Raw genomic sequence first — 115343 nt, forward strand, 5'->3', positions numbered from 1 at the left:
AGCTGTTCGGGGTGAGATAACAGCAAAGGACGCAATGCGCTGCAAAAAGAATTAAAATTCTGCTCCGCCGCCGCAGGCTGATTAAACAACGAAAAGTGCCGCCCACCACCGGTCCAGGGTTGAAAATAAGGGTCAAAGCGTTCGCAAAACCCGAAAGGCCCATAGTCCAGCGTGTAACCGCCCCCGGCGCAGTTGTCACTGTTAAAGTTTCCCTGGCAATAACCTACTCGCAACCAGTTGGCAATCAGCGAGGTCAAGCGTTCGCGAAAAGCCGAGGTAAGCGCCACCAACTTGTCGGCCAGCGGCAACTCGGAATTAATATCGCTCCCGTACTCACGGTCAATCAAATGCTGAACAATTTTCTCCAATTCTTCTAATGAATCGGCATGGGCCTGGGCGCGAACCCGGCGGGCAAACAGCTCCAACTGCCCCACTCGCAAAAAAGACGGAGCTACCCGTGTGGAAATCGCCACAGGTTCTGATACCAGCGTATCCGGGTCAGCATTGGAAGAGCCCGGCGAATACCAGGGCCGCTGGACTGTCTCGGTTTTAGAAACATACAAACACAGCGAGCGGGATGTAGGCACACCCAGCCCGTGCATGTGCTCCTGCGCTAAAAACTCGCGCACGCTGGAGCGCAACACCGCACGCCCATCAGCGCCACGGCAGTATGGCGTAGGGCCGCCGCCTTTTAATTGCATCTCCCAACGCTGGCCGTTGATGACCGCTTCAAGCACCGACACGGCGCGCCCATCGCCATAACCGTTACCGGTTTGGAACGGACACTGCTGAGTGTACTCGGTGCCATAAATCGACAGTGCGTAACCCGTGGCCCAACCGACTTTGCGCAGTGGCGCGGGAAGGTCAGACATATCCCCGGAGAAGAGGCGGCGAAATCCCTCTGTCTGCGCGAGATTGTCGTCGAAATTAAGCTCGCGGAAAAAATCACTGCTGTGAGCGACATACTCGGGCGCGGTAATAGGCGTGGGCTTAACGGGGACATAGTGACCTGAAAAAACCTGCCGAGGGCGATAATCCTCGCCGTCGTCCGTCGCATCTGGATCGCGCTTCAGCTGATCCAGCAACGAGTAATCGGCAAGCTCGGCGAGCTCCTCAAGGGTGCTCACTGGTGGCGCTGACTCTTTAGCCTTTGGTTCATTCATACAAAGTGTCAATACCGTCTTGTTGCCGCTGAATGGGTGTTACTGTTTAACAAGGTGTTATTCAAGCTCACTGTACCACAGAGGCGGCACCGTCATTAACGTTCCACGTAATAGCAAGAGTGATCGCGCCACTTATTTCACCGTATACCCACTGTGAAAGTCCGGGTCGAGGCTTACCCCCCTTCGCTCCGATGTCACTGTCACACTGATTCACGGTAGATGCTATGAAACCCTGGCAACTATGGCTGCTCACTCTACTCCCTCTCGCGGCAACAGGTTACGCGACGCCGCTCAACGACCTGGCGCCCCTGCAATGGGAGAATCGAATTATCCTGGCCTGGACAGACAAACCGCAAGCCACGGTAAAGGCGTTAAGACGTGAGAGTGTGGCCGTGCAAGAGCGGGACATAGCCTGGTTTGTTTTCTCAGGTGAGGCCACGCAATCGAACTATTCACGTAAGCTCGGCGACGACTTTGCCGCAGTAGTGACGGAAAAATACCACCACTCTACACCCCAGGTATTGCTGATTGGCAAAGACGGCGGAGTTAAAGATTCCGACAGTGCACTTTTACTGGAGTCGCTGTTTCGTCAGGTTGACGCCATGCCCATGCGTCGGCGCGAAATGCAACGCAGTCATTAACACCAGGGGCACCTTAAAACCTGAATTGATTTCGACATCGCTTTTGATCCAAAACCGTCAAAGACGCGCACTTTTCGGGGTTGGTTGTAATCAGCCCCCGAAACACGCGTTAAACCCAGTCTTCAGCTTGGTTATCATCTCCCACGCATGCTGCTCAAAAAACCGGCAGACAAAAAAGAAGCTTCCTGCGCACCTACGCTGGATCACGGGGTCTTTTGGCTGACATTGCAGCAAATCTAGGGTACCGCCTACGCCTGGGAGGCGATGCCCTCACGACAAACACGGAGTATCTGCTCGGCCAGCGCAGAGTCGTTTACCGCTCGAGCTAAGGCCACACCGCCGACCATCAACACGGCATTGCGCAACGCCTCATCCGCGCCGTCCTCAAAGCCACCGGCACGGGTGATGGTGGTAACCAGCCCCTGAAACACCCGCGTGTAGGCCTTGCGCACCGGCTCTTCACGCTGCTGAATGTCCGTGGCTAAAAATGCCAGCGGACAAGGGTTTTTATCCCCGGTTATACGCCCGACACCCAGATAGCGAGCCGCCAACTCCTGAGTATTAAGGTCATGAGATGACCGCAGCAAATACTCACGCGCACTGCTGGCCGCCGCAACAATTGCTTCGGCATAAAGTTGGGACTTGCTGCGAAAGTGGGCGTAGAACGCCCCACGGGTTAATCCCGCCGCGTCCATCACATCGTCAATACTGACCCGCTCATACCCCAAACGTGTGAATAGCTGGCCCGCCGCGCTCAGAATGCGGGCTTTGGTATGCTGTTTGTGTTCACTTTTCCATCCCATTGGTCATCCTCTTTAGGTCTATAAACACAACCTCAAAATATGTTCTTTAACATATTTTGAGGTTGGTTACAGTAGCGCAGTCGAGCGTTGAACAACAGGAGTAAACCATGACGGATTCAGTACACATTTTCGGCCCCGGCTTCAGCACCTTTGTACGGGTGGCGCTACTGGTATGCGAGGAAAAACGCATTCCCTATACCCTGGGCAAGACCCTTTACGGAAAACCGCAAGAAACCCACAGCCCGGCACACTTCAAGGTGCACCCGTTTGGCAAGCTACCGGTACTGTTTCACGGTAATTTCGTGCTCACCGAAACCGCAAGTATTATCCGTTATCTGGATGCAACCTTTGGTGGAGAAACACTGCAAGGCAATTCAGCACGAGAGAAAGCCGAGATAGATCAGTGGTGCTCACTGATAACCCATTATGTGGATTACCATGTGGTGCGACAATTTATGCTGGAGGTATTACTTCCCAAAGGAGAGAACGGCGAACCGAGGTTCGATGTGATTGCAAAAAAGCGCCCCTTGGCGGAAAACGCACTGAAGATCGTAGAAGAGCAACTAGGTGATAAGCCATATCTTGTGGGCAATGAGTTTAGCCTCGCCGATGCCATGCTGGCACCGATGTTGTCGTACAACCTGGAGTCGCCCGAGTTTCTCAATGTCGTGGCGCATTCAGAAAAACTGACCGCCTACACCAAACGACTCGAAGCTCGAGAGAGCGGACAGAAAATTCTCAAACCACTATCACAGTCCCGATAGAAAAAGCGCCAGATCGAAATACCGCTCTGGCGCAAAACGAACAGAGCTGTTTTCACACTTGTGCAAGCGCCCAGCGCTTGAAGTTCATGCCTGGGAAGCATCGCGGTTACAATAGACTCGTTTATACCGATTAATTCTTTTTTCTCATCCACTGTCTAATTGTTCTTCTGTCAATCGACTATACTGCAACGGCCGCTGAAGCAAGCCGTAAGTTCGCGGTGCTAGTGGGCCGTGCGCAAAAATAGGTAACCGTTCGCTGGGCCAAAACGCCCAGCTCTGCGCTGCCAACAAAGATGTCGGTAAGGAGCGAGAGCAGGATGCGATGAGCTTTGGAAAAACTTGAAATAGCCCCTCTATTCCTGCGTTTTTCCGTCTTGATCTGGTCATTTTGGCTGTGCTCCTTTGTCGCCTAACTTTACGCATGGCCCACTCAGCATCTTCGTACCGCATTGTTATGTAGGAATTTAAAAGGAGACTGACATGAGCTATATCGATGGATTTATAGCCGCTGTACCCACGGCCCGCAAAGAAGAGTATTTGCAACACGCAAAAATAGCCGCCAAATGCTTTAAGGAACACGGCGCGATCAAAGTAACCGAGTGCTGGGGTGACGATGTACCCGAGGGCGAAACGACTTCATTCCCCATGGCGGTAAAATGCAAGCCTGACGAAACCGTTGTGTTTGGATTGGTGGAGTGGCCCACCAAAAAAGTGCGAGATTCCGGCATGCAAAAGGTGATGGAAGACGAGCGCATGAGCAGCGACAGCAACCCCATGCCTTTTGATGGCAAGCGGCTGATTTACGGTGGCTTTGAGGTTATTTTTGACGATTGAACTATCAAAAACCACTTGGGGCCAACCTACATCAATGGAGCAGCGTATGAAAAGTATCGCTCAAAACCGAGTATGCCTTTGGTTTGACGGGGAGGCCCAAGCCGCCGCTGAATTCTACGCTCGTACCTTTCCTGACTCTGAGGTAAGTGCCATACACCGCGCCCCCGCCGATTATCCGGCAGGCAAAGCCGGTGATGTACTGACGGTGGATTTTGTGGTCTTAGGCATTCCATGTCTTGGGTTAAACGGCGGGCCCGCCTTTCGGCACAACGAGTCTTTTTCGTTTCAAGTAGCGACCCAAACTCAGGAGGAAACCGACCGCTACTGGAACGCCATTATTGATAACGGTAGAGAAGAGAGTGCCTGTGGCTGGTGTAAAGACAAATGGGGCGTGTCCTGGCAAATTACCCCGACAATACTCACAGACGCGATTACAAGCCCGGACCGTAAACTGGCAAAACGGGCTTTCGAGGCGATGTTAGGAATGAAAAAAATTGACATTGCTGTCATAGAAACTGCGATTAATCCGGTCAATTAAATTGGCCGGATTAATCGGTATACAACTCCATTTCATCCACCTGCATCCGATACGCCGCCTGGGACAAATCTGTTTCTACCAAGTCAATGGTCAGCGTGCCGGACACCCAAAAAGGGTCGTAGAGCGCATCGAGAATAATACCTTTTTCATACTTTGCGTAAACCACTTGATTCGGCGGCGGTGGAGGCAAGTGAATGCAAGCCCCGAAAAAGGGAACCAGTAAAAATTCGGTAATGCGCTGGTCATCATCAAACCGCAGCGGCACAACAAAGCCCGGCATGCGAATCGATTTGTTGTCATATTCGGCGACGGTTTTAGCCGACTTGAGCGCCAGATTGTAGGGGTCATTTTCATCCAGTCCGGCAAAACCTGTACCTTCACCAATGGACGGCATCACATCGGCCTCGCCGCCCTCGGGTACATCGTTTATCCATTCCGGGGGATTCATCAGTGCCTGCAAATCCTCTTCGGGCATTAAATCGGGCCACTCGATGGTCTGATAATCCTGCGCCCACGAGGCCACTCCAACTAACCAGGTAAACAGCAGCGCACAACTTACAAGCCTTTTCATACCATTCTCTTGCTTCACGGGAAAATCGCGTTATAACATAACACATCATTCGTCCGCAGCTGTAAATCATGTCCACCACGCCGCCATTCGCTATTGATATTTCCGACATCCAGTACGGTCACCGCAAAGGCCCATCCTGGCTTATACCACGCTGGCAGGTTGCCGTCGGTGCCACCGTGTTTATGCAAGCACCGTCGGGTGCAGGCAAGTCTACCCTGCTAAATGTTCTGGCAGGGCTGTTACCCGTGCGCAGCGGAACATTAACCGTGCTAAACGAACCACTGCACGCACGCCGCCCCGCGCAAACAGCCCCCTGGCGGGCGCGTAACCTTGGGGTTATTTTTCAAAGCCTTAACCTGCTGGATTACTTAAGCTGTCTGGACAACATTTTATTGGCGGCGCACTTTGCCAAAAATCGACAAACAGGGCTGAGCGAGAGCGCCCGCGAGCTGATGCAAAAACTTAATTTGCCCGACAAATTACTGCACAAAAAAGCCGGTGAACTGAGCGTAGGCCAGCGCCAGCGAGTCGCCATCGCCCGCGCGCTGATCAATAATCCCGCTCTGATTTTGGCCGACGAGCCCACCTCGGCACTGGATGATGAAAACGGTGCAGACTTTATCGCCCTGCTGTTTGATCTGGTACGCGAGCGCAACTGTACCCTGGTGTTTGCCAGCCACAACAAAAGCCTGGGCGATTATTTTGGCCAACACATTTTTCTGCAGGATTTGAGCCGCCCACTATGATGTTTCGCCTTGCCATAAAAAGCCTGCTCAGCCGGCGTTTCAGCGCTGCGGTATGCGTGGCCATGATTGCTTTAAGCACCCTTGCGTTGCTGACCGTAGACACCGTGTACCGGGGTACGCAATCGGCTTTTAGCCGTGGCGTACAAGGGATCGACTTAATGGTGGGTGCCCCCACGGGGGACATTAATTTACTGTTGTTTTCGGCCTTCCATGTGGGCGCACCCAGCCGCGAGCTGAGCTTTTCTACATTCAAACACTGGCAAAACAACCCGGCCGTTAAACGCGCCGTGCCGCTAATGTTGGGAGACAGCCATAAAGGCTTTCGCGTTATTGGTACCAACCAGCAGCTGTTTGATCACTTGCGAGCGACCAATGGCAACAACATATTTGCCCAAGGCGCGCCCTTCACTCATGTCTTTGAAGTCACACTCGGCCGCGAAGTGGCGCGCAAGTTAGGCTACCGGCTGGGAGACCAATTAATACTTAGCCACGGCATGGGCAGCCATAGCTTTCAGCAACACGATGCGCGCACCTTTACGGTTACCGGTATTCTCGCCGCCACCGGCACACCGATTGATAAAACCCTGCAAGTCAGCCTGGATGGCATTGAAGCCATACACTGGCCAGAACAGAAAATCGCCAACCTGCCGACCCAACTCCCGATTGGTGAAAACCCACAATTAACGCCAAAGAGCCTGGCCGCTTTTTATCTTACCTTAGAAAATAAGGTGCGCACGTTTCAGTTACAACGGGCCATTAACCAGTACCCCAAAGAGCCCACTCAAGCTGTATTGCCAGGTGTTGCCGTCACTCAACTCTGGGGTATGCTCGACTGGATAGAAATCGCACTTCTCACTTTGGGCGGTCTGGCCTCCTTAATTGCCACCATAGGAGTCAGCGGTACGCTACTAACGCACCTTGAGCAACGCATGAAAGAGTTCCAATTGTTGCGAACCCTCGGGGCACGCCAGCGATTTATCTTCACACTCTTGGGTATAGAAACCACAAGCCTCGTCGCCTTGGGCGCACTAATCGGCTGTGTAGGCACCATTGTTCTTGAACGCGTTTTACTGACCGTGGCACAAAACCGCTGGGGACTATACTGGGCTTTAGACATTGACTGGCTATTCATTAGCACTGGCATTGCCACCCTAGCGGTGATCGCAGGTATTATTTTTTCTGGCCTATCGGCCTTGCGTTTGCGTAAATTATCGCTGTAGGAGACGCCCCCCACAGCGGTTCTAATACAGCAGTGAATACCGACAAGCACGTTTTATTTTATCAACGCCTGCAAGTGCTCTGAGATTTCCTCACGGGAGCTAGACTCAATAAAACCAATAGAAAAGGTAGAAGGCGCTGTAAGAAATTTATTTTTACCCTGTCGGCCAAACCCTAACACCGTCATATAGGGTCGACTCACGTAGTCATCCGGGTGCGCGTCATCGTTATGATTCAGTAAATAAAGAACGCGGGGGCTATCTTTATCACCAAACGCATACCATTCCGGTCCGGGTAAGTCTCCGGCATACGAGTCATAGATGGAGTGCCTTTGCAAACTCGCAGAGTTGTACCAGAAATCACCCTCATCCATTGCACCCCCTGGCACACCTTCATACTGCACCCAGTAGTGATAGCCAGGGCTCACTTTGCTCATGGTAAAATCACAACGATCCGGGTAGAAATCCCAACGCCCTTCCCATTTGCCATTATCTGACGTAAACAGTATTTGCACGTGATTAGGGGTATTAACGGTTATCTCAGAGGTCGCAGGGTCAGTACCCGCATTCATAGCATGAAAGTAATTGCCATCCTGCTTATGCACCGCATTCGGAAAACCTCGGTATTCGCCTTTCCACCCCGAGCCTGCTTTATTGTGAAAGCCCAGCCAGTCTATTCCTTCATTATCCACCATGCTGGATAAACCACCGCCGCTTTTTTCCAGGAAAAAAACAGCATTGTTGGTGTGAATAACATAAGCGTGCAACCCTCCTGCAGATTCATCCACCCCATGCGTTAACCGAACCCCTGGCTCCGTGACGCGATTAACGCAGGATGCCAGCAATACCATTGTGGTAACCAATACCAGTGTCTTTATTGTATGTTCCATAAATAATCTCCTAACGCAGTTGTTAACCATTTATTCAGCTAAGGCTGATTGGCCAAGGTTTTCCTGCAGCGCATTGAATAACGATAAAAGGGAATCGTTTTTAAGAACTCTTCTATAGGCAGCACGGCAAAGGCCCAGAAAATGGATGCCTGAAGATAAAGAATCAGTAGCGCGCACAAGGGTACTGAGATAACCCACTGAGTATAAAAATGAATTTTTAAAACTCGGGCACTCTCTCCTAAGGCTCGCAACATATTGCCAGCGAGGGTGTTATAGGCGCGGACAATGGGTAAAACAATATACAATGGGGCAATTGCCCAAAGGGCCGCTTTAGTTTCAGGCTCTATATCAGGATAGATAGCCCCAACACAAAAGCTTAAAAGTACAAACAATAACGCAGTGACAAATGCTACCCCCATCCCCAAACGTACACACGCGGGTATAAACTGCAACACGGCTAACTTGTTGTTATTACCTAAAGCCTGGCTAATGGTAATCGCCGAAGCTTGTGCCCAGGCATTAGGAAACTGTGTGCCAGCTCGAACCCAGGGAAAAATGAGCGTTATCGCGGCAAAAGCATACACCGAGAGTTGAGCAAACAGTAATTGGTACACCGTTGCCCCTATCGATAACAGAATAAAATTGGCCGCGATTGGATGTATTACTGAAAACTGTGGTTTTAATTCTCGAAAGAAAGTCTGGCCAGTGGGATATTTAATATTCACTGCCTGACGCCTCAAGCAGAAAAATAAAAACCCCGCGCGTACACTTACCGCCAAAAGACTACCCCACGCTGCCCCGTCCAGCCCCATCCCTGGAACCCCGGCGACCCCCTGTATTAAGCAGTAACTAATCGCAATATTGATGGGCAGCTCCAGCACAAAACCTTTGAGCGGCAATTTTGCATTACCTAATCCATTAAAAAGCGCGGTACTGGTCTGACTGTAAGCGTTGACCAAAACAATATATTTAGCCACAGCCAAATAACTGAGCGTGATTTCTGCCAATCTCTGGTCACTGGTAATTATGCCAACAAGGCTGTGACCGAACCTATCAAGCGCCATAAAAAATACAAGGCCGGTCACTCCATTAACAAACAGTCCAATCCAGTATGCGACGTTAATATCTTGTTGATTACCCGCACCAAACGCTCTACCGATGAGAAGCTGAACACCATTGCCAATGGCAATTTCTACCCCTAATACAAAAGTGATTAACGTGGCAGCAATTCCCATGGCCGCCACTGATGTTTCCCCCAGAGGGGCAACCAAAAGGGTATCTATCATTAGCATGGATTGAATCAACAGCGCGTTAAACGCCAATGGCCATGCCAATGAAAAGTTTTTACGTAAATAGTGATCGAACTTCGTCAAAAGCTGGCCTATACGCGTGCGCCCAGATCATCTTGCATACTATAGAGCCAAGCCATTATTCACCCGCTTATGATTTATAACCAATATCGCCCAGGTCGTTTCCCGCAGGCCCGCTACCCGGCCAAGTAATCATGAGACCCTGACACCTGCACGAGTGCTTTTCTGTCTGGCGCTGTTTTGCAACAAGGCCCCAATGGTAAAAATAACCAACGCACAGGCCACGTACATTAACCGTCCCCAAAGAGGGTTGGGTATAAGCATCATCAGCAACACCCCAGCACCCATTATTTGAATCATAATGCCCAATTTATAGCGTTGCTGGCGATCGTAGTCGTCTTGTTCGTTATCGGAAACAACAGGTGTGCGCAAGTCTTGAAAAAAACGCTCGGTTTCGACTTTGTTCGCGTCTTTGCCATCTCGATAAAAAAGTGTTGTTGCACAAAAGAAACCTGCGGTGATCACAATATGCGCGGCCAAGGTAATCATAAGATTCATATCCACGGCTTCGCGGTCTGTCAAATCAGGCATACCCACCATCGCCGCAAACTCATGAGCAGTAAACACGTTCGCCGTAAACCAGGACACGAACAACCCTAATGCCACAGTTGCCCAGGGTGCCCACTGGGGAGTCTTGCGAATAACCAGACCCAAAATAAGAGGCACCATTAACGGCACTTGAATCATGGTGGATACAGACATCATAAGCTCAAATAAACTAAGCTCGGCCAGTGACTTAAAGTACAGCGCCATCGCTATAACCAAAATACCATTCACGCAACTGGCGACACGACTCACCCGAAGCAGTTTTTTGTCGTCACTGGTACGTCCCCGTCGGGCGATAAAGGGTTGATAAATACTGCGCACAAAAATCCCTGCGTTTTTATTCAGCGCAGAATCCATCGATGACATTGAGGCGGCAAATAACCCGGCCATCAACAACCCTACCGTACCAATGGGCATCGCATTTCGGGTAAAAACAAGGTAAACAGCATCTTGCGCTTTATCTCCCAAGGCGGCGTAATCAGAGGCTGCATCGGGGTAAAGCGTGGCAGCCGCCCAAGGGGGAATAAACCAGATAATGCTGCCCACCCCCATCAACACCATTGCCAACAGAGCCGCTTTACGTGCATTGGCAGAATCCTTCGCGTTTAGAAAGCGAAAAGAATCGTGCAAGTTCATGATGGTGATTAACTGCTTTGCCAAAAAGAAAATAAAGGTGCCCACCAGAATCAAGCCGTAATTCATGTCGGGGCCCATCACAAAGCCCCCGGGAAAGTTGGCAACCATTTCTACCGGCCCACCCACTTTAACCAGTGCAACTATTGCGCAAGCCACAGAGACCACGGCCACAATCAGCGTTTGCACAAAGTCGGATGAAACCACGCCCCAGGAGCCCGACAGAACAGAAATAAACAGTACCGTTAAACCAGTAGCGATAATGGTAACGACAATATCGGCATCAAAAACTGCGCTGGCAAAAACACCTAAAGCATTGAGCCAAACCCCCGCGTTGATAAAGCTGAAAACAATCAACGCCCAAGAGAAAAACGTTTCATTCTGGGTTCCAAAACGTCTTTTAATGGCTTGTGAAGGCGTATCCACTCGCATCTGACGAAACCGATGACTGAAAAACGCCCACCCACAGAAGTACGCAAAGGTGTTGGCAAAAAACACCAGACAGATGGCAAAACCATCAGAGAAGGCTTTGCCTGCGCCGCCGGTGAAAGTCCACGCAGAAAACTGAGCCATAAACGCCGTTGAACCAACCATCCACCACAGCATCCGGCCACCACCGCGAAAATAATCGCTGGTAGAATGCTTGGCCAACTTAGTAAAAGAAAAACCAGCGGCCAGCACCAACACGAAATAGCCGGCAATGACGATATAGTCGTAAACCATAAAACTAACCTTTATTGCAGATGAGTCACATCTGTCCAATTATTATTGTTGCGAATCACGTCGATTAACTGTTGATACTGACTTCCTTCCTTGAAGGTCTGGTAGGGCGGTACAGCCTCACCCTGGATGTCTCTTACCAGCTCTCTGATCAAGTAACGCCAGTTGCGCTCTGTATCGTTTTCTACCTTAGGCATATCGTCAATAATATCCTGAGGCAGAGGGCACTCTTTCCATACTTTATCATTGCTCCAAAGGTACAGCGGCCCACTACCATAGTGGCCTTTAATATAAATAGCGCCTTCAGTACCATAAAAAACTATATGGTCTTCGTGAAAACGTGGGTTAAGGCCACCGTGTTTAAACAAGACGGAAACAGGTTTTTTTGCCAGCGGACTTTCCAGTTGTGCCAACACCGTGTAAGTCCATTCCACATTACTCTCGCCCCACTTCAAGTTGGGATCGTTAATATCTTTCGGGATAAAATCGCGGCGGGTTTTAAAGTTACGTACGCCCTCAACAATAGGCGCCTTACCCAAATCGTCTCGTACCTCGCCCATAATGGACACTATTTTATCGCCAATAACAGAAGTGACGATCGATAACTTATGAGTGAAATTGTTATTTAAACGACCACCGCCATCCTCTTTTCTGTGTGACCAACCAAAAGGAATTTCTTTCTCTAAGTTAAAGTGAGAAATGCACTCGACTTCAACTGGCTCACCGATGGCGCCCTCAGCAACGAGTCGCTTCGCATGCATGATGTCTGGCATATATCGAAAACTGGCCGCAAAGGCTGTTTTCACCTTTTTTTGTTGCGCAAGCTCGTACAGCTCAACTGCCGTTTCACCGCTGTGCGTCATCGGCTTATCGCAAAAAACATGGCACCCAAACTCGATGGCCTGTTTTATCGGCTCATAGTGTGCGCCGCCTGGGGTCGCAATAGAGACCACATCGGGGTTGCACTCTTGCAGGGCCTGTTGCCAATCCGTGCCGTAATAGGGTATCGACATTTTCTCTGCGACGTCTTTCACCACCGCCGGCGTACGGCCAACAATGCCGACAACGTCCGCCCCTACCGCGCGAAAGGCCTCCGCGTGTCCTTGCCCCGCAAAGCCAGTTCCCACTACCAATACTTTCACTGTTTTCTTCATATACACACTCACATTTAAAATTGTTTGTATTTTCCAGGCTCAGCCACCATTAACGTCATTACCAATGCCACATACTGCCGTCTTCTAACCGGCTAACGGGCAGATACGAACGTTTGTACGGGTACTTCAACGCTGCCTGCTCATCAAACTCTACGCCAAGGCCTGGCGCTTCACTGACATAAGCCATCCCGTTTTGCACGGTAAATTCATGCTGAAAAATCTCGCGCAACGACTCATTGCCAAAACCTACAAACTCCTGAATACCAAAGTTTGGCACCCAAGTATTCAAATGCATGTGAGCGGCAAAACAGACGGGAGACAAATCAGGTGCCCCGTGGGGCGCTAACTGAACGTTAAACACACTCGCGAAATCGGCGATTCGCTTTAATGCCGTAATACCGCCTGCGTGAGTTGCCGCCACACGAATGTAATCAATCCATTGGTTTTGAATAAGGTCTTTACAGTCCCATAGGGTGTTATAGGTTTCACCAATTGCGAGGGGGGTGGTGGTGTGCTGACGAATGGTTTTATACGCTGTTTGGTTTTCAGCGATGCTCGCATCTTCTAAAAACAACAGGTTGTAAGGCTCGAGCAGCTTGCCCAGCCTTGCGGACTCTATCGGCGTTAAACGACTGTGCACGTCGTGTAATAGCTGTACCTGATTTCCCAACCGTGAACGGGCTTGCTCGAACAGCTCGACCACCAGATCAAAGTATTTAGGCGTAGACCATGTCTCTTCTGGGGGCAAAGGTCGGCTACCCTGCAACTCAAAGTAGTCTTTTTTATCCCCGAGCACACCATAGGTCACCTCAAGGCCCGGCACCGCCGATTGCAGGCGAACGGCTTTAAAGCCGTTACTCACATGCTGTTCAGCATTAGCCAGCGTTTGCTCAATACTTTCACCGTTGGCATGAGCGTACAGGGTTACGCCCTGACGACTCTTGCCGCCCAAAAGCTGATAAACCGGTAATCCCGCTACCTTTCCTTTTATGTCCCACAGCGCCATATCGATAGCCGCAATAGCCGCCATGTTAATGGGCCCACGACGCCAATAAACGCCCCGGTACAGGTACTGCCAAATATCCTCAATATTATGGGCATCGCGCCCAATCAAACAGGGAATAACATGCTCTTGCAGCATGGCCACCACCGCTTGCTCACGGCCGTTGACGGTAGCGTCGCCCAGCCCATAGACCCCATCTGAGGTGGTGACCTTAACGGTTACGAAGTTTCTGCCGGGGCAGGAAACGAATACATCAATCTTTTCTATTTTCATAGTTCAAGCCTCAAACAAGCTCGTAAACGCAACATAAAACGTTTTACTAAATCGGTTTATCTGCAATTTAGCAGAATTTTTATTCAAGTCAAGGGTTAGAGGCCAAACGTTTATGGGTGCTGCAGCGGCGGGCTTTTCCTACCCAGCCGCTAGCGTGAGGACCAAAAAGGCTGAAAGCCTAAAAAGAAATAAAGAGGGAGGCAGTGGTTACTTGAGGGGCCTGCAAGATTGACGCGGCACCAGCGTACACGGGGTCACAATACGCGCAGCCGGAGCCTCGTGCCCGCCAATCAACGACAGCAACAGCTCGGCGGCCCGCTGCCCAATATCGTATGGTTCTTGTTTAATCACACTTATCGGAGTGTGAAAAAACTCCACCATTGGCAGGTCATCAAACCCCAGCAGAGAGACATCCTCCGCCAAGGCAACGCCCTGACTCTTAAATACTTGCATCAGTTCAATGGTAATGGCCAGATGCTGAGAAAAGAATGCCGTAGGCCCGTCCTTTGAGCGCATCAGCTCAGTGGGCGATTGGCTAAAGCCAGTTTCACGCTGCCAGTGCAGCACTAGGTCTTCGCGAAATTTAACCCCCTGCGCCGACAATGCATCGCAATATCCGGTCAAACGGTCCCGGCGGGACTTCACCGAGGTAAACTCCTGGGTAACAAAACAGATATTTTTATGGCCCAACTGCAACAAATAATCGGTCGCCTCGTAAGCGGCCTTACGATAATCGGAAACAATAATGTATTTTTCATCGCCCGAGTGCTCCAGCTGAAACTGCACTACCGGCAACCCCTGCCCCATCAGCTTATCAATTAACTCGACATTCGCGCCCGACGAGGCAATAACAATTCCGTCCACATTCGTTTGACTGAGGTTAAGCAGGGCTTGCGCTTCTTTCTGCGGATCAAAATCGGTACTGTAAATCAGCACGTTGTACTGGCTGTTTTTACAGAAATCATCAATCCCTCTCAGGGTCTGACTGGTGTAAAACCCCGTTACATCCCGCACCACCACACCAATGGTTTTCGTGGTATTGGTTTTTAAACTGCGGGCAATAGCATTGGGCACATAGTTAAGAGCCGCTATCGAGGCCTCTATACGGCTGCGCGTTTCTTTTGACATATAATCAAAACGCCCACTCAAAAACTGAGACACCGTGCTTTTCGACACCCCCGCATGCGCGGCCACATCAACCAGCCTAACCTTTGCCATAATCTATATCTTCTGCTGTTCACGTCACGGAAACCAATGCCTATAATACCGGAAGCATGCGATTGAGGGCACCCGAAGCCCTTACCAGTTAATAGCAATTAAACCGGCTTTCTGACACACTATGCCGCACCACCATTGCGCGTCTGCACGCTTCGCAACCCTCTATTTTTACGAGTCAGCCGCACGGTGCCATAACAAAAACAAGGTGCAACCGCACCGCCCAAACAAAAGAGCTGCCAGTGCACAAACCTAAGGTTTATCTCAAACAGCTATAGGGCAATATTATGAAACTACGCATCCCCCACTCGCTCATTCTTCTGCCATTTATGTTCTCCGGGGCCGTAAATGCGGCTCAATCCACGGTGGGCTCTGACCTTTACCAGAAAGAAAACATCAATGCTCAGCAAGTGCCAGCACAAGCTCTGGAGGCGGTACAAAAGCTTGCTCCAGGCTTCCAATTCCAAGAAGCGGAGCAGGAGACCAAACATGGCAATCAGTATCTCGATTTAGAGGGCGTGACAAGCACCGGGGAAGAAATTGAATTCGATATGCTGCTAAACGCTGATAGCGTCTGGGAAGTGGTAGAGATTCAAAAGGACTTGCAACTCGAGAACACCCCACCGTCGTACAAGACTTGTTCAACAAAACCTTATCCAACAAACAGCCCGCACGCATCATTGAAAGCCAACAAATGGACGGCTTAGTGATCTACGAGTTTTATTTTGTGGAAGAAGGGAAAACCACGAAGCAGGAAATTAAACTGGACGGCGATAAAGCCTCGCTACTTGAGCAGGAGTGGGTGCATTAAGCGCTCGCACAAAAAAGGCCGGGGTTACCGGCCTTTTAGCACTTCAATCTATCTAATTACCGTGTTCCTATCAGATATCCGTACACCAATTCATCACCCGGTGCATGGTACACGATGGTTACCGCCGATTCGGTTGCTGTTCCCATCACAAAACCTGCGGCACCTCCGGTACCTAGGATTTCACTGCCTTTCAGCTCACAGCTAATATCGCCTTCATTGTGGCTGATTGAGCAGCTACCATCGGCATTGATGGTAAAGCTTCCCGCCAAAGCCGTTATGCTGGGACCATTCTTGTTGCCGTCGTTCTGCGCAATTAGCTCTTGGCCAGAAATAGTGTATGTACCGGCGCTTACATTATCCGAAGCTGCTTCAACACCATGAAATAATGCAGAGACAGACTCACCATCCGACGTGTTAGGTTTGGCAATAATAGTGACACTGTTTTCACCTACGGTGCCTACGACGGTCGGGAAGCCAGTCTCCAGGGTGCCATCATCAGCGTAAGTACAATCAGAGCGGTAACCTTCGCCGGCCGATAAGTAGCAACTGCCATCCGGCTCCAGGGTGAGCACACCCGAAACACTATAATAGTCGGGCCCTGTCGCTTGCTCGAAAACAATAATTGTTTCCTTGCCTTGCAGTAAATAACTTTCAGAACCCTGCTCTTCCAACGTTTGCGCGAAATGAGCTTCGGCCTCCTCGCTGGTTACCAGAGCCTCTACCGCAGGGTCTTGTCCGGCGTTGGTAATCAAGTTCACCACGGCGGCCGAAGCAGCAAAGTCCTCAGCCGACAAACTGAAATCTACTGGAGTGGCAACGGCTTTCGCCGCATCGGCAAGCTCGATACCATTGTCTGGATTGCCGTCTTTGTCCAACGTTAATAACAAACGCACAATATTCAAGACTTGACCGTCGCGCGGATCTGAAGTGCCAACCAGATCCAGCGGCGTAATCACCGAACCACCAGGCACCGCAAGTAATTGCAAGTCCCCGATAGCAAAGCTGACTAATTCCCCATCAGCATATTCAAACTCACCACTGTCAGTGGTTTGTCCCGAAACAGAGGCGGTCTGATAATCTAAATTAGCCACCGCGCTATCGACAAATATACCGGTCAATAGGCTTACTTCGGAGCTAGAGCTAGCTTCAGAGCTTTGTTCTGACGAAGAGCTGGAAGAGGAGACAATAGAGCTCGAAGAACTCTCACTGGAGGAGATCTCGCTAGACGATGATGATGCAAGGCTACTGGACGAGCTGCTGAGGGATGAACTGCTGCTAGGGGTAGAACTGGTTATCGAAGAGTTCGAACTGCTGATCTGATTATCATCATCGGAGGACCCACCACAAGCCCCCAACACACCAGACAAAATAGTGACCAATCCGATATTAAATGGCTTCATTGCTCTCTTTCCCTGTATAGATAATGAAAAAAAATAGTACCGTGATGGCCAATTCAACTCAAGGTGTTAGCGTCTTCGGTAAATCCATCACCAAGCTTTTATCAATGGTGGAGTGACAACTCAACCACCTAGACTCAAGTAGCTGTCGACAGGGTGCGGGAAAGTGCCAACCAGAACCAGACCAAGCCACCATTCCCGCTCCCTGTAAATCGTCCTACAATTTACCCTCGCTGCACATTCAACTCCGCTTCAATCTCTTCCATCCGCTTAGTATTAAGCGGGTAGAAAATCAGCAAAAATACCGCAGCGAAGGCAAATATCGCGGGGATCCAGCTCATTAGCATCACCATACCGTCGGTGGCCTGGGCAATGGTACTTGGGTCGGTACCCACGTAGCCGTAACCACCTAGCACCAGCAACACCAAAGCGCCGGCAAAACCACCGCCGGTTTTTTGGATAAAGCTACCGGCGGAGTAAAACAGGCCGGTAGCACGGCGGCCGTGTTTCCACTCGGAGTAATCGGCGGCATCGCCCAACATACTGAAGGTCAGTACCGGCATAAAGGCAGCGAAAAATTCGGCGGCGCAGCCCAGTACAAACAGGCCGGTGACATTATCGCTGCTCAGGAAAGAGATGCAGCCTGTCAGCACGCCGCTGATTATCAGCGAGGCAATAAACAACGTCTTTTTACCCACCAGGCGCGTGAAATAACCGCATACAAAGGCCGCGAAAATCGAGGTGATCAGCAGTGCCAAAAAGTACATGCCAGTCATGGTGGGTTCGTGCAAATAATGCTTAAAGTAGTAAGCGATGACTACATACTTAATGCCGTTAAACAGCATGGTCAAAAAGCCCAGGCCCAGAATCATCAGCCAGGGTTTGTTGGTTAACAGGTTAACCAAATCGCGCTGTGAAGGCGTGGTTTCACCCTCGGGGCGACGAATAAGCTTACGAATTAAATAACCCGTACCCACCAGCACCAGAGCACAAAACACCCCCATATACCAAGGGTTGAGTTTGTAGGTGGCATCGCTGCCCTGCGTCAGGCTGAAAAAGAACAGCGAAATAGACAGCAAAGGCACGATAATAAACGGCAGGTTAACGAGCAGATCTTTAAATTCTTTTTTGAACGAGCCAGTGTTCTCGGTTGGGACGATACGCTCTTTGGTGGTAGCAAAAGTGATCACGCACAACGCCACCAATAAAACCGCGAACACGTACATGGTTTGCTGGTAGCCTTTGGCTTCGTCACCCTGGCCAAAGTACTCCACCAGGTAAGGTGTACCGGCCATCACCAAAGCGCCACCTAAAAACGCCCCGGCAAAACGGTAACCGGACAGCACGCTGCGCTCTTCGTGGCTTGAGGTCATCACCCCCATCAGCGCCGAATAAGGCACGTTATTCACCGTATAGGCGAGGGTTAAACCGATATAAGTAAAGTAGGCCCACACCAATTTCATTTCGGGGCTGATATCAGGCGCGGTAAAAGCCATTACCATAAACAGGCCCAGCACCGGGGCAGACCATAAAATCCACGGGCGGAACTTACCGTATTTGGTCTGGGTGCGGTCGGCAATCATGCCCATAATAATGTCGGTGATGCCGTCGGATACCCGTACCAACAGCAGCAAAGCGGCGGCAGCGGCAGCGGTAATACCGAGCGTATCGGTATAAAAAACGGCCAGATAAGCCAAGGCACCGCGCCACACTAAATTGGCGGCGGCATCGCCCATGGCGTAACCGGATTTTTCTAAAACAGAGAGTTTACTGGCAGAAGATGTGGCCACGTGTCACCTCGAGGTCTTGTCGTTATATGGGCATTTTGGGCTGCAGGGGCAGAGAGAGCGGCCCCCAAAGCGGGTCAAGCATAAGAGTCGGCACCGCAAAAGTACAGCGTTACCAATAGGTTATCGATATCGTGAAGGGCAACAATTCACCCCTGGTGTAACCGATGCGCAATCGCCGCCTTCCACTCGCCTATCGCCGTATGGTCAGATTCGTACAAAGCGATACCCGTGTGATAGCGTGAGCCGGCCGCGCGGCACCACTTTACCTCCCCCGACAGCACAAAGCGCTGGTCCGGCTTGCGCAGCTGCACGCACAAGGCATAGATATGGCCAACGGGTAGGGCGCGGTCCAGCTCCACCTGCAAGCCATTTGCCGATAAATCCGTAGACCGGCTCAGTACTATCGTACCGGCCCCTGCGGCGGGCTCGCTTTCCAGCTCGATGTACACGGCTTCGCTGGCATCCAGGCGATACTCCTGACGCTGCTCACTGGGTTGAGTTTTCATGATGGGTCCGTTCCTTTTTTGTTATTCCGTGCGCCGCAGACCGCGCACGATGGTTTCTAATCGGTTTTCAAAGCGCTGTTCCGGCGGGTAGAACACCGCCCTGCCCGCCAATGCCATGGCCAGTAACTCGTCATATTGCAGCTCGGCCACTTTACTGCCCACCCGATCCACAAAAATATACTTACCGGTAGAGCGCATACTTACGGCTAACTTACAGCGAATGCTGCGGCCATCTTTGGTGGGTAAGTCGGCCCAGGTGCCCAACGTCAGGCCGTCAATTTCATCGCGTACTTTTTGCTCATGGGCGGCTTTACGCTCGGCCTCCTGTTGTTGCTGCTGACGCACTCGCGCCGCTTCGGCCTCGGACGCCAAGCGCTCAGCCTCAGCGCGCGCCTTGGCCTCGGCCTGTTGGCGCGCCGCCGCTTCGCGGGCGCGGGCTTCGGCCAATTGCTGCCGGCGCTTTAACTCGGCTTCACGCGCTTCGGCCGCCGCCACTTCGCGCGCCTCATATAAAGCCTCTAATTGTGCTAAACGCCCATTCGCCGCCGTCAGCGCGGCAGACATCACAGGGATTTGAGCAATCTCACGGGCAATGTCAGCGTCCAGACAGGCGCGCATTTGCGCCGCGGATTTCTGCAACGCCTTCTGACCGTTTCGGTTTACAAAAAGCAGTTGATCCGTGCCCGGTGCCTGCAGTAGAAACTGACACCGCAGCTGAGTTTCACCATGAAACTCCAGCCAATCCCCAGCGCTAAAATGGTGGCTCTCCCCACCAGCTTGTAAATGTTTAAGCGCTTCAGCTTCGCCATTTACCTCCCGCACCGGGGCCGAGATGGTTTCAATGCTCAGGCCTTTTAATAACTGAATAACGCAAGCCGAAATGTCACCAACAAAGCCCTGATAGGATTCGGCGCTGCAAGACGGTGGTGGTTCAGCACGCTCGAGCTGCGATATCAGCGCCGGGCCTTTATTGAAAAAAGCCTGACGATCACTATCGGATTTGTCCGGGTTAAGCGACCACACCATCAGTCGCAGCATGCGTGACCAAAAGCTCCAAGTCGTCGACTGATCAGAACCGTTAATTAACTCAAACTGCAACGCCGGTGTCAGCTGCTGCTGAATAAACGCGAGTATGGGTTCTGGCAGCAGGCGGCCAGCCACCACCTGGTTGTACAACTCAGCCACTTTATGCTCGGCATGCACGGCTCGAATGCGGCCCAGCTCAGAAGCTTGCATACGCTCGGCCAGCAGCGCCGCACGGTCTAACTCTTTCGCACACGCCTGGTTAAACGCCGTTAACGCCTGGGTTTGGTTGTCGCCCGCCTCAAGCGCGGCCACCAGTGCATCCAAGCGCTGGTAAAACTTAGCCCCCTGAGGGCCTAACGAATCGCACCAGGTTTGTACGTGGTAAAACACCTCATCCCAGGCGCGCCTGCACTCGCGCAAAGGGCCTAACGCAAGGCTCTCGTCCGCCACCACTTGCGCCACTAAAAAGGCCCCTAAGCGCTGCACTTGGGGTGCAATAGCTCGGTCACAATCCGTGTTGTTGTGCAACGAATGCCATAGCCAGGCCGCGTACAAACCGGGCAAGCCCGCCGCTGCCGAGACAGCCTGCGCCGAATAGGCCTGCCAGCTATCCTCAGCTTGCAACACCTCGGTCGGTAACGACATTAACTCAGCTGTTTCCACAGGTCCGGTTGGCACGCCGCCTTTTAGTAACGGGTAAAGCCGTAAGGCGCGCTCACTAACGTCTGGTTTAGTGCTCATAATTTACCCACGAATGACCCATGAGCGTGCAAGCCTCTCTTTTTTCGCACCGATGCGGAACCTCCCGACACAACCAGCCCGCACCAAAACTGAAACAGCACGTGGTGCATACGCACCAGACAAAACCAACAATTCATTAAAACACCTTATTTACCGCAGAAGCCTCGCGAGCCACGGGCTTCAACCTGCACCAAGTCGCACCATTGTCATTGTGGCATACCGGTTGCTGAAGGGGGGTTGTTTCGTACAGAAAAATCAACGCACTGATTAGTCACAGTCAACACATGGTTTGCGTATTCGCAAAGACCAGTTTAGACGGAATAGCTGTTATGAGTTCAGAAAAACTTAATTTACTCGATGTTACCCGCGCCAACATTCGCTTGCTGCATTTAACCTGGTTTGCGTTCTTTTTAACCTTTGTGGTGTGGTTTTCACACGCGCCACTCAAGCCACTGATTATGGAAGCCTTTAATATGAGCAACGCCCAGTGGAAGGCGCTGCTGATTCTTAACGTGGCTTTGACCATTCCCTCGCGCATTGTGGTGGGCATTCTGGTGGACAAGTTTGGCCCGCGCATTGTGTATTCACTGCTGTTAGCCGCAGGTGGCTTAATGTGTTTAGCCTTTGCCTGCGCCCAAACCTATGAGCAGCTGGCACTGTTTCGGTTTTTACTGGGCTTTGTTGGTGCCGGGTTTGTTATTGGTATTCGTCTGGTGGGCGAATGGTTTCCCGCACGCCATGTAGGCCTGGCCGAAGGTGTATACGGCGGCTGGGGTAACTTTGGCTCGGCCGCTGCCGCGTTTACCTTGCCCACCCTGGCGCTGCTGTTTGGTGGCGACGACGGCTGGCGCTATGCCATTGGCGTCACCGGGTTAATGGCGCTGGCCTACTCTGGTTTTTTCTACGCCCGCGCGCGCAACACACCCAAAGGCTCTACTTACTTTAAGCCGAAAAAATCCGGCGGCCTGGAAGTCACCAGCAAAAAAGATTTCTATTTCTACCTCGCCATGAACTTGCCCATGTACATTATTTTGGCGGTACTGGCCTGGAAACTTTCGCCTGCCGGGGTGGGCCTGCTAAGCCAGGGCACCACTTATTTAATGTACGGCATTTTGCTGGTGCTGTGTGCGTATCAGTTCAGCCAGATTTATAAAGTAAACAAAGACATGCTGCACGGCGCCCCGGTGCCCGAGCACGATAAATACAAATTCAAGCAAGTGGCCATTTTAGACTGGGCTTACTTTGTTACTTTCGGCTCGGAGCTGGCGGTGGTGTCTATGCTGCCCGCGTTCTTTTTAGAAACCTTTGAGGGCATGACCCTGGCCGCCGCCGGTGCATTGGGCGCGGCCTTTGCGTTTATGAATTTGGTGGCGCGCCCCGGCGGTGGTTACATCAGCGATAAATTCGGTCGCCGTCTTTCCATGTCGATTTTTATTATCGGCTTAACCATCGGTTACTTCACCCTGTCGCAAGTCAATGGTGCCTGGCCGGTATGGATGGCCGTTATCGCGGTAATGTTCTGCTCGTTCTTCGTGCAGGCTGGTGAAGGCGCGGTATTTGCCATGGTGCCACTGGTTAAGCGCCGTTTAACCGGGCAGGTGGCAGGCATGGCCGGTGCTTACGGCAACGTGGGCGCGGTTACCTTCCTGACCATTTACAGCTTTGTGGATGCCAGCACCTTCTTTATGGTGATTGGCGGCTGCGCGCTGGTTATTTTTGGTATTGTGCAGTTTTTAGAAGAACCTCAGGGCCACATGCACGAGGTTAACGAAGACGGCAGCATTACCCAAATAGAACTGACCTAAGCTCTGTTCGCACACCGTTTTTACGCGATACAAAAGGCGCTAAGATGTCCGCAACAATAACAACACCGAAAGCGCCTATGGAACACTTACAACCCTCGCTCAAGGTGGCCTTTGCGCAACTGAGCGAGGCCGGCCGCAAAGCCGAAAACCAGGACACCGTCGGCGCCCGTTTTCCCGAGGGCGCCGCCATGGCCACCAAAGGCGTTGCCATGGCCATTGCCGATGGCGTCAGTTCATCCAGCGCCGCGCGCCAGGCAAGCCAAACTGCCGTTACCGGTATTCTCACCGACTATTACGCCACCCCGGATACCTGGCGCACCGGACAATCCGCCAGCCGCGTGATTCATTCGCTTAATCGTTATTTGTGGAGCCAGAGCCAAAACAACGTCCGCCAGGAAGGCTACCTGACCACACTGTCGCTACTGGTATTAAAAGGCGATAAGCTATTTATCTTTCACGTGGGCGACAGCCGCATTTACCGCTTTCGCGCCGGACAACTTGAATTGCTCACCCGCGATCACAGCCAGCGCATTGACAAAAACACCACCTATTTAAGCCGCGCACTGGGGGCCGATTTATCACTGGAAATTGATATGGAGTCGCAGGAAATTGAGCGCGGCGACATTTACCTGTTAAGCACCGACGGCCTGCACGATTTTATCGACGAAAAAACCTTAACCCAGATGCTGCAAAGTAGCGATGATTTAGACGCGCAGTGCAAAGCTCTGTACCAAACCGCGCTGAATAACGGCAGTGAAGACAACATCAGTGTGCAACTGGCACGCGTAGATGACATAGGCACGCCAAGCGAAAGCGACGCCATTACGGTGCTGTCGCGCCTGCCTTTTCCACCGCTGCTAAAACCCGGCCACATTCTCGATGGGTTAACCGTCGAAAAAATTCTGCACGAATCAGAGCGCAGCCAGGTGTACCTGGTAAAAAACGCCGAGGGCACACCGCTGGTCATGAAAACCCCCTCGGTCAATTACGAAGACGACGCTGCCTACATAGAACGCTTTGTGCGTGAATCTTGGATTGGCTCGCGCCTGGCTAACCGCCACGTCGTGCGCGTGGTGGAACCGCCGCGCACCCGCACCTGTCTGTACTATTTAACCGAATATATTCCAGGCCCCACGCTCACCCAGGTCATCAAAGAGCGCGCGCCACTGCCGGTGTCCGATGCGGTAGAACTGATCGAACAACTGGTCATGGGCATTCGTGCTCTGCACCGCAAAGACACCTTGCACCAAGACTTAAAGCCGGACAACGTAGTGGTCGGCGCCCAGGGCGTGCGCATTGTCGATTTCGGCTCCTGCTGGGTGGCCGGCATTGAAGAGATGGCGTCCCCCATCGCCGCCGACAAAATCCTCGGCACACTGGACTACTCCGCGCCCGAATACCGCTACGGCGGCCCCACCGGCCCGCGCTCCGACCAATTTTCGCTGGCGGTATTAATGTACGAAATGCTTACCGGCAAGCATCCGTTTGGTGAAGGCTACGGCAAAGCCATGGCGTTGCCACAGTTTCAAAAGCTGTCCTATCGCTCGGCGTTGCAATTTAATCCGCTCGTGCCCGTATGGATGGACCGCGCCCTGGAAAAAGCCCTGCACACGCAACCAGCGCAACGCTACGAAGCGCTATCCGAATGGCTGCAAGATTTAAAACGCCCCAACCCAAACTGGCTGACCGCCAAACAAAAACCGCTCATGGAAAGACACCCGGAACGGGTATGGAAAGGGTTAGCGATTGCAGGGTGGGCAGTAGCGGTTGGACTGTTGGTGTTTGTTGTTACAAGGTAAGTTTTGGGGCGGACGGCTGAGGTTGAGGCCGATGTCTAATACTAAAAGACGGTTATTTTGGACAACCAAAGCGGGCTTTTTATTTGCCGTGTCGCCAGTCGTGGTCAGTTACTTATTTTTGCGCGGCGGCTTGCAAACAAAAGCCTGTGTAGCGTTTCGATCAAAACCAGATCGCTCATAAAATCTAAATATCTCCTCATTTAAACGACCAGTTTGTAACATGATCTTGTAACAGTTTTTATCCCAAGCAATGCTCAAATCATGCTGAAGGATAGCTTTCCCGTAACCTTTTCGACGAAAATTTCGATGAATGACGACATTTTCAATAATCGCATAAGGCCTGCAACCTCGAGTTAGATTCGCAACAATAATTAAGCAACAGCTTCCAATAAGCTGTTCATGATGAAATGCGCCTATGCAAAAATAATCTGGATTCGACTGAATTTTCTCCCAAGTCAGCTCTAGCGTTCCATTACAGGGAATTGCTTCGTCTTCTTCATGGAGATGTTTATATAGATCCAGTAGGTTATTTAGTTCAGTGGTTGTCAGCTCTCGAATTTCCATTGTCATAGCACCTAACACTGTGATTTTCAGCCGTAGCATAGCCTTCGTGAAAATATAAGGGGCAGCCCCTCTCGGGTCCGGATAGTTTAGAGCACAGAGGTAAATTAGCCCTGAAAAATTCGCTTTCAATATGGATGCCACAAAAAAAACGTATGTTTTACGTGGCACGTTTCTTTATGAAGTTGAAAACGTTTACCAGGATAAACCCCCAAGCATAGCTATGTAAAAGTAGGAGAAAAACATTAAAGATAACCACCTCCCCCATCATTGTCGACATTATCCTCAAAGGCCAGTCGATCGCCCTGCTTATTGTATCCGCTGGACAATACCGATCGTAATAGTTTGTCAAACAATAGCCAGCTATTAGAAAAATGATGCTCAAATGGATTCCTGCAACTACGAATATCCACTTTGATCGGAATAGAATCATTGAACTCGTTCCATTGGTGTTCCCTATAAACGCAAAAACTGGTGCCAAACAAAAAGACACCGTACTTATGCAGCAATAGCTTCCTTCTTTTCACAGAAAACTGCGCTCAGGCCTTACACTTTGGTGCGAAGTGTAAAACCTGAACATCATCTACTTTTTAATACTTTAGCGTTAGCGAATACGACTTATTAATTTTTCAGACTACTGATAAACGCCTCTGACTCGGCAATGGATTTTTCCATCTCCCTAATAAGCCCGGCAACTTCGGTATTGACATTTCCAAGCTCACCCTGGAGCGAGTCAATCGCGCGCGCGTTCAAGTTATGTTTCAGGAACAACACCTGATCTTGAAACACTTGTAACACCGGGTCCATACGTGCCTCGGCACTGCGCATAGCGTTAATCAGCTTATCGTATTGCTTTTTGGTCTGACGCAGCTTGGCTTCACTTTGCCGCTTTAAATTGGCATTGCTATACAAATCAATTTCATCTTCCCACTCATCAAACAGGGCTTCGGAAACATCTTCCACCGAGTTAATTCGCTCGGACACCTTTTCTGCCGCCGCTTTACTGTCCTCGTATTCGTCGTTGAGTTTCTCGTAGCGCTCTACCAAATCCTGGTCTTCAATCGTCACTATCGATTGATACTGCTCCAGCGCGGACTCAAATTGCTCCTTGGCATCGGTTTGCGACTCCTGCGCCGACTCCACGCGGTCAATCATAATATCGCGCTTATGAACCCCTGCTTTCTCCATCGCCCCGTAATACACCGACTGACAACCCGACAGAGCCACGACCAAAACGGAGCTGACAAACCAACGACTTATTAACATGCTTATTCACCTTTCGTTTGATTGGTTGAAGGCCTAAAAACCTCCTGAGTTGTCAAAAGCGCGCTGAGATTGTGATTTTTTCTCTCTTAACGCTGCTCAAGCGGGTTTTAGAGCCACTTATAATTAAGAACATCAGTAAAGCAGGTTTTGTACCAGCCACGGAGGATGCTGGCCCGGTGCCGGCGTGATAAATGGTTTTCAATGAAGCAAAGGCAAGTGAAATCTGTAATAACCGATGGAATCGATAACTCGCTTCTGGCAAAGTATGGTTAGCATGGCGCTATGGCCTGCAAAGAGCACAGACTGAACTCACCCATAACGAATTCCCACCATTATTCTATGCAAAGATCAGCCAAGCTGCAGACATTTTTTGACGCGCTATACCAAAGCTTTGCCCGTGCAAAACCAAGCGCAGAAGTGACCGCTCTTGCCGAGAAGCTGTTTACCAGACTGGAAGTACCCGGCGACCAACACGCACCGCAACCGCAAAACTTACCGGTCTGCCGCTTTCTGCAACCCGCTATAGACTCAGCTGTAGACAGCGGCGGGGCCACAGCCAAACTCGCCACAGCGCTTGGTGATATCACGCCCCAGCTTGCTTGGACGCCCATACCCTCTTACACCGAACGGGAAGATACGCTAACCGACCGGCGCGCCAACGCCGAGGTAGTTGGCAGCAGAGGTTTAGAGCTAAGGCAGGATATACGCATTGGGGTCAGTCTGTTAGCGCCGCATTCGCTCTACCCCGACCACCAACACCCGCCAGAGGAAATCTATGCCGTATTATCCCCCGGGCAATGGCGGCAGGAAAATGGCCCCTGGCACTCCCCTGGCATTGGTGGGACTGTGCATAACACTCCGCACATTGTGCACAGCATGCGCTCGGCAAGCGCACCCTTACTAGCCGTATGGTGTCTGTGGAAAGGTGAATAAGAGGGTGCAAACGTTAGCGCACTCCGACAACAGATTAACTAACGCACCCAGCAACCAAAAACGCCCACTGGCAAAACCATTGGTTTTCTGTAAGCGCTCTGCGAATCACGCAGCGGCGCAATAACAACTGAGAACGTTGAGTGACATTAACCTTCCGTGAAGCACGATAGTACAGGCCTGCGAGAATTCACAACGCCAGACCTGATTCCAATACTCCTTCACCTCCAACCGCTACTCTTCAGATACTTTCCGTTACCCCATATTAGCGGCCGGCCGACTTGTCTTTGCTCTTGATTGGGGAAAATCCACTCTGGACCCCCGCGACGCCAGAAACTCGGGCCGGGGTATGGTTCCCGCATAGGGCGCTTCTAAACTATTCTCTACACTATTGAAAACAAAAAACGCGTTAGCTCTGGACCACGGAGAAAGATTCTTCTGCGACGCGTGAAGGGTGTTGCAATCAAATATTAACAACGACCCTGCTCCCCCGGTGGGTGCAGAAATTCCGCCGCTATTAATCAACGTCTCTAACGAATCTTCGTCCGGCACGCCAATTTTCTGATTTTTTAACGACTGCTTCCAATTCCCAGAAGGTGTAAGACCTTGGCAGGGAACGTGATATTCATGGGACCCGGGAACCAGCATTAAAGGCCCATTAAAGGCGGTGTTGTCGGTCAACATCAAGGAAACGCTGAGCGCGCGCATAGAGGGCATTCCATCTTCTGAGTGCCAGGTTTCAAAATCCGAGTGCCAATTAAAACCGTTGCCGACAAATCCGGGCTTAGCATTTATGCGCGATTGGTGAATGTAGACATCGCTTCCGAGTATCTGACGCACCATACCCAGAATCAGTTTCTCTTTGGTAAGCGCCTCAAACTCTTTAGAAATCTCGTGAACACCGAAAACCGAGCGAAGACTACCGGTATCCCCATCGCGAATCATTTGCTCCGAGTCCACACCACCGGGAAACTTTTCCAGTGAGGCCAAATTATTCAACAACCCTTGCATAATCGGCGTGCTTGAAAACAGGTTTTCAAACCACAAAAAGCCGTCCCTTTCAAAGCATTGAAGATGGTGCTCGCTAAGTGGGCCCTGATCCCTTTTATTCTTAGCGCTGTGGACAATAGGATCGCGCCGCGGAATCATACTTAATCGGCGCTCAGTCCTCGTTGGATAACGATCAGTTAACATAACAAATCCTTCTTGGCTTAGAAATATGGCGCACTCTACGCGCTTTCCAACGATTTTCCATAACCTAAGTTAACCGCCCAACTGGATCACCCTTTCTACGACAAATCCGTCAGTTTTTATAAATATTTAACATTCAATAACATAGGTTTTTGCAATAACTCTTCCGGCAGATCGGAACCTCAGGCGGTTTTAGTGGGTATGTTTGTTAGCATTTTTGCTGATTAATCTTTAATATTTAGGGTTTATCCCTCTCCAGAAAGGCATTAATAGAGTGAGCAAAAGCTGTATTCTTAAACATTTTGGAAGTTATGCAGAGCTAGAACCTTGCCACGAGGACTTGCTTTGCTCTTTAGAAAAAAGCCCCCGAAAAATTAACGCTGAAACCGTCCTGTGCCATGAAGGGGATATCGCCGAAGCATTTTATACCGTGCTAAGCGGTTGGTTATTTTCTTACCGAAACATGGAAGATGGCACCCGTCAGGTTTTAGACATTTTCGTTCCGGGGGATGTTATTGGCTTACGAGAGTTCGCCTTCACTCACCGTCTTACCAGCGTCGCGGCGCTTACAGAAGCAGAGGTGTGCGAATTTCCTAAGTCACGGATGGCAGAGATTTTTAGCAACTCCGTACTGTTATCCAGCCTTTTCTTCGCTATCGGAGCGCGCGAACAAGCGGTATTACTGGAGCGATTGGTCAATTTAGGAAGGCGCTCTGCAACACAGAAGCTCGCACACCTAACCTTAGAGCTGCTCTCGCGACTGGAGCGCACCAACACGTTTTCGCAAAACGAATTCAGAATGCCCCTGCCCCAGCATGTATTAGCGGACGCTCTGGGCCTAAGCACCGTGCACGTCAGCCGAACCTTTACCGAGCTGAAAGAGGAAGGCCTGATGTTCAGGGATAACAACCATATACAAATTCCCAATATAAAACGGCTTAAAGACTTTGCCGGTTTCAGCCCTTATTACTTAAACGAATCTGTACCTCTGGATTCGCGCAACTAAATTCAAAGAATATACAAATAGCGTCTAGTCTGATCTCTTTTCTTTCCATCAAACATCAGCGACTCTGACGCTATTAATCTCCAGCAATCCGATCATGGAAATCATCTTAGCGGCCAACAGAAAAACTCACAGCCAAGGCCTGAAGCCGGTCTTTTCCCTAACCTGTTGCTTATCACACAGCATAAGCCAGATGAATTAATCACAGGCATTTGAATCTACATCTGCATTCGGCAAATGAGCTTGCAGATTAATTACCTGCTGGCAAGATACTGGATTGTCGAATAATCCAACATCTTCCAACGACGTTAACTCGTAAAGCGCACTCACATCATTAATTTGATTATTACTGATCTGTAACCCAGTCAAATTCGAAAGAGATTCTAAAGGGCCGATTTCTATAATTTCATTGGTATTCAGACGTAAGTCTATTAAATTGGTTAAACCTGAAAGTGCGGATATATCACTGACTGCATTGCCATCAAGCCATAACTCAGTCAGCTTCTCCAGAGTAGACAAGGGGCTGATATCGGTTATTTGATTATTATCAATCCGCAAATAATCCAAGTGAGTAAGCGCAGATAGCACGCCAATATCACTGACTCGGTTGCTACCGAGCAGAAGCCTCTTCAAGCCTGTTAAACCAGCTAAAGCGTCCACACTTGTAATCTGATTGTTGTGAACGTATAAATCAGAGATTTTCGTTAAAAAGGCTATAGCACTGAGATCATTAATCTGGTTATTGTTTAGAGACAGGATGGTAAGATCAGTTAAGTTCGATAGCGCACCGATATCGCTGACTTGGTTATCGTTAAGGTGCAGTGTTATTAAGTTTTTTAGGTTGGATAATGCACCGACATCATTAATGCTGTTACTGCCAACATGCAATTCAGTCAGATTAACCAAATTACCGACAGCACTGATGTCACTGATGTCGTTTCCGGCAATTCTTAATGTTAGCAACTGTGTCAGGTCAGATAGCGCACCGACATCCTTCACATCATTGTACAATAACTTTAATGCGGTTAAATTTTTCAAACCTGAAAGCGCGCCAATGTTATCCACTTTATTGTAATTTAAATCTAAATCGGACAGCTTTGTTAACGCAGATAATACGCTGATATCACTGATATTATTTGAGCTGATATTTAAATTCGTTAAATTTGTTAGTGCAGATAGAGCCTCAATATTAGAGAAATTTGTTCCTTCAACATTCAGAGAGATTATTTTTTCTAGTGTTTCTATATTATCCCCCTTGATAGAACCACTGTACCTTAGGTTTAAGTGCGAGAGGTTCGTTAAATTTGATAGCGCCTCCACATCGCCAAGCGCATTGTTACCTAGCCCTAAGCTCTTCAACCCTGTCAAATCAGCTAAAGCATCTATGGTAGTAATATCATTGTAGTTAAGGGATAACACCACCAAATTGGTTAAACTCTCTAAAGCGCCAACATTATCGATACTGTTATTAGAAAGCATCAACTCAGTAAGACTGGTAAGATTCGATAACTCGCTGATATCTTCGATCCAATTACCACTCAGATCCAGACTTTTTAGATGAGACAGCGCTTCAACACCATCAAGCTTTACGATTTTATTATTATCCCCTACCGTCTCGAGGTTATTACAATTCAGGCTTACCATTTCACTGACATAAACCCACCCATACAAGCTGGCAGTATCAGCAACACAGGCAGATAAAGTTTCATCCACGAAGCTCAGGTCTGAGATTACAGCTGTAAATGAAGATGAAAGATTTTCCTCCACACCACCCTCACCGCCACCACAACTAACCAGCAGTGAAACTCCTACTGCCGCGCACAGCTTTTGGGGCTTGACTAAAAAGAGGGAAAACTTACCTACCATAAGGCTAAATTTATTGTAAATATCCATATCCCACCTTCCTAAAATTAATAATAGCCCACGCGGGCCAAACCTACATTTAGCGCCAATTTATTAGGCATATAGGATAAAATCTTGACTTAATAATAGGTTCAACTTTCACACTCTTCTTGTTCGGTAAGATTCACAGCCAAAAACCTGCGGCCGGCTTTGTTCGCACCAAGGTGATTTGCAGGGCTTAACCCCGAACCTACTTTAAAACGGTTGTTAGGTTAATTCATTAACAACGAGCCAATGTAGAAGATGAACACAGGAAAAAGACAAAATAAAAATGGCGAAAACCCAAAATTGCTCCCCCCAGTTAATCTTAGAAACCCACGAGGCGTCGCGTGGAAAAAAAGATAATCGGGGATGCCTTAAAGCGAAAAATCCCGAAACCAGAATCACAGCTAAAACTAGCCACTGCAACCCAATATGCTTGGTAGACTCTAGCATCAAGGATGCGCCCCCGGCCAGAAATCCGAGAAGTGTAGATTTTAGCTCTCGCACTAAATCACCTAATAGCCTATTAAGAAGAGAAGTGGTCAGATACCGACAGACGACCATACTTAAGCGTGTTATTTTTACACACTTTGTTATGCACTTACCAAAGTCTAATTTTTAAATTGAACCGCTCACTTAATAAGAACTGCTTTAGCTCCAAAAAATCGTTGGTTTCCCTCTGCCCATTATTCATTAATATAATTGAACTGGAGGACCTTTCTTTAAAGTGTATTTCAAATATTTTTGGAAGTTTCCTATAAATTATAAAATCAAGCTCACTGTAACTATGGCTAGATGAGCCTCCATCTTTAGATAAAATTGAAATTCCACCATCATTAAATTGAAATGTTTTTATAAAGAGGCATCTATATTTGAACAAATAGTACGACCCCTTAGCACACAAAAAACTCATTGCTAAAGAGATCAGCAGCCACAATGGTGTTTGTACTGGCATTTTCTGCAACATATTATCAATATCAAATATTGAGAGAGCAAACAAGCCAGAAAATAAAAGTGTAAGAATTGCCATGGATATCCCACCAAAATATTTCATAAAATACCCAAGCCAACCATATGAGTAGGAAATCCTCATATATCTCCCCACCGTGCATAGCAGTTCATTAAAATACGAATTGAATATTTCGTCTGACAACCTAGCTTTTATAAAATTTATTAAACACTTGAATCGGGTTTCTGCTCGTTCACAACTGAGCCCAACGGGCGCTTACTACGAAGTCGACTCCCCCCTACTACTGCGCCGAGTGGAGGCTGATTTCAGTGGGTAAGCAAACAAGGAGCTATAGGGTCAAATCTTGACTTATCTTATTCAAACCACAGGCCACTTCATAGGCGCAGCCGAGCCACTTAATATTTCTTAAGTCAAGATTTGACCCCATTAGCTCTCTTATGACCTAGATGAGCAACCAACTACAACTAGCAGAACTAATACTATAAATATTTTTAGCATGCAGCGACCAAAAGGTTTAATACTCATAGAAACGCCTGCCATGCAATTAGTCACTATATGGCTTTGCCATTAAAGGCTTAGCTGGATTTTTGTATATATACCACCCCGCCACAATCAATAACGGAACGTAAAAATAGATCTGAGAGACTCCTGTAAATTCTTCTAGCTTCCAAATCACCCCAAAGACTAAAAATACGAAAATCAATGCAACCGCTTGATTTATTGCCATCCCGCCTAATGCTGAACCCACACCTTGTTTTCTAGGGTCTCTTAGAAAAATTTTACAAGACGGACAGCCAAATGATTTTTCTTTAATCCGCCAATCTTCACAGATAGCCGTTCTTTCTGTGAAGATATGGCTGCACTTAGCACATTGAAACTTCATGTTGACCTCACCTTTCGCTCCATATATCCGCGCGACGACTGGCAGCCTGCCTTTTCAAGGCCGACGCCAATAACGCCGCCATTATTACCGGCGAATTGTAGTTGATTGTATTTTTATACTACACGACATAAAAGCCAAGCGACGGAAATGGAATCCATAGATAGCTTTGTTAAATTCTGCGTTTTGGCCAAACTATTTCTTTTCCATCTTTCGTATATTCTGGATACATTGTAACTGCCGTAACAGCACCATCTTGCACCCAGAAAGACATCTCCTTTTCTGGGCAACGATATTCATCAATTGATAAATCAAACTCCTCGTCTAGTTTTGCTGATGGAAAACGCAGTTTCAGCTCTGACACGCTCAAACCAACTATTGCAAGTTTATTATATAGACACTGGGCCGATTCACAGGTAATACTAGTGAGACGAAAATCATCTTCAGAATGGAAACTTAGTTCTACCCCTGGCGAGAAATACCAATCGACATCGCGATCTTCGGGATTTTCTTCGAGTGGAATAAATGTATCAATCGATTCGGGATCTCCCCAGACAGCTCTTACATCTGCCATTGTTTGCCCAAAATAGACCTCCGCAACACCGATCTTAGGTTTTATATCCATAGGTATTTAACGCCCCGCTAAACGACGAGCGTTAGCGAGTCCGGTGAAGATCAAGTTTTTTACGGCCGTAACGAATTTAAGCGACTTGTTATAATTACGTTCTTCTACCATACGATACTGCCTACAATTGAGCCAATAAAACCCAAAAAGCATATTCGGCTAAACCAAAGAAGCGGACCCAAACCACACCCCGCAGGCAAAGAGTTAGGATTTAGAATAAAAAGCCAATATTTAACTATGACCAACGGGTTCATTGACAAAGAGAAGAGCCCTGGACTTCCCAGCTTTTCATATAAATCGGGCTCCTGCTCCTTCATAGCTGAAAAAAGAACTCCATCTGCAATGATACTCGACACAAAAAATAGAAAAACAAGGAGCATAGTTTTAGTGCTTATAGCGCCGCCAACACAGGCCGAGCGATAGCAAGGTCCAGCCCAATGCGGTTTTTTGCATTGGGCGATTGTGCTTGGCTTTGTTATGCCCTTTCATGAATTTCGAGTGCATGGCGAAACATCTTGTGAATAACAATTTGATTTGCTCTTTTAACTTCGCTTTTACTAATTCTAGGTTGATCTATATGAGACCAAATATACGTATCTAACGTACTTATTTTGATACCAATAACCCCAACATGGTAAAGACATATTAATATTTGAGAAACCATATCAGCCTCACTAAGCTTCGATTCTGCAGAATACATTTGCCTCGCTATTTTGGCGCACTGGTCTTTTATATCAGCCTCATGAAGATCCATTGTTATTTCTGAAAGCCTGTCTCCAGACAGGGAAGATCTCGTAAACGGAACTTTCAACCCCCTCAAAATTTCTACGGTATGCTCTAATGCGGGATAGTACTCAGACCATTCTTCGGTTAAGGACTTCAATCTCTTGCTGGAATAATTCGCCTCAGCAGCATAAATTGCCCGCCATGATATACGCGGCCTATCAAATGCCACTCTAAAGCATTCATTAGCGAACTGAATAGCATCTCTCGGACGAAATAGAGTACGCTCAATGATGTAATGTACTGATTCTCCGCTGCCACCTTTTTGAGACTTTGGAAAAACATCATTAAACATTACTCTTTGCTTTGTATACTGTCGCTTATAAACCTCAGCCACTCGAGACGAAAGTAAATTCTTCAGATCCTCTTTTGACCATGATAGTGGGACCAAGTACGCCTCATACTTCTCCTCTTGAAAACCTGAATCGCGAGTATTATCGAAAACCAGGTCTAAAAGGTCTCTTCTTAGAGCGCTTACAATTTTTACTTGAGGTATACGACGTAAACTCTTGGTCTCTTCGATCAAAGCTCGAATAAACCTACATCGAGTCTCAGTTTCCGCCCAATCTTCGTCTAATTTATCTATCAGTATGTAGTAGCGCTTCTGCTTGTCCTCAAACGAATTTTCAGCTAGAAGATCCAGAACTTCGTTCAGTCTTTGTATTTGTATTCCGCTAACCACCTGAGTCGCTAACGACTTGATCTCTGTTCTTACTTCTTCACCTAATGATTTCGCCCCTTCTAGAGATATTTCTATATTTTTATATTTCCCCCCAAGTTTAGCCTTAACGTCATCAGTAAATTTAGTAGTGAGCTGTTTAAGCTGTTCGTCAGTCTCTAACCAGAATTTATCTCCCCATTCTTTAAAATAACTCAGCGCGCGCTCCCTAACTCGATCTTTTGATACCAAACTGTTAAGCCATCGAGAGAAGCTATCATTATCTGTCTCACTTCGCAGACCATATCGAAGCTTTAAGAGTTCAACTGTAAGAATGTGTCTCCACAGAATTCGATAGAATAAATCCAGTTTCACCCCAAGCTCATTAAAGAACTGAACAATATTTGAATGCTCAAGAAACCTTATAGAAATATCATTTGGATCTAAAAAACTGGAATATTCAACTTCAGTGGAAATTTTGTATAGCAGCGCACTTTTACCAGCACCTGTTCTCCCCAGTATTACTGAAGAAGGAGACTCTATATCAAGAAGTTCGTCCAACTGGCCATTATCTACAAAACAGGAATCCAACAAATCAGAGTCCGCCTCTGCGTCCAGCTCCCCTAACTTTAGGCCCTTTTTTATAATTATCTCTGAATCCATGAATAACTCTCATTTTTCGCATAACGCCGCGCTCTGCGGAAATTTAGGAGCGTCAGCGAGTAAATTTTCCGTAGCAGCGCCTTGTTAGGTCTTCTCGTCACTCTCATTGTCCGTATCTTCTGATTCACGTAGAGCGTATTGATGCAACCATACAAATTGCTCCAAGAATAGAAGACCTTTTTCTGCATCATCGTACAATCTGGGGAAGTCATCAGAGACTTTCATTGCTTGGGGGAAGTACGTTTCGATTGCGCTTAAAACTGTTGAGGCGTCTAGCTCACCAGTTAAGCTGTTATATTGATCCCTTTCAAAATCCGACTTGTGAGAAACACCGGACTCCATTCCCCACGCTGTTGGTACATACGAGTCGATTATTCTAATTAGAGACTCTGGGTCCTTTAAGATCAATCCATCCACGTAATCATTAACGTAGCCTTTCTCAACAAACTTATTCAATGTATAAAATATTGTTGGTATCGATGTAGGCGCTAATAGTGTTATATCTTTTTGGTCTTTAAGCTCATCAGCTATTACTTTTCCCAAGTGCTTCCCAATTTCATCTATCCTTGCTTCAGAAAACGCATCTTTTTCAGGTTTGTTCTCATCCTCTCGCTTTAACCATCTAAATATTTCAAGCTTGAACTCAAGTATAGGTGCAATATCGATGCATTTTTTTGCCAAGTCAGTTCGATCTGGTTTCGGCACATTTTGGATCAGATCGCTAACCAGCATGGCTGCTTGGGAAAAGGGAGTCGTCCAACTATACAAAACCTCTGGATTTGAAATCTCATCACTCTTTTGTGTTATCGCTACAGCAAGTGCAATTGAGGCAGCAGCGCTAATTTCGCCTGATTTTTGCCTCAATTTTTTAATTAATGTTTCCGATGAAGCGGGGGTTAGAATTTCATTCAAGGGGTTGCTTTCTCTATCAAGTTCCACTCCCCACTTCTCACTTTCGTCAGACAAAGCTTGGATTGCTTGATCAGATATATCACCTCTCGGAATGGCATAAGTAAAATATCTTGAGTAATAATTTTCAGAGCAAATTCTTTGGCCATTATTCCATTTCTCATGCCAATCGGATCCATAGCTCATGTTCCCGTAGACGGATTGAAGTTTAGGAAACATGTTTTTTAGCAGCTCAATAAAACCTGCTTTATTGATGTTCTTGCCAGCATCAAGGGCATCATTTACAAGGTTTTTTATACGATCTTTTTCATTATCATTATTCGAGTAATAGCTATCCCGAAAAGTACCTGTAAATAGCGACTTATTTACCCTTAGCACCTCATACAACGAAGGGCAAAAGACCCTTATGCCCTCTACAAGCATTAAATCTACAGGGTTTACTTCTCCTTGCAAGATAGGCAAAGAGAACATTAATGTATTCCCATATAGCTTGGCTTTTCTTGGAGTGGTTAAGCAATCATCGAATGCAGAGCTAAAGTCACGAACAAACTCTTGAACTTGCTGCTGTGAGAGTGTGATCCCCGCAATATTTATTGCTTCATCCACTCCTTGAAAACAAAATTCTCGAAGGACCTTCTTTTCAACGGCCGGCAAATGTAAGGGAACTTGAATAATTTTTTCTAGAAATGCCTCTCCTGCATTCTCAGCAGTACTAGAGTAGCGGTCTTGCAAGGATGCAGCGACAACATCTTTATCAAATGCCAAGATATATGATGTATATTTAAAATCAGCAGTTAGCTTAACTAGTCTAAACAGTGCATGAATTTCTGTTTTTTCTAGCCTATCAACATCGTCGATTAGTATAAGGACTCGCCTCTGAGCTGTTTCCAGCTCATTTTCTATTCTTTTCTTAAGCTCATTTATATCTGGCCCTGAGATGAAAGCACCAAAAGCATCTCCTGCCCCCTTTGCACCCATAAGTGCTCCAGCACCAGGAGCCGCCTTTTTAACGATATCCTTAAGCTTATCTCCAGTTTTTATTAGTTCTGCATCTAGAGCTTCAGCTATATCAAAAAAGAAACCTGTTAGCAGTTCTTCCTCTGCACCAAAGCGCCAAGGGTTGAACTTAATACATATTACGTTGTCATCAGAATCCAGTGATTTTTCAATAAAGTTGAGCACGGATGTTTTACCATCGCCCCATATACCATAGAGTCCAATAACTATACTGCTTGGGTCACTTCGCTTTGATATTACTTGAGCTACCCTCTCGGAAAAGCTCCAGCGAGAAAATCTATCCTGTTCTTGCTCGCGTATAGGTGAATCTGAGGAGTAGTTTTTATCTTCCATATCTTTCCTGAGGCCTAACAGCTTATTAATGTGCGAGTTGAAAAATACGCCTGGCAATGTATCTTCCCTAGAAAATTTTTAAAAAGTGCTTTCAAGCCTTTCATAACTCTCATATTAGTGGCCACTTGGCGCGTTTATTGTAGTTTGTAAAGAAGCCGTCTTACTTTCACACTGGCAATGTATCACTCTTACTTGAGAGCCTTAGCTTTACGCTCTAAACAGCTGAACAGTATCGCTTTTGTTCCAGCAATATCAGCCAAACTGGAAAAACAAAGTGAGCCGGCTCACTTTCTACGGCAACACTGGCTTTGATAACCAAAAACCAATCGCTTAGAACACGTCATAGCGTGCCTAGAAAATGTATGGGATTTCAAAAAAGAAGGGAGAAGTGCTCGCACATCACTCCCGATGCACTGTTTACCCTACCTTTCCGCTGGCCCAGATGTGGACTTAATGCGACTTAAACAAGCCGATCAACACCACAAAACACTTGAGGAAAAGAGTGCCATAGGTCGACCCATTTGGCAACGGGTTAACGTGTGACGGATCAACGTAAAAGAATAGCGAAATGCTGAACAAGCGACGAACTCGAATGGGTTGCGCCCGATTACATCTGAGCCGAACGGAGGCCTATTTTAGTGGTTGAGTGCTCTGGATGAGCGCGAAAGGTTTAAGCGCACATGGAGAAGGTGAATGTTGCAAGGCAACAGAGAGGCCAGCCTGGGCTGTGTGCGGTTTAAACCGACCGCTAAAATAGGCTGGAGAGAGGGAACCCCGCAGGGGCCAGATGTTGGGCAGGGTTTTGGGTTACTTTTTACCCCTAAAAAGTAACTCGCAACGCCCGGCGACACGGGCAAACCAACACCCGCGCGCAGCGCGCATCAACCTTACAAAATCTGATCCCGCTCGCGAAAGCCCATCAAATACAAAATCGCATCTAGCCCCAACGTTGAAATCGCCTGCTCTGCGCTGGCTTTTACCAAAGGTTTGGCGCGAAACGCGATGCCTAAACCGGCGGCGGCGAGCATGGGCAGGTCGTTGGCGCCGTCGCCTACGGCGATGGTTTGTTCAGCGGTAATGCCTTCGCGCTCGGCAAGCATTTTTAACAGCGCGGCTTTGCGCTCGCCGTTAACCACTTCGCCTTTTACTTCGCCGGTGACTTTGCCATCGACAATATCGAGGGTGTTGGCGTAGACGTAATCGATGCCCAGTTTCTTTTGCAGGTATTCACCAAAGTATTGAAAGCCGCCGGAGAGAATGGCGGTTTTGTAGCCGAGTTTTTTCAGGCTGCTGATCAGCTTTGCCGCGCCTTCGGTAACGGGCAAATTTTCGGCAATATTGGCCAGTACACTTTCGTCCAGCCCTTTTAACAGCGCCATACGGCGGGCGAAGCTTTCGTTAAAGTCCAGCTCGCCAGCCATGGCCAGTTCGGTGATTTCGGCCACCTGTTCACCCACGCCAGCGGCTTTGGCCAGCTCGTCAATGACTTCGGCTTCAATCAGGGTGGAGTCCATATCGAAGCACACCAAACGGCGGTTGCGGCGATAAACGGTGTCGCGCTGAAAGGCAACGTCCGCTTCGTGACGGGTGGACAGCTCCATAAAGTCGCGACGCAAGGCTTCGCGGTCGGCCGGCTCGCCGCGCACGGAAAACTCGACGCAGGCGTTGCTTTTTTCGCCCTCGCCCGCCAGCGAAATACGGCCCGACAAGCGGCTGATGTTGTCGATGTTTAAACCGTGCTTGACCGTTACCTGAGTTAAGTCGGCAATTTGCCCGGCAGTCACTTCGCGGGCCAGCAAGGTGACGATGTAGCGCGCCTTGCCCTGTTGTTCAACCCAGTGCTGGTAGCTGTCGTGGCCGATGGGGGTAAAGCGGATGTCGATACCCAATTCGACGGTAGCGCTTTGCAGCTCGGCGAGCAGGTGCTCTTCTTTCACTTGCTCGGTATCCACACCCACCATAATGCCCAGAGTCAGGCTGTCGTGGATAACGGCCTGGCCGATATCGAGCACGGCGGCCTGATAGCGACTGAGCACTTGAGCGATGGCAGAGGTGACGCCGGGCTGGTCGGCGCCGACGGCGTTGATCAGGAGTATTTGCTTCACAATAACTGACTGCTGTCCGAAAAGGGGGCATTATAACGCGCAGCGTCTATCATTTGCGTTAGAATGCGCAAAAATCTGATCTGCCCGGACACGGAATGAGCCTTTACCATTATTGCATCCGCCGCCCCTTACTTTTTTTCTGCTCCCTTATCTTGCTCACCCTGGGTTTACTGGGGGCCGGCTTAACGCTGCACTATGCCGAACAGCAGCAAAACACCCAGGCCAGCCGGTACGGACAGGCCATGGCCGAGCGCGCCGCGTTTCAAGCCATTGAGCCCGCGCTGGCGCAGGACATGATTAGCCTGCAAGTGATTTTACAGTCTCTTGCCGAGCAACCTTCGGTACACGGCGCTAGCATCCACGATGTAGAAAACCGTCTGCAGGTACAGGCGGGCAATGGCAATGTGGCGGCTGACCATTCAACCGCATCCTTTACCGCCCCCATAACACTCGACACTCATATTGCGGGCCACCTTACGGTAACCTTGGCGCTGGCACCCGTACACCATTTATACGGCAGCTTTTTATGGATTTGGAGCCTGGCGGTACTGGGCTGCATTGGCGCACTCTGGCTCGGTGAACACTACATTGCCGTGTACAAAGCCCGCCCACCCCGAGTAAAGCAAAAGCCTGCACCCAACCCAACAGAGCAGAATAACCTGGTGGCGGAGCAAACCTTCGCCATGGACGATGAAGACGAGCTGCTGGCCAGCGAGGAGAACGCCGAGGAAGAGGCACCCACCCATTACGCGGTACAGGTTGAGCTGCACTTTTTAAACCTGCCCGCGCTGCAACAACAGCTGACCAAGCAGGGCTACGAGTTGCGCTTAAGCCGCTTTAAGCAACAGCTGCAGGGCATACTGGCACTGTACACCGGGCACCAGGAATCGTTTGACGATACGTGCCTGCGCCTGTGTGCCACGGCCGATACCCGCGAAAACGCCATTTTTTACGGTATTTGCATCAGCCAGTTGGCCGTGGGCTTAAGTGAGGCCGGCGACAGCCCGCGCCTGAAACTGGCCGCCAGTATCAGCGAGTCTGGCGGCGAGGTGCCCCCAGCGCTTGAGCCCTATCAAATCTGGTTATCGGATGCGATTTCCGACAGCGCACTGTCGGGCTACATTCGCTTAAGCGACGCGCAATTGGTGGAAGAAATCAAACCGCCTTACAAGGCATTATTAGAGCGCCAGCAAACGCAATTAATGGCCTTGCCTGTCACGCGGCGGTCATAAAAGCATCACAGTTCTGTCACTGTTTGGCACTAGCGTTACCTGCAACATACCCCACCGGCTGGGGCTTACACGTCAGGTAAAACGCTATGCTGAACATCGAACAATCGGTTACCGATAAATTCCCGGGCTTTGCCACCACCAAACCCATTATCCGCCGCCCCACCCTGAGCCTGCTGCGCAAGCTCACCCACGAGCAAAAAATCAATCAATTTTTACGCAGTAACGAAGGCCTGCGGGGCATTGATTTTATCGATCAAATTTTCGAGTACTTTAATTTTACCTACAGCGCAGGCGCCCGCGATCGTCACAACATTCCCGCCAGCGGCCGCGTGGTCATTATTGCCAACCACCCCATTGGCTCATTGGACGGGCTGGCCCTGTTACGCATGGTAAGCGAAGTGCGCCCGGATGTACGCATTGTTGCCAACGATATGCTGATGACGTTTGAGCCCCTGCACAATGTATTTTTACCGCTGGATAACATGACCCAGGGCGCTTACCGCAAAAGCTACCGCGCCATTGTCGATGCGCTAAACAGCGAGCAGGCGGTGATTGTGTTTCCCGCCGGAGAAGTGTCGCGCGCCAGCCCCAAAGGCATTCGCGATGGCGCCTGGCACGCCGGCTTTTTGCACTTTGCGCGCAAAACCAACTCGCCCATTCTGCCCATGTTTATCGAGGCGAAAAACTCGCTGCTGTTTTACTCCGCCTCTATGCTTTACAAGCCGTTCGGCACCGCTTTGCTGGCGAGGGAGATGTTTAAAAAACAATCCGCCGAAATTCGTATTCGCGTAGGCGAGATGATTCCCTGCGCGGAGCTGCAAACCGATAAGCTGGCCGACAAAGCGCTGATCAAGCGGTTGAAAAAGCACGTTTACAAACTGCGCAAAAAACGCAGCACCCAGTTTGTTACCGAGCGCACCATCGCTCACCCGGAAGAGCGCGGTGCCATTCGCGCCGAGTTAGCCAAGGCGCAGTTATTGGGCACAACATCAGACAACAACAAAATCTACCTGTGCGATTACGAAGCGCACCCAACCGTGCTGCGAGAAATTGGCCGCCTGCGCGAGCACACCTTTCGCCTGGTAGGCGAAGGCACAGGCGCGCGTCGCGATTTGGATAAATACGACCACCACTACCGCCACTTGGTTTTGTGGGACGATGTAAACTTGGCCCTGGCGGGCGCTTACCGCATTGCCGATTGTGGCCGCCTGATGCAAGAGCATGGCCTTGAAGGTTTGTACACCGCCGAGCTGTTTCACTACACGCCGGACATGTTTCCGTATCTTGAGCAGGGCGTAGAACTCGGCCGCAGTTTTGTAAACCCTAAATACTGGGGCAAAGCCAGCCTGGATTATTTATGGCAGGGCTTGGGCGCTTATTTGCAGCACAACCCGCAAGTGCGTTACGTCATGGGCCCGGTAAGCATGAGCGATGAATACCCCAAAGCGCTGCGCGACCTCACCGTTTATTTTTACGAGCGCTACTACCGCACCCAAAAACCCCTTGCCCAGGCAACGCACCCGCACTTACTCGAGCCCGAAGCCTTCGCCACCATCAATGAGGAATTTGCCGCACTGGATCAAGACGATGCTTTCCGCCTGCTGCAAAAAAAGTTTACCGAAGCCGGACACAAGCTGCCGACACTATACAAACAATACGCCGCCCTTTACGAAGCGGGCGGCTACAGCTTACTGGCCTTCAGTGTAGACTCCGACTTCGGCAACTGCCTGGACGGCTTATTTATGGGCGACTTAACGCTAATGAAAGCCAACAAAAAGAAGCGGTACTTGGGCATTGAGAATTAATGCGCAAAATAGTATTACGGCACAGAGAGAAAAAAACCGGCTAAATGTCAGCGTAACCTGACGCGAGAGCGGCGGGTTACGCTGACATTTTAAAACTGCGCACCTTAAACGCCAAAATCACCAGCAGCACACCCACGACAAACGCAAAGGCCGCCAGCAACCACAGCAACGCCAAAATGCCAGCGCCGGGCCAGGCAAATAACACCACGCCGAAGGCCACCCCCAACAACCCGCTTAATACCAAGCGCCACTCGCCTTGAATTTCTTTGCGCAAACGAATCGCCGCCGCTATTTGCAACACGCCAATGGCAATAGACCAGGCGGCGATTAACCACAATAACACCACCGCCGTAACCCCCGGCGCGAACAGTGCAAATAAACCCACCGCCAAGCTGCTGATGGCCCACAACAGCAAGACCCACCAGTGATCATTTTGGTGACGCCCGGAAAACGCCATCCAAACACCCACCACACCATCGGCCAGCGAGAAAGCACCAAACATAATAATCAACACCGCTAAGGACACACCCGGTATCACCCAGGCGCAAACACCGAAAGCAATGGCAAACAAACCGCGCAGTAACAACACCCACCAATTGGCGGCGATGGCGCGTGTGAGGGGTAGGTTTTCAATGGTCATGGCTGTGCTCCTGGTTGGTATCCCTTTCATCAAGGTTAGTTTTCTACTTGTTTACCTGCATGATCTTTCTACAACACTGGCCAACGCCCAATACCTCAGCGGGTAAAACCAAGGGCCAGCAAAGCTAACGGCATTGGCAGGGCGTTAGCTTTATTTGAATCGTTTTACTTTATAGCCTTCGGCGCGCAGCATGTCGATAACACTGTCTGGCCCCGCCAGGTGCAGGGCGCCTACCATAACCAACTCGGTTTCAGGCGTTGTCAGGTACTGATCAATATGGGTGGTCCAGGCGCGGTTGCGGTCTCGAACGATGGTGTTGTAAAGCTTGTCGGAATACTCCTGCATGGGCGCGCCCCCTAGTTCAAACAGGGCTTTATCGTTGCCCGTTTTAAACGCCTTGACCATGTCGTCCATAATCAACGGCAGCTGCTGTAAATCTTCCAGGCTGTAACGCATAAACTCGTTGGCATCCAGCTCGGTCATGGCGACAATAAATTGCAACTGCTCTTGTGGTGTTTCAAGCCAGCCCAGGGCCTTGCCTTGCTCTTTGGCCAGGCGCGAATAGCGCACATCCACGCCTTCGGTAAACCCGAGTTTCTGCATTTCTAAAATAGAATAGGTTAACGCCACAAACGCAGGTTTAAAGGGTTGCAGGGGCGCCAGCGGTAAGTTGCGTGCGCTGGCAAAGTCGCTCAGCTCGGCGTAGACCTCGGGGCTGAGTACGCTTTGCAAACTGCTACCTGAGGGCAGCATCATCAGCTGCGACATTTGCATGGCAAAGTCGGGGGATTGCACCGCGTCCATATCGGTTTCAAAAATCACGGTTTGCGCATCGGCCAAGGCGCGTTGATATTGTACTGGCAGCGGGTAGTCGGACGCTTTGAGCATGTGAATGGTGCCGGCTAACAATACGCGATGGTCGTCGCGGGTGACTTCCCACACCATCGCCTCGGCACTGACTCGACAACTGATGGCAAACGCACACAACAAGCCAAACTGAATAATCCTTTGCATAAGGGTTCCTTGAATAAAAGCCATTGTGAATCTGGCGATGGTAACGTTAGGACGAGAGTAAAAAAGTGACCGGCCCATCGTTCACCAAAGCCACCTGCATATCGGCTGCAAACTGGCCCGTAGCCACCTTGGGGTGAGCGCTGCGCAACTGCTCGACAAAGTAATCGTAAAGCTCGTGGGCAAGGTCAGGGCTGGCCGCCGTGGAAAATCCGGGTCGTAACCCTTTGCTGGTATCAGCCGCCAGAGTGAATTGCGACACCGCGAGTACGCCGCCTTCTATTTGGGCTACGTTTAAATTCATTTTGCCTTCGGCATCGGAAAACACTCGGTATGCGAGTAGCTTTTTTAACAGCTTATCGGCGCTGGCCCGGGTGTCTTCGCGCTCAACACCTAACAGCAACAGCAACCCCTGATCGATTTCGCCAATGCACTCACCCGCCACGCTCACCGAGGCGCTGCTGACACGCTGAATTAAACCGCGCATATCAGGCCAGGTTATCGGTGTCGTTACCCAGCTTACGGGCCAGGTCGTCGGTGGCGCGAATGAGTGCATCCACAATACCGGCCTCGCGGGAAGCGTGACCGGCATCGCGAATAATATTCAGCTCGGCTTCGGGCCAGGCTTTTTGCAGCGCAAAGGCGTTATCCAGCGGGCACACCATGTCGTAACGACCGTGCACAATCACCCCCGGAATACCGGCTAAGCGATGGGCGTTATCAATAATTTGGTTGTCATCCAAAAAAGCACCGTGCACAAAGTAGTGTGCTTCAATGCGCGCCAGTGCCTGCGCCTTGAAGGGGTTGGAAAACGCATCCACTACGTCCTGATTGGGGCGCAAGGTAGCGCAGCGCCCCTCCCACAATGACCAGGCCTTAGCGGCCGACATTTTTTGCAGCTCGTTATCGCCGGTCAGTTTCTTGTAATAGGCGCGCATTAAATCGTGGCGTTCATCGGCGGGAATGGGCGCTAAAAAATCCTGCCAGTAATCGGGGAAAATAGAGCTGGCGCCTTCCTGGTAAAACCAGCGCAGGTCTTTTTCACGACAGAGAAAAATGCCGCGCAAAATCAACCCCATAACCCGCTCTGGGTAGGTCTCGGCGTAAACAAGGCTGAGGGTTGAGCCCCAAGAGCCGCCAAACAGCACCCACTGATCAATGCCTAAGCTTGTGCGGATGGTTTCAATATCTTTGACCAGCGCCTGGGTGTTATTGCCCTCGAGTTCGGCATGGGGGGTAGAGCGGCCACAGCCGCGCTGATCGAACAGGATAATGCGGTAGCGCTCGGGGTCAAAAAAGCGCCGGTCGTATTTGCCGCAGCCCGCGCCGGGGCCACCGTGCACAAACAGCACCGGAATGCCGTCCGGGTTGCCGGATTCATCCACATATAACTCGTGAGGAGCATCCACCGGAATTTGGTGGCGGGCAAAGGGTTTAATTTCGGGGTAGAACATCAACATGTGCGCTAAACCTGACCTTATCCTTAGAAGCCGTCAAGTTAGCACACATACTCTGGTGAAGGGAGACCTTACGCCGCCTAATCGACAATTTGCCGCACAGCGCTGCTTACGAGCAGGGCTGCCCGCTCAGCGCATCGGCCACACCATCTAACGCGGGTTTAGCGTGGTAGTCGGCGTCGAACAGCAGCGGCCAATCGTTGTGCTGATTCTCAAACAGCAGGCTGATTAACCACGAGCTTGGGTCTTCAATACCCCACACGCTGACCCCACCGCGCTGCGCTTCGGGCACCGCCTTCATATAAGCGGTAACCACCTCGCAGTAGCGGCGTTTTTGTTTGGCGGCCAGCTCGGCGGTAAACTCCGCTTCGTAGTTACCGGGGTAATCGTAGCCCCTGCTGTAGGGGTTATTAAGTGGAATATCCAACTCGGTTAAACGCACTTTTAAGCCTGTGGCAGCGGCGGCCGCAAAACTTTGCTCCATGGCGCTGGTACTTGGCCAATCGATTTGAATGTGCCCCTGAAAACCAATACCGTCGATGGGAACGTCACGCGCAATAAAATCTTCGGCCATCGCCAGCACGGCGTTTAACTTGGCACCGCCCTGGGCGAGACTATAGTCGTTGTAGTACAACTCGGCATTGGGGTCTGCCTTGCGCGCCTCGTCAAAGGCAATTTCTATATAGCCCTCTCCCATGTTTTGGTAAAACACACTGTCGCCATCGCGGTAGCTGCCGTCGTCATTAAACGCCTCGTTTACGACATCCCAGCTGGGCACGGTGCCATCGGCGGCAAAATGGGTGACCACACCGTTAATGTGTGCACGCAGCATGGTTTCCCAATCGCCGGTGTAGTTTTTCATCCACCCCGGCACTTGATAATCGGAGTGCCACACCAAAACGTGACCGTGAATGGTTTGGCCATTCGTTGCGGCAAAGTTCACCAGCTCGTCGGCATTGGCAAAAGTGAACTGCCCCTCGTTAGGCTGCAGGTAACTCATTTTCATGATGTTGCCCGCTGTCATGTTGGAAAAGTGTGTCGTCACGATATCGCGGCGCTTTTCACCGGCTGCGCTGTCGGCAAACAGGCTGTAGCTTTCGTTGCCGGCACTGACGGCCACACCCACCGGAAAACTGGCATGCTGGTACAGATGCTCGGTAGAGACTTGCCAGGGGTTAGTGTTGGCCGCATCGCTAGAGCTGGATTCACTGGCGCTGGATTCCGAGCTTGATTCCGAGCTGCTGGACTCTGAATTACTGGACTCTGAATTACTGGACTCTGAATTACTGGATACGGAGCTGACCGAGCTGGAAGACTCGCTGGCAACGCTGCTTGAGGACACAGCGCCCCCGCCAGAGCCACCCGAGCCGCCGCAGGCAGTGAGTGCAGAAACTAAGGCAATGAGCGTGGCGTATTGAAGGTTCGTTTTCATGGTTCACCTTGCGTTATTATGGTTATTGATTATTTTTGTTTTGGCTATTTACCCCTTTACCAGCAGCCAAATAGTCACAAAGACCATAATAGCGCGTATCTGCGTTTCACTCAATCGCCAACACTTAACCGACAGGATGCCTTATGAAATTACGACCGTTGATCAGTGCCTGCACCTTATTGGCTATCAGTGTCTGTACGCCCCTCGCGGCTAAAACCATCGACACCGAGCGCGCCAAAATCGAGCTTGAAACCGTCGCCGAAGGGCTCAAAAACCCCTGGGGCCTGGCCTTTTTGCCCGACGGCGCCATGTTGGTAACAGAACGTGTGGGCGACATGCGCAAAGTCTCGGCAGATGGAAAGGTGGGTGAGCCTATCACCGGTCTGCCCGAGATTTTCAGCCGCGGCCAGGGCGGCCTGCTGGACATCGCCCTGGACCCGGACTATGAAAACAACGGCTGGATTTACTTCAGCTATTCCGAGCCCGGCGATGGCGGCAACAGCACCGCTCTGGCTCGCGCCAAGCTAGACGGCAATGCTCTGGTCGATTTGCAACGCATTTTTAGCCAGCAGCCCAAAGTAAACAGTAACAACCACTTTGGCTCGCGCATTGTGTTTAAAGACGACGGCACATTGTTTTTAACGCTGGGAGATCGCTACAGCCATAAAGATGACGCCCAAACACTGGACAATCATTTGGGGAAAGTCATCCGTATTAATACCGACGGCAGTATTCCCGCCGACAACCCGTTTGTGAATACTGAGGGTGCTCTGCCCGAAATCTGGTCTTACGGTCATCGCAATATGCAGGGCGCTGCAGTTCACCCAGAGACTGGCGAGCTGTGGAGTGGCGAACACGGTGCCCAGGGCGGCGACGAACTCAATATCGATCGCGCTGGCCTGAACTATGGCTGGCCCGTTATTACCTACGGTGAAAACTACGGCGGAGGAAAAATCGGTGAAGGCTTCAAAAAAGACGGCATGGAAACGCCGGTTTACTACTGGTTACCCTCGCTGGCGACGGCGGGCTTGACGTTCTATACCGGCGATGTATTCCCGGACTGGCAAGGTGATGTATTTGTCGCCAGTCTGCGGGCCGAAACCCTTGCGCGCCTGGACGTTGAAGGCGAAAGGGTTCTGCACGAAGAGCGCCTGTTAGCCGACGAGCTGGGCGAGCGTTTGCGGCATGTGGTGCAAGGGCCGGATGGTTATTTATACCTGTTAACCGATGCCTCGGACGGAAAAATTATCCGCATTACACCGGCAGATTAGTTAAGGGCTGATAGCACTAACGCCACCTCGACAAGCACAGTGAGTGTCGCGGTGGCGTTAATAAAAGACGTGGGGTAAAAGAGTAACGGCTCAACCCCTGAAAAAAACCATCAGCTCAGCCAGCCGCATTGATCGGCATCAATGACCAGTTTCATCTCATCCAGCACAGGGCCTTGATTGCCGATCATTTCATCGTAAGGGCTTTGCATCACCAACCAGGCTTCTTTTTTGCCCTGCCCCGCCCACCAGCATTTAGCCGCCAGGAGGCTCGGAAAACGCTTGGGCTTACCGGCTTGACCTTGCACGACTCGCCAATCGGGCATTTCGCCCTGCGTCTCATGACCCCAGGCGGCCAAATAGTGGGAGCAATCGGTCAGCGACAGAATTAATGCTCGCGATTTAGTGCTCATCGGAAACCCTCGCCTCTATCCAGTCACAACGGTGAACGCGCCGTTTCGCCCAATATCGGTAGGCGCTGTCGGCAATTGTCTGAATACCCGGCCACAACAGCGGCCGCCACAGAAAACCAATGGGTGTGTAACTCCAGGCAGCAACATTGGCCTCAAGCCCTATGGCCCAACTGTCATCCGCAAACTGCAAGTGGAGGTTGCGTAACATCTGCTGCCGCTGATACGCAGACAACTTCGCTTCATGAATATCCACCAGCTGCAGCTCGGCGGATTTAATGCGCATTAACCAGCGCATCTCGCGAGTGCACAAACTGCAGTAGCCGTCATAATAAAGTGTGGCCTTCATTGCATCGCCATTTTTTCAAAAGAGTGATTTATATTTTTTATACTGCGTATTAAAACTTACCGATCATTTAAACGTGAACATACTGGTAGAATTAACGCTTACTTGCATTAACATTTAGCAGAAAAATTATCGGACGCAACCTATGCCAGCGAAATTTAAAGCGCTTACTGACAATGCCCACGACACCGTTAAAGAACAACCACACGTGGGCGTACTGCTGACCAACCTCGGCACACCGGATGCGCCCGACGCCCCTGCACTGCGCCGCTACCTGGGCGAATTTTTATCCGACCCGCGCATTGTCGAAATACCGCGTATTCTCTGGAAAATTATTCTGCACGGCATTGTCTTGCGCACCCGCCCCAAAAAATCAGCCAAACTTTATCAAAGCGTTTGGACTGATGAAGGCTCGCCACTGTTGGTCATCAGCCAAAAACAGCGCGATAAAATTGCCGCCCGCATTGGCACTAAAGCGCATGTCGTACTGGGCATGCGTTACGGCAACCCATCCATTGCCAGCGCCCTGCAACAACTGCAGGCCGCAGGAGTGAAAAAAATAATTGTCTTACCCTTGTACCCCCAGTATGCGGCTTCTACCGTAGGCTCTACTTTCGATGCACTGAGTCGTGAGTTGCAGCAGTGGCGCTGGGTGCCAGAACTGCACTTTATCAGCGGTTACTGTGAATCCGAGAGCTACACCGATGCCTTAGCCAACAGTTTAAAAGAGCACGCCAACACACACGGCGCGCCGCAAAAATGGGTGTTCTCTTACCATGGCACCCCCAAATTCTGCCTGGAAAAAGGCGACCCCTACTACTGCTACTGCATGAAAACCACCCGCATAGCCGCGGCAAAAGCGGGGCTCAATCCAGACGACTGTATAACCACGTTCCAATCGCGCTTTGGCAAGGCCGAATGGCTGAAACCCTATACGGATAAAACCCTGGAGTCATTACCAGCGAAAGGGGTAAAACACATCGCCATAGTAAGCCCAGCTTTTAGCGCTGACTGTTTAGAAACACTGGAAGAGTTAGAAGAGGAAAACCGCGAAGTGTTTACCGACGCGGGGGGCGAGATTTATCACTATATTCCCGCGCTGAACGACCGTGAGGATCATATTGACGCGCTGGTGGACACATTGGAAAACGCGGGGCTGTAAACCTTAACCGCCCCACACATCAAACAACACTTTGATGGCCAGCGACACCATCATAATCGCAAACACCTGTTTCAGGCGCGCCACCGAAATGCGGTGCGCCACTTTCACCCCCAGCGGGGCTGAGAGCAAACTCATGCACGCCATAGCCACCACCGCCGGCCAAATCACATAACCTAACGCCAGCGGGCTATCACTGGCGCCCCAGCCATTAATGATATAGCCGATGCTGCCCGCCAAAGCGATGGGCAAGCCCACCGCCGCCGATGTACCTATCGCCTTGGCCGGATGCTGATTACACCAAATTAAAAACGGCACGGTAATCGAACCACCGCCAATGGCCACCAGTGCCGAAACACCGCCAATTCCGCTGCCCACGCCAAACATGGCCGGCGCCGAGGGCAGCTGCCGGTCAGCGGCAGGGGCGCGACCAAACACCATATACCAGGAAATAAACACCATAAATGCAGCAAAAAAAGTCGCTAAGAATACGGTGGGCAAATGCGAGGCAATAAAGGTGGTGGCGAAGGTGCCAAGCAAGACACCTGGGGTTAACTGCTTAACCGCCGTCCAGTTCACCGAGCCACGCCGGTGATGAGCGCGCGCCGAAATAACCGCCGTGGGCACAATAGCCGCCATAGAGGTGCCCAGCGCAAAATGCACAATGTGCTCGGGGGCAACGCCCTGGTGTGCGAACAACATGGCGAGAATCGGCACCATAATACCGCCGCCGCCAATACCCAAAAGCCCGGCAAAAAAACCCGTTACCCCGCCCAGGGCGAGGTAGGCCAACAGCCACCACCATTCCATGGTTAACCCTTATGTTGATCGTCTTTCGATTTACCCGGCCCTTCGCGCTCCATGCGCGCCAGCTCGGCTTTGTATTTTTCCAGGTCTTCCCAATCGTAGGGAGAGCCAACGTTTAAACCGGCTTCCAAGTGCGCCGCCCGCTCACGGGCATTGTGCTCTAGGGAGTGGTCTTCAGACTCTTTATCCTGCTGTTCTTTTTCGTACTTTTTCAAAAACTCGGACGCTTTCATACTACCTCCTGCGATTTGCTCAGCGGCCCCGCTATAATGACGCCTTTTTTGCCCGGATAACACCATGAGCCGCGAGCGTTTCGAAACCTTTAAAAAAGCTTTGCGCCAACGTCAGCCGGATATGACCGTACTGACCGACAAAGTCCACAAAGCGCAGAACATCTCTGCCATTTTACGCACCGCCGAAGCCGCCGGCATTGGCCACATTCACATGGTGCGTCCCGAGCGCGGCCACCTGGTGTACCACAACACCGCCGGCGGCATTGGCCGGTTTACCAGCCAAACGGTACACGACACCATTGAAGACGGTTGCAGCGCGCTGCGCCAACAGGGGTTTACACTCTATGCGGCGCACTGGTCTGATCGCGCCATCGACTACCGCGAGGCAGACTTTACCCGCCCTTTTGCGCTGATTATGGGCGCTGAAAAACGCGGCCTGTCGGACTACGCCGCCCGCGAAGCTGACGCCCACCTCACCATCCCCAACATGGGCCTGGTAGAGAGCTACAACGTCAGCGTCGCCGCCGCCATTATCCTGCAAACGGCTATGCAACAAAGAACCGCAGCGGGATTATACGAACGCCCCGTAGAAGAAGATGATAACTACTGGACCACCCTGTTCGAATGGATGCACCCGAAAATGGTCAAGTATTGCCGCAAACACAACCTCCCCTACCCCGACATGGACGAAGACGGCGATATCATCCCACCGCAGGATGAAAGATACCGAAGGCCGTTTGATTGATATTTTTATTAGCTGTTGTAAACAGGCCGGTTCGTCTTCAGCCCACGAGTATTCGAAACAATGTGAAAAACCGGATTTCTTTTTATAAGCCCGTGTCGCCGGGCGTTGCGAGTTACTTTTTGCGGCAAAAAGTAACCAAAAACCTCGCCCAACAACTGGCCCCTTCGTGGTGCCCTCCCTCCAGCCAATTTTAGCGGTCGGTCTAAATCGCACGTCCATGTGCGCTTAGACCTTTCGCGCTCATCCAGAGCGCTCACCCCCTAAAATCGGCCTCCACTCGGCTCAGTCGTAATCGGGCAAACCCCCTATAAATTCCACGCCTGTAGTTCAATTAAATAGAGATCACCCCTCAAAACGAGGCTCACCTCGACCAAAAGTGACACAGACACACCAAACCACCGCCAAGGTGGTATTCCCCCCATACGTGTAATAGTATCGACCTCGGATTTTTACTGAATAAATAACGGAGTAACTCATGACATCTGTGGCAAAGATTTTTGCAGGCGCCTGTCTGCTGATCGCCGGACTTTTTACTGTGCAGGCTCAAGCCGACACCTTGGACAAGGTGCTGGAAAAAAACACCCTGCGCGTGGGTGTGGCACTGTTCACACCCTGGGCCATTCAAAACGAAAAAGGCGACACCAGCGGTTTTGATGTGGACATTGCCAAAAAGCTTGCCACCGACATGGGGGTTAACCCAGACATTAAAGTCTACGAGTGGGAAGACATTATGCCCGCGCTGGACAAAGGCGAAATTGACGTAATTGCCGCCGGCCTTGCCGTTACCCCAAAGCGCGCCCTGCGCCTGGAGTTTTCTAACCCCTACTCAGAGTCCGGCGTTGGTCTTGCCACCAACATCGAAAAAACCAAACACATCAACTCGCTGGCTGAGCTTAACAGCGACAAAATAACCATTGCCGTGGTAAACGACAGCATTGGCGCCAGCCTGGCACCGTCGGTGTTCAAAAAAGCCAAAATCCAAACCTTTGACACCGCTAAAGAAGCCGAGGCGGCGGTATTAAAAGGTAAAGCGCACGGTTATGTGGCCAGCCAGGCCGTGGTGCGTTTTTTCGCTCTGGATAACAGCGACACTATCGACGTGCCTTTACCCGAGCCACTGCTTAGCTACAAAGTGTCTTTCGGCGTGCGCAAAGGCGATCAGGCACTGCTAAACTTCTTAAATGCATGGGTGACGGCACGCACCGCTGACCGCTGGCTGCCAGCCACCCAAGACTACTGGTTCGATAGCCTGGAGTGGCGGGAGGCGCAATAACATGGCGCTTAAAGACAGTGTTTTGATTAGCGTGGCCAGCATAACCTTTGCCTTGGCCGCTACAGCGCAGGACTCTGGAACCACCTCTGCCTACGACGACCGTGTGGTAGAAGAGGTGGTTGTGCAAGCGCGGGGCTGGCGACAAAAAGCGCCCGAGCTGGAAATTCCAGATACCACACCGCGCTGGCAAATCAGCGACGACACCCGCGAAAAAATGCAAAGCCGTATGCAGTTTGGTTACGACCCGGTGTTGGAGGAAATTCGCAACACCGACGACCGCATCCAGGTGCGCGGCAATATGGCCGAACCTGAACCCGCAACGGTGTTTAGGCTCAGCTTTTAAACGATTAAGGCGCCACACGGCGCCTTTTTTATGACTGTTTTACGACGCTCAGCAGTACGACAACTCTCGGTAATATAGAACCTCTTAGCGTGGCAAACGCGATTACCCGACAATGGCCATATCGAGTTAATCGTACGCGGATATTGGCCAGAGTTTCATGAGCGACGAGGCAGTAAATCAGCGCAATCTACCGCACACCGGGTTGACGATAGCACTCATCGCCGTCGCAACGATTTACGCTCTCTACCCACGGCACCCCCAACGACCCCACCGCCAACGTAGCGCGATAGCGAGGTTTGGCCATAGGTTTATTGTACTGAACCGCACTAGGGCTAATAGCCAGTCGGCGTGCCTTGGCGCGAGATAAATGGTAACTGGTAGCGCCGGTAAGACGAACCCTCACCCGTTTAGTAATGCACGAATCCGACGGGGAGAGGTTAGCAGGCAGTATCAGGCTGCGTCCAACAAATTGCTGGGCTTTCTCAGCCAATTCACGTTCGGTGCGCGCGGCATCTACAGCGATCAAACGCGAGGCCCCTTGCTCTTGGCTAATAAGTTCACGCCGAGCTCGCTCCAAAGCGTTTACATCCTCTTCGCGACCGCTGAGCGCAAGTGTCTCGGCCTCTGCCAGTTTTTGTCGGTACGCCGCCAACAGCGTCAAATAAGGCTCGCCGTCCAAAACCAATAATACATAACCGGTACGAGTATCCCGATGGGATTGGCAAACCTCAGCAGAAAACCCCAGGGCATTAAATGACGCGTCGCTCAGCGCCACCGCACGGTTCCCGAAATAGCCACCGCCCGCTGCATTACCCTGCCAGCGCAAATACAAAGAGCGACTGGCGTCGTGTGCGTATTTGGCGGACATGGCAAGTTCGCGTTCGGTCAATTCAAAGTACTCGGCTTCGCCCACAAATCGATTAATAACTACCTGCGCCAACACCCAGGCATTCACGCCCAACACCAGCAGTACAGCGTAACGCAAAAGCTTCATAGCTCACCCCCGGCCGCCAGTTTGCGCAACCGTGTAAACACCACAAGTGCCAGTATCGCGGTAAGCCCTAACAGCAAAAAGAACAGCGACTTAGGCAGCCAACCCCACCACCAGTCAAAAAACTTGGTGTACAAAAACAAAAAGAAAAACACATTGCCGGTGGCCACAACCGCTGCCCAACCCTGCTTTATACCAAGCAAAATAGCCCCGGCACTGACCGCAAAGCCCAGCAATTGGTATGTGCCCTCAATAACGTCGTCCCCCCAAGGTAAATAGCTGGCCCGCCCCCAGTTGGACAACACCAAAATCACCGTGCACAAGGCAACAAGAGACAGCACACGATAGATGCTGGCAAAGCCGTCGTAGCGAGCCTGTGAAATAACCGATGGCAAGAAAAACAGCGCAAGAGTTGGCAAAATAAAATGCTCCGGCCGCTCTCCAACCGACAGCCAGTAAGTGCCACTGTAGGTCGCGCTTTGCGCACCGATGAACCCAAACAAAGCCAGCATTGCCACCGCCAGCAACAGTTTTATACCGAGCGCGTAGGCCAGCAGCCCGGCGTATAAGCTGTACATCACCAGCGCCGCCGGTGAGGGCGTTACGTTGAACATAACCCCCAGCAGAGCAAGGTTAATAACAAAGCAGGCAAAGCTGATCATGGCGGCAATTTTGGCAAAGTAGCGCGCCTGTCCATCGCGCTTTGCAATAGCGATCACCATCGCCAAACTGACCAGTGGCGCTGCCACTAACACCAATACTTGCCACGCGGTGCCCAATAAACCCCAATACTGCTGGAAAAAGAAAAATACGCTGGCCGCCAGCGCCCAGGCGCCCAAAAAACTCACCACCTGCATGCCCAGGCTCAAACGCTTAGCACCTTCAGCCAGGTCGACATCGTGACTTTGCTGCAACTGCTGTAATTGCTCGCGGTGATACTGCTCAATGGCGACGTGCTGCGCCTGGCTGAGCTCGACCATCGGCGAAAGTCGGCTCAGCTCACGGCGAAAGGCGTGAATATCGTCGGCGCGGGCCTGCGCCTCGGCGCGGTTAATCTTTTCCATAGTCTGACTCCTTTTGAGCGCCAATATGCCTGCAGCGCGTAGGCGTGACAAGCCTTAAGGTTCTTTACTTGTCTGCATCAGGCAGGCAAGGCAAACTGTGCGTCCGCAATCGGTTACAAAATAAAAAGGCACGTTATGAAACTAACCTGGCAAACCGCCACCGGCGCATTGTTTATTAGCACCCTGCTCGCACCTGTGGCACAGGCCGACACTTATGAGCTGACCTCCCCCAACGGCGAGTTAACCCTCAGCATTAACACCGATCAAACCCTGCAGTGGTCTGCCAGTTTGAACGGCAAGCCTGCAATCACAGCAAGCCAAATTGGTTTAGTACTTCAGGGCGAGGGCGATATTGCCAGCGGTGCTAAAGTAAACTCGGCCGATACCAGCGAAACTCAAAACACTTTAACCCCCGCTGTCGCCCATAAAAACTCGCAGGTAAAAGAACATTACCGCGAGCTGCGCCTGCGCTTTGCGAATGGCTACGGCGTAGACTTTCGTGCTTACAACGACGGCGCTGCCTACCGCTTTGTGGGCGAAACAGACAGCAAGATTGTGATCGAAAAAGAAATTGCATCGCTGAACTTTCCCGAGCTGACCGAAACTCTGTTCCCGGAAGAAGAAACGCTGATTTCCCACTACGAACGCTCGTACGTACCGGAAATGCTCGCTGACATTCAAGCGCCGCGCTTCGCATCACTGCCGGTTTACTTTGATGCCGATGGAATCAACATTCTGTTCACGGAAAGTGATTTGCGCGATTACCCAGGCCTGTTCGTAGAGGGCACAGGCGGCAACGGCGTCACAGCCAAGCACCCGGGCGTGGTAACCAAAGCCACCCCCATGGCCGGTTCAGAAGATCGCAACCAGGACATCACCATGGCAAGCCACATTGCCGAAACTAACGGCAAGCGTAACTTTCCCTGGCGCCTGGCGGTGATTACCGATAACGACGCCGAACTGGTACAGAGCGAACTGGTTTGGCTACTGGCCGAAGAAAACCAGCTGGACGATAGCAGCTGGATTAAACCCGGACGCATCGCCTGGGATTGGTACAACGCCAACAATTTATTCGATGTGGATTTCAAAGCGGGCATCAACACGCAAACCTACAAATACTACATCGACTTTGCTGCCCAGCACGGCCTTGAGTATGTGATTCTGGACGAAGGCTGGACCAAAACCACCACCAACATCGTCGAATCCAACCCGAACATGGACATCCCCGAGCTGATTCGCTACGGCAAAGAAAAAGGCGTGGGCATTATTCTCTGGGCACTGTGGGGGCCGCTGGATAAAGACTACGAAAACATTCTGAAAACTTACGGCGAGTGGGGCGCAGCGGGTATTAAAATTGACTTTATGCAGCGCTCAGATCAGTACATGGTCAACTACTATGAAAAGATCGCCAAAGAGGCCGCCAAACATCAGTTACTGGTGGACTACCACGGCGGCTTTAAACCCGCAGGCCTGCGCCGCACCTACCCTAATGTGCTCACCTATGAAGGGGTAAAAGGCAACGAAAACAACAAGTGGAGCCAGGACATCACCCCCGAGCACAATGTGACCCTGCCTTTTACTCGTATGGTAGCTGGCCCCATGGACTACACCCCGGGCGCACTGCGTAATGCGCATTTGCCGCAGCATCATGTGAGCCATTTCCGCCCGGTGAGCATCGGCACCCGCGCGCACCAGGTAGCCATGTACGCGGTATACGAAAGCGCTTTGCAAATGCTGTGTGAGTCGCCATCCACCTATTTGCGCGAGCCGGAAGTGACCGAGTTTATCGCCGCCTTTCCTTCGGTGTGGGATGAAACCCGCGTGCTGGACGCCTCGGTGGGCGACTATATTCTGGTGGCCCGCCGCAACGGCGACACCTGGTATCTGGGCGCCATGACCGACAACACCGCTCGCACGTTAAGCGTCGACTTCAGCTTTCTTGGCGAGGGCAACTATCAGCTAGACCTGCTGCGCGACGGTCTGAACACCGAGCATTACGCCGAGGATTATAAGCGTGAGCAACGTGACATCAGTGCCGCGCAGACACTGGAGATTAACCTTGCCAGTGGCGGTGGCTGGGCCGGGATAGTCCGTAAACGTTAAACGACGCAACCTATGCAAACGCCGCCGCGGTGCTAAACCACCTCGGCGGCGGACAGCTCACTCGCCCCGTATCAATCCCCCAGATACCACTCATCCCGATAAGTTTTCACCATATCCGGCCAAAGCACGGTAAACACCGTGGCCAAAGCGCCGTTGCAAAACCCTTCGGGGAACATCATCAACACAAACAATAAGCCGTGCTCATGCACAACCGCCAGTGGCGCTGCGCTGCCCGTCAGGTAAAACAGAGCAAAAGCGGCGGCCCCCATCCACAGGCAGCTGAGCATTGCGCCGAAAAATCCCGCGCCTAAAAAGAAGGTAAACGGATTTTTAAAGCTCCAGCGATCCACCAGATACAGCACCAGCAAAGTCCAGCTGGCGGGCACCAAAACGCTCAACACAAAATCCACCGGCAAGGCTGCGGGGTTAAGGCCCTGCCATGCCTCAAGCCATCCATCCAAACTGCCCCACAGCGCCAGCCGGTACACCTGCAAAGCGACCAGGGCTAAAGCGCCAATAATAAGTGCCAGATGCCAGCCAAAAATCATGGTGACCACCGCCATCAGCATGGGGTGAAAACCCAAGCTGTCTCGCACTTCCACCTGCAGCAACCAGAATAAGCCCAGCACCAAAATCGCCGCGAAAAAGGCGTGCTGACGTTGCTGCGTCGCCACAAGCTGACGCCAGGGCGCACCTTGCAAAGCCAAGCCCAAGGCGGGCAAAGCCAGCGCCAGGCTGACGACCAGCAATAAAAGCGGTGGGGGCAGAAGTAGGTTCATGGAAGTATTGTAACCTTTGCGCTAACGCTTGTTGCGACGTGCGAAGCTGGCTATTCTGCCAACCATTCATTCGCCCCTTGCACCGGGCACCAGTTATAGTAATATTGACCAAAAGAGGTAAGCCATGGCTTCGCTGCAAGATCAGTTGAAAAACGCCGGCCTGATAGACGCCAAAAAAGCCAAACAAATTCAAAAAGAAAAAAGTAAGCAACACAAACAGGCGGTTAAATCCGGCCAAGCGACCGAGAACGAAAGCAAGGCCGAGGCGCAGGCCGCCCGCCAAGCCAAAGCCGAGCGGGACCGCGAACTTAACCGTCAACGCCAGGCCGAAGCCGAGAAAAAAGCCATTGCCGCACAAATTAAGCAGCTGATTGAAACCAACCGTCAGCCCAAACACGAAGGGCGCGAAAACGAGCTGGAATACAATTTTACCGATGGCAAAAAAATTAAAAAAATCTTGCTGGGCGAGCAGGCTCACGGCCGAGTCACTCGCGGCCAGCTGAGCATCGTAAAACTCGGTGACGGCTATGAGCTGGTGCCGAAAAAAATTGCCGACAAAATTGCCGAACGCGACCAGGCCTATGTACTGGTGGCGAATACACTTAAAAACGACGACCAAGATGACGATGATCCGTACAAAGATTACGTTATCCCCGACGACCTAATGTGGTAAACACAGGCCGCTGCACTGTTAGTACGGCCTGTTGTTGACACAGCACTTGCGAAAATTAAACGGCTTTTCGCAGGAACGATAAACAATAATTCAACAGGCCCAGACTATGACCATCAACCGCCGCACCCTACTCACACGCACCGCCCTTGGTGCCGCCGCCCTGGCGCTTACCAAACAAAACGCCATCGCCAAGGCGCTTGCCGAAACCGGCTTAAAAGACTTGTATAAAGACGATTTTTACATCGGCACCGCCATTGGTAACGCCCGCCTGACCAATCCACCCGCCGGTTTTAATGCCTTGTTGGCTCGTGAATTCAACACCATGACCATGGAAAACGACATGAAGTGGGAGCGCATTCACCCAGAGCCCGAAAAGTGGGTGTGGGACCACGCCGACCAGTTTATGCAGTTTGGCGAGCAGCACGGCATGTTTATGGTGGGCCATGTGCTGGTTTGGCACTCGCAAACCCCGAGCTGGGTATTCAACGACGACAACGGCAAACCACTGTCACGCGAGGCTTTGCTGGCACGCATGAAAAGCCACATCGATACCCTGGCGGGCCGCTACCGTGGCCGCATTCACGCTTGGGATGTGGTGAACGAAGCCATCGACGAAGACAAAGGCTGGCGCAAAAGCCCCTGGTTTAACCAGATTGGGCCGGACTTTCTCGATCACGCCTTCCGTTTCGCACGCGAAGCGGCCCCCGAAGCGCACCTGATGTACAACGACTACAACATGCACAACCCGGGCAAGCGCCAGTTTGTCGTGGATATGCTTAAGCGCTTTAAGCAAGAAGGCGTGCCCATTGATGGCGTGGGCATGCAAGGCCACGTCGGGCTGGAGTACCCGAATATAGCCGAGTTTGAGAAAAGCATTGAAGCCTATGCCGCCCAAGGCGTTGCCGTGCATATCACCGAGCTGGACTTAGACGTGCTGCCCGTTGCCTGGGATCATATCGGCGCAGAGATTTCCGACAACTTTGCCTATTCAGACGAACTTAACCCCTACCCCAACGGCCTGCCCGCCGACATAGAAGACAAACTCACCGAGCGCTACGTGCAGTGGTTTAAGCTGTTTTTAAAGCACCGCGAGAACATCGCCCGCGTCACCTTCTGGGGCACCGGCGACAGCGAATCGTGGAAAAACGACTTCCCGGTAAAGGGTCGCACCAACTATCCACTGCTGTTTGATCGCCAGTATCAGCGCAAACCAGCCTATCAAGCCGTCGCTGATCTGAAAAAATAAACCCCGTAAGCCTCCCCCCCTTATCGTCGGGCCGCAATATTTGCTATATTGCGGCCCACTTGGCAAAACCGCGTGCGAGGCCTTTTGCGGCCCACACAGTAACGCTAACCTGCCCACATTGATCAAACGGCCCTAACAGCCGTGTTAAAAACATCAGGATACCTCGATGGCAGACCCCTGCTTTCAAATTAAAGGCACCAGCGTCACCAGCATGGTGCTGGATTTATACCATTATCAAAGTGAAGAATTTGCCCGCACGCTGCACGATAAAGTGCAATCGGCGCCTTTATTTTTTACCGGCTCGCCGCTGTTTATAAACCTCGCTTCGTTTAACGGCGAGCTTGCTAAGGCCGAACTACAGGAGATTATCAAACATTGTCAGTCGCTCGGCTTTCAATTGTTCGGCTGCAAAGGCGGTAGCGAGCCCCAGGCCAAAATGGCCAAAGACTTAGGTTTGGTTCATATTCCCTCCAGCCGCCCGCGGCCGGAAAAAACCGAACAGGCCCCCGAGCCAGAGCCGGTAGCACCGGCAAGCCCCGCGCCCGAAAGCGTCAGCCGCCCCACCCGCATCATTGAACGGCCGGTGCGTTCAGGCCAACAAATTTACGCCGAGGGCTCGGATTTAATTCTGCTGGCGCAAGTGAGCGAAGGCGCCGAGGTGATTGCCGACGGCAACATTCACGCCTACGGCCCGCTGCGTGGGCGCGCCCTGGCCGGGGTGCGCGACAACCCCAGTGCGCGTATTTTTTGCCAGCACCTGGAAGCCGAGCTGGTGTCGATTAACGGACACTTCGTGCTGAACGACACCCTGCGAGAAAAATGCTGGAAGCAACCGGCACAGGTTTTTTTACAAGACGATTCCATTGAAATTGCCGCACTGTAAGAAGTGCCAAACACATTGAGGAAACACCGTGGCTAAAATTATTGTTGTGACTTCGGGTAAAGGCGGCGTGGGCAAAACCACCTCCAGTGCAGCTATTTCTACAGGCTTAGCATTGCGCGGCCACAAAACCGTGGTAATCGATTTTGACGTGGGCCTGCGTAACCTGGATTTGATTATGGGTTGCGAGCGCCGCGTGGTTTATGACTTTGTAAATGTCATTAATAAAGAAGCCTCGCTCAAGCAAGCGCTGATCAAAGACAAGCGCACCGAAGGTTTATTTATTCTGCCCGCCTCGCAAACCCGCGATAAAGACGCCCTGACCCACGAAGGCGTTGAAGCCGTGTTAGACGAGCTGGCAAAAGATTTTGATTATATTATCTGCGACTCTCCCGCCGGGATTGAGCAGGGCGCGCAAATGGCGCTGTACTTTGCCGAAGAAGCGATTGTCGTCACCAACCCCGAGGTTTCCTCGGTGCGCGACTCCGATCGCATTCTGGGTATTTTGCAAAGCAAATCCCGTCTGGCTGAACAGGGCAAATCGGTAAAAGAGCATTTGCTGTTAACCCGCTACAACCCGGCACGCGTTGCCAGTGCCGAAATGTTAAGCGTTGCCGACGTTGAAGAAATTCTGGCCATTCCACTGCTGGGTGTGATTCCCGAGTCGGAAGCGGTACTCAAAGCCTCTAACCAGGGCGCGCCAGTGATTCTGGATGAAGACTCCGAAGCCGGGCAAGCCTACTCAGACGCGGTCTCGCGCCTGTTGGGTGAAGACGTAGAACACCGCTTTTTGGAACAACAGAAAAAAGGATTCTTACAGCGTCTGCTGGGAGGCAAGTAATGGGCATTCTTGATTATTTGTTAAAAAAGAACAAACCCTCGTCGTCGGCCTCGGTTGCCAAAGAGCGATTGCAAATTATCGTCGCTCACGAACGCAGCACCCGCGGCCAACCCGATTACCTGCCGTTGATGCAGCAGGAAATTCTGGAGGTGATTCGCAAGTACGTGGACATCGATCAGGATCAGGTATCCGTGCAACTGGATAACGAAGACGACTGCTCGGTGCTGGAGCTCAACATCACCCTGCCCGACGCGAAATAAACCGTTGCGGCCGGCATTTATCTGTCGGCCGCATACGTATCCACCGGCACTTAACACAGCCTTAACACTCAATGGTGCGTGCTTAGCGTACAATAACGCCTTTCCATAATCCCAAACTCAACCACCATTCACCGGTCACGCTAGCGTGCACTGGGTATAGCTCGTTAATTCGCGAAGGATTTATGCACACAGAACAACCCAAACTCAGTAAAGGCACCATGTGGCTTATCGAAATCGCGCTCGCCCTGGGCGGTTTCGGTATCGGCACCGGCGAGTTCGCGGCCATGGGGCTTATGCCTGCCATTGCCGCCGACATGGGCGTGAGTGAACCTCAGGTGGGGCATATCATCAGTGCCTACGCGTTTGGTGTAGTGGTGGGCGCGCCGGTGCTCGCCGTGTTTGGGGCCAAGCTGTATCACCGACACCTGTTGGTGGTGCTGATGGGCTTTTACGCCCTCGCCAATATTGCCAGCGCCTTTGCCCCTAATTACGAATCGCTACTGGCACTGCGGTTTATCGCAGGCCTGCCCCACGGCACTTACTTTGGTGTTGCCGCCTTGGTGGTGGCGAGCCTGGTGCCGCCCAACCAACGCGGCAAAGCCGTCAGCCGCGTGATGGTGGGGCTAACGCTGGCGATTTTAATTGGCAACCCGCTGGCAACGTGGCTGGGGCAGTCCATTAGCTGGCGCTACGCCTTTGCCCTGGTAGGGGTTATCTCGGTGATCACCGTCGCGTTGATTATTGCGTTCGTCCCGCTCAACCGTCAGCAACTGCGCAACAATCCACTGGCCGAGCTTAAAGCGTTTAACAATCCACGGGTGTGGCTGGCGCTTATGATTGGCGCCACCGGTTTCGCCGGCGTGTTTTGTGTCTTCAGCTACCTGGCCCCTACCATTTTGCAGGTAACCGGCGTCGGTGAAAACTGGATTCCCATCGCCATGGGCGTATTTGGCTTTGGCGGCTTCTGCGCCAACTTTTTGGGCGGCTGGCTGTTCGACAAATACCAATTCAAAGCCGTGGGCTGGTTGTTGGTGTGGAGTATTATCGTGCTCCTTATATACCCGTTTACCACCGGCCACCTGTGGAGCTTATTAATCGCCGTTTTTACCGTGGGCACAGTCGCGGCCATTTCGCCACCACTGCAAACCCACTTAATGGATGTCGCTACCGGTGCCCGTACCCTGGCTGCCGCTTCGCATCACGCCGCCTTTAATACCGCAAACGCCATAGGCCCACTGCTGGGCGGCTTTGCTATCTCCGCCGGTTTTGGCTGGAGCTCGACCGGTTTTGTAGGCGCGGTTACGGCGGTGATTGGGTTGGTGTTTTTTGGTTTGGCGTGGAGGCTGGAAAAGAAAACTTAACTCCGGCCACCCAACGCTGATACCGCTTTGTGTGCGCCAATGAACCACACAAAGCGTTTAAACTAATTACAAAAACTACCCATGGCTTTCATTATTTAATCTCCGCTCTCGCTCAACGGCAGGAAAAATTTTACCTGATTAGCCGCTTATATTTCGCAACGTAGAAACTGAGAGCGAAACGATGTCTTACCAAGTTCGCGCGCCTGAGCTATCCTTGTTGGTCGTAAGCTAGCAACTAACCACACCGGCTGTACTGCGTATCAAGACCGAGATGTCACCCTTATGAACGAACTTTTATACGTTGTTTTTCTATCGCTACTCGCTGGCGCGGCTATGCCGATGGGAGCGTTGGTGGCACGGTTGGATTTACTGCACCCCAAGCTTCTAACCAAAGAAATACGGCAGTTTATTGTCGCCTTTGGTGGCGGTGCTCTTATTTCTGCCGTCGCACTGGTTTTGGTGCCAGAGGGTGCAGATAAACTATCGCCACTGACTGCAAGCCTGTGTTTTGCCACTGGCGGTGCGTTTTTTTATTGGCTCGACCGCTATTTAAGTCAGCTAAAAAGCTCCGCGGGACAAGTTGTGGCTATGTTGTCTGACTTTGTTCCCGAAGCCATCGCTCTGGGGGCAGCCTTTGCCGTTGGCGAAAGCACCGGACTGATTTTAGTGCTATTGATGATTCTGCAGAATTTTCCCGAGGGCTTTAACGCCTACGAAGAGCTGGCCAAATCCTCTTCACTATCTTCATCAAAATTACTCGCCGCCTTCTTCTGCTTAGCCGTTGTAGGCCCGATATGCGCGTTGACAGGGTATCTATTGCTAGCCAATGTCGGCACATTCGTAGCAGGGCTAATGCTATTTGCCAGCGCAGGAATTTTGTACCTTGTGTTTCAAGATGTGGCGCCCGAATCAAAAGCAAAAAACGGCGGGCTACCCGCCTTGGGCGCTGTCGCAGGGTTCATGCTGGGCTTAGTCGGCAACATGCTGATTTCAACGTAACGGCTTTTGGAACGCAGCATTTGCTGGCAACCACAAAAATAACCCAACACTGCGCGATTCAAACACTGCGCAATACATCTTTCCCTGAGCATCAGATTGCGAGATCTTATTTTCAACAGCTACCGCACCTCAGAGCATTAAAGCACTGTGACAGCCAACTCAGTGGCCACATGGGGCTGGAGACCGAGCGATGCGGGTGTGAACCAGCGCATCGGCGAAAACCCTACCTGGCTGCGCATTGACGAACCTAACAACCACGGCGTAGCAACACAGTGAATAGATATGAGTGTTTTGTAAAACCTATACAGGCCGATTGCTGGCTCGAGGAAAACATAGACTGGCTGGGGTACATGTATTGAATTGCTAATGGGTGCCGTGCTTTCAGTAGGCGTCTTTATGCGACCAAGTTAACCCTGAAAACCCGAACCACTTTTTAACCAGAAAACCGATACTAAAATCCAACTTGCCGCCCCTCTCTACCCACGGTAGCATACCTCGCCGATGTTAGATCGCCTTTAAAACCCTGTTCCAACTATGCCACCGTTAAGGATATCTATGGCCATGCAAGATTCACCCGCCGGAGCTTCACTTTTATATATCGCCCTTCCTTTCGTCAGCTGGTCGCTTCATGAAGGAGAGCGCCTGGTACTGCCTCAAGACGGCCTTAAAGCCCAACCCTTGCATGAAACTCTGTGCCAAACACTGATGCTTTGTGACCAATGGCGCAGTCTGGATCGGCACGTAGAAGTCGCATTAAAAAGAATGCCTGACTTAAAAAACCACGCGCAGCAGCTGAAGCAGGGGCTGATCCACATGGTGCAGCAAGGACTGCTTGTGGACTCTACGAAACTTTCTCAAAAATACCTTGAGGGGCATCGCCCGGAGCCTGAGTCAAAAGGCATAGAAACACTGTACGTACGGACCTACCGCTGCCCTCAAGCGCTAGAGCGTCTGTTATCGAGTTTAAAAAACGGTCGTGCCGGAGCCTCCGTAAAAACCGTCGTAATAGTCGATGACGCACGGGATACAGCGGATATTGAACGCAGCCAGACGCTGCTAGCAGCCTATCAGAACACATTATCCGCTCGTTTAATTCACATCACACGCAAAGACCGGGAACGTATGGCTGACGCCTTAGCGCTGGCCTGCGGGATAGACGCGCAACATCTTCGCTGGTGGCTTAATGGCGATCCGGATGACCCGGAAATGAGCGCTGGTGCCACGTTTAATACCGCATTACTGCTGAGCGCAGGCACTGCCACAGCTATTCTGGATGACGATGCCCAGCTCACCCCTTATGGCAACCCGAACGAAATCTCCGAAATAGCCCTTGCGCATGAAGACGATACCGAATGGACTCTGTACTCCAGCGCCGAAGAAATGGAGAACGCCTGGTCGCCCTTAGATATCGACCCGTTGGCAGCACACAGCCATTGGCTTGGAAGATCTCTGCCGTCTTTACTTGACCAAACCTCAAACAAGCAGCGCTTTTGGCACCCCGTTTCAAGCTCTGAGCTGCACAATCTGCAACCGAGCGGAAAAGTAAAGGTGAGTGTCAACGGCCTGCTGGGTGACCCAGGCACGGGCAGTGCCAGCTGGCTTTATACCCAACCCCCAGAGCGCCTTGCGCCCTGGATTCAAAACGAGGCCACTTATCAGCAAACCGTGTCTCAGCGGGCAATGGCGCGCAAACCTCTGGGTAAACAGATTTTATCGCATCACTCACTTCTATCACCGTTAGTGGCAATCGATAACAGCGACATTTTGCCCCCCACTTTCCCCAATGGCCGCGGTGAAGATTTGCTGTTCACAGAACTGGTTTGCGCTATATACCCCGACAGCCTGTTTACCCAACTCCCTTGGATGCTTAAGCATATTCCAGAAAACGCACGTGAATTTACGCGCGAGTCCTTGCTACAGCCCATAAGCATGTCGACAAACCGTTTACTTGCAAACTTTTTGCAAAAATCCCGCTACTCCGCTCCAAATGCCTCGCCAGCCACAAGGTTCAACCTGCTGGCGGACTCTTTAAAGGCATTGGCTGAATCTCCGGGCTCCACACTAGCAAGTGAGTATCGTAACCGGCTTAATGATGATCGCGCTTATATGGCTCAAAAACTCATTCATAATATTCGAGCCCTGCAACCGCCAAAATATGTGGCAGATGATATGCAAAAATTACTGCAACAGTGCTATCAAGGCGTGGCGTCAGACGAGCAAGACGAAAAAACCAGCCTGCAGCAAGCTCGAGAACGGGCCACTCATTACAGCAGCGCATTGGCAAGCTGGCAAATCGCATGGGAATACTGCAAGAGTCTTGGCGAAGCAAAAACGCTGCTTTTGGCAACGCCCCAGTAACGTGGGCAGAACGTAAACCAACCCATAATGATTAGCGATGCTAAACATTATGGGTCTAGGATATTAAAACTTGAAAGCAGCCAATTCTCGCAAAATTAAAGCTCTCCACATCGGGAAGTTCTACCCCCCTCATCGGGGCGGAATGGAAACCTATTTGCGCGACCTGACCACCGCCCTTGAGCATAAGGGGGTTCAATGTGTGGCATTAGTGCACGCGTCACCACAGGGAAATGAAAGCGAACCTGTTACCCCCTCAGCCGTCAGCCCCAAGGTAGTGCGAGCTCCGGTCTGGGCAAACATTTTGTTCACCCCCATCAGCCCCAGCTTCCCCTGGAAATTAAACCGCCTGCTAAAAGAGGAATCTCCCGATATCCTGCACCTACACATGCCCAATGTCTCGGCCTTTTGGGCATTGTTTTTACCAAGGGCACGCCGAATTCCTTGGGTTGTTCACTGGCATGCCGATGTTCCTGTGGCAGCACTTAACCGGGGGGTCCGTTGGTTTTATCGCCTTTACCGCCCATTTGAGCGCCGAGTAATAGACCGAGCTGCAACAGTCATTTCCACCTCGCCCCCTTACATGAAAAGCAGCCCAGCATTAGGCTCTGCACTCAATCGCTGCAGGGTAGTTCCACTGGGCATTCCTGAGCCAAAAACTACGGAGAGTATTTCCTCTGAAACCTTTGAAACCTTACCGCCCCCGTCACCTCTACGAGTCATCGCTATTGGGCGCCTAACGTATTACAAAGGGTTTGAAGTACTGCTTCAAGCTCTGACAAAGTGCCCTGGAGTGGCACTGGAGATTATTGGCGACGGCGAACAAAAACGTGACCTCACGACGCTGATCGAACAACTCCACTTACAACAAAAGGTCAAACTGCTGGGTAACTTAACGAACGCCGAGCTGGACCAAAAACTTCGCGCCTGTGATTGCCTATGCCTACCATCCATTGAGCGCTCTGAGGCTTTTGGCGTGGTTCTGTTAGAGGCGATGGCCAGAAGCAAAGCCTGCGTCGTCACAGAAGTGCCAGGGACAGGAATGTCCTGGGTGGTACAGCATAACCAAACAGGACTGGTTGTAGCGCCACACGACTCCGATGCACTAGCCGGTGCTTTAACTCAACTGGCGGCTAATCGAGATTTATGCAAAACCATGGGAAGGGCTGGTCAAATCCGTTTTCGAGAGAACTTCACCATTGATGTCTCGGCCGCAGAGATTAAGAAGGTGTATGACGAGCTGACGTAAAAAGTCTCAAGTTAAGAACCTGGTCATCTAATTGCCATGGAATATCTTAACCGCTTCACCTATACTCCCCGGCTTTCACTCAGCGCGCTCAAGATAGGATGTTAGGTGACCGCACTAGCCAGCTTGCCGCCCAAAGTCGGCGTTGTTATCCCCGCACTTAATGAAGCAGATGCCATCGGCCAAGTAGTGTCATCCCTTCGCTCTAAGTACGATTACCCTATTGTGGTCGTAGACGACTGTAGCGAGGATGAGACATCTCAGATAGCGTTACAGGCAGGCGCTCAGGTTCTCCCCTTAGCCGCACGACTTGGGGCTTGGGGCGCTACGCAAACCGGAATCCGTTATTTTTTGCAGCAAAATTTTGACGTTGTAGTCACCTTAGATGCCGACGGCCAGCACGAGCCAGAATCACTGCCCGCTCTACTAGAGCCCATTCTTAATGGCAATGCAGATGTCACCATAGGCACCTGCCCCGGTCGTGTCTCCCGCCTACGGCTACTCGCCTGGATGATGATGAAAACCACTTCCGGTTTAAGAATGGAAGACATCACTTCCGGCTTTAGAGTATACAACCGCCAAGCACTCGATGAGTTAGCCGACCCACGCGCTACCCTGTTTGACTACCAGGACGTCGGTGTATTGTTATGCCTTCAAGCGGCAGACTTGAAGCTGCTTGACGTACCAGTACAGATGCAGGAACGTTGTGGAGGAGGCTCGAGAATTTTCCACTCCTGGCTAGTGGTCGGCCGCTACATGCTGCAAACACTTATATTAGGACTAGCAAAACGCCGCCTGGGAACGCGAATGGAGGGTAAGGTATGATTTTATGGATAAACGCCGCTATTGGCTTGCTGGTAGCCACTACTATTTTATTGCTAATTCGCCGCGACAAACTCCACATACGACACGGTGTATTCTGGTTGTTTGTTGCCGTAGCATTTGCAGGCTTGGGCTTCGCGCCACCAGTGGTTGATTGGCTGGCAAAAATTCTCGGGGTGGGCTACCCCCCTATACTCGCCATGTTGGCCACTATTACTGTTTTGGTTATCAAAATCCTGTTAATGGATATTGACCAGGCCCGCCAGGAAGTTCAACTGCAACGACTCATCCAACGGGTAGCTATACTCGAGGGTTCGCTTCAACAACGTATAAAAAGCGACGACGAAGCTTCTAAGTCATGAGCAACTTACTCTTCGCGCTATTATCGCTGCTACCCTGGGTTGCTGGCGCCCTGGTGCTATGTCCGTTACGAAAAAAACTCAGCCTAAATGCCATAAGCGAACTAGGCTATGGCTACTTCGCGGGCGCGACGCTATTAACCGTTAGCGCCTTTATTGTCTCGTATATACCATGGCTAACAACATCGTTGGGATTATTGATAATCTTAGCCATATTGACCCTTTTCACTCGCGTTGCCACCACCCGAATAGCGCATTCATTACCCACTTATCCAGCCCAGCACCTAGCGCCTGCCAATCGATTTGAGCACGGGGCAACCGCACTCATATTGGTTCTGATCACTTTGCATCTAGGGTTTGCCGCCCTCGAGATCTACTGGCGCCCGGTATACCCCTGGGACGCCTGGCAAACCTGGATGTATACAGCAAAAGCGTGGTACTTCAACGGTGCTCCGGTAGACATTTACTCACCGCTACACTGGTTTAACCACCCTGATGAAGCAGGCTATACCGCTCAAGGGCATCGGTATCCGTGGCTACTACCGGCCCAGGCATGGTGGCTAGCAAGTCTCGCCGGCTTCTGGCCAGAAAATGGGGTTAATTGGCCTACGTTATGGGCTGCCATAGCGCTGGGCTTGGCGCTGTGGGGGCAGGCGATAAGCGCCACTAAAGTTCGGCTCGCGGGCCCCTTATCAGCACTGCTATTACTAACCATGCCTCTGCTGGGGTCGCACATCAGTCTTGCGGGCTATGCCGACCTGTGGCTGGCGGGCTTTAGCGGTTTGGGCTTAATCGCTCTCAGCCGGGGGCTACTGGAAAACCACAGGGGTCAGCTTTTCTTTGGGCTGTCAGCCTTAATTTTGGGGTTAATGGTGAAGCACGACGCCATAATCTGGATCGTTTGCGCCCTTACTCTTACTTGCTTACTAAAGCTGAGGTTTCGCACCTCCATCACACTGCTGGTGGTGGCGGCAGCGCTGCTGTTTTGTATTCTTAAGTTCGGCCTCTCTAGCTTCGAGCTGCAATACCATGCCGACTTTGGCCGCTACAGCGAATTACTATGGCTGGCCGACAGCTGGCACATTCTCTGGTATATACTCCCCGCTACTGTGCTCCTCGCCTTACTGACACGATCTAACGCGCGTCAAGCCGCCAAAGTCTTTGGGTTATTACTCGTTATTTTGTTCGCCAGTCAATTGGTACTGTTCGGTGCTACTAATGCCGGCAGCTGGGTTGGCACCGCATCCAGCCGACTGCTCCTCCAGATCTCGCCTTTATGCATTTTTGCTTTGGTGTACCTCGCAGCCACCCACGCCACTATAAAGGCAGAGCACACCAGATACCGCGGCCTGGTGGCGATTTTCGCAGGCACCTTTTGCCTGCTGCTTTTAACAACTTACTGGCTGCTCTGCGTCGCACACAAAAGCCCCGAAACACCTGAGACCACAGCCTTCACAGCGCAACAGCTGCACCCCGTTTACGGCCCAATGCGCAGCCAAGACTCTCAGCTGGAGCTTCCACCGGCTCCCAGTGGGCGCGCTATAGTCAGTACCGGACACATTCGGCTCGACGCCTCGAGCTTTAGCATTCTTGATGTGGAAATCGACGGCACACAACAGACCCAACAAACATTTTTCTGGCGTACCAGCGTCCGACCTCAACCCTTCACTCGCGAACTTACTGTTGGTTCTGGCCCAACCCTTTTGAGTGATGACAGCAACTGGAAGGGAGAGATCATTGAAGCCGGACTGATACTTTACGCCTCCCCTGAAAACACATTAAAGCTCCAAGAGCTGCGCTTTTTGCAAGCCACCCCGCAAGCACTGACGGACGTGATGTTAAACGACTTGGCTCGCCCCACTTTTTGGGATCAAACTTCCATCAACCGCACCGAGCTGCAAACAGCCGATAACCTACCCTCAGCACCTTTGCTCGCGGGGCTATGGGTGCTATTTTGCTGGGTGGCATTGCGGCTGTACGGCCCAACGCTACCTTTACACCCGATGCTTTGGGTGGCTATTGTTGCCTGGCTGGCTGTGGATGCCCGCTGGCTTTATAACAGCTACCAGCAAGCACGATTAACATATACACACTACTCAAACACGGCCAACCCCGAAGCACTGGACCTTGCCCATGACAGCGTCATTTTGGCGTTTGCCCAACAGGTAAGCGACACCCTTGGGCAAGAGCCTCGCCGAGTAATTATTGTTGAAGGCGGGGAACACCATAAATTCGACTCCCGGCGCCTCAAATATGCTCTACTACCCCATGCGGCTTATGTTTACTCTGGCCAGCCATCCCCTAAGCGGGCCAAATCGGTAGACGCAATTATCTGGCTAACAACCGTAAAGCCCACCGTGCAGACCAGTTGCCCCAAGCCGTTGCAAAAGGTAAAGCCCATTCTGGTTACCGACCTAGGCATCTTGTGTAAATCAGCCTCAGAACAACATGGCAAGCCACATCAATAGCAAGATACGCATAGCCGTTGACTGCAGCTTACTTGCTGGTAGCAATGGCGGCCTAGGTCGATACCTGCGCGCCCTCTTACCACGAATGATGGCCCAGGCTGGTCACAACGCCGAATGGTACCTTTACGCTCGTTCGGCTGCGGATTGCGCCGCACTGCCACGCCCTGCACGCCTACGCCAGGATAACCTGCCCGCACACCCAGGGCGTATTCTCGCACCTGCCACTTCATCGCCTTATTGGGCTTGGCGCGATAAACCCGATGTCTTCTGGGCTCCAGCTCACCGCTTACCTCTCTGGCTACCCAGAGAAACTGCGGGCGTAGTGACAATTCACGACCTCGCCTGGCTGCAAGTACCCGAGACCTTGCGCCGCAGCACCCGACTGTTGGACCGCTCACTGATGGCGCGTTCTGTCGCTAAAGCTGCGCGAATAATTGCGGTATCTCACTCCACCGCAGACGACATGGCCACCCTTTGGCCCAATACTAAAACCCGCACACAAGTCATTTATGGGGCCGCTGAAACCCTACCACCACCAACCCCTTTAACTGCTTTCGCGCCGCAGTTAAAAAAACAGCACTATTTTTTATTCGTAGGAACGCCAGAGCCCCGTAAAAATCTACCACGCCTATTGAAAAGCTATGCCGAGGCCAGCAGAGCTCAAACAAACTTTCCGTCATTGGTAATTGTGGGGGGCCACGGATGGGGAGGTGAAAATCTATGCGCGCTAATCAGCCAGCTGAATATTAATAGCCAGGTACATAGACTTGGCCCTGTCACTGAAGCCCAGCTTGCTAGCTTATACACAAACGCTCTAAGCCTGGTTATGCCCTCACTGTATGAAGGCTTTGGCCTACCTATCGTCGAAGCACTGCAATACGGCTTACCCGTATTAACGTCCAACTCATCCAGTATGCCCGAAATAGCTGGCCCTGCCGGGCTACTGGTTAACCCTTTAGCTTCAGGTTCTATCGCCCAAGGCCTAGAACAAATAACGAATAATCAAAAGCTGCGATCCAAGCTGAAAAATGCCGCCAGGGCTCAGGCATCTTGCTTCTGTTGGGATCGAGCCGCGGTAGAAACCGTAACGGTACTGCGAGAAGCCGCCGAAGCTAACCGCAAAATTTCATCACGAAACTGAGCAGCGCTTTCTTCCCAACCTATGGCAAGATCGCAAGCCGTCTGCCGCACGGGTGCCCCCGTTTGCCAGCGCTGGATCAGTCGCTCCAACTCAGCCGCCAATTCAGCTGGCAGGCCGGGCACAAAATAACGGCAAGCATCGCCACCAACCTCTCGAAAGGCGTCAATATCAGAGGCGACCACAGGCGCTCCGTGACGTAATCCCTCGACAATTGGCAATCCGAAACCTTCAGCCCAAGAGGCACAAACCAGCGCATCCGCACGTTCGTAGCAGGCATTCAGCGTGGCATCGTCCGCGTCGTCCAAATGTACTAATCGCCCACCTTTTTGGGGGTGTTCACGCAAACGCGTCATAACATCTTCACTGGCCCAACCCGGCCGCCCAACGATAACCAAGCTTATATCATACTCATCCCACAGTAAGTCCAACGCATTCAGGATGACCGGGTAGTTTTTACGCGGCTCAATAGTACCCACTGCCAACACGACAAACCCCTGCAGAGATTGTATAGAGCTTGAATCAGGCCGCAGCGCGGGAGACGGGAACATCTCTGCCCCGAGCCGAAAATTACCTACGGGCAGGGTGCGGGCTCTCTCCGGTCCCGATTTTTGCAACTGTGCCTCTAGCGCCCGGCTAGTAGCGACTGAATTAGTAATAAAAAAATCCACTCCCTTCGACACCTGCTGAAACCAACCGGTATAACCAGCGACGGTGCTGGCTTGGCACATATGCGGGATGGTGAGTGGAAATAAATCGTGCAGCATAGCGCCGACTTGAATACCGTCGCGTCCTTGCGCCTCAAACAAGGCTTCCAGCATCGCCGGCGAATCCCACGTAGAATCCACTAGCACCACAATATCCCCACGGCGAAAACGTACCGGTTTTACAAACAAGAAGCCCAAAGGCCACACCACCAAACCTAAAACACGGTAAAACCTATCGGAGTTACTTCGTACAGACTCCACTTCCGGTTTCGATTGATCGTCAGCTATATTCTCCCGCTCAATGCCCCCGCGCGATTTATCTAGCGCGTCCTCAAAAAGCTTGCCCAGCCACCTCAATAGAGGCAAGCGCAGCACCGCTCTAACCACACGACTGGCGGCCCCAATACAACCAAGCGCCAAGCGCCCAAACATCGTAATTGGATGCGCCTTCTCGGTAAGCGGCCGTTTAGGACTTAAAAAACCACGCCCCGCCCACACCAACGGCACCAACTGCACAGCGTCGCTCGACGCGCTCTGATGTTCATTCGCCAAATTGCGCGCCACCCGGCGAATACCGCTGCTGCCGCCCACCAAATAAGTGTGGCTACACTCGATAAAAATTCGACGCCGTGCTGACCCGGTATTACTCACAGAGGATACCCATGGCGTTCCAGCTCAAGGTCGAAGGTATTGAGTAACCAGTGGTTTAAACTGCGACTGCGATTGCTTATTAACAACCGTTCAGCATCACTCAAAGCAACGGTACACTTAACACCATTACCTTTCTCAGCGACATCTGCCAACCGCAAACGGCGCTCGTGGTTATTTAGCGTAAACCACTGCTTACGTTCTTCTGGCGAGCCGTCAATAGCTTTAAGAAAATCCAACTCAGCGGCCGTTAGCGCCGGGTTCAAATGCTTATCTTCAACCAGCTCAGCGTCAACCTGCTCTGCCCCCATAAAATCCAAAACACGGCCAAAGAAAGCCTCACGGTTCTCAATCATATCTTCCATCAAAAACACGCCGACCTTATCTGCGCCCAAAAACTTCACTGCAAAACGAAGGTTTTTTTCGAAATCAAACCGAGTGTCGTTTATCAGGCGCAATCGCCCTCCCCACTCCAGCCATTCGGCAAAAGTAATAAAAGCCCTGCCTTTGGGTATCGTATGATGCTTACCGTTTAGCGCGCAGGTTTTCAGAGCATGTAAATAAGCTGACGGCAACCGCTTGAGAGGATTGCGCATAGTAACGACTAGGCGTACATCCCCCAATGCATCTTTTGCCCCCCGTAAAATCGCTTGAAACTCCACCGAGGGCTTAATCAGAAGCCCTTCCCAAGAGCCAAGTATTGGCTTTTCCGGCCCCCGCATCTGGGAATAACTTCGCAGCACTGATCTCACCTGGGCGACATCCGTTGGCTTCCAGCATTGCCAAAGAATGGCCTGCAGTGCACGATAGACTTCTTCCGATGCGCAGTGCTTCTCTACCTTCCAATTGTTGCTCTTACCTAGGTAACAAATACCTGGGTGCTGACTAAAGAGAGTCTCCTGTAGCGTTGTCGTCGCAGTTTTGGGCACGCCCATATGTAAAAAAACCGGCGGCAAATCAACCGAAGACCTTGTGCGCCGACGACCGACACGAGCCACACCGGATATTAAGCTGACCGCCGCTCTGCCCAACAAACGCCTTGCGGGCAGCAACCAGCGGCCCAGACCTACCGTTTGCTCGGCAGCAGCAGCGGCTCGCCAAGCTTTTATACGATCACTCACTTCATCGCTAAAGTCCGCGCACGGCGGAATCAACACCTCTGGGTAATCGTTAAAGTTTTCGTCAAACAAGGGCCCCTCATGAGACGGAAACGCTTGCTTGGCAAGCTCGGCATTACCGGTGGCAAAGTGTCTATAAAAAGCTTCCGCCTGAACTCGGGTGGCGGGAAAGCTACGCCCTTTATGTTTTCGGGAAATGCTGAGCACGAGAAGCTCTCGTGACAGATTAAGCCCCTGGCCTGGCCCCTTGGGCCACTGCCGGTTCAGCTCCGACAGCAGCTGTACCCCCGTTTCACTGAGCGACTCGTTAACCTTTGCAGGCCGCTTTTTCCCACTCATCGAGATATCCGCCAAATGACAAAAATCTGTCAGCAGGTCACCGTCATCCAGGCGTTGCGGCTCGAATATGCCCGCCTTCACCGCATCTTCACCAAACGTCTGGCTCCAATTAGCGTAAATGCGTGCATAGTCGAAATAGTAAGGTAACGAGCCCGCCTTAAAGGGAGGGAAAACAGGTGGGTTCAACTGGCCGGTTTTGAGCTTGGTAGAATACAGGCTAACGGCAACACGATCCTGCCGGCGGAAGTACACCACCACCTTTACATTATCACTCCAGCGACTCAGCAGCTGTTTTAGCTCAGTCAACAAAGCAGGTGTTGATAATCGACTATGAAAGTGCTCAGAGGACAACACAAGGGTGTGACGGTTGCGACAAGCCAATAGCTCCTCGTCTATAGATGTCACCAACTGCTGCCGATAGGCCAGGGCTCCGGCCTTGTCGCGAATATCCAGGCGGGCGCCTATTTCCGACTCCCACGGGCGCGGCTGCACGGCGGCAACCACCCCCCACTGGGTACCGCCATGAAATCCGGTAAAACGCGGGTAAACCACGCCCTCCGAGGCAAAGGCCGCCCGGTTTTTTGCCATAAACCGCTGGATTGAGCTGGTTCCGGTCTTCTCGGTCCCTATATGTAGAACAATCCTGTCAACACGTACCGGTGCTGCATCACTCCCCATGCATATGCCTCAATCTGCCACTCAAAGGCCCGCGATTATACGGCACTCACCGTCAATCATCATCTGTAGAGTCAGGGCTATTATCTACAATCAAGCCAGCCCGCATTAGCGCCCTCCCCCCGCACACGCACCCGTTTAATGCTGCGGGTATTCTTTATTAGCCACACAAAAGCGAGCCTCCTAACCTCCGGATTCAAACAATCTCGGAACAAACAAAGTACAATGAACGCCATAGCCTACAGCGACCACCTATTTGCGGAATAAATTCATGCGGCCCCTTGTCTCCATCGTCATGCCTTCTTTTAACCAAGCGGAATTTATCGAGGCATCTATAGGCAGCGTGCTGGAGCAGGACTACCCCCGCCTGGAGCTGATAGTAGCCGATGGCGGCTCGACCGACACCACTGTTGACGTACTCAAACGCATCCAAGCACAAGACGGCCGCCTGCGCTGGTTCTCCGAGCCGGATAAAGGTCCTGCCAATGCCATCAACAAAGCCCTGGCCCGGGTTCGCGGCACACTGATTGGCTGGCTCAATTCCGACGACCTTTACACACCCGGCGCAGTAGGGCGAGCGGTGACCGCCTTAACCGGCCCCGAAAACTACGTTATGGCCTATGGCCAGGGTATTCATGTCGATGAAAATGGCAAAGAGCTTAGCCGTTACCCCACCCTGCCACCTAGCGCCCCCTATAACCGCTTTGCCCAAGGCTGCTATATTTGCCAACCCACCATGTTTTTTACTCGTACAGCGCACCAACTGCTAGGCCCGCTGGACGAAAGCATCAAAACCGCGTTTGACTTTGAGTACTGGTTAAGGGCTTTTAAGGCCTTTTCTGGGCGTATCGGCTTTGTAGACGAAGTCCAGGCCTGCTCAAGGCTTCACGATGGCTGCATCACCCTAAACATGCGTTACTGGGTCGCTCTCGAAGGTTTACAGGTGCTTCACCGGCACCTGGGTAACGCCCCAGGGCATTGGTTGTTAACCTATTTTTTAGAATTATTAGAGAGCGGGGGAAAACCACCGGCAGGCGAAACGCTCCACGAGCACGCCCATAACACCTTGCAAGCAGCTCTGCCCTATTTGGGGGCAGCCGAATCCAGCAATCTCCGGCAAACATTAAAAAGCTCGCCCCTCTACGCCCCCCTGCAAATAGCCTGACGGCAAATTTTTACACTCAGACACGGCTAGATTAATTGCGGCGCCAAACCAGCAACCTGCCGCACTACGGCACTACATATTTAATCGCCCATGCTGCTACAATACTGCGCTGAAATTAAAAGCACGGTATTGTCCTTAACGTAAGGAAAGCCCCCCGAAAGTTCACAAGGATCAGCAAGAATGCAACCTCTGTCAGTCATCATCGGACATCCCGAAGGGGATCATTCCAGCGTGCAGCGCCTATTTGCTCAGGCGCAAGTAAAAGAGCTAGATAACGAGCAATCACTGCCATCGGCAATAGCCAACAATGGCCATACGTTAATTCTATACACTCCCCCGGGCCTAGCCCTCGCCCGAGCGCTGGAGCAGGATAGCGAAATCGCTTGCGACCAAGCGCTACAGCGCTGGAGCGACAGTACAAAAGCCATACTGCGCCATTTTATGCTCAACCGGGAGCATTGCATCTTGGTGAACGAGCTGGCCCTTACTTATACCCCCCAAAAAGTATTAACAACGCTAGCCGGTAAGACCGACTACCCAATCAATACGGCCCGCGAGCCAGAGTTCGAGTTAAACGCGAAGCCGTTAACAGAGGCACTGGGTAGCTGCCTGGCATACACAGACACGAACAGCAGCAGCTTATACCGCGACCTGGAAACCGTGGCAGACGTAAACGGAGAGCAAACCCTACAGCAACATCAAGCCAGCTTGCGTAAAGCGTTGCAGCGAATAGCCGCCGATTACGCTCAACTATCAGTCACAGCCGAGAAATACCACGAAAGCAGCCAAAAACTACAGCTCCTTCAGGATGAGAACCATACCCTGCAACAGCAGCTTCAGCATACTCAAGAAGCACTTGAGCAAAGCTCGAACGACTGCCAAAAACTGTCTGAAGAAGCAGCTAACACAAAAATTAAAACCGCCGAGCCCAATGTAGAAAAACTGCAGGAACTGAAAGAAGAGAACGAGCTGCTTTTATTACAACTGCATCAGGTACAAGAAGAGCTGAAACATTACTTCTGCGAATACCAAAAACTGACTGACCCGTCCAGCCGCCAAGCCGGCGCCGCCGCGCAATTTACCGCCCCGAGTGCCGGGCTAGCACTAGAAACACTTTTTGACCTGCGCGAAGAGCAAATTATAGGCAACAACTGGTACGACGCCGAGAGTGACGGCCGCTGGGCGGGCCCCGGCACAACCAGCACGCTCAACTTACCTGCGGTGGGCCAAGGCCCCTTTGAACTTGTATTCGACATTGTGCACGCCCTGGACACCAGCATCGTAAAACAGATGCAAATATTGCTTAATGGCGAACCATTAAACCTTAAGCACAAATTCGGCAAGCTACCCATCAAACGATTCCCTTGCCAAGTTAGCGCGCAAATAGATTCTGCCCAAAGCTCGCAACAAGCCACATGGCACTTAGAGTTTCGTTTTCCCAAAACCCAGTCTCCTGCCGAGAAGGGCAGCGATGACCACCGCCAACTGGCGATACGGTTAAAGACAATTCTTGTTCGGGCACTTGTTGCGCCGCAGAAAGGCTGAAGTAACCATTTATGCAAAACTCAACAAGCATTGCCGAGTGGCAACTATTACTGCAAGCGCTCACCCCAGTACAGGGTTGGCTATACGTTGGCGCAGGCCGCGGCGACATGCTAGGCGAAGAACGATTTAAAAAAGTACCCAAGCTACTGGCCATAGAGGCAAATGAACACGCCACCCAACTGCTTGACCACGCCACCTCTGCCCACAGAAACTGGCAAGCAGCACAAGCTTTAATCAGCGAATCAAATGGGCAGGCTACTTGGCACCACCTAACCCGCGAAGAAGACAACGGGCTGCTGTCCGCGCAAGCTCTGAGCCAGCTGTGGCCCAACATACAAACGTTAGAGCAAACCCAACACCCCACCATTACCCTTAGCCAATTGCTGGAAGTTAAAGGGGAAAGCCCGGAAAGCTACAACTGGCTGACCATTGACTGCCTACCCGCAACTCGCTTGCTACAAGGGTTGAAAGGCACCCTGGAATCGGTAGACATGATTGAAGTGCGCGTTGCTTTAAATGAAGCAATAGCAATCGAATCTGGCGCCTGCCTAAAAGAAAGTGACGCTTTCATACAACCGTTAGGGTTTACGCGTTTAGCAGTTGAAGAATCCAGCAACCCGCTTATCGGTCGAGCACTGTACGGGCGCAACTTCAAAGCCCTTGCCTGCGAACAACAAAGAAAGTGCACCTCTCTAGAAAACCAAAATAGTAGCTTGGCGCTGCAATGCAAAGAACTTAAGATTCACAACGAGACCATCGCAAAAGAGCTGCAGGCTGCTCCGAGTGAGCAGGAAAAGCTGAAAAACCAAAAGCTCAAACTAAAAGAAGAACTTCAAAAGGCTCGACAGGACATAAGCGAACTAGAAAACCAAAACTATGTCCTGGCATCACAATGCACTGAGCTGAAAGCGAAAAAAGAAGCCTTGCTACAGCAAGAAAAAGATACTAAAAGCAAGCTAGAAAAACAGCGCGTTCAAGAATCAAACCTAAGAAAACAGCTAGAACAAGCGCAAGCGGAACTTAAGGAACAGTTACGCTCTGCACAGCTTAGCACCAAGCTACTGGCCAAAGTAGAAGCAGACACATCCGATTTACGTGAACGCTACGCCGAAAAAGTAAAAAGCGAGCAAGAACTTAAAGACCTGATTAAAGAGCTACACGGCAAACTGCTGACAGCATCCCACTTTTACCACAAAATTGAGCAAGAGCACCCCGAGCTGCTCGAGAAATTGTAGTAAGGGCCGCAAAAACAATGTCCACATCTACTGATCTAAAAACACTCCAACAAGAGCTACAGCAAGCACTTAGCTTAATAAACAGCTACAGTGCAGCAAACGGCGACACCCCCCCCCCACTGGACTCTAGTAGCTTTGGCAACACGCAAAGCTTGCTGGAGCGCTGTGCTGCAGTGGTTGACGCCGAGAAAGATAACTCGAAGCCGACGCTGCGCATCATTCACCATTTTGCTTGCAGTGGCGGCACATTAATTTCCAAATGTTTAGCGGCACAACCCAATACATTCCTACTGAGTGAACTACACCCGACCACCCACTTAGGAATGAATATAAACAAAGCCTCTTACACACCTAGGGATATCACCACGCAAGCCATATATGGCCAAGTCCCCCAAGTAAGAAAACTGGCCGAAACATTATTTGTAAGTGGCATCAAAGAAACCGACCAACACATTCGAGAACTCGGCGGCCAGCTCATTATACGAGCGCACAGCCACGCCGATTACTGCACCACAGAACCAACTCCAGATGTGGATACAATAACAAGATTATTGGAACCTCACTTTAACCTCAAACACTTGGTAACAGTACGACATCCAGTCGAATCTTTTATATCACTAAGAGAAAATAAATGGGTTCACTTTGAGCCTGACAACTTTGATGAATACTGCAGGCGACTATTAAAATTTTTGAAAGCTTTTAACAAGAGCAGCATCATTAGGTATGAAGACTTTGTAGCTCACCCCAAAAAAATGATTAAAGAGGTGGCGAAGAAGTTAGACTTAAATCAAGTGTCAGATGATTTCGAACATATAGATATATTTAAAATTAGTGGCGATAGCGGTCGATCTGGACGTGAAATATCTAAACGCCCCCCCAAAGTACCTAGCAACGAACTGGCTGGGGAAATTAAAAATTCGAAATATTTTCAACAGTTAATACAGCTTGGCTTTTTTGAACCTCCTGACTGAGATAGACCTTTTCATCACAGAAATAGATAAAAAAACATACACACCAACTTGAATATACAACTAGATAAGGGCATAACAATGAAAGTACTAGTTTTGGGCGGCGACGGTTTCTGCGGCTGGCCAACCGCACTACATCTATCCAATAAAGGGCATGATGTTGCCATTGTAGACAATCTCTCGAGGAGAAAGATTGACATTGAGCTGGAAGTCGAAAGCTTGACCCCAATACGCCCAATTGGGGAACGCCTTGCCGTATGGAAAGAGCTTACCGGAAAGGAAATTCCATTCTATGACTTCACCATCGGTGAAAACTATCATCGTCTTCTCACACTTTTGAAAGAGTTTAAACCAGACGCAGTTATTCATTTTGCGGAACAACGTGCCGCACCTTACTCAATGAAATCAAGCTCTCACAAACGTTACACCGTGACGAACAACCTAAACGCCACTAATGATGTACTTGCCGCTATTGTCGAATCTGAGCTAGACATTCACCTGATTCACTTGGGAACCATGGGTGTTTATGGCTATGGTACTGCGGGGATGAAAATACCTGAAGGGTATTTAAAAGTTAAAGTTGAAACACCCGCCGGCGAAGATGAGCAAGAAATATTGTACCCAACAAACCCTGGCTCAATCTATCATATGACAAAGAGTCAGGATCAAATATTTTTTCATTTTTACAACAAAAATGACGAGGTAAGGATCACCGATCTTCACCAAGGGATTGTTTGGGGAACTCAGACAGAAGAGACCCGCAAAGACGAGCGACTGATTAACCGTTTTGATTATGATGGAGATTACGGCACCGTTCTCAACCGATTTGTAATGCAGGCGGCTATTAACTACCCATTAACAGTGCACGGCACCGGCGGACAAACACGAGCGTTTATTCATATCCAGGACACCTGTCACTGCATCGAGCTAGCACTAACCAACCCACCGAAAAAGGGTGAAAGAGTTAGCATTCTCAATCAAATGACAGAGACCCACCGGTTACGCGATCTTGCCCAAAAGCTTAAAGACTTAATGGGTGCCGAAATTGCTTATGTCAAAAACCCACGCAATGAAGCAGAAGAAAATGATTTGCATGTTGCTAATGATCGCTTCCTAGGGTTAGGTTTAACCCCCATTACCCTTTCAGATGGATTGATAGAAGAAGTGCAAGAAATTGCCCAAAAATATGCAGATCGGTGCGACAAAACCAAAATTCCAGCGGCATCCCTATGGAACAAGTAGTAAGCTATTCCAAATCGTTTTAACGCATCAGTGTGAAATAATTTTGATGAATAATTAGCGTACGAATCATTATTGAGGGATAGATTTTGACAAAGATTTTATTAACAGGCGGATGCGGTTTTATTGGTTCCAACTTGGGTCCGCTGCTGATCGATCAGGGATTTGAAGTCACAATTCTTGATAATTTTTCTAAGGGTGATATTTCGTATCTACCCAAGCATGATCAATTCGAAATAATTGAAGCGGACATAGGTGACGAGGAAGCAGTCTATAATGCAGCCAAAGGAAAAGATGCAGTCATTCACCTTGCCGCACTGGGCTCGGTTGTCGAGTCAGTTGTGAATCCTAACGATAACTTTATCAGCAACGCAGAAGGGACATTTAAAGTATTAAATGCCGCTCGTCGAGCGGGAATAAAAAGATGCGTCTTTGCTTCCACAGGGGGAGCTATTATGGGAAACACCCCGCCCCCTGTTAATGAAACCTCTCTACCAAAACCCATCTCCCCCTACGGAGCAAGCAAGCTGGCAGGTGAAGGGTACTGCTCTGCTTTTTCTCACGCCTACGACATGAACATTACGGCCCTACGTTTTGCCAATGTCATCGGCCCTATTAGTGCACACAAAAAAGGCGCAATAACTGTCTTTATTCGCGCCCTAATGAATAACAAACCCATCACTATTTTTGGAGACGGGAAGGCCACAAGAGATTTTTTATTTGTAAAAGATTTGTGCAAAGGCATTGTATCGGCACTAATTAAAAACAAACCTGGCTTTAATGTTTATCACCTTGCATCAGGTGAAGAGGTATCAGTTAAGCAATTAGCCAAAACGCTCTGCGAAGTTGCAGAAAAACCAGACCACGAGATTAGATTCGAGAGCAAGCGAAAGGGTGAGGTCGAACGAAATTTTGCCGACTACAAAAAAGCCAAAGAGGAATTAGGTTTTTTACCGTCCTTCACATTAGACGAAGCCCTAAAGATAACTTGGAACTGGTTTCTCGAACATGAAGGCCCAGAGTCATAATCATGCTAATAAACGCTATAACTATACCTGTCATTCGTCAGGAAATGAAATCACTACAGGAGTGGATAAAAGATTGCCCAACCCCGGGCATGAATGTGCCCATCTATTTATCAATAGATAAGCAATGGCAAGAGCAAGAGAAAAGAGAGCTGTTAAAGGTTCATAACGCCAGCCATGCTAGAGACTGCCCGCTACGGTTTATAGATTGTGGAATCGAGCCATCACAGTCTTTTTATGAGAAAGACAAATCCATAGAAGGATTTGACTCCAATAGCTACCCCTACGGAAAAAAGTCGGGACCCAATATTCAGTTTTTTAGAACTTTACGAAAAATTTCCTCTATACAACCCAACATATCGGGCCTTCTATTATTGGAAACAGATGCTCACCCTATTTTACAAAACTGGGCCCATGAATTAAATCAACGAATTCAGTGGCTTGGCAACAATGTATATATAGCCGGGTCTCGACCAGTGATGGCAGAGACAATAGGACCTATAAAAAGCCATATCAATGGTAACGCTTTATACAATTTAGGAAATACTAACTTTTCCAATTTTTTAGATTTTTGGGAAGAAACACTAATCGAATCAGTCAAGCTGAACCCAGACATCGCCTACGACGTAGCCCTAGAATGGTCCTATCATACATTTAAATCCTCAAATTCAAACGAATTTTTGAAAAAGATATGGGATAAAGAGTCTGCACATAGATACAAGAGAGGCTGCATTGACATATCAAGCTACATTCTAAACGTCAGCGGCTGCAGTGATACAGAACAGGCAAAAATACAAATTGAAAATCACTTGACCCAGAATCGTCGCACGGTAATTTTACACGGAAAGTACCAAAACCACGATGGCGAAGATATTATTTTACAACTTAAACGAACTATATTAGAAGACCAGCTATCTCCTTGAGATTAAAGGAAGCAAGCAACTCCAGAGGACGAGACATTGAGCAAAATTGAAACACCGACTTCTACTGACGAGCTTTCTATCATTAGCGGTGAGATTTGTGGCACCAACCTAACTCTGGATAGAAAATCTAAATATTTTGCCGACGGAGGATTACGAACTGAAGGTTTGTTTAAGCAAAGTAATAAACAAAATCCTTTGGTATCAATTATAACCGTATGCATGAATTCAGCTTCCACCATAGAAAAGTGCATAAGCTCAGTACTAGCGCAGTCATACCAAAACATTGAGTACATTATCGTTGACGGATGGTCTAAAGATGAAACGTTGAAAATCATAAAAAAATTCAAACAAAATATTGATTACTTCGTATCAGAGCCAGACTCAGGCCTTTACTGTGCGATGAACAAAGGGCTCTCGCTAGCACGTGGGGAATATATTCTACTACTCAACTCCGATGATTGGTACACTGAGAATTGCGTACAGACCCTGATTGATACGCAAAAAGAGAAACAAGTCGATGTTGTATCAGCTCTTGCCGATTATGTCGATGGTAACGAGAATCATCAGTTCACAACTCAACCGACGCCCCTCGACATAACAACTCATATTCGTAACCCTCTAAGACATGAGACCATGCTGGTACCCGCCTGGGTATATAATAAATTTGGCCCTTATGATGAAAGCTATCGAGTGATCGCTGACTTTCATTTTATTATTAAATTGTATGAGGCAGGCATAAAGCATTATACATTGAACAAGCCGGTAATGAGCTTTAGAAATACCGGCATTTCCAGCACAGACATGTCAGCCTTATTTAAGGAAAGAGCAAGAATCCTAAGAGAACAATTTCCCTACATCAATAACACCGACGTAAGAATCTTATGCGACCTATCGGAGCTTAAACAGTCCGATGTTGAAGGAGTGCTTCGAAGAAACAGAATGTACCACAAGTTTCATGCTTCCCTCCTCGCGTTTGCTAAAGGAAGGTGGAAATTTCAGGATAAATTTCTTGAAGATAATGACACAGAAATTTTCGAAAAGGACTATTTGAGAATAGAAACATTTACCACCAATGCCGGTGGCGGTGCTGGAATAGGGTCTCAAAGAAGAATTGAAGCCTTGTCATCAATTGGAGTTGATGTAGGCCTGAACGCACTTTTCGCAAGCAACTCGCCCGTGGAATTTAATCAGTTAACTCGAAGCAAAGAAGATAACCGCGAGATAAAGCCTATAGAGCTAGTATCGGAAAACTGTTTTGTCATTAGACAAAATACACCTGGCTTTAAAGCCGAAGAAATGTTCTCCAGCCACCGAAGTGTAATACGGTTATCTGATATGAGCTTAGAAATCAACCGGGCAGATGTACTTCACTTCCACTGGATGAGCGGCATTCTCGACTACGATAATTTCGATTTAATAGCCAACAAACCGATAGTATGGACCCTCGCAGACATGACTGCCTTTACTGGAGGGTGCCACTACTCAGAAGGCTGCGAAGGTTATAAGAAAGACTGTAGCAACTGTGACCTTGTAGGCCCTAACAAGGAGATCGTAAATGAAACATGGAAAACGAAAAAGCGAGCTTACGAAAAGCTAAACAACCTTACAATTATATGTCCTTCACAATGGCTAGCCGACAGAGCGTCAGAGAGCACGCTATTAAAACGGTTCCCGATTAAAATGATTCCCAACCCGGTGCCTCTATCACGCTATTTCCCGACCAATAAAACAGTGGCGAGGATTAAGCTAGGACTAGACCTTAGTAAGCGATATATATTATTCGGGGCAGACAACCTAACGAGCAAGCGAAAAGGCGGGGCTCAACTTGCGGAGGCGCTCAAGATATTAAGGAATAAGAAAGAAAAAAATATAGAAGTTCTTACTTTTGGTGAATCCAATATCGACCTTCCATTTCCCCAAGTAAAAATGGGGTACTGCTCAGATGACGATCAAATGAGACTAATCTATTCTGCAGCAGACGTATTTGCTTTTCCCTCAAAGGAAGACAACTCTCCTCTTACCGTAAGCGAAGCTATGGCTTGCGGTACAGTCGTAATCGCCTTCCCCGTGGGTAACATTCCTGAATTAATTCGGCACAAAATTAACGGCTATATTGCGAAAACGGGTGATATCGATGATTTTTCAAGAGGATTACAATGGTGCTTTGATGAGACAAGGATCAACAGAATAAAGCGTTCGCTATCTGCAGTTACCTCACTAAGGAATAACAATAACCCTCTCACCTCTGCACAGAGACACGCCGAGCTTTACTATCAAGTCTTCACCAAAGAACCTAGCAAACCATGATAACTATCACTTACAATAAAGCTCGGGATTGGCATATATGGCCTCGTCTGAAAATATACCAGTTAGTCTACGTCATTTGAATATTTCTAAAAGTAAGGGTGTTTACTCACCTTTCGCATCACATTGGACCACCCAGCTACAAAGCTAGAGGTAGGGATTTTGGCCTATAGTGACCCAGAAAAACCGATTATTTTTATGCATATATCCAAGACTGCGGGTAGCACCCTATACCAAATATTTCAAAGAAACTATAAAAGAAATCAAATGTATAAACTTGGCATAACCAAGGCCCCACAGGATGTAGACTTCAGAAAGCGCCTTAAGGGATCTAAAGAGAGCCGTTTTAGCCCTATCGGAAGTGAAAGCTGTAATTGGACACAACCTTTATGGATTGCACAAAGCATTTCCATCCGACGCTCAGTACATAACTGTTATACGACACCCATTGAGCGGAATCATTTCACGCTACAATTACGTGAAAAGCAACCGACATCACTACTTACACGACAAGAAAAATCAACAAGCCCCAACACTAGAGAGATATGTCGAAGCGCTACGCGCAAAAGAGCTGAACAACGGAATACTTCGAGCATTTCTTGGCGAAGATTACGCAAAAAAACCATTTTACCAACGCCATAGATCGATGATTGACACTGCACTTAAGCATGTAGAAAAACGGTTCGTTTCGATAGTCATACAAGAACACTTTGACGAAAGCGTTGAGCGGTTTTGTGCAATGAACGAATGGCAACACCTGAAATTATACCGGAGAACCAAGCAAGATAGATTTCTGTACAACACTCGATAAATTCGAAATTGAGACAACACTAAGATACAACTCTCTTGATCTTCTACTCCACGAAGAACTCAGAAGAGAACTCATATCAAATCAAGAAAATTAGATTCTAGAAAATATTAACTTCCTTAAGAGATCGTCATGAAGAAAGCACTTATCACCGGAATAACCGGCCAAGACGGCTCCTACTTAGCCGAGTTTTTGTTAGAAAAAGGATATGAAGTACACGGAATAAAACGACGTGCATCATTATTTAATACTCAGCGGGTGGACCATATTTATCAAGACCCGCACGTAGAGAATCAAAACTTTGTTTTGCACTACGGCGACTTGACCGACTCATCTAACTTGACACGCATCTTGCAGGAAGTTCAACCGGATGAAGTCTACAACCTGGGCGCGCAATCACACGTAGCAGTATCGTTTGAATCGCCAGAATACACAGCCGATGTAGACGCTATGGGTACCCTTCGGATTTTGGAGGCTATTCGCCTGCTGGGCCTGGAGAAAAAAACCAGGTTCTACCAGGCCTCCACTTCTGAGCTTTACGGTTTAGTGCAGGAAACGCCGCAAAAAGAAACAACCCCCATGTACCCCCGCTCGCCCTATGCGGTTGCCAAGCTTTACGCATACTGGATTACCATCAACTACCGCGAATCTTACGGCATGTATGCCTGCAACGGCATTTTGTTTAACCACGAATCTCCCCGTCGGGGTGAAACCTTTGTTACCCGTAAAATCACTCGCGGCTTAGCCAATATCTCACAAGGCTTGGAAGACTGCTTGTATATGGGCAATATGGACGCTTTGCGTGACTGGGGCCATGCTAAAGACTACGTACGCATGCAATGGATGATGCTACAGCAAGACCAACCTGAAGACTTTGTAATTGCCACCGGCGTTCAATACTCGGTTCGCGAATTTATCAGCTGGTCTGCTAAGGAGCTTGGCATTACTCTACGCTTTGAAGGCAAAGGGGTAAAGGAACAAGGTATTGTGGATGCAGTAGAAGGAAATAGCGCACCCAACATTAAAGTTGGCGACGTAATCGTTAAGGTAGACCCTCGCTACTTCCGCCCTGCAGAAGTGGAAACGCTACTAGGCGATCCCAGTAAAGCCAAAGAAAAGCTTGGCTGGACACCAGAAATAACAACTCAACAAATGTGTGCCGAAATGGTGGCTGAAGACCTTCAGGCTGCCAAACGCCATGCCCTGCTCAAAGAGCACGGTTATGAAATTCCGGTATCAGTTGAATAAGGTAGCACCATGACGAATGAAGACCTCTTATCACGCTTAAGAAAGGTGTATTCACATTTTTCGATTGAAAACCTCAAAAACATTTGCCCCGCCGATTTTCAAAACAACTTAGAACAGCGCATTGGAACGATAGATGCTGAATCGGAAGGTTACAGTCAAGACGAGCTGGAGCAACAACGAGATTTATCAATTAAATTTCACTGGGGCCACGATCATGACTTTGGTTCGTTCTCCCTCAAAGGCAGAATGGGCAACCGACACCTCCGGCTTATGGAAAGGTTTTGCTCACTCTTCTCTATTCCGCTAGAGAGCTTTCAATCTCAACGTATTCTTGACGTTGGGTGCTGGACTGGCGGCACAACGCTATTACTCTGCGCACTCGGTGCGCAACGAGTAGTCGCTAATGAAGAAGTCGTAAAGTATGCTAATACTGTCAAGTACTTAACGGAAGCCTTTGGCCTAGAAAATACGGTTTCAATTGAAACCTCTTCTCTTTACCAATTGCAAGACTCTACTCACCATCAGCAGTATGATCGAGTATATTTTCCAGGAGTTGTCTATCATTTATCTGACCCAGTCCTTGCTTTACGAATAATGTTTAATTCCTTGCGCCTCGGAGGCGATATACTGATCGAGTCCGCCGGCATCAACAGCGAAGAGCCGTTCTGCCGGTTTGATGGTAACTTTATCTATCACAATGATGGCTCAACCCGTGAGGAACTAAATCGAGGCGGCTGGAATTACTTTCTCCCCTCCCCTTTAGCACTTAAACGCATGATGCAAGAGGTAGGGTTTGTTGAGGTATCATCCGTATGGGATAGCAATACTAATAGAGTATTTGCTTATGGCAAGAAATCTCAACAGATTGGCATTTGCAAGGCAGGATTGTCTCGCCCCTCAATTCTTTAACTTAACTTTTATCTCGAGCCTTTATTTATGCTTAAAGTCTTTGTAGCAGGCCATCACGGTATGGTTGGGTCCGCCGTTGTTCGACAACTACAAAAGCAGGGAAATGTAGAGATTATTTTCCGCTCACGTGATGAGCTGAATTTACTCGATCAGGCAGCGGTACGAGCCTTTTTCAATTCCGAATCGATCGATCAAGTGTACTTGGCTGCCGCTAAGGTCGGCGGCATTATCGCCAACAATACCTACCCCGCTGAGTTTATTTACGAAAATCTGATGATTGAGTCGAACATCATTCACTCAGCCCATAAAGCAGGCGTACAACAATTATTATTTTTAGGCTCATCATGTATTTACCCGAAACTGGCAGAGCAGCCTATGCGGGAAGATGCACTATTGACCGGTACTCTGGAGCCGACTAACGAGCCCTACGCGATTGCCAAGATTGCGGGCATTAAGTTGTGTGAGAGCTATAACCGACAGTACGGTCGTGATTACCGCTCAGTGATGCCAACCAATTTATACGGCCCGAACGACAACTTTCACCCGGAGAACAGCCACGTTATTCCGGCCCTAATTCGTCGTTTTCACGAAGCCAAAGAACGCGGGGACTCCAGTGTCACTGCCTGGGGCTCGGGCTCACCCATGCGTGAATTCTTGCATGTTGACGATATGGCAGCGGCTTGCGTATTTGTTATGAACCTGAATAACGCCACCTACCAAGAGCACACCCAGCCAATGCTAAGCCATATTAATGTCGGCACAGGCGTAGACTGCACTATTAAAGGATTAACCGAAACCGTTGCCAAAGTGGTAGGGTTTACAGGCAACATTGAATGGGATACTTCCAAGCCGGACGGTGCACCACGCAAATTGATGGACGTATCGCGCCTGCGCAACCTGGGCTGGGCTTATTCTATAGAACTGGAGGACGGCCTGCGCAATGCTTACCAATGGTTTTTAGACAACCAGAGTAACTTCAGGGGCTAAACTTGTATTTAAGCACTGCAGACTTTACCCAAGTCATTGCCCATACACCTTTAGTATCTATTGACCTTGTGGTAAGAAACCCACAAGGTCAGTTTCTTTTCGGTTGGCGCACTAACCGACCGGCTAAGAACCACTGGTTTGTACCGGGCGGGCGCATTCAGAAAGATGAGCGCCTAGAAAGTGCTTTTTTAAGGCTCACCAAAGCCGAGCTTGGCTTAGAAATACCTATGCCCAAAGCAAGCTGGAAAGGCCTATACCAGCACTTTTACGATGATTTTGTTTTTGCTGACAATTCAACGCAAAGGGTTTCTACGCATTATGTTGTGCTTGCTTTCGAAGTCCCACTAAAACAAATGGTAAAAGACCTGCCTAAGGCGCAGCACGCTGAATACCAGTGGATGACTGTTCCGGAGATTCTAGAAAACCCACAGGTTCATGATTACAGCCGTGCATACTTCACGTAGCAATTACCTTTTATAAGTAACCAGTTGCTATAACACGGCCTAAGAGTTTAAGCCTACGCTTCATCAATAGCCTGCGGCCAATTACAGTCTCTATTAACCCATTAATCGTCAAATACATAAGGAGAACAACCTTGTCCGATGCCGCTTCTGGCAGCTTTCGTTGGCTCTTGTCTCTTGGTGGCAAGTTCTTTCGGGTGGCCCCTGGGCCAACGCTACTAGCCATTCCCGTTACACTTGTGTCACAAGTTTCAATACTGGTAGCTTTTCTGCTCCCCCTGAAAGTGCTAATTCTGATAGGGTCTGAAGGTCTTCCTCATTACCTTCCCAAGAATTTAATTCCGTTAGAGCGTGACACTTTGATTCTGTGCTTAAGCGTCGCCACGCCGGGGTTCTTTGTTATTCACCTGATTGCAGAACGACTGCTGCGCCTTATTTCAGATAGTGGCGCAAAACGCTTACTTACACAGAGCCGCAAAGTTGTGTTGTTTGAGAACCAGGATGACATGGCAGCCTCTAGCTATCGCCGTTATGCCGAAGGGCTGTCCAACGCAGTGTTTATTGCTTGCGTCTGGCTGGCGGTAGCTGTTTTTTTTCTTCCATTGTGTTTGTTTCTGATTGGCTATACGGCCATATGCACTATGAGCGTTGCGGCAGTACACAAATGCAGCAAACCTTTACGGGAACGTATTGACGAAAACTTAGTCCCTCTAACTCAAGTGCTAACGGCAATAGGTTTCTTACTCGCCTTCTTATTATTGGTCGTGCAGTTTTTATCCGGTGCCGCCCAGGGCTTTTTATTTGCCATTGTCTCCCTACTACTTACCCGACAAGCGTTTACGCGAACAAACCAGTTGGTATCCGCCATTGTCAATTTGCATAATAATCGGCGCAAATTGAACGCTTTATTTTTTGCTCACCATACCTTTTCGCAAAAAGATGAAAAGCAGTTTCAGTTTTGGTCTTTGTTCGTTTTAGAGTCCCGCGAACACTGGCTGCGTTCCTTTTTACTTGAGCACTTAGCAATTAACCCACAGCGACTGAGTATTTATTGGCACCAAACCGGAGTAAATGAAGTCGTCGCCCTGGAAGTTGACGCACTGGATGACAAAGAAGAGCGGATTGGCCGTTATTTGCTCAGACTGTATGGGCGTAACCCTTCCCTACTTGCAAGCCACGAGGCCACTCTGTTATTTGAAGAATCCAGCAAGGCTTTACCGGCCCTGCCGTTGTTAGCGGCAGGGCCGGTGGAAAAGTGGCATTGCCACTTGTTCGCACTGCCCGATAACTGCACACCTGCCGCGCCTGGAAAACACTCTGAAGATTACCTCGCTGCTTTGTGGGCTTTTGACCCACCAGAAGACCTGACCGACCGCTATGCCCGCTCCCACCCTATACTTTGGCAGCGCCTGGACGCTGATGTTTTTGAACGCTTATACATGGCGGTTAGCGATCAACAAAGACCACTAGTGCACCAACTAGAAGAACAGCTACCCGATATGCTAGCGAGGCTTCGAAACTTACCTTTAGCGATGCTTAACCCTGAAGTTAATGCCAACACCCTGCTACAGGACGGCGAGGGAAAGCTTTGGATTACCGCCTGGGGACGCTGGGCTCTGGAACCGCTTGGCAGCAGCTGGCCAATTGCCCCGAAGAATTTGCAGAACATCTCGCACGCTTTGCAGCAAGCATCTGAACAGCGACCAGCCTTAAAGTCGGTAGACGTACAAAGCGTGATTTTGGCCGCGTTATTGTTTCAATTTGATAGACTGTGCACCCGGCAGCTGTACCTGGACGCCTTAGCCCTGATCCCCCGACTGCTAAAAGCCCAGGCAAATAACGAACACTAAAACTTCTTACACGCGACTGAAATAACAACTATTAAGGAACGGCTTTAATGATTTTTCCCGTTATTCTTTCCGGAGGCTCTGGTAGTCGCCTTTGGCCTATGTCTCGAGAGCTTTACCCTAAGCAGTTTCTTCCTCTGGTCGGTGAAAGCACGCTTTTGCAAGAAACGTTGCAAAGACTGGCCGGACTCAAACCCCACGCTCCAATACTGGTCTGTAACGAAGAGCACCGATTTCTGGCTGCCGAACAATTGCGCCAGATTAACCAGCTGGATCACAACATTATTCTTGAGCCCGTGGGTAAAAATACGGCCCCTGCCATTGCTTTAGCTGCGTTTACCGCTTTAAAAACAGATCCAAATGCCCTTTTGCTGGTATTACCTGCAGACCATGTTATTAAGAATGCCGAGGCTTTTCGTGCTGAGGTAGAAAAAGCCACCGCGGCAGCGCAAAGCGGCGACTTAGCCACCTTTGGCATAGTCCCGACCTACCCGGAAACTGGTTATGGTTATATTCAAGCCGGTACCAGCCAAACGCTTGGCTATAAGGTTCAAAGTTTTGTAGAAAAGCCGGATTTGCGTACCGCCAAAACTTACTTAGCCAGCGGAGATTACTACTGGAACAGCGGTATGTTTCTGTTTCGGGCCGACTGTTATCTAGCAGAGCTTGAACAGCACAGACCTGACATCTACCAAGCCTGTAAGGACTCATTTTCAGCCCCGGAAGAAGACTTAGATTTTATCCGGGTGAACAAAGAAATATTCTCACAATGCCCATCTGAATCGATTGATTACGCCGTGATGGAAAACACCAAGCGCGCCACCGTGTTTCCTTTAGATGCCGGGTGGAGTGACGTAGGCTCCTGGTCCTCAATGGCTGACGTGTCAGATAAAGATGAAAATGGTAACACCAGTAAAGGTGATGTCATTCAACACAACAGCCGCAACACCTATGTTTTTGCTGAGAACTCTCTGGTCAGCACAGTTGGCCTGGATGGCCTGGTAGTTGTGCAAACAAAAGATGCCGTCTTAGTAGCAGCGAAAGATCAAGTTCAGGATGTTAAAACCATTGTGCAATCACTTAAAGCCTCTGCACGATCTGAGTACCGGCTGCACAGAGATGTTTACCGGCCGTGGGGAATGTATGAATCGATTGATGCCGGATACCGCTATCAAGTCAAGCGCATAACCGTAAACCCAGGTGCGAAATTATCGGTACAAATGCATCACCATCGTGCAGAGCACTGGGTGGTTGTTTCTGGCACTGCCAAGGTTACGATTGACGATGACACAAAACTGATTGCTGAAAACCAGTCGGTTTATATACCGGTGGGCAGTGTTCACGCATTAGAAAACCCGGGCCAAATTCCACTTCAGCTTATTGAAGTTCAGAGTGGACCCTACCTGGGTGAGGACGATATTATCCGCTTTGAAGACAAGTATGGTCGTAACTAAGTCAAAACTGAGAATTCCATTCTAAGTCCCACCTAATATCTGGAAGTCAATAGCTTTTACGAAACGACCCCATCAATAACCGCCAATGTTCTCGCCAGCGCGCCGCGATTTTGCTCTGCCACTTGCAGTGCATTCTGGCCGGCTTGCTCGCGGGCGGTTTGGTCGGTAAGCAAGCGTTCCACCTCTGCGGCAATCAACTGAGCATCGGGCGTTACTTTTAACGCATTCGCCTCAATCAATAACCGCGACACTTCGGCAAAGTTATACAGCACCGGCCCACCTAAGAGTGGCTTGGCCCATACTGCGGGTTCAATAAAGTTGTGCCCGCCTACGTCGGCCAAGGTGCCGCCCATAAAAACCATGTCGCTGGCGCCGTATAGCAGCATCAGCTCGCCCATGGTGTCGCCAAGTATCACATCGGTTTGCGCGTCGGGCGCTGTTTGGCTGGATCGATTAACGCTGCTAAAGCCGCGTGCCTGTATGAGCTGCCCTACCCGTTCAAACCTTTCTGGGTGGCGTGGCACCAATACCATTAACAATTGATTCGCGCCGATTCCTTTTGCCCGCAATGCGGCCAGGGCATCGAGGATGATTTCATCTTCACCGGCGTGGGTGCTGGCCACCAGCCATACCTGGCGTTGGCCGCTTAGTGTCCAGTCGCGCGCCAAAGCCTCGCTTCGCTCTCGCAGTTCGGGGGCGATGGATATATCAAATTTAATATTCCCGGTAACCTGCGCTTTATCTGCCGTAAGCCCCAAACGGATAAGGCGTTCGGCATCCGCTTGCTGTTGGATGGCTGCCGCCGACAGCTGGCCCAACATGCGCGACGTTAATTTTGCGAAGCGCCCGTACCCCCGCGCCGAGCGCTCGGACAAACGGGCGTTAATCAAAATGCTGGGTACGCCTTTGCGGTGCGCTACCGCGAGGGTGTTGGGCCACAGTTCTGTTTCCATAATCACCAGCGCATCTGGCTGCAGTTTGTTGATAAAGCGGGCAATAGAAAACGGCAGGTCATAGGGCATATAGCTGTGTAGTACTTGACCGGCTTTAATTTGATCCTTCAGGGTTTCACGCACCCGCTCGGAACCGGTGATGGTGGTACTGGTAATTAACAGCTCAATATCATCGCGCTGCAAGAGTGCGCGAATGAGAGGCAGCGCGCCTAAAAACTCCCCTACCGATACGGTGTGCAACCAGAGGCGTTTTTTATGCTTGGGTACGGCCGCCACAAAACCAAAACGCTCCCCCAGGCGCTCAATATGCCGCCGGTCGCGCCGGGCACGCCAGCACTGGCGCATTAGCACCAAGGGGATAAACAAGGTATAGACGAGTGTGTAAAACAGACGCATGTGTAGGATAACGGCCAGAGAAAAGCCGACAGCATAGCGTGAGCCGTGGATGATATAAAGTTGCTTGTGGCTAAGCGCCCGCGACCGGAGGTGCGCGTTTTAAGAGGGCCGGGTTAAAACTACCGCACTCACGGCGTATATGGCCGCTTCAACGGCAACATAAAAAAGCCGCCCGAAGGCGGCGAAAACTTAATGATTACTGACTTTTAGCGCACTGAACACATCGTTAAAGCTGTGCGCGACGGGTTCGATGTCCAGGTAGCGATCCAGGCGGTGGGCGATTTCATCGGCGCTGATTAAGCCGCAGATTTCTTCGTTGTCTTCCAGCACCAGCAGGTAGCTGGCGCCTTCAAACTCCAGCACTTCTACCAAATCTGAGATTCTGGCGCGCTCCATAACTTTACGATAGATACCCTGCAACCTTACGGTGGGCGTCATAATATCTTTTACCGTGAGATCGGCGCGGGCCACCCCCATGGCTGAGGCAGCGGCCAGCACTTTAACGCTCTCGATGTCACGCACGCTGACGATACCCAGCAGTTGGTTGTTACGCCCCACCACCAGTTTGATTTTAGAGTGAGTAATGCGCATCAGGTACGCGGCATCATCAACACTTACGGTTTGATCAATCACCATAGGCTGACGGCTATCGAAATCGATAAAAACTTTGTTCGCAGGACTGGTGGGCGTTAACTCGGGGGTTTGAATGTTGGTTAACGTCAGCTTGTGGTTTAACCGGCAAACAGGAATGCTTGGTACGGGTTTCATAGTAATCTCCTCGCCGCAGACGCACTGCGGGCTTTAAACACGAAAAAAGGTGAAGTTTTTAAACGTGGTTAAAGACGGGAGGAGCCCGAGCAATAAAAGCGAGGATGGCGTCGGCCGCCGAGCGGGAGGCCTGCCCCAGAGAGGTACTGGCCACACCGTGGCGCACCAGAGCCGATTCACCCACCCGAATCACATCGTGATCGGGCTCATCGAGTGTCTCGGGAACCTGAGACAAATCAACCGCAACGAGATTAACGGCAAACGAGTCTAGCGTCGATTCTGGGTCAGCGTTGTGGGGCTGCCCCGCCAGAGACATTACCAGCAGCAATAGGGGCACAAGCCACAGGCCGGATAAACGGCGCGGCTGGTTAACCTTTGTTGCGTGGAATGTGTTCATGGTGATCCTGTACAAAAACTGGCCTTTGAGCCTGTCTAACTGATATAAGGTTTTGGGGCTGTTATTTCAATGGGCTTATAAAAACTTTACCAGTCCATTTTTTGTTTTATCAGTTTTTTCAGCAGCTCGGCGTTAGCACGATTGTGCCCAACCCGTGGGTGCTGGCCATAACCGGTAAACGGAAAAATAACGGTAGCGAACTCGCCCTGCGGGTATAAATCGCGCATGTTCGCCGTTGCCTTCTCTATAGACTCAGGCCAGAGAGAACCCTCGGCGGTGGCATCCATACTCCCCAACGCGGTAATCATAAGTGCGCCGGGGTAGTGTTCATACACCTAAAAAACGAATCACCCTTTCTTCGCCCTGAGAGTGTTTTACCAACGCCAGCTGATGCTCGTCGGCGTAAAAACTCAGAGCAACATCTAACCGCCAAGCAGGGCGAGCCAACAGAATGCTCTTGGCATTTTCCAAGTTTGATCAAACGCACATTATAAGGGCTCATTGTCGTCGTCCTTATGAATCAGCACCACTTCACTCCCAGAGGGCAGCCGAATGCGGGTAACCCGTATTCCCGCATCCTTTTCCAGTGCGGCCGATTCGGCAGCGCCCACAGGCGGTGGCTTTTTCGGTTTTAACAACCGAAGGTATTTTTGAATAAACGCAAACATCCCCAACACTCCTTGTGTATAGGGCCAATAGCGCGGCAACGAGATTAGATAAAAAAGAGGTCTAACAAGGCCGCGGTCTATACGCGGCCCCTGTTATTTTCAGATAAATTCCAGATACCGCCGATCAGCCATGCATACACCGCTTGCCCAATGGCACAGGCCAGTGCAAGTCGGAGTGTTCATTGTTCGCATGATGGTGTTCATTGCTGATTGCCAGTATGGAATTTAGTTATAGCTACTGTTAATTATGGAATAAGCAGCCAGGCCGCAATGGTACAGGCATTAAACAGGCCGCTCAAGACTTAACCAACACAAATTCGATGAGCACATACAAAATAAATACCGCCAACAACATAACCGCCGAATACATCATTTGCGGATGACGCAAACGCCATAGGTGTTTGTTTTGCTGCCAGGCAGACAACTTGTGCCCGTGCTTTAGCCGGGGATAAACCCACCGCTTAAGCTCAGCCTCGTGGAAAAACCGCAGGTTCGGATTGCCCAGTGCTATCGCCACCTGATCGGCACAGATAAAGTGCTGGCTGTAGGCAAGCTCATTACCCTTGGCGATGGTGCGAGCGCCCTTGCCGTCCACCAACACCAAAGACTCACCGATCACCCCAAGCTTTGACGCGGATAAAAAACGGAATAGCCCCTGCACACCCCAACTCACCACGCCCAGAAACATCACCATGATCAGCCCAAGCTGCATAATACTGGCGGGCGCCTTAGAATCGCTCAGGTAAAGCACAACTACCGCAACAAGCATTAGTGCCCAAATGCCCCAGATGATTTTCGGCAGCCAGTGATGCCAGGGCTTAAGTGCCGAGTCTAACCAGAGTACATCCCCAGTACCCGTAGGGGTTATCTCGCCGTCTACGCTAAACGTTGCACCCTTCGTTGCCGAACGAAACGCCGCTCGTGTTTGTTCTTTCTCAAGCATCCAGGCGGCGGCAAACCCACCAATAAAAATGACAACAAATAGCCCCAAGGCAATGTATTCAAACCGTTTATAGCGGCCGTATTGCGCAAGATACTCTTGTTCCAAAGCCTGTAAGCTCGCGGACTCTGTCGTTTGCACGCGGCCGGTTTGCGGATGGATGCGCACCAGCTTTGGCTCGGCAAAATCGGTCAACCATAAGCCGCCTTGCCAGTATTGCAGCGCCAAGGGGTCGGTTAGTCCGGCATCGCTCAGAACGTTTTTTGTCAGCGGCTGAGTTATCTTGCCAGCGGGATCAACCAACGCAAGCCTGCCCCGGGCCATGGCATTATTGGCCACCAGCACCCAGAAGCCCTCGGGCGAAGCCGTCATTTGATGAGGCCACCGATGCTCACCTTGCAGGGTCACTTGGTGGCTTTGCAGCTCGCGGGCAAAGGTATCGGTTTGCGTATCCAACTGCACCAAACGATGATGATTAGTGTCGGCAAGCCACAGCGAACCTTTCGTGAATTCCTTACTGGGCTCTAACCCAGCGTCTAAATCGGTGTTTAACAATACGAGTTGATTGGGAAATTGAAAGCCCTCATGGCGTGACGCCAACACCTCGCCTTCGGCACTTAATTTGTACAGGCTATGGTCGGCGGTATCGGCGAGGTAAATGATGTTTTGCGCCCGATCAATCACAAAGCGCATGCTGCGCGCGGGCTTTACGCTTGAATAAGCAAGAGGCTGGCAATTTAACGGGCTAAGTACGCAGCGGTAGAACCCGGTCGGCCGCTCGCCAGGAGCCTCTTCACCCGCCTTCTGCCGCCCCTGACGCAAGCGAAAAAAAGCGGCCAGATTTTGCATCACACCCGGCGGGTTGGCGCGGTGGTAAATCAGCAAATCGCCGTTGGCAAAAAAATCAAATTCACCGATCGGCTGCAAGCGTTCCGGCATTAACTCTACCGTTTTGCGCTCGCGGCCCTGCGCATTCAGCCAAACAAAAGAGCGATCAAAATTTACCACCAGCTCGCTCTGCTGCAGGCGCATAAAGCCATAACCTAACAAGCCGGCTCGCTGCGCCCCGGCCCACAAGTACAAGCCAAGCACCAACAGTACCAGCGCAATAATAACGGCCGCCGCCACTTTGGATTTAAACGGCATGCTTTTGCGGGCCTGTTGGCTAGAGTTTGGTGCGGGTGGTTGTGCGGATCCCTGCATTGATATTCCCTATCACAATAAAAGTCGCAAATAGTAATCAAGTTTCGCAAGGCTGTCAGCCGCAAGCCCCGGCAAAAAACCGCAATAGCCGATATACTACGCGCCCTAACGCACACAGCCATTAAGAGAGTTATGTCAGCAACCTCATCCGAGACTTACATCAACCTGGATGTCGCCGTTATAGGCGGGGGCATCGCCGGGTTGTGGCTGCTGGATCGCCTGCGCCAATCGGGCTATTGCACCGCGCTGCTGAGTAAAGGCCCGTTGGGCACCGAGCAAACGGTAGCCTCTCAGGGCATGATTCACGGTGGAGTTAAGTACACCCTAACGGGCACGCTGTCTGGCGCCTCTGAGGCAATTGCCGACATGCCCGCACACTGGCGCGCCTGCCTGGCGGGCGACGGTGATGTGGATCTGCGCAACACAAAAATACTCAGTGACCACTTTTATATGTGGTCATCCTCCACCCTGGGTAAACTCACCAGCTTTTTTGCCAGCCGCGCCCTGCGCGGGCGCGTGGAGAAAGTTGCTAAATCAGACCGCCCCGCCCTGTTCGACAACCCGGCGTTTAGCGGCAGCTTATATAAGCTGGTAGACATGGTAGTGGACGTCCCGTCGCTGGTGGCGAACCTTGCCGATAACAACGCCGGACACATTTTCCAGCTGAATGCCGAACACCAATGGCGCCGCAAGAGCAAAGTGGCCGAATTACAGCTTGGTAATGGCACGGTGATCCGCGCACGCCAGTTTATTTTTACCGCCGGTAAAGGCAACCAGGCACTGCTGCAGGCACTGGAGGCAGACAAACCGGAACAGCAAATTCGCCCCCTGCGGCAACTGGTGGTACGCCATAACAACCCTTACGCATTTTACGGCCACTGCCTGGGCGCCGAGAAAACCCCGCGCCTGACCATTTCCAGTCACCCATCAGCCGACGGCAGAATGGTGTGGTACTTGGGTGGCAGCCTTGCCGAGGAAGGCTACCAGCTCAGCGACGCCGAGCTAATAGCCAAAGGCCGGGCCGAACTGACACAGCTGTTTCCCTGGTTGGATTTTGCCAGTGCCGAATTTTCCACCCTTTATATAGAGCGCGCCGAACCCAAACAGCCGGGCCTGGTCAGGCCTGACCAGGCCTACGCCGAGCCCGTACCCGGGCTGGACAACGTGACCGTGGCCTGGCCGACGAAACTCACGTTAACACCCAACATGGCGCACCAGGTGCTGGAACAACAGGCTCTCGCGCAACAGCCCTCACCCGCTGCGGCGGACGCACAGGCATTAACGGCATTACGCGCACAACTATCCCCGCCACACGTGGCACCTTTGCCGTGGGAGACAACATGAGCAGCTTTCATCAGCGCCCCCTGGGCCAAAGCGGATTAACCCTCAGCGCCATCGGCTGGGGCACGGTAAAACTTGGCCGCAATCAAGGGGTGAAATACCCCAGCCGTTTTGAGCTGCCCAGCGACGCTGACGCCGCGCGGCTGCTAGACACGGCACACGAGTGTGGCATTAACCTGCTCGATACCGCTCCGGCTTACGGCATTAGCGAAGAGCGCCTGGGAAAGCTGCTGGGCAGCAGCGCTCATGACTGGGTCATCAGCAGTAAAACCGGCGAAGAGTACATAGACGGCGTCAGTCACTTTGACTTTAGCGCCGAGCATACTCGCCGCAGTGTTGAACGGTCACTAAAGCGCCTGAACCGCGACTGGCTGGACATTGTGCTCGTACACTCGGACGGTAACGATGTAGACGTCATAGAAAACACGGGCGCTTTCGAAACCCTGGCCAAGCTGAAACAAGAAGGCTACATTCGCGCCTTTGGCATGTCGACCAAAACCGTCGCCGGAGGCATTCTGGCCGCGCGCGAATCCGACTGCGTTATGGTGACCTACAATCCGGGCCATACCGAAGAGCAACCGGTGATTGATGAGTGCCTGCGTTTAAACAAAGGGGTGCTGTTAAAAAAAGCACTGGCCAGCGGCCATTTAAACAGCGATGATGCCGACCCTGTGCAAACCAGCCTGGATTTTGCCTACGCCCACAAAGGCGTTACCAGTGCCATTATTGGCACCATCAATCCGCAGCATTTACGTGATAACATCGCCAAAGCGAAACGGAGCCTGGCATGACACAAGCGAGCGCGAGCGATTGGCTCGACGACGTAAAATGGGACGACAACGGGCTAGTGCCCGCCATCGCCCAAGACCACCAAAGCGGCCGCATTTTAATGATGGCCTGGATGAACCGCGAGGCACTGGCACTGACCGCAGCGGAAGGCCGCGCTATTTACTGGTCGCGTTCGCGTGGCAAGTTATGGCGCAAGGGCGAGTCGTCCGGCCATGTGCAAAAACTGCACGACATGCGCCTGGACTGCGACGCGGATGTGATTGTGCTGCACGTTGAACAACTCGGCGGTATTGCCTGTCACACCGGGCGCGAAAGCTGTTTTTACCGCACCTATAAAGATGGCAGCTGGCAAACAGTAGACCCGGTACTAAAAGACCCAAGCGAGATTTATTAATGAGCGACACGCAACATATTCTGGCCGAGCTGACGCGTATTCTGGAGGCACGTAAAAACGCGGCCGACGGCGAAAAATCCTACGTCGCCAGCCTGCATCAAAAAGGCTTGAATAAAATTTTGGAAAAAGTCGGCGAGGAAGCCACAGAAACCATTCTGGCGGCCAAAGACGCCCAAGCCAGCGGCGACAAACGCGAGTTAATTGCCGAGACCGCTGACTTATGGTTCCACTCGCTGGTGATGCTGTCGCACCTGGATGAATCCGCCGACAGCGTATTAAATGAACTGGCCCGTCGCTTTGGCGTTTCCGGGCACGACGAAAAAGCCGCGCGTAAACCCTAAGCGCAGGCACCATTGATTATTTGAGGAAATCACTATGGCTGGCATCAGTATCTGGCAACTGTTAATTGTACTCGCCATCGTCATTATGCTGTTTGGCACCAAGCGTCTGCGTGGCATGGGCTCGGATTTAGGCGAAGCCATTAAAGGCTTTAAAAAGTCTGTGAGCGACGAAGACAAAGAGCAAGACACGAAAAAAATCGACGCCGATGCTGCCGACAGCGCTAACGCCGACACCGCGAAAAGCGACGATAAAACCAAAAGCCTCTAAGACCTAAACGTGTTTGATATCGGCTTTTTTGAGCTGCTGGTGATCGCCATTGTCTCGCTGGTGATTATCGGCCCCGAGCGCCTGCCCGAAACGGTGCGCAGCGTTAGCCTGTGGATTGGCCGGCTTAAGCGCAGCCTGCGCGAAACCCGCAGCGAAATTGAAAAGCAAATTGGCGCCGATGATATTCGTCGCCAACTGCACAATGAAGAAATTATGCGCAACCTCGAGGCCACCCGCCGCGACATCGAGCAGGCCGTAGACCCAGAGCGCTCCAAGCGTATGCACGGCCACTATGGCCCACCCAGCGAAGCACCCATGCACGCCCACGGCGAAGCGGACCACGAGAGCAACACCAGTCACGAAAGCAGCGCCAATCCAGAGAGCGACGCTCCTAAAGCGGACGATGCCAGCAAATCATGAGCGACTCCAACGATCAAGAGCTGCCCTTGGTGCAGCATTTAATAGAGCTGCGCAACCGCTTGCTGCGCGCCATTCTAGTAACGGGTATTGTCTGCGCCTGCCTGCTGCCGTTTTCGGCCGAAATTTACGATTTTGCCTCCAAGCCGCTGCAGGTTTACCTGCCTGAAAACAGCCAGATGATCGCTACGGAAGTGGCATCGCCCTTTTTAACCCCGTTTAAACTCACCCTGTTTCTGGCATTTGTCATCAGCATTCCGTTTATTTTGTATCAGGCCTGGGCTTTTATTGCACCGGGCTTGTACAAGCACGAGAAGCAGCTGGCGCTGCCCATTCTCGCCTCATCGGTCCTGCTGTTTTACGCCGGAATGGCGTTCGCCTACTTTGTGGTATTTCCGCTGGTATTCGGTTTTTTTACCTCGGTGGGGCCTGCCAATGTCGCCATCATGACGGACATCAGCCGATATCTGGACTTTGTTTTAAAGCTGTTTTTCGCCTTTGGCGTAGCGTTTGAAATCCCGATCGCCGCGGTGCTGTTGATTCTTGCCGGTGTGGTCACACCCGATGGCCTGGCCAAAAAGCGCCCTTACATTATTGTGGGCTGCTTTATTATCGGCATGCTGCTCACGCCGCCCGATGTGGTATCACAAACACTGTTGGCATTACCCATGTGGCTGCTGTTTGAGGCCGGGGTGTTTTTTGGGCGCTTGCTGTATCGCAAGCACGGCACTACCGAAACGAATCATGAAAGTAGCGGCGAGTAAGCCCCTGAAAGCTCCACACTGAAGTAACAGCAAAAGGCACAGGAAATACAACCCTGCGCCTCTGCGTTACATGGCTCTGTGAGCGAATACCTCTACAACGGAATCCTTATTGCTCGCCCACCGGTTCCATCCCATCTCGTGGAAGTAGAACGCCACTGTGTTTACCGCTGGTTCAACCAGCGCCACTGCGCTGCCGATTAAAATATCGCCGGTTAACAGGTAAGTCACTGTGAACGCGACGGTGAAGTGCAATACAGCAAAGGTGATTGTCTTAGTCATTACCGCCTCCGGTTAAGTATTTAAGTGAATCAACAACCTTGAGTTAATAATAACCATTCTCATTTTATCACCCTAAACAATCGTAGCTATGAATATAATAATTCAAAGCTATTAAGACACCCTTCACTGAACTTGATGTGCAGGCATGACTGGCCCTGTAAATCGGTACCTAACCGTAAATTAATAATAAATATCCTTTTCCTCTTTAATGTAGTAACAATCGGCCGATAACCTATTGTCGCTGCACTCAGAAAGGATAGGCCGTGCTTAAACTCAGAATTGCCCACAAACTCCTGTTAATTGTTGCTATCGCTGTTTTAGCTTTTGTGATTAGTCAGGGATACTCTCTGGTGGTAGAAAAGGAAAATGCCTCTCGGCTGCAGGACGTGCAAACTAACCTTTACCCCAGCCTTGAACTTACCACGGTCAACCTTGGCACCTTGCTGCTTATGGAGCAAAACATTAACTCTGCAGTAACCACCGGTGATACCGAACCTCTGAATGAGGCGCAAAAACAGTACGATTTAATAACGCGCAATTTGAATCAACTGCACAAATTAGGTGGTATGCAGCAAGCTTCACAAGCCCAAGAGCTATTTAGCCTTTGGTATAAACAAGCCACAACCATTGCTCGCAGCTTTATCGATGGCACGGTCGATTTCTCTAAAGTTGCCGGTGAAGCCCGGGCAAACGCCAACCGCCTTGATCAACTACGCACGTTACTAGAACAAATGAAGCAAAATAACGAACTTGCTTTTACCCGCTCTATCAGTGATACCGTGAAAGATTCTGCTAGCGCCAGTCGTATTTCTCTCGTTATTGCTCTCCTGGCGGCCTTCGTACTGATAATCCTCAGCCTTCTCATTGGCAGATCTATTACCCGAAATCTTGAGCAGGTGTCGCACTCGCTGCGAGAAATGGCGTCCGGCGAAGGCGATTTAACCTCCAGGATTCATTACCGCGGTAATGATGAAATTCTAGAACTTGCTGAAAACTTTAACGCTTTTGTTGAAAAGCTGCACAGCTCATTTGCCGACGTGCTAAAGGACGTTAGCTCGCTAAGCGCGGTATCCTCCCGTCTCACCCACACTAGTGGAGAAAACGTACGCGAAATTAGTGCCCAAGCTGAAGCCATTTCGGCAACCCGCAACGCTATTGAGGAACTTATGACTAGCGTTCAGCAGGTAGCCAGCTATTCAAGTAATGCGTCTGGCCGAGCCCGTGAAATCAATCAGACAGCCGCACAAGGGCAGGCGCGCCTTAACGCCAATGTCGAAACCATTACCGCGCTGGCAAGCGACGTGCAAAGTTCTGCGGAGGTGGTCAATAAATTTGAAGGCTTCAGCAGTGATGTAGGTCAGCTGCTTAATACTATTCAAAATGTTGCCGAACAAACCAATCTACTCGCTTTAAACGCCGCCATCGAAGCGGCACGAGCTGGCGAACATGGTCGCGGGTTTGCCGTCGTAGCCGATGAGGTCAGAGGGCTTGCGGTACGAACCCGCCAGGCTACAGAGGAAATTCAGGATGTTATTAACGAGTTACAACAGGTGTCTAAAAGCGCTGTAACCGCAATGGAGTCCAGCGTGGAACGCGCGCAATCAGGTGTAGAAGCTACGCGTGAATCTGAGCAAGCACTGCACACCATACTTGCCAGCGTTAGCGAAATCAGTACGATTAACGAGCAAATAGCCTCAGCTACCTACCAGCAAAGCAATACATTTAACGACGTCGTTTCACACGTTACGGCCATTCACCAAAATACAGAAACCGTAACCGCCAGTACAAGTTCGATGAACGAGATATGCCATGACATCGATAGCATCTCTCAACGACTGGGTAAGGTTGCCTCACAGTTTAAAGTTTAATTTCCCCAAGGAGAAAAATGGATGATACCCCACTCAAATAAAGCGTTGGCGCTCGCGGTAAGCGCTCTGCTCTGCACATCGTACGCAACCGCACAGGATAACTCTGCAGACCAACGTATTGAACAATTAGAACAACAACTACAAACACTACAGAATCAAGTTAACGCACCGGAAGAAAGCCGTTTACGCTTCAACGGGTTTTTAAGTATTGCCTATGGTATGGCCAGTAATGACGGCGGATACGCGGGCTACACAGAAGAAGGCACCTTCAACGAGGAAAGTTTGTTCGGTCTGCAAGGTGCTTTCACCCTCACCGACGACACCGAAGTCACAATGCAACTTGTGGGTCGAGGTAGCGAAGATTGGGACCCGACCATTGAATGGGCTTACATCAGTCACCAGTTTACCCCTGAGTTGAAAATGCGCGCAGGTAAAATGCGACTGCCCCTGTATATGTATTCGGATTCGCTGGAAGTAGGTTACGCCCAACCCTGGATTCGCCCCCCCGAAGAAGTGTATGGCAATGTACCCATCACCAGCTATACGGGTGTCGATGCACTTTATGACGTGAATTTTGATATGTCGACGCTGACCTTTCAGGCTTTTATGGGTGAGTCTGAGGAAACCATCAGCAACCTTGGCCAGACCCTCCGATTGGAAGTCAACGATTTATTTGGCGGCTCAGCCACATGGACAGATTTCATCTGGACTGTGCGCGGCAACTACGCCACTGCGGAAATCACCACCGGTGGCGACGATTTACAAACCGACTTTTACGGCCTGGGCGCCAGCTACAATAACGGAAGCTTACAAGTTATTTCAGAATTTACCCGCCTGGAAATTGAAGGTTCAACACCGGATACCGACTCAGGCTATTTAACTTTCGCGTATACGTTTGGAAGCCTTGCCCCCTATTTTACTTATTCGATGCAAGAGTCCACCGACGATGACGAGCGCCCCTACTCGCGAGAATTTATTTACCAGGCCATCACTACCCCAGGCAACCCGCTGTATGGAAATATTGCAGCTGTTGCGTTATCCGACGTTCAAAGCTCTGAGCGTACCGCCTATAGCTTAGGGCTACGCTGGGATCTGGCCAGTAACGTGGCGGTGAAGTTTGATGTGACGCGCGCAACGGATTTCGGCGATACCGGCGGAGGCTTACCCGGAAACATTGGCCCGGTTATCTCGTACGACGATATCGACGTGTACACCATCAAAATTGATTCAGCGTTTTAAAAGGGCAGTAAACTCATGCGAAACTTATTATTAGCTTTATGTATGCTGGCCCCGTTTAGCTACGCCGAGGTTGTTGTGATCACCAACGCTTCAGGTCCGGATGCTATGGATGCCAATGAGGTTCGAGACTTATTCATCGGGCGCAGTAAAACCTTACCCAACGGTCAACCCGCAGACCCTATTGACCTGGAAACAGGGCAAGCTTTGCGTGAAGAATTTCACAGTAAAGTCACGGGTCGCTCTCAAGCTCAATACAATGCGTTTTGGTCCAAGCAGGTTTTTACCGGTAAGGGGCAACCGCCGCGCACGCTAAACTCCGCTGCCGCCGTGAAAGCATCCGTGGCGAGCACGCCCGGTGCGGTGGGCTACATTGATTCAAGCGATGTGGATGATTCAGTTAAAGTTATCTTAACGCCTTAATACAGAAGTGCTGACAAAGAATACTGACATTCGTACGCACTGATCAGAATAAAGCCGGCATTTGCCGGCTTTATATTTACAAGGTGTTCATTTGCTGCCAGATCAGTAAGGCAAACAGCAGCAAAGACACCCCCTGCCAAAACATGACCGGGTTGCGCTCAATCAGTGGCGGCCTGGCTTTATTCACAAACGCACGATTAGGCTTGCGTAAATCAGCCATAAATTCGCTCAGCTCTGCGTAGCGCTTTAAGGGTTTGACGTGTACCGCTTTCGCTATTGCCTCATCCACCCACTCCGGAATGTCGCGGCGTCTCATCGCCAAAGGTCGGTAGTGTAACTTCTGCTGCGCACGCGCCGAGCGAGCACGGGAAACGGCTGAACCATAAGGCAGGTGGCCACTTAGCATTTGATAGGCAATCACCCCTAGGGAAAAAATATCCGCGCGCGACGTTGGTATCTCTCCGGCAAAATATTCCGGTGCCGTAAACTGAGCCGTACCCTGGATGTCGCCACCTTCGGGTAAAACCTCTGCCACTCCAGCCACCTTGGTTGCACCAAAGTCGATTATTTTAACCGTGCCTTCGCTATCGATCATGACATTGTTGGGGCGCAAGTCCTGATGGATCATTTCCTGGCGATGGAAGGCCTGTAACCCTCGGGCAATTTGCTCAATGATGTCGCGCACTTTTTCAAGTGTGGGTTTTGGGTTGTCGCGCATCCACTGCACCAGTGTTTGCCCATCGATGTATTCGGTCACCAAATACAAATAATGTCGCTTTCTTGAATTGTCGACCGCTTTGAGTATGTGCAGATTATCCAGACGACGGGCAATCCAATCTTCCATCAAAAAACGTTCTAAATACACCTGATTGCCACGCGCCTCAACCGAGGGTGTTTTAATCACCACTTGTTGCCTGCTTTTAATATCTTCGGCTAAAAACACATGGCTGCGACTGCTGATATAAATATCGCGCACAATTTTATAACCATCAAACTCCATGCGCGCTTGCAGCCTTGGTGGCAATGGCAAGCTGTGCAATTGCTGCTGCACCTCGTGCACCGCCTGCGCGGGCAATTGCTCTACCTGAACCAGTTGCACACTTAAATTATCGTCACTGCCATTGGCGAGTGCTTTATCAACAATCGCACGAGCCGCGGCATTTAAATCTTTACCGTGGGTCTGCCAGGCGTGCGCGATGTCTTCGGCGCTGACAAATTCATACACACCATCGGTTGCCAGTAAAAATTGATCCCCTTCTTCTACAGGCAGCTGTTGGTAATCCAGCTCTAATGCTTGTTGTATGCCTAAAGCTCTGGTGAGGTAGCTGCTGTCGGGGCTGGCCCGATGGCGATGATCTTCCGTTAGGGGTTCAAGCGCAGTGCCGCAAAGGCGGTAGATTCGACTGTCGCCGGAATGAAATAAATGGCAGGTATTGGATTTAATAATCAACGCACAAAAGGTGCAGATGTAACCTTTATCGCGCTCGTACCGATACGGGCTGTTGCGGGTTTGCGAGTAAAGCCACGAGTTGGTCGCCTGCAATACCTTGTGCGCGGAGTTTTTTACCGACCAGGCTTCCGAGGTGCAGTAGTAGTCGCCTAAAAAACTCGACACCGCCGTTTCGGCGGCAACCTGACTGACATTGCTGCTGCTAATGCCATCGGCCAGTGCAACCGCGATACCTTTACTGCTTAGCTGTGGCTCGTTTGGCGTACAGGCACCGACAAAGTCCTGGTTTATTTTTTTAAGGCCCTTATCCGTACACTGACCAATGCGGACTTTTAATGTTTTGCTCATAAAAAACCAAAAAGCTCCGCTCATTGTTAACGAGCGGAGCTTTTACAAGGTGCGGATTAACGACCGATGCTACGCTCGGGGCTGGTCCGCACATGGGTGTAATACAAAGGTAAGCCCACCAGCAGGAAGCCACCCACCAGATTACCCAAGGCGGTGGGCAACTCGTTCCACAGCAGGTAATCAGCCACCGTAAAGTCGCCACCCATAATCATCGAGAAGGGGAATAAAAACATATTCACAATGGAGTGCTCAAAACCCATAAAGAAGAAGAGCATGACCGGCATCCACATAGCCGCCATTTTACCGGTAGCGGAGGTGGAAATCATCGCACCCACAACGCCCATTGATACCATCCAGTTACACAACATGCCGCGAATAAAAATAGTGATCCAGCCGTCCAGACCATGCGCCTGATAACCCACGGTACGGGATTCGCCAATCTCGCCCACTTTGGCCGCCAGCGCGCCGCCATCCACGTTGTAACCATAAGTCAGAATAAACGACATAAAAAAGGCAACGGTTAACGCACCGGCAAAGTTGCCGCAGAACACCAGCCCCCAGTTGCGCATTACCTGACCAAAGGTCACACCGGGGCGCTTATCAATTAACGCCAAAGGCACCAATGTGAACACCCCGGTCAGCAGATCGAACTTCATCAGGTACAGCATGATAAAGCCCACCGGAAACAACAGTGAGCCAACCAGTGGGCTGCCCGTTTTAACGATGACGGTAATGGCAAACATGGCTGCCAGGCCCAAAATGGCACCCGCCATAAACGCGCGAATTAAGGTGTCCTTGGTGGACATGTAAACTTTCTGCTCGCCGGCGTCGACCATTTTGGTGACGAACTCGGAGGGTTCGATATAAGCCATAGGATTTCCTTCCAATTAAGAGGTGCTGTCAAACCCTAGATGGCAAAGCTTATGCCAAGCGAGACAAAACCAGCAACCCCCTGATTCAAAAGGGAAAAAATAAAGGCTTGGAAAAACAGGACGAAAATAAGCAGCAAAAATTCGCACCACAATAAAGCACGCGACCAACTTTAGCGCTTTTCAGAAGACGATAGGGTCGAGCAAAAACAGTGCAAAGCAAAATTTTTGATGGTGCAGACGCACCAAAAACTATCGCTCCATACGGAAAATCAAATCCGCACTCTGCACCTCACCCGATTCGGCCTCAAGACGAAGGTTATCGGAAATAAAATAGGTTAGCCCCACGGTGGAAATGCTGTCGAACAAGCCAATGGCGTAGTGAACGTATAAGTCTTCGGTAAGGTATTTACCCAGCCACAGGCTGCTGTCTTTTACATCGTCGTCCGATTTAATCGTCAGCTCATCCAGTCCAAAGCGCCCGGCAATATCGTCGGCCACAAACTGGCCACGCTTAATGCCGAGCTTGGCAATCGCATTCACCAGCATCGATGCTTCGCCCGATGAGGCGCCGCTGATCGGCTTACCGGTAAACAACATACTCATGGCATCGCTTTCGGTTTGCTGAGGGCGCGAATAAATTTCACTGGTGGGATTTTGCAAAGTACCGCCAATGATCAGACCAACCTGTACGTCTTCGACTTCGCGGGTGGCCGTCACATTTAAGCCTGGGTTATCCATGGCCCCTTGAAAAGCAAGGGTACCTTTTTCAATGGTTAAATCCTGGCCATAGGCTTGAAATCGGCCATCGATAATATTGATGTTGCCGAGCGCGAACAGTGCGCGCTCGGGGGATTTATCAATACTTAACTCGCCACCTAACCGCGCTTTAAATCCGGCGGCATCGAAGCTGACTTTTTCACCCAATGCAAAGTCAACATTCGCATACACTGGGATTGTATTATGATCTTGCGGGTCGGCCACATCGATGACCACCACATCGTCAGAAACTTTAGTAGCCGACACGGGTAAGGTGTTAATCACTGCATGCGCCTCAGGCACTAAAGCCCGCCCAGATACTTCAATGCGTTCGGCGCTTGCTCGCAGCGTTAAGTCTGGAGTAAAAAATAAATTAAGCAGCTCACTGTCCATCACATGGGCATGCTCACCTGTGAGAGCGGCCTGAAGCTGCCAATCCGACTCCAGCAAATCGCTGGCCGATACCTGCAGGGATAAGGTGCCACTGTCTCCCGCTTGTGTATTCACCTCGGCGGTCATCGCATCTTGGTTGCCCTGCACAACGGCATTGAGCTGAGTAAAACTGACGCCCAGTGAAGGGGACTCAAACGTTGTATCAGCGACACGCACATTGAGGCTCAACTGTGGGTCGGTGACAGTGCCGGATATCTGCGCACGAGCATCCAGACGCCCGTCTATATCGCGTACCGCAGGTAACAGCGCTTCGAGCGGTGACAGGCTCTGCATCTGCGCTAACACTTCACCTTGCAACGCTTTGCTGTCCATCTGCGCACGCACCTCAGCTTCAACCTGACCGTAACCGCTAAAGGCCAGCTCGGCGCGAGCGGTAAGAAGAGCATTTTGCTGCTGTATATTTAAGCCGAATTCTTCCAGCGGGTAAGTATCACTTTCGGCGTCATTCAGGCGATAAATAAACGCGCCATCTACTGCCGTAAAATCGGCGTCAAGTTGAGGCACCCCACCTTCAGACCAGGCAAACTCGCCGCTCCCCTGTAAGTAGCCTTCTACATCCACCTCTTCTTTCAACCAGCGGCGTAGCAAATCGAGCGGTAAACGTTCCACGGCCAATTGACCATCGGCCCCCACTCCCTGCTTCCAACTACCGGTAGCACAGGCCGATGAATGCACTTCATCGGTCTCCCGCTGGCGAGTCAGCAGACAAAGATCGCCAACGGTGACCTGTTCGGCCGAAGCGCTTACCTCTACGGGATTTTTTAATTCCAGGGGGCGAATGTACGGCGTAACAAGCGATAGAGCCTGCAGCTGCCCCTGCCACGTCTGGCCATCCCAGGCACCACTGAGTTGAGTGTTCGCATTGGCAAATCGATCCTGCCCTAATTCTGCCTCTATACGATGATTCTTGGCACTGCCGGTAAACAGAACGTTTGCGCTTTCGTAACGATTACCCGCCAGCTCAAGCCCTTTAGCCTCAGCTCGCAGTAAAAGTTTTTGCCGCTGCGAGTCCGTCATCTGAGACTCCAGCGCCAGCTGCTCGATGCGATACTCCCCCCAGTGTAGATTTACCGCCGTGGCTCCGCCCTCAAGCTGGGGGTTCTGCCGGTTGCCCCCTAAATGTCCTGAGGCATCGAGCTGACCGCCAATGCGTGGATCAATCTGCTCCAACAGTGGCGCACGCACCGTCCAGTCCAGGCCAAAAGTATCACCGATATGGCCATTCACCTGAAGCAGATTTCCGCCCAGTGAAAGTTGCACGCCAGAGAGCGTTAATGTCTCTGCCGACAGACTTGCCGCCCCCTCTCCCTGCACCGCAAGTCCGCGTAAACTTCCGCTTAAGTGTTTGAGCGTGGCATCCAGGTTCAGCTCATTGTTTTGCCAGCGACCCGAGGTAGAAACATCCCCTGTTAATTGCCCCGGCCAATCCTGCATTACCACAGCGGGGTTAACTTGTTCGACGTGTGCATCGACTCCCCAAGCCACATAATCCTGCCAATGCACCTTGCCATTGCCCGTCAATGTCATTTCATTAGCCGCCAAATCTATCAGCGGCAGACCCAAACCCTGCAGGTTGCCCTCTGCCTCCAGAGCGACCTCCACGTTCGGGTAACCCACTAACGAATACTGGCCGTCAAATTCTGCCTGGTAATCATTCAACCAACCCGACAGACTTAACTCGCCACCGGCCTCCATTCCCTCTACGGCTGTTACATCCGCCCAATACGCCGCCACCGGCTGCGTCGGAGAAGTTAATGTAGCCTGTAGCTGAGCGGGGTTTGCTATACCTGTAGACCAGTGTCCGTGAGCATTTATTTCAGCGGGTAATTCAGTGGCTAACGTGAAATCCAGTTGGGTAATATTGCCACTGGCCTCGAGTTGCGCCTGAAGCTGGTTGCGGTATAAAACCTCGGGCACAAACCGGCTGATATCTG

At 50.6% G+C, this 115343-nt stretch carries 105 protein-coding genes (2 of these 105 cut by a window edge); 58 read left to right on the forward strand and 47 right to left on the reverse strand.

The window, feature by feature from the left end; genetic code table 11:
* Window positions 1-1163: the 5' portion of a protein adenylyltransferase SelO gene (locus tag D568_RS0112570; protein ID WP_020209961.1), read on the reverse strand. It extends 538 nt beyond the left edge of the window; the window shows 1163 of its 1701 coding nt (coding positions 1-1163); it begins with the start codon at window positions 1161-1163; its stop codon lies off the left edge, out of view.
* A gap of 224 nt (window positions 1164-1387) precedes the next feature.
* On the opposite strand from D568_RS0112570, the gene D568_RS0112575 reads away from it, so the two are divergent.
* On the forward strand, window positions 1388-1804 hold the full coding sequence (locus D568_RS0112575; protein WP_020209962.1) for a DUF4174 domain-containing protein: 417 nt from the start codon (window positions 1388-1390) through the stop codon (window positions 1802-1804).
* A 248-nt stretch (window positions 1805-2052) separates the two neighbouring features.
* Here D568_RS0112575 and D568_RS0112580 read toward each other — a convergent pair whose 3' ends face one another.
* A complete protein-coding gene (locus D568_RS0112580) occupies window positions 2053-2607 on the reverse strand; it encodes a TetR/AcrR family transcriptional regulator (RefSeq protein ID WP_020209963.1) in 555 nt (184 codons plus the stop codon).
* A 107-nt stretch (window positions 2608-2714) separates the two neighbouring features.
* Between D568_RS0112580 and D568_RS0112585 the strand changes: the two genes are divergently transcribed.
* The 3 genes from D568_RS0112585 (at window position 2715) to D568_RS0112595 (ending at window position 4743) form a co-directional block, all read left to right on the forward strand.
* Window positions 2715-3371 carry a glutathione S-transferase family protein gene (locus D568_RS0112585; RefSeq protein WP_020209964.1) on the forward strand — a complete coding sequence of 219 codons (657 nt, stop codon included), beginning with the start codon at window positions 2715-2717 and terminating at the stop codon, window positions 3369-3371.
* A 480-nt stretch (window positions 3372-3851) separates the two neighbouring features.
* Window positions 3852-4205: a DUF1428 domain-containing protein gene (locus D568_RS0112590; protein WP_020209965.1), complete on the forward strand. Its 354-nt coding sequence runs from the start codon at window positions 3852-3854 to the stop codon at window positions 4203-4205.
* Between the two features lie 46 nt (window positions 4206-4251).
* Window positions 4252-4743 carry a VOC family protein gene (locus tag D568_RS0112595; RefSeq protein ID WP_020209966.1) on the forward strand — a complete coding sequence of 164 codons (492 nt, stop codon included), beginning with the start codon at window positions 4252-4254 and terminating at the stop codon, window positions 4741-4743.
* A gap of 10 nt (window positions 4744-4753) precedes the next feature.
* On the opposite strand, the gene D568_RS0112600 is transcribed toward D568_RS0112595, so the two are convergent.
* Complete coding sequence (locus D568_RS0112600; protein WP_020209967.1) at window positions 4754-5314, reverse strand: DUF3299 domain-containing protein; 561 nt, start codon at window positions 5312-5314, stop codon at window positions 4754-4756.
* A 68-nt stretch (window positions 5315-5382) separates the two neighbouring features.
* On the opposite strand from D568_RS0112600, the gene D568_RS0112605 reads away from it, so the two are divergent.
* Together D568_RS0112605 and D568_RS0112610 are read left to right on the forward strand one after the other, a co-directional pair.
* Window positions 5383-6060 (forward strand): ABC transporter ATP-binding protein, encoded by a 678-nt coding sequence (locus tag D568_RS0112605; protein ID WP_020209968.1) that lies wholly within the window; start codon window positions 5383-5385, stop codon window positions 6058-6060.
* Window positions 6057-7280, forward strand: coding sequence for an ABC transporter permease (locus tag D568_RS0112610; protein WP_020209969.1), 1224 nt, complete (start codon window positions 6057-6059; stop codon window positions 7278-7280). The genes D568_RS0112605 and D568_RS0112610 overlap by 4 nt, the downstream gene beginning before the upstream one ends.
* Window positions 7281-7333: 53 nt before the next feature.
* Here the strand turns inward: D568_RS0112610 and D568_RS0112615 are convergent, their stop codons facing one another.
* The 6 genes from D568_RS0112615 to D568_RS0112640 form a co-directional block, all read right to left on the reverse strand.
* On the reverse strand, window positions 7334-8167 hold the full coding sequence (locus D568_RS0112615) for a hypothetical protein (protein WP_020209970.1): 834 nt from the start codon (window positions 8165-8167) through the stop codon (window positions 7334-7336).
* Window positions 8168-8205: 38 nt separating this feature from the next.
* Window positions 8206-9540 (reverse strand): MATE family efflux transporter, encoded by a 1335-nt coding sequence (locus tag D568_RS0112620; RefSeq protein WP_020209971.1) that lies wholly within the window; start codon window positions 9538-9540, stop codon window positions 8206-8208.
* 129 nt (window positions 9541-9669) lie between these two features.
* A complete protein-coding gene (locus D568_RS0112625) occupies window positions 9670-11439 on the reverse strand; it encodes a sodium:solute symporter family transporter (protein WP_020209972.1) in 1770 nt (589 codons plus the stop codon).
* A gap of 11 nt (window positions 11440-11450) precedes the next feature.
* Window positions 11451-12590 (reverse strand): Gfo/Idh/MocA family protein, encoded by a 1140-nt coding sequence (locus D568_RS0112630; protein WP_020209973.1) that lies wholly within the window; start codon window positions 12588-12590, stop codon window positions 11451-11453.
* Between the two features lie 58 nt (window positions 12591-12648).
* Window positions 12649-13866 (reverse strand): D-mannonate dehydratase ManD, encoded by a 1218-nt coding sequence (manD, locus tag D568_RS0112635; protein ID WP_020209974.1) that lies wholly within the window; start codon window positions 13864-13866, stop codon window positions 12649-12651.
* Window positions 13867-14073: 207 nt separating this feature from the next.
* Entirely contained in the window at window positions 14074-15084 is a 1011-nt protein-coding gene (locus D568_RS0112640; protein ID WP_020209975.1) for a LacI family DNA-binding transcriptional regulator, read from the reverse strand.
* A 284-nt stretch (window positions 15085-15368) separates the two neighbouring features.
* Here D568_RS0112640 and D568_RS0112645 point away from each other — a divergent pair, with 284 nt between their 5' ends.
* Entirely contained in the window at window positions 15369-15788 is a 420-nt protein-coding gene (locus tag D568_RS0112645) for a hypothetical protein (protein WP_026287029.1), read from the forward strand.
* Between the two features lie 160 nt (window positions 15789-15948).
* Here the strand turns inward: D568_RS0112645 and D568_RS21140 are convergent, their stop codons facing one another.
* The 4 genes from D568_RS21140 to D568_RS0112670 all read right to left on the reverse strand — a co-directional run bounded on the left by D568_RS21140 (window position 15949) and on the right by D568_RS0112670 (window position 21352).
* Window positions 15949-17292 carry a hypothetical protein gene (locus tag D568_RS21140; RefSeq protein ID WP_157497859.1) on the reverse strand — a complete coding sequence of 448 codons (1344 nt, stop codon included), beginning with the start codon at window positions 17290-17292 and terminating at the stop codon, window positions 15949-15951.
* Between the two features lie 221 nt (window positions 17293-17513).
* Window positions 17514-19079: an MFS transporter gene (locus D568_RS0112660; protein ID WP_020209978.1), complete on the reverse strand. Its 1566-nt coding sequence runs from the start codon at window positions 19077-19079 to the stop codon at window positions 17514-17516.
* 146 nt (window positions 19080-19225) lie between these two features.
* Entirely contained in the window at window positions 19226-19585 is a 360-nt protein-coding gene (locus D568_RS0112665; protein ID WP_020209979.1) for a PilZ domain-containing protein, read from the reverse strand.
* A 21-nt stretch (window positions 19586-19606) separates the two neighbouring features.
* Window positions 19607-21352, reverse strand: a complete 1746-nt coding sequence (locus D568_RS0112670) for a DUF1631 family protein (RefSeq protein WP_020209980.1) — start codon at window positions 21350-21352, stop codon at window positions 19607-19609.
* Between the two features lie 329 nt (window positions 21353-21681).
* Between D568_RS0112670 and D568_RS0112675 the strand changes: the two genes are divergently transcribed.
* Entirely contained in the window at window positions 21682-23157 is a 1476-nt protein-coding gene (locus D568_RS0112675; RefSeq protein WP_020209981.1) for an MFS transporter, read from the forward strand.
* A gap of 77 nt (window positions 23158-23234) precedes the next feature.
* Complete coding sequence (locus D568_RS0112680) at window positions 23235-24956, forward strand: bifunctional protein-serine/threonine kinase/phosphatase (RefSeq protein ID WP_020209982.1); 1722 nt, start codon at window positions 23235-23237, stop codon at window positions 24954-24956.
* 108 nt (window positions 24957-25064) lie between these two features.
* Here the strand turns inward: D568_RS0112680 and D568_RS20100 are convergent, their stop codons facing one another.
* Window positions 25065-25520, reverse strand: a complete 456-nt coding sequence (locus D568_RS20100; RefSeq protein WP_040516800.1) for a GNAT family N-acetyltransferase — start codon at window positions 25518-25520, stop codon at window positions 25065-25067.
* A gap of 618 nt (window positions 25521-26138) precedes the next feature.
* Window positions 26139-26783, reverse strand: a complete 645-nt coding sequence (locus tag D568_RS0112695; RefSeq protein ID WP_020209985.1) for a DUF2959 domain-containing protein — start codon at window positions 26781-26783, stop codon at window positions 26139-26141.
* A gap of 339 nt (window positions 26784-27122) precedes the next feature.
* Between D568_RS0112695 and D568_RS0112700 the strand changes: the two genes are divergently transcribed.
* Complete coding sequence (locus D568_RS0112700) at window positions 27123-27716, forward strand: dimethylsulfonioproprionate lyase family protein (protein ID WP_020209986.1); 594 nt, start codon at window positions 27123-27125, stop codon at window positions 27714-27716.
* 252 nt (window positions 27717-27968) lie between these two features.
* Here the strand turns inward: D568_RS0112700 and thpD are convergent, their stop codons facing one another.
* On the reverse strand, window positions 27969-28907 hold the full coding sequence (thpD, locus tag D568_RS0112705) for an ectoine hydroxylase (protein WP_083915360.1): 939 nt from the start codon (window positions 28905-28907) through the stop codon (window positions 27969-27971).
* Window positions 28908-29178: 271 nt separating this feature from the next.
* On the opposite strand from thpD, the gene D568_RS0112710 reads away from it, so the two are divergent.
* Window positions 29179-29910, forward strand: a complete 732-nt coding sequence (locus D568_RS0112710; RefSeq protein WP_020209988.1) for a Crp/Fnr family transcriptional regulator — start codon at window positions 29179-29181, stop codon at window positions 29908-29910.
* A gap of 195 nt (window positions 29911-30105) precedes the next feature.
* On the opposite strand, the gene D568_RS20105 is transcribed toward D568_RS0112710, so the two are convergent.
* The 7 genes from D568_RS20105 to serB all read right to left on the reverse strand — a co-directional run bounded on the left by D568_RS20105 (window position 30106) and on the right by serB (window position 40734).
* Window positions 30106-31800: a leucine-rich repeat domain-containing protein gene (locus tag D568_RS20105; protein ID WP_020209989.1), complete on the reverse strand. Its 1695-nt coding sequence runs from the start codon at window positions 31798-31800 to the stop codon at window positions 30106-30108.
* 592 nt (window positions 31801-32392) lie between these two features.
* Window positions 32393-32845 (reverse strand): hypothetical protein, encoded by a 453-nt coding sequence (locus tag D568_RS0112720; protein WP_040516757.1) that lies wholly within the window; start codon window positions 32843-32845, stop codon window positions 32393-32395.
* A gap of 460 nt (window positions 32846-33305) precedes the next feature.
* Complete coding sequence (locus tag D568_RS0112725; protein ID WP_020209991.1) at window positions 33306-33644, reverse strand: hypothetical protein; 339 nt, start codon at window positions 33642-33644, stop codon at window positions 33306-33308.
* 169 nt (window positions 33645-33813) lie between these two features.
* A complete protein-coding gene (locus D568_RS0112730; RefSeq protein ID WP_020209992.1) occupies window positions 33814-34266 on the reverse strand; it encodes a hypothetical protein in 453 nt (150 codons plus the stop codon).
* 475 nt (window positions 34267-34741) lie between these two features.
* Window positions 34742-36370: a P-loop ATPase, Sll1717 family gene (locus tag D568_RS0112740; protein WP_020209994.1), complete on the reverse strand. Its 1629-nt coding sequence runs from the start codon at window positions 36368-36370 to the stop codon at window positions 34742-34744.
* 84 nt (window positions 36371-36454) lie between these two features.
* Window positions 36455-38629, reverse strand: coding sequence for a KAP family P-loop NTPase fold protein (locus D568_RS0112745; RefSeq protein ID WP_020209995.1), 2175 nt, complete (start codon window positions 38627-38629; stop codon window positions 36455-36457).
* 887 nt (window positions 38630-39516) lie between these two features.
* Entirely contained in the window at window positions 39517-40734 is a 1218-nt protein-coding gene (serB, locus tag D568_RS0112755; protein WP_020209997.1) for a phosphoserine phosphatase SerB, read from the reverse strand.
* Between the two features lie 95 nt (window positions 40735-40829).
* Between serB and D568_RS0112760 the strand changes: the two genes are divergently transcribed.
* Window positions 40830-41966 carry a hypothetical protein gene (locus D568_RS0112760; RefSeq protein WP_020209998.1) on the forward strand — a complete coding sequence of 379 codons (1137 nt, stop codon included), beginning with the start codon at window positions 40830-40832 and terminating at the stop codon, window positions 41964-41966.
* An 86-nt stretch (window positions 41967-42052) separates the two neighbouring features.
* A complete protein-coding gene (gene olsF, locus D568_RS0112765) occupies window positions 42053-43771 on the forward strand; it encodes a bifunctional ornithine lipid synthase OlsF (RefSeq protein WP_020209999.1) in 1719 nt (572 codons plus the stop codon).
* Between the two features lie 76 nt (window positions 43772-43847).
* On the opposite strand, the gene D568_RS0112770 is transcribed toward olsF, so the two are convergent.
* From D568_RS0112770 to D568_RS20110, 5 genes are all read right to left on the reverse strand, one after another.
* A complete protein-coding gene (locus D568_RS0112770) occupies window positions 43848-44411 on the reverse strand; it encodes an HdeD family acid-resistance protein (protein WP_020210000.1) in 564 nt (187 codons plus the stop codon).
* A 150-nt stretch (window positions 44412-44561) separates the two neighbouring features.
* The gene (locus tag D568_RS0112780) at window positions 44562-45425 is read right to left on the reverse strand and encodes a TraB/GumN family protein (RefSeq protein WP_169334800.1); all 864 of its coding nucleotides are present in this window, start codon (window positions 45423-45425) and stop codon (window positions 44562-44564) included.
* A 46-nt stretch (window positions 45426-45471) separates the two neighbouring features.
* Window positions 45472-45909, reverse strand: a complete 438-nt coding sequence (gene dtd / locus D568_RS0112785) for a D-aminoacyl-tRNA deacylase (RefSeq protein WP_020210003.1) — start codon at window positions 45907-45909, stop codon at window positions 45472-45474.
* A gap of 1 nt (window position 45910) precedes the next feature.
* A complete protein-coding gene (gene pip, locus D568_RS0112790; RefSeq protein ID WP_020210004.1) occupies window positions 45911-46882 on the reverse strand; it encodes a prolyl aminopeptidase in 972 nt (323 codons plus the stop codon).
* Window positions 46883-46988: 106 nt separating this feature from the next.
* A complete protein-coding gene (locus D568_RS20110) occupies window positions 46989-48311 on the reverse strand; it encodes an endo-1,4-beta-xylanase (RefSeq protein WP_020210005.1) in 1323 nt (440 codons plus the stop codon).
* 143 nt (window positions 48312-48454) lie between these two features.
* On the opposite strand from D568_RS20110, the gene D568_RS0112800 reads away from it, so the two are divergent.
* Complete coding sequence (locus tag D568_RS0112800; protein ID WP_020210006.1) at window positions 48455-49582, forward strand: PQQ-dependent sugar dehydrogenase; 1128 nt, start codon at window positions 48455-48457, stop codon at window positions 49580-49582.
* Between the two features lie 110 nt (window positions 49583-49692).
* Here D568_RS0112800 and D568_RS0112805 read toward each other — a convergent pair whose 3' ends face one another.
* Both D568_RS0112805 and D568_RS0112810 read right to left on the reverse strand, forming a co-directional pair.
* Window positions 49693-49992, reverse strand: a complete 300-nt coding sequence (locus tag D568_RS0112805; RefSeq protein WP_020210007.1) for a DUF6482 family protein — start codon at window positions 49990-49992, stop codon at window positions 49693-49695.
* Window positions 49982-50338: a thiol-disulfide oxidoreductase DCC family protein gene (locus tag D568_RS0112810; RefSeq protein WP_020210008.1), complete on the reverse strand. Its 357-nt coding sequence runs from the start codon at window positions 50336-50338 to the stop codon at window positions 49982-49984. The genes D568_RS0112805 and D568_RS0112810 overlap by 11 nt, the downstream gene beginning before the upstream one ends.
* 142 nt (window positions 50339-50480) lie before the next feature.
* On the opposite strand from D568_RS0112810, the gene hemH reads away from it, so the two are divergent.
* A complete protein-coding gene (gene hemH / locus D568_RS0112815; RefSeq protein ID WP_020210009.1) occupies window positions 50481-51497 on the forward strand; it encodes a ferrochelatase in 1017 nt (338 codons plus the stop codon).
* Window positions 51498-51500: 3 nt separating this feature from the next.
* Here the strand turns inward: hemH and D568_RS0112820 are convergent, their stop codons facing one another.
* Window positions 51501-52304, reverse strand: coding sequence for a sulfite exporter TauE/SafE family protein (locus D568_RS0112820; protein ID WP_020210010.1), 804 nt, complete (start codon window positions 52302-52304; stop codon window positions 51501-51503).
* 2 nt (window positions 52305-52306) lie between these two features.
* Complete coding sequence (locus D568_RS0112825) at window positions 52307-52534, reverse strand: hypothetical protein (protein WP_020210011.1); 228 nt, start codon at window positions 52532-52534, stop codon at window positions 52307-52309.
* 64 nt (window positions 52535-52598) lie between these two features.
* Between D568_RS0112825 and D568_RS0112830 the strand changes: the two genes are divergently transcribed.
* The 3 genes from D568_RS0112830 to D568_RS0112840 all read left to right on the forward strand — a co-directional run bounded on the left by D568_RS0112830 (window position 52599) and on the right by D568_RS0112840 (window position 54895).
* Window positions 52599-53279 carry a TrmH family RNA methyltransferase gene (locus D568_RS0112830; protein WP_020210012.1) on the forward strand — a complete coding sequence of 227 codons (681 nt, stop codon included), beginning with the start codon at window positions 52599-52601 and terminating at the stop codon, window positions 53277-53279.
* A 475-nt stretch (window positions 53280-53754) separates the two neighbouring features.
* Entirely contained in the window at window positions 53755-54552 is a 798-nt protein-coding gene (locus D568_RS0112835) for a transporter substrate-binding domain-containing protein (protein ID WP_020210013.1), read from the forward strand.
* A 1-nt stretch (window position 54553) separates the two neighbouring features.
* Window positions 54554-54895 carry a hypothetical protein gene (locus D568_RS0112840; RefSeq protein WP_020210014.1) on the forward strand — a complete coding sequence of 114 codons (342 nt, stop codon included), beginning with the start codon at window positions 54554-54556 and terminating at the stop codon, window positions 54893-54895.
* 187 nt (window positions 54896-55082) lie between these two features.
* Here D568_RS0112840 and D568_RS0112845 read toward each other — a convergent pair whose 3' ends face one another.
* Window positions 55083-55889, reverse strand: a complete 807-nt coding sequence (locus tag D568_RS0112845) for a DUF4824 family protein (protein WP_020210015.1) — start codon at window positions 55887-55889, stop codon at window positions 55083-55085.
* Window positions 55886-56950 carry a DUF2157 domain-containing protein gene (locus D568_RS0112850; RefSeq protein WP_020210016.1) on the reverse strand — a complete coding sequence of 355 codons (1065 nt, stop codon included), beginning with the start codon at window positions 56948-56950 and terminating at the stop codon, window positions 55886-55888. The genes D568_RS0112845 and D568_RS0112850 overlap by 4 nt, the downstream gene beginning before the upstream one ends.
* A 135-nt stretch (window positions 56951-57085) precedes the next feature.
* Here D568_RS0112850 and D568_RS0112855 point away from each other — a divergent pair, with 135 nt between their 5' ends.
* A complete protein-coding gene (locus D568_RS0112855; protein WP_020210017.1) occupies window positions 57086-59053 on the forward strand; it encodes a glycoside hydrolase family 97 protein in 1968 nt (655 codons plus the stop codon).
* A 71-nt stretch (window positions 59054-59124) separates the two neighbouring features.
* Here the strand turns inward: D568_RS0112855 and D568_RS0112860 are convergent, their stop codons facing one another.
* Window positions 59125-59832, reverse strand: a complete 708-nt coding sequence (locus tag D568_RS0112860; RefSeq protein ID WP_020210018.1) for a hypothetical protein — start codon at window positions 59830-59832, stop codon at window positions 59125-59127.
* Between the two features lie 124 nt (window positions 59833-59956).
* Between D568_RS0112860 and D568_RS0112865 the strand changes: the two genes are divergently transcribed.
* The 14 genes from D568_RS0112865 (at window position 59957) to D568_RS21445 (ending at window position 74483) form a co-directional block, all read left to right on the forward strand.
* Complete coding sequence (locus D568_RS0112865; RefSeq protein ID WP_020210019.1) at window positions 59957-60505, forward strand: DUF2058 domain-containing protein; 549 nt, start codon at window positions 59957-59959, stop codon at window positions 60503-60505.
* Window positions 60506-60611: 106 nt separating this feature from the next.
* Window positions 60612-61751 carry an endo-1,4-beta-xylanase gene (locus D568_RS0112870; protein WP_020210020.1) on the forward strand — a complete coding sequence of 380 codons (1140 nt, stop codon included), beginning with the start codon at window positions 60612-60614 and terminating at the stop codon, window positions 61749-61751.
* A 166-nt stretch (window positions 61752-61917) separates the two neighbouring features.
* Window positions 61918-62634, forward strand: coding sequence for a septum site-determining protein MinC (gene minC / locus D568_RS0112875; RefSeq protein ID WP_020210021.1), 717 nt, complete (start codon window positions 61918-61920; stop codon window positions 62632-62634).
* A gap of 28 nt (window positions 62635-62662) precedes the next feature.
* Window positions 62663-63472, forward strand: coding sequence for a septum site-determining protein MinD (minD, locus tag D568_RS0112880; RefSeq protein ID WP_020210022.1), 810 nt, complete (start codon window positions 62663-62665; stop codon window positions 63470-63472).
* Window positions 63472-63732: a cell division topological specificity factor MinE gene (minE, locus tag D568_RS0112885; protein ID WP_020210023.1), complete on the forward strand. Its 261-nt coding sequence runs from the start codon at window positions 63472-63474 to the stop codon at window positions 63730-63732. Before minD ends, minE begins: the two co-directional genes overlap by 1 nt.
* A 182-nt stretch (window positions 63733-63914) precedes the next feature.
* Window positions 63915-65093 carry an MFS transporter gene (locus tag D568_RS0112890; RefSeq protein WP_020210024.1) on the forward strand — a complete coding sequence of 393 codons (1179 nt, stop codon included), beginning with the start codon at window positions 63915-63917 and terminating at the stop codon, window positions 65091-65093.
* A 282-nt stretch (window positions 65094-65375) separates the two neighbouring features.
* Window positions 65376-66092 (forward strand): ZIP family metal transporter, encoded by a 717-nt coding sequence (locus D568_RS0112895; protein WP_026287031.1) that lies wholly within the window; start codon window positions 65376-65378, stop codon window positions 66090-66092.
* 147 nt (window positions 66093-66239) lie between these two features.
* On the forward strand, window positions 66240-66368 hold the full coding sequence (locus tag D568_RS22165) for a hypothetical protein (RefSeq protein ID WP_281168647.1): 129 nt from the start codon (window positions 66240-66242) through the stop codon (window positions 66366-66368).
* A gap of 285 nt (window positions 66369-66653) precedes the next feature.
* The gene (locus D568_RS0112900) at window positions 66654-68450 is read left to right on the forward strand and encodes a hypothetical protein (RefSeq protein ID WP_157497861.1); all 1797 of its coding nucleotides are present in this window, start codon (window positions 66654-66656) and stop codon (window positions 68448-68450) included.
* Window positions 68451-68592: 142 nt separating this feature from the next.
* Entirely contained in the window at window positions 68593-69696 is a 1104-nt protein-coding gene (locus D568_RS0112905) for a glycosyltransferase (protein ID WP_020210027.1), read from the forward strand.
* Window positions 69697-69801: 105 nt separating this feature from the next.
* Entirely contained in the window at window positions 69802-70518 is a 717-nt protein-coding gene (locus tag D568_RS0112910) for a glycosyltransferase family 2 protein (RefSeq protein WP_020210028.1), read from the forward strand.
* Window positions 70515-70877, forward strand: a complete 363-nt coding sequence (locus D568_RS0112915) for a DUF2304 domain-containing protein (protein WP_020210029.1) — start codon at window positions 70515-70517, stop codon at window positions 70875-70877. The genes D568_RS0112910 and D568_RS0112915 overlap by 4 nt, the downstream gene beginning before the upstream one ends.
* Window positions 70874-73342, forward strand: a complete 2469-nt coding sequence (locus D568_RS0112920) for a hypothetical protein (protein ID WP_020210030.1) — start codon at window positions 70874-70876, stop codon at window positions 73340-73342. The genes D568_RS0112915 and D568_RS0112920 overlap by 4 nt, the downstream gene beginning before the upstream one ends.
* Window positions 73323-74483, forward strand: coding sequence for a glycosyltransferase family 4 protein (locus D568_RS21445; RefSeq protein ID WP_083915362.1), 1161 nt, complete (start codon window positions 73323-73325; stop codon window positions 74481-74483). Before D568_RS0112920 ends, D568_RS21445 begins: the two co-directional genes overlap by 20 nt.
* Here D568_RS21445 and D568_RS21145 read toward each other — a convergent pair.
* Complete coding sequence (locus D568_RS21145; protein ID WP_020210031.1) at window positions 74384-75838, reverse strand: glycosyltransferase family 4 protein; 1455 nt, start codon at window positions 75836-75838, stop codon at window positions 74384-74386. The genes D568_RS21445 and D568_RS21145 overlap by 100 nt on opposite strands.
* Window positions 75835-77880, reverse strand: a complete 2046-nt coding sequence (locus D568_RS0112935; RefSeq protein WP_020210032.1) for a hypothetical protein — start codon at window positions 77878-77880, stop codon at window positions 75835-75837. The genes D568_RS21145 and D568_RS0112935 overlap by 4 nt, the downstream gene beginning before the upstream one ends.
* Before the next feature lie 358 nt (window positions 77881-78238).
* Between D568_RS0112935 and D568_RS20120 the strand changes: the two genes are divergently transcribed.
* From D568_RS20120 to D568_RS0113010, 15 genes are all read left to right on the forward strand, one after another.
* Window positions 78239-79132, forward strand: a complete 894-nt coding sequence (locus D568_RS20120) for a glycosyltransferase family 2 protein (protein ID WP_157497863.1) — start codon at window positions 78239-78241, stop codon at window positions 79130-79132.
* 180 nt (window positions 79133-79312) lie between these two features.
* On the forward strand, window positions 79313-80677 hold the full coding sequence (locus D568_RS0112945; protein ID WP_020210034.1) for a hypothetical protein: 1365 nt from the start codon (window positions 79313-79315) through the stop codon (window positions 80675-80677).
* An 11-nt stretch (window positions 80678-80688) separates the two neighbouring features.
* Window positions 80689-81912: a hypothetical protein gene (locus D568_RS0112950; protein WP_020210035.1), complete on the forward strand. Its 1224-nt coding sequence runs from the start codon at window positions 80689-80691 to the stop codon at window positions 81910-81912.
* Window positions 81913-81929: 17 nt separating this feature from the next.
* A complete protein-coding gene (locus D568_RS0112955; RefSeq protein ID WP_020210036.1) occupies window positions 81930-82883 on the forward strand; it encodes a sulfotransferase in 954 nt (317 codons plus the stop codon).
* Window positions 82884-82961: 78 nt separating this feature from the next.
* Window positions 82962-84122, forward strand: coding sequence for an NAD-dependent epimerase/dehydratase family protein (locus tag D568_RS0112960; protein WP_020210037.1), 1161 nt, complete (start codon window positions 82962-82964; stop codon window positions 84120-84122).
* 86 nt (window positions 84123-84208) lie between these two features.
* The gene (locus tag D568_RS0112965) at window positions 84209-85147 is read left to right on the forward strand and encodes an NAD-dependent epimerase/dehydratase family protein (protein ID WP_020210038.1); all 939 of its coding nucleotides are present in this window, start codon (window positions 84209-84211) and stop codon (window positions 85145-85147) included.
* Between the two features lie 2 nt (window positions 85148-85149).
* Window positions 85150-86067, forward strand: coding sequence for a hypothetical protein (locus D568_RS0112970; RefSeq protein ID WP_020210039.1), 918 nt, complete (start codon window positions 85150-85152; stop codon window positions 86065-86067).
* Window positions 86068-86103: 36 nt separating this feature from the next.
* Window positions 86104-88374: a glycosyltransferase gene (locus tag D568_RS21150; RefSeq protein ID WP_020210040.1), complete on the forward strand. Its 2271-nt coding sequence runs from the start codon at window positions 86104-86106 to the stop codon at window positions 88372-88374.
* 358 nt (window positions 88375-88732) lie between these two features.
* Complete coding sequence (locus D568_RS22285; RefSeq protein ID WP_020210041.1) at window positions 88733-89182, forward strand: sulfotransferase family protein; 450 nt, start codon at window positions 88733-88735, stop codon at window positions 89180-89182.
* Between the two features lie 129 nt (window positions 89183-89311).
* Window positions 89312-90427, forward strand: coding sequence for a GDP-mannose 4,6-dehydratase (gene gmd / locus D568_RS0112985; protein ID WP_020210042.1), 1116 nt, complete (start codon window positions 89312-89314; stop codon window positions 90425-90427).
* 9 nt (window positions 90428-90436) lie between these two features.
* A complete protein-coding gene (locus D568_RS0112990) occupies window positions 90437-91336 on the forward strand; it encodes a class I SAM-dependent methyltransferase (RefSeq protein ID WP_020210043.1) in 900 nt (299 codons plus the stop codon).
* A 27-nt stretch (window positions 91337-91363) separates the two neighbouring features.
* Window positions 91364-92323 carry a GDP-L-fucose synthase gene (fcl, locus tag D568_RS0112995; RefSeq protein WP_020210044.1) on the forward strand — a complete coding sequence of 320 codons (960 nt, stop codon included), beginning with the start codon at window positions 91364-91366 and terminating at the stop codon, window positions 92321-92323.
* Between the two features lie 2 nt (window positions 92324-92325).
* The gene (locus D568_RS0113000) at window positions 92326-92787 is read left to right on the forward strand and encodes a GDP-mannose mannosyl hydrolase (protein WP_020210045.1); all 462 of its coding nucleotides are present in this window, start codon (window positions 92326-92328) and stop codon (window positions 92785-92787) included.
* A 131-nt stretch (window positions 92788-92918) separates the two neighbouring features.
* Entirely contained in the window at window positions 92919-94634 is a 1716-nt protein-coding gene (locus D568_RS0113005) for a hypothetical protein (RefSeq protein WP_020210046.1), read from the forward strand.
* A 47-nt stretch (window positions 94635-94681) separates the two neighbouring features.
* A complete protein-coding gene (locus D568_RS0113010; RefSeq protein ID WP_026287035.1) occupies window positions 94682-96085 on the forward strand; it encodes a mannose-1-phosphate guanylyltransferase/mannose-6-phosphate isomerase in 1404 nt (467 codons plus the stop codon).
* Window positions 96086-96141: 56 nt separating this feature from the next.
* Here D568_RS0113010 and waaA read toward each other — a convergent pair whose 3' ends face one another.
* The 6 genes from waaA to D568_RS0113045 form a co-directional block, all read right to left on the reverse strand.
* The gene (gene waaA, locus D568_RS0113015; RefSeq protein WP_020210048.1) at window positions 96142-97434 is read right to left on the reverse strand and encodes a lipid IV(A) 3-deoxy-D-manno-octulosonic acid transferase; all 1293 of its coding nucleotides are present in this window, start codon (window positions 97432-97434) and stop codon (window positions 96142-96144) included.
* A gap of 189 nt (window positions 97435-97623) precedes the next feature.
* The gene (locus D568_RS0113020; protein WP_020210049.1) at window positions 97624-98202 is read right to left on the reverse strand and encodes a CBS domain-containing protein; all 579 of its coding nucleotides are present in this window, start codon (window positions 98200-98202) and stop codon (window positions 97624-97626) included.
* A gap of 58 nt (window positions 98203-98260) precedes the next feature.
* Entirely contained in the window at window positions 98261-98599 is a 339-nt protein-coding gene (locus tag D568_RS0113025; RefSeq protein WP_020210050.1) for a hypothetical protein, read from the reverse strand.
* A gap of 86 nt (window positions 98600-98685) precedes the next feature.
* A complete protein-coding gene (locus D568_RS0113030) occupies window positions 98686-98907 on the reverse strand; it encodes a hypothetical protein (RefSeq protein ID WP_020210051.1) in 222 nt (73 codons plus the stop codon).
* 180 nt (window positions 98908-99087) lie between these two features.
* Window positions 99088-99267 (reverse strand): hypothetical protein, encoded by a 180-nt coding sequence (locus tag D568_RS0113040; RefSeq protein ID WP_020210053.1) that lies wholly within the window; start codon window positions 99265-99267, stop codon window positions 99088-99090.
* Between the two features lie 295 nt (window positions 99268-99562).
* Complete coding sequence (locus tag D568_RS0113045; RefSeq protein WP_020210054.1) at window positions 99563-101410, reverse strand: NHL repeat-containing protein; 1848 nt, start codon at window positions 101408-101410, stop codon at window positions 99563-99565.
* Between the two features lie 132 nt (window positions 101411-101542).
* Between D568_RS0113045 and D568_RS0113050 the strand changes: the two genes are divergently transcribed.
* Genes D568_RS0113050 through tatC form a run of 7 tightly spaced genes read left to right on the forward strand, consistent with a single transcriptional unit; the run spans window position 101543 to window position 105724 of the window.
* Complete coding sequence (locus tag D568_RS0113050; RefSeq protein WP_020210055.1) at window positions 101543-102754, forward strand: NAD(P)/FAD-dependent oxidoreductase; 1212 nt, start codon at window positions 101543-101545, stop codon at window positions 102752-102754.
* On the forward strand, window positions 102751-103542 hold the full coding sequence (locus D568_RS0113055; protein ID WP_020210056.1) for an aldo/keto reductase: 792 nt from the start codon (window positions 102751-102753) through the stop codon (window positions 103540-103542). The genes D568_RS0113050 and D568_RS0113055 overlap by 4 nt, the downstream gene beginning before the upstream one ends.
* Entirely contained in the window at window positions 103539-103934 is a 396-nt protein-coding gene (gene hisI / locus D568_RS0113060) for a phosphoribosyl-AMP cyclohydrolase (RefSeq protein ID WP_020210057.1), read from the forward strand. The genes D568_RS0113055 and hisI overlap by 4 nt, the downstream gene beginning before the upstream one ends.
* The gene (locus D568_RS0113065) at window positions 103934-104275 is read left to right on the forward strand and encodes a phosphoribosyl-ATP diphosphatase (protein ID WP_020210058.1); all 342 of its coding nucleotides are present in this window, start codon (window positions 103934-103936) and stop codon (window positions 104273-104275) included. Before hisI ends, D568_RS0113065 begins: the two co-directional genes overlap by 1 nt.
* A gap of 28 nt (window positions 104276-104303) precedes the next feature.
* Entirely contained in the window at window positions 104304-104543 is a 240-nt protein-coding gene (gene tatA / locus D568_RS0113070) for a twin-arginine translocase TatA/TatE family subunit (protein WP_342661974.1), read from the forward strand.
* A 9-nt stretch (window positions 104544-104552) separates the two neighbouring features.
* Window positions 104553-104963 carry a Sec-independent protein translocase protein TatB gene (gene tatB / locus D568_RS0113075; protein ID WP_020210060.1) on the forward strand — a complete coding sequence of 137 codons (411 nt, stop codon included), beginning with the start codon at window positions 104553-104555 and terminating at the stop codon, window positions 104961-104963.
* Window positions 104960-105724: a twin-arginine translocase subunit TatC gene (gene tatC, locus D568_RS0113080; RefSeq protein WP_020210061.1), complete on the forward strand. Its 765-nt coding sequence runs from the start codon at window positions 104960-104962 to the stop codon at window positions 105722-105724. Before tatB ends, tatC begins: the two co-directional genes overlap by 4 nt.
* A gap of 66 nt (window positions 105725-105790) precedes the next feature.
* Here the strand turns inward: tatC and D568_RS0113085 are convergent, their stop codons facing one another.
* Window positions 105791-106003: a DUF2061 domain-containing protein gene (locus D568_RS0113085; RefSeq protein WP_020210062.1), complete on the reverse strand. Its 213-nt coding sequence runs from the start codon at window positions 106001-106003 to the stop codon at window positions 105791-105793.
* Between the two features lie 263 nt (window positions 106004-106266).
* Here D568_RS0113085 and D568_RS0113090 point away from each other — a divergent pair, with 263 nt between their 5' ends.
* The 3 genes from D568_RS0113090 to D568_RS0113100 are packed head-to-tail and all read left to right on the forward strand — an operon-like array spanning window position 106267 to window position 109530.
* Window positions 106267-107871 carry a methyl-accepting chemotaxis protein gene (locus tag D568_RS0113090; protein WP_020210063.1) on the forward strand — a complete coding sequence of 535 codons (1605 nt, stop codon included), beginning with the start codon at window positions 106267-106269 and terminating at the stop codon, window positions 107869-107871.
* Window positions 107872-107892: 21 nt separating this feature from the next.
* Window positions 107893-109110, forward strand: a complete 1218-nt coding sequence (locus D568_RS0113095) for a porin (RefSeq protein WP_020210064.1) — start codon at window positions 107893-107895, stop codon at window positions 109108-109110.
* Window positions 109111-109125: 15 nt separating this feature from the next.
* Window positions 109126-109530 (forward strand): hypothetical protein, encoded by a 405-nt coding sequence (locus D568_RS0113100; protein ID WP_020210065.1) that lies wholly within the window; start codon window positions 109126-109128, stop codon window positions 109528-109530.
* Between the two features lie 76 nt (window positions 109531-109606).
* On the opposite strand, the gene D568_RS0113105 is transcribed toward D568_RS0113100, so the two are convergent.
* The 3 genes from D568_RS0113105 to D568_RS0113115 all read right to left on the reverse strand — a co-directional run.
* Window positions 109607-111328, reverse strand: coding sequence for a bifunctional protein-serine/threonine kinase/phosphatase (locus D568_RS0113105; protein WP_020210066.1), 1722 nt, complete (start codon window positions 111326-111328; stop codon window positions 109607-109609).
* Window positions 111329-111384: 56 nt separating this feature from the next.
* Entirely contained in the window at window positions 111385-112200 is an 816-nt protein-coding gene (locus tag D568_RS0113110) for a formate/nitrite transporter family protein (protein WP_020210067.1), read from the reverse strand.
* A 249-nt stretch (window positions 112201-112449) separates the two neighbouring features.
* Window positions 112450-115343 carry the 3' portion of a translocation/assembly module TamB domain-containing protein gene (locus D568_RS0113115; protein ID WP_157497865.1) on the reverse strand. Its footprint extends 583 nt past the window's final position, so 2894 of the gene's 3477 nt are visible here — the last part of the coding sequence; the start codon falls outside the window, past its right edge; the stop codon is at window positions 112450-112452.

Origin of the sequence: Gilvimarinus chinensis DSM 19667, from assembly GCF_000377745.1 — a bacterium.
GTDB classification, from domain to species: domain Bacteria; phylum Pseudomonadota; class Gammaproteobacteria; order Pseudomonadales; family Cellvibrionaceae; genus Gilvimarinus; species Gilvimarinus chinensis.

Coding starts and splice junctions, on each gene's coding strand:
- D568_RS20100 (WP_040516800.1), bottom strand. CDS start 25,520: ATGGAAATTCGAGAGCTGACAACCACTGAACTAAATAACCTACTGGAT.
- D568_RS0113100 (WP_020210065.1), top strand. CDS start 109,126: ATGCGAAACTTATTATTAGCTTTATGTATGCTGGCCCCGTTTAGCTAC.
- D568_RS0112575 (WP_020209962.1), top strand. CDS start 1,388: ATGAAACCCTGGCAACTATGGCTGCTCACTCTACTCCCTCTCGCGGCA.
- D568_RS0112935 (WP_020210032.1), bottom strand. CDS start 77,880: ATGGCAAAAAACCGGGCGGCCTTTGCCTCGGAGGGCGTGGTTTACCCG.
- tatC (WP_020210061.1), top strand. CDS start 104,960: ATGAGCGACTCCAACGATCAAGAGCTGCCCTTGGTGCAGCATTTAATA.
- D568_RS0112675 (WP_020209981.1), top strand. CDS start 21,682: ATGAGTTCAGAAAAACTTAATTTACTCGATGTTACCCGCGCCAACATT.
- D568_RS0113050 (WP_020210055.1), top strand. CDS start 101,543: ATGTCAGCAACCTCATCCGAGACTTACATCAACCTGGATGTCGCCGTT.
- D568_RS0112725 (WP_020209991.1), bottom strand. CDS start 33,644: ATGAAGTTTCAATGTGCTAAGTGCAGCCATATCTTCACAGAAAGAACG.
- D568_RS0113025 (WP_020210050.1), bottom strand. CDS start 98,599: ATGAACACATTCCACGCAACAAAGGTTAACCAGCCGCGCCGTTTATCC.
- manD (WP_020209974.1), bottom strand. CDS start 13,866: ATGAAAATAGAAAAGATTGATGTATTCGTTTCCTGCCCCGGCAGAAAC.
- minC (WP_020210021.1), top strand. CDS start 61,918: ATGGCAGACCCCTGCTTTCAAATTAAAGGCACCAGCGTCACCAGCATG.
- D568_RS20120 (WP_157497863.1), top strand. CDS start 78,239: ATGCGGCCCCTTGTCTCCATCGTCATGCCTTCTTTTAACCAAGCGGAA.
- hemH (WP_020210009.1), top strand. CDS start 50,481: ATGCCAGCGAAATTTAAAGCGCTTACTGACAATGCCCACGACACCGTT.
- fcl (WP_020210044.1), top strand. CDS start 91,364: ATGCTTAAAGTCTTTGTAGCAGGCCATCACGGTATGGTTGGGTCCGCC.
- D568_RS0112805 (WP_020210007.1), bottom strand. CDS start 49,992: ATGAGCACTAAATCGCGAGCATTAATTCTGTCGCTGACCGATTGCTCC.
- D568_RS0112865 (WP_020210019.1), top strand. CDS start 59,957: ATGGCTTCGCTGCAAGATCAGTTGAAAAACGCCGGCCTGATAGACGCC.
- D568_RS0112950 (WP_020210035.1), top strand. CDS start 80,689: ATGCAAAACTCAACAAGCATTGCCGAGTGGCAACTATTACTGCAAGCG.
- D568_RS0112840 (WP_020210014.1), top strand. CDS start 54,554: ATGGCGCTTAAAGACAGTGTTTTGATTAGCGTGGCCAGCATAACCTTT.
- D568_RS0112670 (WP_020209980.1), bottom strand. CDS start 21,352: ATGAGCACTAAACCAGACGTTAGTGAGCGCGCCTTACGGCTTTACCCG.
- minE (WP_020210023.1), top strand. CDS start 63,472: ATGGGCATTCTTGATTATTTGTTAAAAAAGAACAAACCCTCGTCGTCG.
- D568_RS0112920 (WP_020210030.1), top strand. CDS start 70,874: ATGAGCAACTTACTCTTCGCGCTATTATCGCTGCTACCCTGGGTTGCT.
- D568_RS0113055 (WP_020210056.1), top strand. CDS start 102,751: ATGAGCAGCTTTCATCAGCGCCCCCTGGGCCAAAGCGGATTAACCCTC.
- D568_RS0112720 (WP_040516757.1), bottom strand. CDS start 32,845: ATGAAATATTTTGGTGGGATATCCATGGCAATTCTTACACTTTTATTT.
- D568_RS0112825 (WP_020210011.1), bottom strand. CDS start 52,534: ATGAAAGCGTCCGAGTTTTTGAAAAAGTACGAAAAAGAACAGCAGGAT.
- D568_RS0112895 (WP_026287031.1), top strand. CDS start 65,376: ATGAACGAACTTTTATACGTTGTTTTTCTATCGCTACTCGCTGGCGCG.
- D568_RS0112990 (WP_020210043.1), top strand. CDS start 90,437: ATGACGAATGAAGACCTCTTATCACGCTTAAGAAAGGTGTATTCACAT.
- D568_RS21445 (WP_083915362.1), top strand. CDS start 73,323: ATGGCAAGCCACATCAATAGCAAGATACGCATAGCCGTTGACTGCAGC.
- D568_RS0112645 (WP_026287029.1), top strand. CDS start 15,369: ATGAAACTACGCATCCCCCACTCGCTCATTCTTCTGCCATTTATGTTC.
- D568_RS0112600 (WP_020209967.1), bottom strand. CDS start 5,314: ATGAAAAGGCTTGTAAGTTGTGCGCTGCTGTTTACCTGGTTAGTTGGA.
- D568_RS0112905 (WP_020210027.1), top strand. CDS start 68,593: ATGGAAACCTATTTGCGCGACCTGACCACCGCCCTTGAGCATAAGGGG.
- D568_RS0112945 (WP_020210034.1), top strand. CDS start 79,313: ATGCAACCTCTGTCAGTCATCATCGGACATCCCGAAGGGGATCATTCC.
- gmd (WP_020210042.1), top strand. CDS start 89,312: ATGAAGAAAGCACTTATCACCGGAATAACCGGCCAAGACGGCTCCTAC.
- dtd (WP_020210003.1), bottom strand. CDS start 45,909: ATGCGCGGTTTAATTCAGCGTGTCAGCAGCGCCTCGGTGAGCGTGGCG.
- D568_RS0112970 (WP_020210039.1), top strand. CDS start 85,150: ATGCTAATAAACGCTATAACTATACCTGTCATTCGTCAGGAAATGAAA.
- D568_RS0112800 (WP_020210006.1), top strand. CDS start 48,455: ATGAAATTACGACCGTTGATCAGTGCCTGCACCTTATTGGCTATCAGT.
- D568_RS0112590 (WP_020209965.1), top strand. CDS start 3,852: ATGAGCTATATCGATGGATTTATAGCCGCTGTACCCACGGCCCGCAAA.
- D568_RS0112665 (WP_020209979.1), bottom strand. CDS start 19,585: ATGAAAACTCAACCCAGTGAGCAGCGTCAGGAGTATCGCCTGGATGCC.
- D568_RS0113105 (WP_020210066.1), bottom strand. CDS start 111,328: ATGAGCAAAACATTAAAAGTCCGCATTGGTCAGTGTACGGATAAGGGC.
- D568_RS21140 (WP_157497859.1), bottom strand. CDS start 17,292: ATGAAGCCATTTAATATCGGATTGGTCACTATTTTGTCTGGTGTGTTG.
- olsF (WP_020209999.1), top strand. CDS start 42,053: ATGCTGAACATCGAACAATCGGTTACCGATAAATTCCCGGGCTTTGCC.
- D568_RS0112850 (WP_020210016.1), bottom strand. CDS start 56,950: ATGGAAAAGATTAACCGCGCCGAGGCGCAGGCCCGCGCCGACGATATT.
- D568_RS0112830 (WP_020210012.1), top strand. CDS start 52,599: ATGAGCCGCGAGCGTTTCGAAACCTTTAAAAAAGCTTTGCGCCAACGT.
- D568_RS0112585 (WP_020209964.1), top strand. CDS start 2,715: ATGACGGATTCAGTACACATTTTCGGCCCCGGCTTCAGCACCTTTGTA.
- D568_RS0112760 (WP_020209998.1), top strand. CDS start 40,830: ATGAGCCTTTACCATTATTGCATCCGCCGCCCCTTACTTTTTTTCTGC.
- D568_RS0113095 (WP_020210064.1), top strand. CDS start 107,893: ATGATACCCCACTCAAATAAAGCGTTGGCGCTCGCGGTAAGCGCTCTG.
- hisI (WP_020210057.1), top strand. CDS start 103,539: ATGACACAAGCGAGCGCGAGCGATTGGCTCGACGACGTAAAATGGGAC.
- D568_RS0113110 (WP_020210067.1), bottom strand. CDS start 112,200: ATGGCTTATATCGAACCCTCCGAGTTCGTCACCAAAATGGTCGACGCC.
- D568_RS0112610 (WP_020209969.1), top strand. CDS start 6,057: ATGATGTTTCGCCTTGCCATAAAAAGCCTGCTCAGCCGGCGTTTCAGC.
- D568_RS0112615 (WP_020209970.1), bottom strand. CDS start 8,167: ATGGAACATACAATAAAGACACTGGTATTGGTTACCACAATGGTATTG.
- D568_RS0113085 (WP_020210062.1), bottom strand. CDS start 106,003: ATGACTAAGACAATCACCTTTGCTGTATTGCACTTCACCGTCGCGTTC.
- D568_RS20110 (WP_020210005.1), bottom strand. CDS start 48,311: ATGAAAACGAACCTTCAATACGCCACGCTCATTGCCTTAGTTTCTGCA.
- D568_RS0112855 (WP_020210017.1), top strand. CDS start 57,086: ATGAAACTAACCTGGCAAACCGCCACCGGCGCATTGTTTATTAGCACC.
- D568_RS0112770 (WP_020210000.1), bottom strand. CDS start 44,411: ATGACCATTGAAAACCTACCCCTCACACGCGCCATCGCCGCCAATTGG.
- D568_RS0112780 (WP_169334800.1), bottom strand. CDS start 45,425: ATGCAAAGGATTATTCAGTTTGGCTTGTTGTGTGCGTTTGCCATCAGT.
- D568_RS0112680 (WP_020209982.1), top strand. CDS start 23,235: ATGGAACACTTACAACCCTCGCTCAAGGTGGCCTTTGCGCAACTGAGC.
- D568_RS0112695 (WP_020209985.1), bottom strand. CDS start 26,783: ATGTTAATAAGTCGTTGGTTTGTCAGCTCCGTTTTGGTCGTGGCTCTG.
- D568_RS0113065 (WP_020210058.1), top strand. CDS start 103,934: ATGAGCGACACGCAACATATTCTGGCCGAGCTGACGCGTATTCTGGAG.
- D568_RS0112730 (WP_020209992.1), bottom strand. CDS start 34,266: ATGGATATAAAACCTAAGATCGGTGTTGCGGAGGTCTATTTTGGGCAA.
- D568_RS0112700 (WP_020209986.1), top strand. CDS start 27,123: ATGCAAAGATCAGCCAAGCTGCAGACATTTTTTGACGCGCTATACCAA.
- D568_RS0112595 (WP_020209966.1), top strand. CDS start 4,252: ATGAAAAGTATCGCTCAAAACCGAGTATGCCTTTGGTTTGACGGGGAG.
- D568_RS0112915 (WP_020210029.1), top strand. CDS start 70,515: ATGATTTTATGGATAAACGCCGCTATTGGCTTGCTGGTAGCCACTACT.
- D568_RS0112625 (WP_020209972.1), bottom strand. CDS start 11,439: ATGGTTTACGACTATATCGTCATTGCCGGCTATTTCGTGTTGGTGCTG.
- D568_RS0112870 (WP_020210020.1), top strand. CDS start 60,612: ATGACCATCAACCGCCGCACCCTACTCACACGCACCGCCCTTGGTGCC.
- D568_RS0112745 (WP_020209995.1), bottom strand. CDS start 38,629: ATGGAAGATAAAAACTACTCCTCAGATTCACCTATACGCGAGCAAGAA.
- D568_RS0112960 (WP_020210037.1), top strand. CDS start 82,962: ATGAAAGTACTAGTTTTGGGCGGCGACGGTTTCTGCGGCTGGCCAACC.
- D568_RS0112900 (WP_157497861.1), top strand. CDS start 66,654: ATGCAAGATTCACCCGCCGGAGCTTCACTTTTATATATCGCCCTTCCT.
- thpD (WP_083915360.1), bottom strand. CDS start 28,907: ATGTTAACTGATCGTTATCCAACGAGGACTGAGCGCCGATTAAGTATG.
- D568_RS0113045 (WP_020210054.1), bottom strand. CDS start 101,410: ATGCAGGGATCCGCACAACCACCCGCACCAAACTCTAGCCAACAGGCC.
- D568_RS0112605 (WP_020209968.1), top strand. CDS start 5,383: ATGTCCACCACGCCGCCATTCGCTATTGATATTTCCGACATCCAGTAC.
- D568_RS0113040 (WP_020210053.1), bottom strand. CDS start 99,267: ATGTTTGCGTTTATTCAAAAATACCTTCGGTTGTTAAAACCGAAAAAG.
- D568_RS0113020 (WP_020210049.1), bottom strand. CDS start 98,202: ATGAAACCCGTACCAAGCATTCCTGTTTGCCGGTTAAACCACAAGCTG.
- D568_RS0112845 (WP_020210015.1), bottom strand. CDS start 55,889: ATGAAGCTTTTGCGTTACGCTGTACTGCTGGTGTTGGGCGTGAATGCC.
- waaA (WP_020210048.1), bottom strand. CDS start 97,434: ATGCGTCTGTTTTACACACTCGTCTATACCTTGTTTATCCCCTTGGTG.
- D568_RS0112580 (WP_020209963.1), bottom strand. CDS start 2,607: ATGGGATGGAAAAGTGAACACAAACAGCATACCAAAGCCCGCATTCTG.
- D568_RS0112810 (WP_020210008.1), bottom strand. CDS start 50,338: ATGAAGGCCACACTTTATTATGACGGCTACTGCAGTTTGTGCACTCGC.
- D568_RS0112740 (WP_020209994.1), bottom strand. CDS start 36,370: ATGGATTCAGAGATAATTATAAAAAAGGGCCTAAAGTTAGGGGAGCTG.
- D568_RS0112955 (WP_020210036.1), top strand. CDS start 81,930: ATGTCCACATCTACTGATCTAAAAACACTCCAACAAGAGCTACAGCAA.
- D568_RS0112630 (WP_020209973.1), bottom strand. CDS start 12,590: ATGAAGAAAACAGTGAAAGTATTGGTAGTGGGAACTGGCTTTGCGGGG.
- D568_RS0112860 (WP_020210018.1), bottom strand. CDS start 59,832: ATGAACCTACTTCTGCCCCCACCGCTTTTATTGCTGGTCGTCAGCCTG.
- D568_RS20105 (WP_020209989.1), bottom strand. CDS start 31,800: ATGGATATTTACAATAAATTTAGCCTTATGGTAGGTAAGTTTTCCCTC.
- D568_RS0112820 (WP_020210010.1), bottom strand. CDS start 52,304: ATGGAATGGTGGTGGCTGTTGGCCTACCTCGCCCTGGGCGGGGTAACG.
- D568_RS0112640 (WP_020209975.1), bottom strand. CDS start 15,084: ATGGCAAAGGTTAGGCTGGTTGATGTGGCCGCGCATGCGGGGGTGTCG.
- D568_RS0113010 (WP_026287035.1), top strand. CDS start 94,682: ATGATTTTTCCCGTTATTCTTTCCGGAGGCTCTGGTAGTCGCCTTTGG.
- D568_RS0113030 (WP_020210051.1), bottom strand. CDS start 98,907: ATGATTACCGCGTTGGGGAGTATGGATGCCACCGCCGAGGGTTCTCTC.
- pip (WP_020210004.1), bottom strand. CDS start 46,882: ATGTTGATGTTCTACCCCGAAATTAAACCCTTTGCCCGCCACCAAATT.
- D568_RS0112835 (WP_020210013.1), top strand. CDS start 53,755: ATGACATCTGTGGCAAAGATTTTTGCAGGCGCCTGTCTGCTGATCGCC.
- D568_RS0112890 (WP_020210024.1), top strand. CDS start 63,915: ATGCACACAGAACAACCCAAACTCAGTAAAGGCACCATGTGGCTTATC.